The organism is Planococcus chinensis (assembly GCF_042681545.1).
Taxonomy (GTDB): Bacteria; Bacillota; Bacilli; order Bacillales_A; family Planococcaceae; genus Planococcus; species Planococcus chinensis.
In genome coordinates this window covers 1-114509 of sequence record NZ_JBHUFW010000007.1, presented here as the reverse complement: position 1 = coordinate 114509, position 114509 = coordinate 1, and the positions used below count along the sequence as shown (strand labels likewise).

At 51.5% G+C, this 114509-nt stretch carries 106 protein-coding genes, 17 tRNA genes, 1 rRNA gene and 1 pseudogene (1 of these 125 running past the window's edge); 32 read left to right on the top strand and 93 right to left on the bottom strand.

Features of this window, described 5'->3' with window-relative positions; all coding sequences use genetic code 11:
- The 19 genes from whiA to hprK form a co-directional block, all read right to left on the bottom strand.
- On the bottom strand, positions 1-381 hold the 5' end (the start) of the coding sequence (whiA, locus tag ACFSDB_RS10500; protein ID WP_204893038.1) for a DNA-binding protein WhiA. The gene continues 570 nt to the left of window position 1, outside the view; 381 of the gene's 951 nt are visible here — the first part of the coding sequence; it begins with the start codon at positions 379-381; its stop codon lies off the left edge, out of view.
- Positions 382-404: 23 nt separating this feature from the next.
- Positions 405-1400, bottom strand: a complete 996-nt coding sequence (locus ACFSDB_RS10495; protein WP_204893037.1) for a gluconeogenesis factor YvcK family protein — start codon at positions 1398-1400, stop codon at positions 405-407.
- 4 nt (positions 1401-1404) lie between these two features.
- On the bottom strand, positions 1405-2286 hold the full coding sequence (gene rapZ, locus ACFSDB_RS10490; protein ID WP_204893036.1) for an RNase adapter RapZ: 882 nt from the start codon (positions 2284-2286) through the stop codon (positions 1405-1407).
- Complete coding sequence (locus ACFSDB_RS10485) at positions 2279-2764, bottom strand: NUDIX domain-containing protein (protein ID WP_204893129.1); 486 nt, start codon at positions 2762-2764, stop codon at positions 2279-2281. Before ACFSDB_RS10485 ends, rapZ begins: the two co-directional genes overlap by 8 nt.
- A 337-nt stretch (positions 2765-3101) precedes the next feature.
- Positions 3102-4055: a thioredoxin-disulfide reductase gene (trxB, locus tag ACFSDB_RS10480; RefSeq protein ID WP_204893035.1), complete on the bottom strand. Its 954-nt coding sequence runs from the start codon at positions 4053-4055 to the stop codon at positions 3102-3104.
- A 67-nt stretch (positions 4056-4122) separates the two neighbouring features.
- Positions 4123-5649 (bottom strand): tetratricopeptide repeat protein, encoded by a 1527-nt coding sequence (locus ACFSDB_RS10475; RefSeq protein WP_204893034.1) that lies wholly within the window; start codon positions 5647-5649, stop codon positions 4123-4125.
- Positions 5650-5729: 80 nt separating this feature from the next.
- A complete protein-coding gene (gene hisIE / locus ACFSDB_RS10470) occupies positions 5730-6356 on the bottom strand; it encodes a bifunctional phosphoribosyl-AMP cyclohydrolase/phosphoribosyl-ATP diphosphatase HisIE (protein WP_204893033.1) in 627 nt (208 codons plus the stop codon).
- Positions 6353-7105 (bottom strand): imidazole glycerol phosphate synthase subunit HisF, encoded by a 753-nt coding sequence (gene hisF, locus ACFSDB_RS10465; RefSeq protein WP_204893032.1) that lies wholly within the window; start codon positions 7103-7105, stop codon positions 6353-6355. The genes hisIE and hisF overlap by 4 nt, the downstream gene beginning before the upstream one ends.
- Positions 7099-7827, bottom strand: coding sequence for a 1-(5-phosphoribosyl)-5-[(5-phosphoribosylamino)methylideneamino]imidazole-4-carboxamide isomerase (gene hisA / locus ACFSDB_RS10460; RefSeq protein ID WP_204893031.1), 729 nt, complete (start codon positions 7825-7827; stop codon positions 7099-7101). The genes hisF and hisA overlap by 7 nt, the downstream gene beginning before the upstream one ends.
- Positions 7796-8449: an imidazole glycerol phosphate synthase subunit HisH gene (hisH, locus tag ACFSDB_RS10455; protein WP_204893030.1), complete on the bottom strand. Its 654-nt coding sequence runs from the start codon at positions 8447-8449 to the stop codon at positions 7796-7798. The genes hisA and hisH overlap by 32 nt, the downstream gene beginning before the upstream one ends.
- The gene (gene hisB, locus ACFSDB_RS10450) at positions 8446-9033 is read right to left on the bottom strand and encodes an imidazoleglycerol-phosphate dehydratase HisB (RefSeq protein ID WP_204893029.1); all 588 of its coding nucleotides are present in this window, start codon (positions 9031-9033) and stop codon (positions 8446-8448) included. Before hisB ends, hisH begins: the two co-directional genes overlap by 4 nt.
- A gap of 2 nt (positions 9034-9035) precedes the next feature.
- Positions 9036-10313 carry a histidinol dehydrogenase gene (gene hisD / locus ACFSDB_RS10445; protein WP_204893028.1) on the bottom strand — a complete coding sequence of 426 codons (1278 nt, stop codon included), beginning with the start codon at positions 10311-10313 and terminating at the stop codon, positions 9036-9038.
- Positions 10310-10936: an ATP phosphoribosyltransferase gene (gene hisG, locus ACFSDB_RS10440; protein ID WP_204893027.1), complete on the bottom strand. Its 627-nt coding sequence runs from the start codon at positions 10934-10936 to the stop codon at positions 10310-10312. Before hisG ends, hisD begins: the two co-directional genes overlap by 4 nt.
- A complete protein-coding gene (locus ACFSDB_RS10435; RefSeq protein ID WP_204893026.1) occupies positions 10929-12092 on the bottom strand; it encodes an ATP phosphoribosyltransferase regulatory subunit in 1164 nt (387 codons plus the stop codon). Before ACFSDB_RS10435 ends, hisG begins: the two co-directional genes overlap by 8 nt.
- A gap of 178 nt (positions 12093-12270) precedes the next feature.
- Positions 12271-12783 (bottom strand): acyltransferase, encoded by a 513-nt coding sequence (locus ACFSDB_RS10430; RefSeq protein WP_204893025.1) that lies wholly within the window; start codon positions 12781-12783, stop codon positions 12271-12273.
- Entirely contained in the window at positions 12780-13433 is a 654-nt protein-coding gene (gene ppaX, locus ACFSDB_RS10425; protein ID WP_204893024.1) for a pyrophosphatase PpaX, read from the bottom strand. The genes ACFSDB_RS10430 and ppaX overlap by 4 nt, the downstream gene beginning before the upstream one ends.
- Positions 13430-14365 (bottom strand): nucleoside recognition domain-containing protein, encoded by a 936-nt coding sequence (locus tag ACFSDB_RS10420; RefSeq protein WP_204893023.1) that lies wholly within the window; start codon positions 14363-14365, stop codon positions 13430-13432. The genes ppaX and ACFSDB_RS10420 overlap by 4 nt, the downstream gene beginning before the upstream one ends.
- A 14-nt stretch (positions 14366-14379) precedes the next feature.
- A complete protein-coding gene (lgt, locus tag ACFSDB_RS10415) occupies positions 14380-15192 on the bottom strand; it encodes a prolipoprotein diacylglyceryl transferase (protein WP_204893022.1) in 813 nt (270 codons plus the stop codon).
- 21 nt (positions 15193-15213) lie between these two features.
- On the bottom strand, positions 15214-16140 hold the full coding sequence (gene hprK, locus ACFSDB_RS10410; protein WP_204893021.1) for an HPr(Ser) kinase/phosphatase: 927 nt from the start codon (positions 16138-16140) through the stop codon (positions 15214-15216).
- 152 nt (positions 16141-16292) lie between these two features.
- Between hprK and ACFSDB_RS10405 the strand changes: the two genes are divergently transcribed.
- From ACFSDB_RS10405 to ACFSDB_RS10395, 3 genes are all read left to right on the top strand, one after another.
- Positions 16293-16838 (top strand): N-acetylmuramoyl-L-alanine amidase, encoded by a 546-nt coding sequence (locus tag ACFSDB_RS10405; protein ID WP_204893020.1) that lies wholly within the window; start codon positions 16293-16295, stop codon positions 16836-16838.
- Between the two features lie 98 nt (positions 16839-16936).
- The gene (locus ACFSDB_RS10400) at positions 16937-18889 is read left to right on the top strand and encodes a GTP-binding protein (protein ID WP_204893019.1); all 1953 of its coding nucleotides are present in this window, start codon (positions 16937-16939) and stop codon (positions 18887-18889) included.
- A 26-nt stretch (positions 18890-18915) separates the two neighbouring features.
- Positions 18916-19341, top strand: coding sequence for a DUF1801 domain-containing protein (locus ACFSDB_RS10395; protein ID WP_204893018.1), 426 nt, complete (start codon positions 18916-18918; stop codon positions 19339-19341).
- Positions 19342-19684: 343 nt separating this feature from the next.
- Here ACFSDB_RS10395 and ACFSDB_RS10390 read toward each other — a convergent pair whose 3' ends face one another.
- From ACFSDB_RS10390 to ACFSDB_RS10370, 5 genes are all read right to left on the bottom strand, one after another.
- Positions 19685-20926 carry a M20/M25/M40 family metallo-hydrolase gene (locus tag ACFSDB_RS10390; protein ID WP_204893017.1) on the bottom strand — a complete coding sequence of 414 codons (1242 nt, stop codon included), beginning with the start codon at positions 20924-20926 and terminating at the stop codon, positions 19685-19687.
- Between the two features lie 159 nt (positions 20927-21085).
- The gene (locus ACFSDB_RS10385) at positions 21086-22246 is read right to left on the bottom strand and encodes a DUF4097 family beta strand repeat-containing protein (protein WP_204893016.1); all 1161 of its coding nucleotides are present in this window, start codon (positions 22244-22246) and stop codon (positions 21086-21088) included.
- A 101-nt stretch (positions 22247-22347) separates the two neighbouring features.
- Positions 22348-25233, bottom strand: a complete 2886-nt coding sequence (gene uvrA / locus ACFSDB_RS10380; RefSeq protein WP_204893015.1) for an excinuclease ABC subunit UvrA — start codon at positions 25231-25233, stop codon at positions 22348-22350.
- A gap of 6 nt (positions 25234-25239) precedes the next feature.
- Positions 25240-27222, bottom strand: coding sequence for an excinuclease ABC subunit UvrB (uvrB, locus tag ACFSDB_RS10375; protein ID WP_204893014.1), 1983 nt, complete (start codon positions 27220-27222; stop codon positions 25240-25242).
- 217 nt (positions 27223-27439) lie between these two features.
- On the bottom strand, positions 27440-27679 hold the full coding sequence (locus ACFSDB_RS10370; protein ID WP_204893013.1) for an IDEAL domain-containing protein: 240 nt from the start codon (positions 27677-27679) through the stop codon (positions 27440-27442).
- Positions 27680-28035: 356 nt separating this feature from the next.
- Between ACFSDB_RS10370 and ACFSDB_RS10365 the strand changes: the two genes are divergently transcribed.
- Entirely contained in the window at positions 28036-28590 is a 555-nt protein-coding gene (locus tag ACFSDB_RS10365) for a competence protein ComK (protein ID WP_204893012.1), read from the top strand.
- Between the two features lie 60 nt (positions 28591-28650).
- Here the strand turns inward: ACFSDB_RS10365 and ACFSDB_RS10360 are convergent, their stop codons facing one another.
- Entirely contained in the window at positions 28651-29019 is a 369-nt protein-coding gene (locus tag ACFSDB_RS10360) for a YhjD family protein (RefSeq protein ID WP_204893011.1), read from the bottom strand.
- Positions 29020-29140: 121 nt separating this feature from the next.
- Positions 29141-30757 (bottom strand): ABC1 kinase family protein, encoded by a 1617-nt coding sequence (locus ACFSDB_RS10355; protein WP_204893010.1) that lies wholly within the window; start codon positions 30755-30757, stop codon positions 29141-29143.
- Between the two features lie 105 nt (positions 30758-30862).
- Here ACFSDB_RS10355 and ACFSDB_RS10350 point away from each other — a divergent pair, with 105 nt between their 5' ends.
- The 3 genes from ACFSDB_RS10350 (at position 30863) to ACFSDB_RS10340 (ending at position 33385) form a co-directional block, all read left to right on the top strand.
- Positions 30863-31639 (top strand): enoyl-CoA hydratase-related protein, encoded by a 777-nt coding sequence (locus tag ACFSDB_RS10350; RefSeq protein WP_204893009.1) that lies wholly within the window; start codon positions 30863-30865, stop codon positions 31637-31639.
- Positions 31640-31691: 52 nt separating this feature from the next.
- The gene (locus ACFSDB_RS10345; protein ID WP_204893008.1) at positions 31692-32240 is read left to right on the top strand and encodes a flavodoxin family protein; all 549 of its coding nucleotides are present in this window, start codon (positions 31692-31694) and stop codon (positions 32238-32240) included.
- An 821-nt stretch (positions 32241-33061) separates the two neighbouring features.
- A complete protein-coding gene (locus ACFSDB_RS10340) occupies positions 33062-33385 on the top strand; it encodes a DUF5658 family protein (RefSeq protein WP_204893007.1) in 324 nt (107 codons plus the stop codon).
- 60 nt (positions 33386-33445) lie between these two features.
- Here ACFSDB_RS10340 and ACFSDB_RS10335 read toward each other — a convergent pair whose 3' ends face one another.
- The 7 genes from ACFSDB_RS10335 to ACFSDB_RS10305 form a co-directional block, all read right to left on the bottom strand.
- A complete protein-coding gene (locus ACFSDB_RS10335) occupies positions 33446-35422 on the bottom strand; it encodes a S9 family peptidase (protein ID WP_204893006.1) in 1977 nt (658 codons plus the stop codon).
- Positions 35423-35561: 139 nt separating this feature from the next.
- Positions 35562-37115, bottom strand: a complete 1554-nt coding sequence (locus ACFSDB_RS10330; protein ID WP_204893005.1) for a fatty acid--CoA ligase family protein — start codon at positions 37113-37115, stop codon at positions 35562-35564.
- 99 nt (positions 37116-37214) lie between these two features.
- Positions 37215-39152: an FtsX-like permease family protein gene (locus ACFSDB_RS10325; protein WP_204893004.1), complete on the bottom strand. Its 1938-nt coding sequence runs from the start codon at positions 39150-39152 to the stop codon at positions 37215-37217.
- The gene (locus ACFSDB_RS10320; RefSeq protein ID WP_204893003.1) at positions 39124-39894 is read right to left on the bottom strand and encodes an ABC transporter ATP-binding protein; all 771 of its coding nucleotides are present in this window, start codon (positions 39892-39894) and stop codon (positions 39124-39126) included. Before ACFSDB_RS10320 ends, ACFSDB_RS10325 begins: the two co-directional genes overlap by 29 nt.
- Positions 39827-40900: a sensor histidine kinase gene (locus ACFSDB_RS10315; RefSeq protein WP_204893002.1), complete on the bottom strand. Its 1074-nt coding sequence runs from the start codon at positions 40898-40900 to the stop codon at positions 39827-39829. Before ACFSDB_RS10315 ends, ACFSDB_RS10320 begins: the two co-directional genes overlap by 68 nt.
- Positions 40900-41604 carry a winged helix-turn-helix domain-containing protein gene (locus ACFSDB_RS10310; RefSeq protein WP_204893001.1) on the bottom strand — a complete coding sequence of 235 codons (705 nt, stop codon included), beginning with the start codon at positions 41602-41604 and terminating at the stop codon, positions 40900-40902. The genes ACFSDB_RS10315 and ACFSDB_RS10310 overlap by 1 nt, the downstream gene beginning before the upstream one ends.
- A gap of 73 nt (positions 41605-41677) precedes the next feature.
- Positions 41678-42670, bottom strand: coding sequence for a lipoate--protein ligase (locus ACFSDB_RS10305; protein WP_204893000.1), 993 nt, complete (start codon positions 42668-42670; stop codon positions 41678-41680).
- A gap of 143 nt (positions 42671-42813) precedes the next feature.
- Here ACFSDB_RS10305 and yhfH point away from each other — a divergent pair, with 143 nt between their 5' ends.
- Positions 42814-42939, top strand: a complete 126-nt coding sequence (yhfH, locus tag ACFSDB_RS10300; RefSeq protein WP_204892999.1) for a protein YhfH — start codon at positions 42814-42816, stop codon at positions 42937-42939.
- Positions 42940-43392: 453 nt separating this feature from the next.
- Here yhfH and ACFSDB_RS10295 read toward each other — a convergent pair whose 3' ends face one another.
- The 3 genes from ACFSDB_RS10295 to hemE are packed head-to-tail and all read right to left on the bottom strand — an operon-like array spanning position 43393 to position 45903.
- Complete coding sequence (locus ACFSDB_RS10295) at positions 43393-43857, bottom strand: FixH family protein (RefSeq protein WP_204893128.1); 465 nt, start codon at positions 43855-43857, stop codon at positions 43393-43395.
- Positions 43858-43897: 40 nt separating this feature from the next.
- A complete protein-coding gene (gene hemH / locus ACFSDB_RS10290; RefSeq protein ID WP_204893127.1) occupies positions 43898-44812 on the bottom strand; it encodes a ferrochelatase in 915 nt (304 codons plus the stop codon).
- A gap of 44 nt (positions 44813-44856) precedes the next feature.
- On the bottom strand, positions 44857-45903 hold the full coding sequence (gene hemE / locus ACFSDB_RS10285) for a uroporphyrinogen decarboxylase (protein ID WP_204892998.1): 1047 nt from the start codon (positions 45901-45903) through the stop codon (positions 44857-44859).
- A gap of 203 nt (positions 45904-46106) precedes the next feature.
- On the opposite strand from hemE, the gene ACFSDB_RS10280 reads away from it, so the two are divergent.
- The 3 genes from ACFSDB_RS10280 to ACFSDB_RS10270 all read left to right on the top strand — a co-directional run bounded on the left by ACFSDB_RS10280 (position 46107) and on the right by ACFSDB_RS10270 (position 48902).
- Complete coding sequence (locus ACFSDB_RS10280; protein WP_204892997.1) at positions 46107-46613, top strand: antibiotic biosynthesis monooxygenase family protein; 507 nt, start codon at positions 46107-46109, stop codon at positions 46611-46613.
- Between the two features lie 55 nt (positions 46614-46668).
- A complete protein-coding gene (locus tag ACFSDB_RS10275) occupies positions 46669-47661 on the top strand; it encodes a sodium:calcium antiporter (RefSeq protein ID WP_204892996.1) in 993 nt (330 codons plus the stop codon).
- 74 nt (positions 47662-47735) lie between these two features.
- Positions 47736-48902 carry an amidohydrolase gene (locus tag ACFSDB_RS10270; RefSeq protein WP_204892995.1) on the top strand — a complete coding sequence of 389 codons (1167 nt, stop codon included), beginning with the start codon at positions 47736-47738 and terminating at the stop codon, positions 48900-48902.
- A 421-nt stretch (positions 48903-49323) separates the two neighbouring features.
- Here ACFSDB_RS10270 and ACFSDB_RS10265 read toward each other — a convergent pair whose 3' ends face one another.
- Together ACFSDB_RS10265 and ACFSDB_RS10260 are read right to left on the bottom strand one after the other, a co-directional pair.
- A complete protein-coding gene (locus ACFSDB_RS10265; RefSeq protein WP_204892994.1) occupies positions 49324-50523 on the bottom strand; it encodes an ABC transporter permease in 1200 nt (399 codons plus the stop codon).
- A complete protein-coding gene (locus ACFSDB_RS10260) occupies positions 50507-51256 on the bottom strand; it encodes an ABC transporter ATP-binding protein (protein ID WP_204892993.1) in 750 nt (249 codons plus the stop codon). Before ACFSDB_RS10260 ends, ACFSDB_RS10265 begins: the two co-directional genes overlap by 17 nt.
- A 104-nt stretch (positions 51257-51360) precedes the next feature.
- Between ACFSDB_RS10260 and ACFSDB_RS10255 the strand changes: the two genes are divergently transcribed.
- The 7 genes from ACFSDB_RS10255 (at position 51361) to ACFSDB_RS10225 (ending at position 55602) form a co-directional block, all read left to right on the top strand.
- A complete protein-coding gene (locus ACFSDB_RS10255; RefSeq protein ID WP_204892992.1) occupies positions 51361-51792 on the top strand; it encodes an HIT family protein in 432 nt (143 codons plus the stop codon).
- A gap of 110 nt (positions 51793-51902) precedes the next feature.
- Positions 51903-52433, top strand: coding sequence for a tryptophan transporter (locus ACFSDB_RS10250; protein ID WP_204892991.1), 531 nt, complete (start codon positions 51903-51905; stop codon positions 52431-52433).
- Between the two features lie 148 nt (positions 52434-52581).
- Entirely contained in the window at positions 52582-53010 is a 429-nt protein-coding gene (locus ACFSDB_RS10245) for a YtxH domain-containing protein (protein WP_204892990.1), read from the top strand.
- Positions 53011-53142: 132 nt separating this feature from the next.
- A complete protein-coding gene (locus tag ACFSDB_RS10240) occupies positions 53143-53715 on the top strand; it encodes an HTH-type transcriptional regulator Hpr (RefSeq protein WP_204892989.1) in 573 nt (190 codons plus the stop codon).
- Between the two features lie 94 nt (positions 53716-53809).
- Entirely contained in the window at positions 53810-54355 is a 546-nt protein-coding gene (locus ACFSDB_RS10235; protein WP_204892988.1) for a DUF3267 domain-containing protein, read from the top strand.
- Positions 54356-54414: 59 nt separating this feature from the next.
- A complete protein-coding gene (locus tag ACFSDB_RS10230; protein WP_300991993.1) occupies positions 54415-54600 on the top strand; it encodes a hypothetical protein in 186 nt (61 codons plus the stop codon).
- Positions 54601-54711: 111 nt separating this feature from the next.
- Positions 54712-55602, top strand: a complete 891-nt coding sequence (locus tag ACFSDB_RS10225; protein ID WP_204892987.1) for a peptidylprolyl isomerase — start codon at positions 54712-54714, stop codon at positions 55600-55602.
- A gap of 416 nt (positions 55603-56018) precedes the next feature.
- Here the strand turns inward: ACFSDB_RS10225 and yhaM are convergent, their stop codons facing one another.
- The 5 genes from yhaM to ACFSDB_RS10200 form a co-directional block, all read right to left on the bottom strand.
- Complete coding sequence (yhaM, locus tag ACFSDB_RS10220) at positions 56019-56960, bottom strand: 3'-5' exoribonuclease YhaM (RefSeq protein WP_204892986.1); 942 nt, start codon at positions 56958-56960, stop codon at positions 56019-56021.
- Complete coding sequence (locus ACFSDB_RS10215; RefSeq protein ID WP_204892985.1) at positions 56957-59779, bottom strand: ATP-binding protein; 2823 nt, start codon at positions 59777-59779, stop codon at positions 56957-56959. The genes yhaM and ACFSDB_RS10215 overlap by 4 nt, the downstream gene beginning before the upstream one ends.
- Complete coding sequence (locus tag ACFSDB_RS10210) at positions 59776-60999, bottom strand: metallophosphoesterase family protein (protein WP_204892984.1); 1224 nt, start codon at positions 60997-60999, stop codon at positions 59776-59778. Before ACFSDB_RS10210 ends, ACFSDB_RS10215 begins: the two co-directional genes overlap by 4 nt.
- A 100-nt stretch (positions 61000-61099) precedes the next feature.
- Complete coding sequence (locus tag ACFSDB_RS10205; protein WP_204892983.1) at positions 61100-62350, bottom strand: ABC transporter permease; 1251 nt, start codon at positions 62348-62350, stop codon at positions 61100-61102.
- Complete coding sequence (locus ACFSDB_RS10200) at positions 62343-63242, bottom strand: ABC transporter ATP-binding protein (RefSeq protein ID WP_204892982.1); 900 nt, start codon at positions 63240-63242, stop codon at positions 62343-62345. Before ACFSDB_RS10200 ends, ACFSDB_RS10205 begins: the two co-directional genes overlap by 8 nt.
- A 123-nt stretch (positions 63243-63365) precedes the next feature.
- Here ACFSDB_RS10200 and ACFSDB_RS10195 point away from each other — a divergent pair, with 123 nt between their 5' ends.
- Complete coding sequence (locus ACFSDB_RS10195; RefSeq protein ID WP_204892981.1) at positions 63366-63551, top strand: YhzD family protein; 186 nt, start codon at positions 63366-63368, stop codon at positions 63549-63551.
- Positions 63552-64132: 581 nt separating this feature from the next.
- Here the strand turns inward: ACFSDB_RS10195 and ACFSDB_RS10190 are convergent.
- The 3 genes from ACFSDB_RS10190 to ACFSDB_RS10180 all read right to left on the bottom strand — a co-directional run bounded on the left by ACFSDB_RS10190 (position 64133) and on the right by ACFSDB_RS10180 (position 66522).
- Positions 64133-64912 (bottom strand): enoyl-CoA hydratase, encoded by a 780-nt coding sequence (locus ACFSDB_RS10190; RefSeq protein ID WP_204892980.1) that lies wholly within the window; start codon positions 64910-64912, stop codon positions 64133-64135.
- A gap of 88 nt (positions 64913-65000) precedes the next feature.
- Positions 65001-65348 (bottom strand): YlbF family regulator, encoded by a 348-nt coding sequence (locus tag ACFSDB_RS10185; protein WP_204892979.1) that lies wholly within the window; start codon positions 65346-65348, stop codon positions 65001-65003.
- A gap of 19 nt (positions 65349-65367) precedes the next feature.
- Positions 65368-66522 carry a DUF445 domain-containing protein gene (locus ACFSDB_RS10180; protein ID WP_377339981.1) on the bottom strand — a complete coding sequence of 385 codons (1155 nt, stop codon included), beginning with the start codon at positions 66520-66522 and terminating at the stop codon, positions 65368-65370.
- Positions 66523-66593: 71 nt separating this feature from the next.
- On the opposite strand from ACFSDB_RS10180, the gene ACFSDB_RS10175 reads away from it, so the two are divergent.
- Positions 66594-66797 carry a YheE family protein gene (locus tag ACFSDB_RS10175; RefSeq protein ID WP_204892978.1) on the top strand — a complete coding sequence of 68 codons (204 nt, stop codon included), beginning with the start codon at positions 66594-66596 and terminating at the stop codon, positions 66795-66797.
- 151 nt (positions 66798-66948) lie between these two features.
- Here the strand turns inward: ACFSDB_RS10175 and ACFSDB_RS10170 are convergent, their stop codons facing one another.
- Positions 66949-68703, bottom strand: a complete 1755-nt coding sequence (locus ACFSDB_RS10170) for an ABC transporter ATP-binding protein (RefSeq protein WP_204892977.1) — start codon at positions 68701-68703, stop codon at positions 66949-66951.
- A gap of 2 nt (positions 68704-68705) precedes the next feature.
- Positions 68706-70442, bottom strand: a complete 1737-nt coding sequence (locus ACFSDB_RS10165) for an ABC transporter ATP-binding protein (RefSeq protein WP_204892976.1) — start codon at positions 70440-70442, stop codon at positions 68706-68708.
- Between the two features lie 517 nt (positions 70443-70959).
- On the opposite strand from ACFSDB_RS10165, the gene ACFSDB_RS10160 reads away from it, so the two are divergent.
- The gene (locus ACFSDB_RS10160) at positions 70960-71496 is read left to right on the top strand and encodes a universal stress protein (protein WP_204892974.1); all 537 of its coding nucleotides are present in this window, start codon (positions 70960-70962) and stop codon (positions 71494-71496) included.
- Positions 71497-71721: 225 nt separating this feature from the next.
- Positions 71722-72105: a phosphatase gene (locus tag ACFSDB_RS10155; RefSeq protein ID WP_377339976.1), complete on the top strand. Its 384-nt coding sequence runs from the start codon at positions 71722-71724 to the stop codon at positions 72103-72105.
- A gap of 37 nt (positions 72106-72142) precedes the next feature.
- Here ACFSDB_RS10155 and kynB read toward each other — a convergent pair whose 3' ends face one another.
- Genes kynB through chrA form a run of 3 tightly spaced genes read right to left on the bottom strand, consistent with a single transcriptional unit; the run spans position 72143 to position 75202 of the window.
- Positions 72143-72763: an arylformamidase gene (gene kynB, locus ACFSDB_RS10150; RefSeq protein ID WP_204892972.1), complete on the bottom strand. Its 621-nt coding sequence runs from the start codon at positions 72761-72763 to the stop codon at positions 72143-72145.
- On the bottom strand, positions 72763-74016 hold the full coding sequence (kynU, locus tag ACFSDB_RS10145; RefSeq protein ID WP_204892971.1) for a kynureninase: 1254 nt from the start codon (positions 74014-74016) through the stop codon (positions 72763-72765). The genes kynB and kynU overlap by 1 nt, the downstream gene beginning before the upstream one ends.
- A 19-nt stretch (positions 74017-74035) precedes the next feature.
- On the bottom strand, positions 74036-75202 hold the full coding sequence (gene chrA / locus ACFSDB_RS10140) for a chromate efflux transporter (RefSeq protein WP_204892970.1): 1167 nt from the start codon (positions 75200-75202) through the stop codon (positions 74036-74038).
- Between the two features lie 287 nt (positions 75203-75489).
- On the opposite strand from chrA, the gene ACFSDB_RS10135 reads away from it, so the two are divergent.
- The gene (locus tag ACFSDB_RS10135) at positions 75490-76380 is read left to right on the top strand and encodes a cation diffusion facilitator family transporter (protein WP_204892969.1); all 891 of its coding nucleotides are present in this window, start codon (positions 75490-75492) and stop codon (positions 76378-76380) included.
- A 476-nt stretch (positions 76381-76856) separates the two neighbouring features.
- On the opposite strand, the gene ACFSDB_RS10130 is transcribed toward ACFSDB_RS10135, so the two are convergent.
- The 11 genes and pseudogenes from ACFSDB_RS10130 to ACFSDB_RS10080 all read right to left on the bottom strand — a co-directional run bounded on the left by ACFSDB_RS10130 (position 76857) and on the right by ACFSDB_RS10080 (position 88664).
- Positions 76857-77261, bottom strand: coding sequence for a YndM family protein (locus ACFSDB_RS10130; protein ID WP_204892968.1), 405 nt, complete (start codon positions 77259-77261; stop codon positions 76857-76859).
- A gap of 81 nt (positions 77262-77342) precedes the next feature.
- The gene (locus ACFSDB_RS10125) at positions 77343-78404 is read right to left on the bottom strand and encodes a mechanosensitive ion channel family protein (protein WP_204892967.1); all 1062 of its coding nucleotides are present in this window, start codon (positions 78402-78404) and stop codon (positions 77343-77345) included.
- 34 nt (positions 78405-78438) lie between these two features.
- Positions 78439-79746 (bottom strand): annotated as a pseudogene (locus ACFSDB_RS10120) (DUF2254 domain-containing protein).
- An 87-nt stretch (positions 79747-79833) separates the two neighbouring features.
- Positions 79834-81009, bottom strand: a complete 1176-nt coding sequence (locus ACFSDB_RS10115) for a cytochrome P450 family protein (RefSeq protein ID WP_204892964.1) — start codon at positions 81007-81009, stop codon at positions 79834-79836.
- A gap of 108 nt (positions 81010-81117) precedes the next feature.
- A complete protein-coding gene (locus ACFSDB_RS10110) occupies positions 81118-82113 on the bottom strand; it encodes a phosphotriesterase family protein (protein ID WP_204892963.1) in 996 nt (331 codons plus the stop codon).
- Entirely contained in the window at positions 82114-83778 is a 1665-nt protein-coding gene (locus ACFSDB_RS10105; RefSeq protein ID WP_204892962.1) for a long-chain fatty acid--CoA ligase, read from the bottom strand. It abuts the gene before it with no gap.
- A 36-nt stretch (positions 83779-83814) separates the two neighbouring features.
- Positions 83815-84606: an enoyl-CoA hydratase/isomerase family protein gene (locus ACFSDB_RS10100; RefSeq protein ID WP_204892961.1), complete on the bottom strand. Its 792-nt coding sequence runs from the start codon at positions 84604-84606 to the stop codon at positions 83815-83817.
- A gap of 20 nt (positions 84607-84626) precedes the next feature.
- The gene (locus tag ACFSDB_RS10095; RefSeq protein WP_204892960.1) at positions 84627-85370 is read right to left on the bottom strand and encodes a 2-phosphosulfolactate phosphatase; all 744 of its coding nucleotides are present in this window, start codon (positions 85368-85370) and stop codon (positions 84627-84629) included.
- A gap of 81 nt (positions 85371-85451) precedes the next feature.
- The gene (locus ACFSDB_RS10090; protein ID WP_204892959.1) at positions 85452-87062 is read right to left on the bottom strand and encodes a long-chain-fatty-acid--CoA ligase; all 1611 of its coding nucleotides are present in this window, start codon (positions 87060-87062) and stop codon (positions 85452-85454) included.
- A gap of 20 nt (positions 87063-87082) precedes the next feature.
- On the bottom strand, positions 87083-88297 hold the full coding sequence (locus tag ACFSDB_RS10085) for an acyl-CoA dehydrogenase (RefSeq protein ID WP_204892958.1): 1215 nt from the start codon (positions 88295-88297) through the stop codon (positions 87083-87085).
- A 151-nt stretch (positions 88298-88448) separates the two neighbouring features.
- Positions 88449-88664 carry a hypothetical protein gene (locus ACFSDB_RS10080; protein WP_204892957.1) on the bottom strand — a complete coding sequence of 72 codons (216 nt, stop codon included), beginning with the start codon at positions 88662-88664 and terminating at the stop codon, positions 88449-88451.
- 362 nt (positions 88665-89026) lie between these two features.
- Here ACFSDB_RS10080 and rsgA point away from each other — a divergent pair, with 362 nt between their 5' ends.
- Complete coding sequence (rsgA, locus tag ACFSDB_RS10075; RefSeq protein ID WP_204892956.1) at positions 89027-90082, top strand: ribosome small subunit-dependent GTPase A; 1056 nt, start codon at positions 89027-89029, stop codon at positions 90080-90082.
- A 570-nt stretch (positions 90083-90652) separates the two neighbouring features.
- Here the strand turns inward: rsgA and ACFSDB_RS10070 are convergent.
- The 4 genes from ACFSDB_RS10070 to ACFSDB_RS10055 form a co-directional block, all read right to left on the bottom strand.
- Positions 90653-91291, bottom strand: coding sequence for a response regulator (locus tag ACFSDB_RS10070; protein ID WP_204892955.1), 639 nt, complete (start codon positions 91289-91291; stop codon positions 90653-90655).
- A 15-nt stretch (positions 91292-91306) separates the two neighbouring features.
- Positions 91307-92422, bottom strand: coding sequence for a GAF domain-containing sensor histidine kinase (locus tag ACFSDB_RS10065; protein ID WP_204892954.1), 1116 nt, complete (start codon positions 92420-92422; stop codon positions 91307-91309).
- Between the two features lie 99 nt (positions 92423-92521).
- A complete protein-coding gene (locus ACFSDB_RS10060) occupies positions 92522-94222 on the bottom strand; it encodes a phospho-sugar mutase (protein WP_204892953.1) in 1701 nt (566 codons plus the stop codon).
- 75 nt (positions 94223-94297) lie between these two features.
- Positions 94298-95842, bottom strand: a complete 1545-nt coding sequence (locus tag ACFSDB_RS10055) for a GNAT family N-acetyltransferase (protein ID WP_204892952.1) — start codon at positions 95840-95842, stop codon at positions 94298-94300.
- A 131-nt stretch (positions 95843-95973) separates the two neighbouring features.
- Between ACFSDB_RS10055 and ACFSDB_RS10050 the strand changes: the two genes are divergently transcribed.
- Genes ACFSDB_RS10050 through ACFSDB_RS10040 form a run of 3 tightly spaced genes read left to right on the top strand, consistent with a single transcriptional unit; the run spans position 95974 to position 97773 of the window.
- Entirely contained in the window at positions 95974-96402 is a 429-nt protein-coding gene (locus tag ACFSDB_RS10050) for a disulfide oxidoreductase (protein WP_204892951.1), read from the top strand.
- The gene (locus ACFSDB_RS10045) at positions 96402-96872 is read left to right on the top strand and encodes a thioredoxin family protein (protein ID WP_204892950.1); all 471 of its coding nucleotides are present in this window, start codon (positions 96402-96404) and stop codon (positions 96870-96872) included. Before ACFSDB_RS10050 ends, ACFSDB_RS10045 begins: the two co-directional genes overlap by 1 nt.
- 55 nt (positions 96873-96927) lie before the next feature.
- The gene (locus ACFSDB_RS10040; RefSeq protein WP_204892949.1) at positions 96928-97773 is read left to right on the top strand and encodes an RluA family pseudouridine synthase; all 846 of its coding nucleotides are present in this window, start codon (positions 96928-96930) and stop codon (positions 97771-97773) included.
- A gap of 572 nt (positions 97774-98345) precedes the next feature.
- Here ACFSDB_RS10040 and ACFSDB_RS10035 read toward each other — a convergent pair.
- Entirely contained in the window at positions 98346-99179 is an 834-nt protein-coding gene (locus tag ACFSDB_RS10035; RefSeq protein ID WP_204892948.1) for an aldo/keto reductase, read from the bottom strand.
- A gap of 150 nt (positions 99180-99329) precedes the next feature.
- On the opposite strand from ACFSDB_RS10035, the gene ACFSDB_RS10030 reads away from it, so the two are divergent.
- Positions 99330-100631 carry an NCS2 family permease gene (locus tag ACFSDB_RS10030; RefSeq protein WP_204892947.1) on the top strand — a complete coding sequence of 434 codons (1302 nt, stop codon included), beginning with the start codon at positions 99330-99332 and terminating at the stop codon, positions 100629-100631.
- 89 nt (positions 100632-100720) lie between these two features.
- Positions 100721-101197, top strand: a complete 477-nt coding sequence (locus ACFSDB_RS10025) for a putative immunity protein (protein WP_204892946.1) — start codon at positions 100721-100723, stop codon at positions 101195-101197.
- Positions 101198-101257: 60 nt separating this feature from the next.
- Here ACFSDB_RS10025 and ACFSDB_RS10020 read toward each other — a convergent pair whose 3' ends face one another.
- The 3 genes from ACFSDB_RS10020 to queG form a co-directional block, all read right to left on the bottom strand.
- Complete coding sequence (locus tag ACFSDB_RS10020) at positions 101258-101584, bottom strand: hypothetical protein (RefSeq protein ID WP_377339961.1); 327 nt, start codon at positions 101582-101584, stop codon at positions 101258-101260.
- A gap of 341 nt (positions 101585-101925) precedes the next feature.
- Positions 101926-102399 (bottom strand): tRNA (uridine(34)/cytosine(34)/5-carboxymethylaminomethyluridine(34)-2'-O)-methyltransferase TrmL, encoded by a 474-nt coding sequence (gene trmL, locus ACFSDB_RS10015; protein WP_204892945.1) that lies wholly within the window; start codon positions 102397-102399, stop codon positions 101926-101928.
- A gap of 9 nt (positions 102400-102408) precedes the next feature.
- Complete coding sequence (gene queG / locus ACFSDB_RS10010; protein ID WP_204892944.1) at positions 102409-103554, bottom strand: tRNA epoxyqueuosine(34) reductase QueG; 1146 nt, start codon at positions 103552-103554, stop codon at positions 102409-102411.
- 67 nt (positions 103555-103621) lie between these two features.
- On the opposite strand from queG, the gene ACFSDB_RS10005 reads away from it, so the two are divergent.
- Together ACFSDB_RS10005 and ACFSDB_RS10000 are read left to right on the top strand one after the other, a co-directional pair.
- Positions 103622-104284 carry a B3/B4 domain-containing protein gene (locus tag ACFSDB_RS10005; RefSeq protein ID WP_204892943.1) on the top strand — a complete coding sequence of 221 codons (663 nt, stop codon included), beginning with the start codon at positions 103622-103624 and terminating at the stop codon, positions 104282-104284.
- Positions 104285-104375: 91 nt separating this feature from the next.
- Positions 104376-105446 (top strand): C45 family autoproteolytic acyltransferase/hydolase, encoded by a 1071-nt coding sequence (locus ACFSDB_RS10000; protein ID WP_204892942.1) that lies wholly within the window; start codon positions 104376-104378, stop codon positions 105444-105446.
- A gap of 26 nt (positions 105447-105472) precedes the next feature.
- Here the strand turns inward: ACFSDB_RS10000 and ACFSDB_RS09995 are convergent, their stop codons facing one another.
- Positions 105473-106522 carry a C45 family autoproteolytic acyltransferase/hydolase gene (locus ACFSDB_RS09995; RefSeq protein ID WP_204892941.1) on the bottom strand — a complete coding sequence of 350 codons (1050 nt, stop codon included), beginning with the start codon at positions 106520-106522 and terminating at the stop codon, positions 105473-105475.
- 241 nt (positions 106523-106763) lie between these two features.
- On the opposite strand from ACFSDB_RS09995, the gene ACFSDB_RS09990 reads away from it, so the two are divergent.
- A complete protein-coding gene (locus ACFSDB_RS09990; protein WP_204892940.1) occupies positions 106764-107291 on the top strand; it encodes a hypothetical protein in 528 nt (175 codons plus the stop codon).
- A 130-nt stretch (positions 107292-107421) separates the two neighbouring features.
- Here the strand turns inward: ACFSDB_RS09990 and ACFSDB_RS09985 are convergent, their stop codons facing one another.
- The 22 genes from ACFSDB_RS09985 to rrf form a co-directional block, all read right to left on the bottom strand.
- Positions 107422-110097: a cation-transporting P-type ATPase gene (locus ACFSDB_RS09985; protein ID WP_204892939.1), complete on the bottom strand. Its 2676-nt coding sequence runs from the start codon at positions 110095-110097 to the stop codon at positions 107422-107424.
- A gap of 126 nt (positions 110098-110223) precedes the next feature.
- Positions 110224-110604, bottom strand: coding sequence for a VOC family protein (locus tag ACFSDB_RS09980; RefSeq protein ID WP_204892938.1), 381 nt, complete (start codon positions 110602-110604; stop codon positions 110224-110226).
- A gap of 219 nt (positions 110605-110823) precedes the next feature.
- Positions 110824-110907, bottom strand: a tRNA-Leu gene (locus ACFSDB_RS09975).
- Positions 110908-111024: 117 nt separating this feature from the next.
- On the bottom strand, positions 111025-112023 hold the full coding sequence (locus tag ACFSDB_RS09970; protein ID WP_204892937.1) for an inorganic phosphate transporter: 999 nt from the start codon (positions 112021-112023) through the stop codon (positions 111025-111027).
- A gap of 15 nt (positions 112024-112038) precedes the next feature.
- Positions 112039-112656 (bottom strand): DUF47 domain-containing protein, encoded by a 618-nt coding sequence (locus tag ACFSDB_RS09965; protein WP_204892936.1) that lies wholly within the window; start codon positions 112654-112656, stop codon positions 112039-112041.
- Between the two features lie 234 nt (positions 112657-112890).
- Positions 112891-112974 (bottom strand) — tRNA-Leu (locus tag ACFSDB_RS09960).
- 9 nt (positions 112975-112983) lie between these two features.
- Positions 112984-113057, bottom strand: a tRNA-Cys gene (locus ACFSDB_RS09955).
- 6 nt (positions 113058-113063) lie between these two features.
- Positions 113064-113138: transfer RNA gene (locus ACFSDB_RS09950), tRNA-Gly, on the bottom strand.
- Positions 113139-113143: 5 nt separating this feature from the next.
- Positions 113144-113215: transfer RNA gene (locus tag ACFSDB_RS09945), tRNA-Gln, on the bottom strand.
- A gap of 9 nt (positions 113216-113224) precedes the next feature.
- Positions 113225-113300 (bottom strand) — tRNA-His (locus ACFSDB_RS09940).
- A gap of 43 nt (positions 113301-113343) precedes the next feature.
- A tRNA-His gene (locus ACFSDB_RS09935) sits at positions 113344-113419 on the bottom strand.
- 20 nt (positions 113420-113439) lie between these two features.
- A tRNA-Trp gene (locus ACFSDB_RS09930) sits at positions 113440-113513 on the bottom strand.
- Positions 113514-113518: 5 nt separating this feature from the next.
- Positions 113519-113602: transfer RNA gene (locus ACFSDB_RS09925), tRNA-Tyr, on the bottom strand.
- Between the two features lie 3 nt (positions 113603-113605).
- Positions 113606-113681: transfer RNA gene (locus ACFSDB_RS09920), tRNA-Thr, on the bottom strand.
- Between the two features lie 20 nt (positions 113682-113701).
- A tRNA-Phe gene (locus ACFSDB_RS09915) sits at positions 113702-113777 on the bottom strand.
- A 13-nt stretch (positions 113778-113790) separates the two neighbouring features.
- Positions 113791-113866, bottom strand: a tRNA-Asp gene (locus ACFSDB_RS09910).
- Positions 113867-113869: 3 nt separating this feature from the next.
- Positions 113870-113946: transfer RNA gene (locus tag ACFSDB_RS09905), tRNA-Met, on the bottom strand.
- A 110-nt stretch (positions 113947-114056) separates the two neighbouring features.
- Positions 114057-114132, bottom strand: a tRNA-Val gene (locus tag ACFSDB_RS09900).
- A 10-nt stretch (positions 114133-114142) separates the two neighbouring features.
- A tRNA-Glu gene (locus ACFSDB_RS09895) sits at positions 114143-114217 on the bottom strand.
- 23 nt (positions 114218-114240) lie between these two features.
- A tRNA-Ser gene (locus tag ACFSDB_RS09890) sits at positions 114241-114330 on the bottom strand.
- Between the two features lie 7 nt (positions 114331-114337).
- Positions 114338-114412 (bottom strand) — tRNA-Asn (locus ACFSDB_RS09885).
- 13 nt (positions 114413-114425) lie between these two features.
- Positions 114426-114509: ribosomal RNA gene (gene rrf, locus ACFSDB_RS09880) — 5S ribosomal RNA — on the bottom strand; the annotation flags it as partial.

The following is a 114509-nucleotide window of genomic DNA, read 5'->3' as shown; positions in this document are numbered from 1 at the left end:
GGCGCGTTTGCAGCAATTCTTTTCAATCAGCCCTTTATCGATTTCATGCTGGAACTGGAATCCTTCTGAAATGATCGACAGGTCTTCCAGCACCAATTTGGCGCCTTCCCGGATTCTGCAAATGTAGATATTGTTTTTCTTCAACCGCATCTTTTTTCGGACCAGCAATTCGACCGGGTATGCGGGGTAAAAACGTTTTAATAAGGTGTAGATGCGCCGGGCAATCGCGGCGTTTTCTGTCTGGATATCCAGGCTCAGCTGCCGGTTGGAAAACGACAGTGTTCCGTTCATCCGGATCATCGCCGAAAGTTCCGCTTTGCCGCAGCAGTCATCCACTTCAATCTGGGTCATTTCCTTTTTCGTCTCCGAGGCAAAGGACATACCGTTTTCCCCCTTCCCTAGCATCAGAAATAAAGATGCTTCGGATTTTCCTTTATCAGGCCGCCGGCGTATCCAAACAGCCACTCAGCCACTTTGATCGGTTCATGCCGCACGGCTTCTCCGAAAATGCTGGTGATATCCTGTTTGTAGACCGTCAAGCCCATTTCTTCCAATTTTTCTTCGTCACATTCGACAGGCCAGGCCTTCTGTTTTTCATAGCGCTCTGCCACCGTCTTCGGCACTTGGATCTTATCGAGCAGGATGGCATCCAGAAATGGAACGCCGACGTGGTCATAAAGTGCCTGGACGTGGTCAGAAGCTGTGTATTTATAGGTTTCCCCGGCTTGGGTCATCAAATTGCAGATATAGATTTTCTTTGCTTGGGACGCCACAAGCGCTTTTTTGATGTCGCGCACAAGCAGATTGGGCAGAATGCTGGTGTAAAGCGAGCCCGGACCGATGATGATGACGTCCGCTTTGCTGATGGCCGCAATTGTATCCGGCAAGGTCTTGACGTCGCCCGGCTCCAGGAATACGCGTTTGATCGGCTGCAAATACGCTGGAATTTTTGATTCTCCGCTGACGATGGTGCCGTCTTCAAATTCTGCATTGAGCGTCACCAGCTGGTTGGCTGCCGGCAACACCGTTCCGTTGACATTCAGCACACGGCTCATCTCCCGCACAGCATGCGAGAAATCACCTGTGATCTCAGTCAGAGCAGCCAACATCAGATTCCCGAGCGAATGCCCTTCGAGATCAAGGGATGTTTTGAATCGGTATTGGAACATTTCTGCAACCAGCGGCTCGGCGTCGGACAATGCCGCCATGACATTGCGGATATCGCCCGGAGGCGGAATGTCCAGATCATTGCGCAGCCGTCCAGAACTGCCGCCGTCGTCTGCTACGGTTACCACCGCGGTCAGATCAAGCGGAAATAATTTAAGGCCGCGCAGCAGCGTAGAAAGCCCTGTCCCGCCGCCTATGATCACAATGCGCTTCCGGCCTAAAGTTTCTTCCATGCACTCAGCCCTTTCTTGTTTTGACGTCCCTATGGGTAACGATTGTTTTATAGTTTTCAGCAAGCAATTTTCCGTAGTATTCAGCCAGCGTCACCGAGCGGTGCTGGCCGCCGGTGCAGCCGAAAGCAATGACGAGCTGCGCTTTGCCTTCCCGCTTGTATTGCGGAATCATGAACTCGAAAAGATCGGTGAGCTTTTTGATGAGCGTCTGTGTTTCATTCCATCGCAGCACGTAGCTGGAAACCGGCTCATCAAGTCCGGATTGCGGTTTTAATTCTTCGATATAATACGGATTCGGCAAAAAACGGACATCGAATACCAGATCCGCATCGATCGGCATGCCGTGCTTGAATCCGAACGACATGACATTGACCGTGAAAACATTGCTGGTTCTTGTGGCAAAATCGGAAGCAATCCGTTCTTTCAGCTGTCTCGGTGTCATCGTAGAGGTGTTGTAGATGTATTTAGCGCGCCCTTGCAAATCCATCAGCATATCGCGTTCTTTTTTGATGCCGCCAAGGACAAGCCCGCCTGGAGAAAGGGGATGGGAACGCCGCGACTCTTTGTAGCGGCTGACCAGTGTCTGGTTGTCTGCATCGAGGAAAAGGATGGTAACAGAGACTTTCGGTTCTTGCGACAGGTTGTCGATGGCATCCACCAGGCTGTCGAAGAAATCGCCGCCGCGCAAATCCATTACCGCAGCGACCCGTTTCATCGATTTGCCGGAGTCTCTCATCAATTTGATAAATGTCAATAACAATGCCGGCGGCAAGTTATCGATGGTGAAAAATCCTAAGTCTTCAAAGCTCTGAATCGCAACCGTCTTGCCGGCGCCGGACATGCCGGTTATGATGATCAATTCAGTTTCATCGGTATGATTATCCATTCAGGCGGTTCACCTCTTCGGTTGATGTTTGGATCTGTTCTTCGATCAGTTGGAAATCCTCTGTATAGTGGAACGTTCCGTACTGGATGCCTTCCTGCACAGCGGCAAACTGCAGATTCGTCCGGTCTCCTTCAGCCATCGGCAGATACGCCAAGCTGCTGACCGGATGCCATTCAAGCAGCCCTTCACGCGTTTCTTCGAATGGAACCCCTTCTATGCCATGGGCAATAAAAGTGAAAAGCATCCATTCATCGATAATGCGGCCTTCTTCATGGATCATCATTGTATAGATCCCTTTTAAATGTGTGCCAACCGGTTTGGCGCCTGTTTCTTCAGTAAATTCCCGAATCGCCGCTTCATAGATCGATTCGCCGGATTCCATTTTCCCGCCAGGTGCGACGTACCAGTCGCGGCGGGGTTTTTTCAATAAAAGCATTTGGCCGTTTTGGACCACTAGTAAATTCGCGATTCGCTGCACTGTCGACACTCCGTATCTATTGTAAACTTCTTTCATTATACAACTATCCAGGCGTGTCATGCAAAAAAAGTAAAGCATAGGTTTCCAGTTGCTAGAACTTTTCACACATTCTTCTCTTCAATCTTATATTTGGACCGGAATACCGGATGCTTTTTCAAGACAGATACTGCCGTGAAACGAAGGGCTTTAATGGAGTTTTCAACAAAAAAAGGCCGTCCTCCGATTAGCTCGGAAAACGGCCTGTCAAACTTGCTTATAAAAGGGGGTCAATTTACTATTCCTACTATACCCCTGCTTCATGACACTGGTGTTACAAAGGGATTAAAATAGCGTTAAATTACGCTTTTATTTGAAGTTTTTCCGTTAATTCTTCGATATAATGCTGAGCGGCCTGCGCTGCGATGCTTCCGTCGCCTGTCGCTGTGACGACCTGGCGAAGCATTTTGTCGCGTACGTCCCCGGCAGCATAAATGCCCGGCACTGCTGTTTCCATTTTTTCGTTGGTGACAATATAGCCCTGGTCATTCAAGATGCCCAGTGATGCAAATGGCTTTGTCAATGGCAGCATGCCGATATAGATGAAGACGCCGTCCGCATCGAATTCGCGTTCCGTATCGTCTTTTGTCGACACCAGCGTGACGCTGCCGACTTTGCCGTTCTCTTCGTTGATTTCCTTAACCGTATGGCTCCAGATAAAATCAATTTTATCGTTTGCAAACGCGCGGTCTTGAAGGATCTTCTGTGCACGAAGTTCGTCACGGCGGTGGACGATGGTCACTTTGTCCGCAAAACGGGTCAAGTAGACGCCTTCTTCAACAGCTGAATCTCCGCCGCCGACGACGACTAAGTTCTTTTGTTTGAAGAATGCTCCGTCACAAACTGCGCAATAGCTGACGCCGCGGCCGCCAAGTTCGTTTTCGCCCGGCACGCCCATTTTTTTATACTCGGCGCCAGTGGTGATGATGATCGAACGTGCTTTGTATTCCTTCGATCCGGCATTGATGGTTTTGTACTCTTCCCCGTCAATGATTTCTTTCACATCGCCATAAGCGTATTCTGCACCGAATTTTTTCGCATGTTCGAACATTTTAGTAGATAGGTCCGGCCCCAGGATATGGTCAAATCCGGGATAGTTCTCGATTTCCTCAGTGTTGGCCATCTGGCCGCCAGGGATTCCCCGCTCCAGCATCAAAGTGGAAAGGTTGGCCCGTGAAGTGTAGACTGCGGCTGTCATGCCTGCAGGTCCGGCTCCGATAATGATTACGTCGTAGATTTTCGTCGTTTCAGTCATAGTATGGCCTCCTAAATCTCAATAAGTAAATCGTATAAGAATTAAACTTGATGGGCAACTTATTTGCTTATGATTCAAAAAGTGGCAAAAAACGGATCAAGTCGTTGACGTACTTGGTCAGCGTGCCGGGGGATATGCCGTACTGCGCGGCCACGCTTTTTTTGGTGACCTCCCGGTTCCGGGAAGACTTCACCATATATTGGACCGCGGCCGCCAGAGCGGTCGGGTTCTTGAATTCATAATGATGGCCGAACGCTTTTTCGACCAGCATGAACCACATCTGGAAGGCATAGGATCCTTGTTCGGTCACCATGCCTTCTTCCGCGTACAGGATTTCCGCCGTTTCCATCGCTCTTTTGAATGCCCGCTCTTCAGCGACCTCTTCTTTGAACGGATGGCCGAGTGCATAGCCGAGCATATACGATTCAAGCACAGAAGGCTGGTCCGACTCGAGCCAGTTCGGATGGGAAATGAGCTCTTGTTTGTGTGCGGATTTCCCCAGCAGAAATAAGCCGAAGAGCCGCTCGCTTTTATGGGAATGGTCGAGCTTTCCGACCAGGTAATCCCGGTTATGCTCAAGCGCATCTTCATGCGGCATGACGCCATTGTCTGCCCACGGCTCGTAGCCGCCCTTGCCCGGATCCATGAGAGTCAGCTGCTTCCATGCCTGTTTTGCAATATCTTCATGCCCGGAATGGTAAGCCGCGTGCGATAGCCAGAAATAAAAAGCGGGATCGCCGTCAAAACCTCGCTTTTGGAGGCTTCTCAGCCAGCGGTAGGCTTCTTTATATTTGCCGACCAGCGCGAATGTTGCGCCCAGCTTATACCGGTGCTCGAACACATACGGCTGGATTTTTTTCAGCAATGCCAAAATATCTTCCAGTTCATCGTTCTTCTCGTAATAATGGAACACGGCCAGATTGCACAGTGCATGGAGATTCCCTGTATTTCTTCTCAGTACATCGTGAAGCAGTGCTTTTGCCATTTCCGATTCTCCGATATAAAAATAAGCGAGCGCCAAATTGTTATGGGCTCCCCAGAATTCCGGCTTTTCGGCGATCAGGTTCTCCAGCAGTTCGATCGCTTCCGGGAATTTACCCCCTTCCATCAACCGGCGTGCTTTTTCTTGCTGGTAATAATATTCACTATCCTGCGCTTCCCCTTCATCATCCAAGAGCTGCCAGTCTTCCTGTTCGGCAAAATCGATGATTTCCAGAGCTTCCGCCACATATTCGCCATGGGCATCTTTTTCTGTATACCTTTTCGCGTAATTCCGCGCCTCCAGGAACATACCCATATGTGCATAGACTTCTGCAAGGAAAAAAAGCGTCTCCGGTTTTGACGGATCCAGTTCATGCGCGGTCCGAAGAGCTTCCATCGCCGCTTCAAATTCCTGCATTTCCATCTGGACAATGCCGAATTGGACCCAGATATCCGCATCAACCGGATTCAGTTCAGTGGCCCGCTGCAAATATTTATGGGCTTTCGGGTAGTTCTCCCGCTGCAATTCACGCAGCGCTTTCTTGAAATAGTATTCCCCGGTCGGTAAGAACGACAGGACGTTTTCGTTTGTTTTTCTTTTTTTATTCTCCAAAATATGCCTCCGAAAAAGTAAAAGGAACGATGTAATCGTCCCTTCCCTTAAATGTGCTGTTATTATAGCATATTTCCCTATTATTTACTTGTGGTTTTTACGGCGTGGCGTTCCTTCAGCACATCAAGCACTTCATCAAAGCCGACTTTCTGTTCCTGCAGCAGCACCAGAACGTGGTAGAACAAGTCCGCGGTCTCCATCGCCAGTTCCTGCGGGTCGCGGTTTTTGGCGGCTATGATGACTTCCGCCGCTTCCTCCCCCACTTTTTTGCAGATCTTGTCGACCCCTTCTTCGAATAAATAAGTGGTATAGGCGCCTTCCGGCATTTCCTGTTCCCGTTTCTCGATCAGCGAGGTCAGCTCCAGGAACATATCGGCTTTCGATTCGTCGGGCGTGCCCGCTAAAGTTTCGTGGAAGCAGCTCGCTTCGCCGGTATGGCAGGCTGGTCCGTTCGGAATCACTTCGTAGATCACAGCATCCGCGTCGCAATCCAGCCGTACAGCCGTCACTTCTTGGGTGTTGCCGCTCGTCGCCCCTTTGTTCCAGAGTTCGCTGCGGCTTCTTGAATACAGCCAGGTTTCATTCGTATCGATGGTCTTCTGCAGCGCCTCTTCGTTGGCATACGCCAGCGTCAGCACTTCTTTTGTTTTGGCGTTCTGGATAATGACGGGAACAAGCCCCTGTTCATCGAATTTCACATTTTTCACCGGACATTCACTCCTTCTTTCCGCAAATACTCTTTCACTTCTGCGATGCTCGTTTCTTTATAATGAAAAATCGAAGCTGCAAGCGCCGCATCGGCATCCGCTTGCTTGAACACTTCCGCGAAATGCTCGCGGTTGCCGGCCCCTCCGCTTGCGATAACCGGCACTTCGACAGCGTCGCGCACGGTCTTTGTCAATTCGATATCAAATCCGTTTTTGGAGCCGTCTTTGTCCATCGTCGTCAGCAGAATTTCGCCGGCGCCGAGTTCGACGCATCTTTTCGCCCATTCGACAGCGTCCCATTCGGTCTTGTTGCGGCCGCCATGGGTATAGACGTCCCAACCCTTGCCATTGCTTTTGGCGTCGATGGCCACGACGATGCATTGTGAACCGAAATAATCCGCGCCTTCTTTAATCAATTCCGGACGGTCGAGGGCAGCCGTATTCAGGGAAACTTTGTCCGCCCCTGCACGCAGCATGCGCTTCATGTCTTCCAATGTTCGGATGCCGCCCCCGACGGTGAAAGGAATCGATAGCTCGGTTGCGACAATCTTGACCACTTCCACCATCGTTTCCTTGCCTTCATGGGAAGCGGAAATGTCCAGGAATACCAGTTCATCAGCGCCTTGCTTGTCATAAAAGCGCGCAAGTTCCACCGGATCGCCGGCATCCCGCAGCGAGACGAAAGAGACGCCTTTGACGACGCGGCCGTCCTTGACGTCCAAACACGGTATGATGCGTTTTGTCAGCATGAGAGGGCCTCCTCGAGCGTAAAACGGTTTTCGTATAGCGCTTTGCCGATGATCACGCCGGCAATCGGGCTATCCGCTGCCGCCTGTTTGACGTTCTTGATGTCTTCGAGCGAACCGATGCCGCCTGAAACGATGACGCCCGCTTCGCCGGATCCGACCAAGGCTTTATTGGCATCGATGTTCGGCCCGGCCAATGTGCCATCCGTTGCGATGTCCGTGTAGATGAACAGTTTGGCTCCTTTTTCGGCAAAAAAGCGCGCGACGTCCTGTGCAGACTGGCCGGATGTCTCGATCCACCCCTCTGTCGCAGCCATGCCGTCTTTGGCATCGATGCCGATGACAATGCGGTCGGCCCCGAACTCCTCGATGAACGACACGACAAGTTCCGGGTTCCGGATCGCTAAGCTCCCGATGATGACGCGGCTGACGCCGTTCGACAAATAATGCTCGATGTCTTCGCGCGTCCGGATGCCGCCGCCGACTTGTACGTTCACCGGCAAGCGGGCGGCTTCAATCACCACTTTGTCGTTGATGCGGACGCCGTCTTTTGCGCCATCCAAATCGACCATGTGGATCCATTCGGCTCCGGCTTCGACGAATTTTTTCGCCATATCAACCGGCGAATCGCCGTATATGGTTTCCTGGGCGTAATCACCCTGGAACAGGCGGACACATTTGCCGCCGCGCAGATCAATCGCGGGGTATAGCTGAAACTTGCTCATCTAGGTTCCTCCTGACATTTGCTATCCATTGTTTCAATAAATAATGGCCGAAATCGCCGGACTTCTCAGGATGGAATTGCATCCCCGTAATCAATCCGGCCCCGACGACACCCGGCACGTCCAGATTGCCATAGCTCGCTGTCGCAAAAACCTGCGCGGGATCGGTGTTGACCGCAAGGAAGGAATGCACGAAATAAACGTGCGTATCCACTTGCACATCGTCCAGCCAATACGGTTTCCGCGAAAATTCCAGCCGGTTCCAGCCCATATGCGGGATTCGGTAGGTGCCTTTTTCAAACCGGCGGATCTGCCCTTTCAAGAGCCCGAGCCCTTGGGTTGGCCGCACCTCCGAGCTGTCTTCATACAATAGCTGCATGCCCAGGCAGATGCCGAGCAGCGGGATGTTCTTCTCCGGCAGTGACCGGATGAATGCCGATAAGCCTTTGGCGTCCAACAATTCCATGGCATCCGGGAACGCCCCGACGCCCGGCAGGAGGATCGCTTCTGCCTCTCCGAGCACTTCCGGGTCATCCGACAGGATCACGGTGCAGTCCAGCTTTTTCAGGGCCTGCTCGACGCTGAACAGATTGCCCATTCCATAGTCGATGATGCCGATGATCATGTCAGCAGCCCCTTTGTCGACGGTACACCTTTGACCCGTGGATCGACGGTTGTTGCTTCGTCAAGCGCGCGGGCCAGCGCTTTGAATACCGCTTCGATGATGTGGTGCGTGTTTTGGCCATAGTGGATAATGACGTGGACATTCATGCGGGATTCGAGGGCGAATTTCCATAGGAACTCACGGACCAATTCGGTATCGAAGCTGCCGACTTTGGCGTTCGGAATATCGCCTCTCATTTCCAGATGCGGCCGGTTTGAGCAGTCGATGACCACTTGGGCTAGCGCGTCATCCATCGGGACGAATGCATTGCCGTAGCGGCGGATGCCCTTTTTGTCGCCTAGCGCCTCTTTTACCGCCTGCCCCAGCACAATGCCGATATCTTCGGTCGTGTGGTGGTCATCGATATGGGTATCGCCGTCTGCCTGGATGTCGCCATTGAACAAGCCGTGCTTGATGAACAGATCGAGCATATGGTCCATGAATGGAACCCCCGTGTCGATTGTCGCCTGCCCCTCTCCGTCCAATGAAAACGTGACAGCGATTTTGGTTTCGTTGGTATCGCGTTTGATTTCTGCTTTTCTCATGCTCAATTCTCCTTTTTCCATGAACGGGATTCTACGGCACGTGCGTGCCCTTCCAATCCTTCAAGGCGGGCAAGCCGGGCGATCTTCGCTTCATTCTCCTGCCAAGCCTGTTCGCTGTAATGGATGATGCTGGTGCGTTTCAAAAAATCGTAGACGGACAGCGCGCTCGAAAAGCGGGCGGTGCTGTTTGTCGGCAGCACATGGTTGGTGCCGGCAAAATAGTCTCCGACCGGTTCCGAAGAATAGCGGCCGATGAAAATCGCTCCGGCGTTGTCGATCCGATCCGCGATGCTTTCGGCGCCTTCTGCCATGATTTCCAGGTGCTCCGGCGCCAACTCGTTTGCCGCATTGATCAATTCGTCCATCGTTTCTCCGATGAAAATGCTGCCGTGGTCCGCAATCGAACGGGCGGCAATCGATTGGCGGGGCAAGCTTTGGAGCTGCCGGACGACTTCCGCTGCCACCTTGTCCGCGAGCTCTTCGGAAGTCGTCAGCAATACCGCGCTCGCCATCGGATCGTGTTCAGCCTGGGACAGCATGTCCGCTGCCACTTCGTCGGCGAATGCGGTATCGTCCGCGATGACGGCAATTTCGCTCGGCCCGGCAATCATATCGATCGCCACATCCCCGAACACTTCCCGTTTCGCCAAGGCCACGAATACATTGCCGGGTCCGGTGATCTTGTCGACCGGCGCAATTGTTTCGGTGCCGTATGCCAAAGCGGCAATCGCTTGGGCACCGCCCACTTTATAGATTTCATCAATTCCGAGGATATGCGCAGCGGCCAGCACGCCATCCGATAATTTCCCGTCCTTGCCGGGAGGCGATACCAGCACGATGCGCTTGACGCCGGCCACTTGGGCCGGAATCACATTCATCAGCACCGATGACGGATAGGCAGCTGTGCCGCCGGGAACATACAGCCCTGCCGAACGGATCGGCGTCACCCGCTGTCCCATATATGATCCATTCGGATTGGTATGGCGGAAACCCTGCAGCTCCTGGAGCTGGTGGTAAGTTCGGATATTGTCTGCCGCTTCCGCCAAGTCCTCGAGCAGCTGGGCATCAAAGCGGTCCACCGCTGCTGCCATTTCTTCCGGGCTCACGTGTAAGTCATCGAGTTCCACGCCATCCCATTTTTGGGTGTAATGCAGCAGCGCGTCATCGCCTTCTGCCCGGACTTTCCCGATCACTTCTTTGACCGCAGCCAATTGATCCGCATTCGCCTCTCCGAGAGAACGGCGGATGGAAACGCCTGAAGCCAATTGTGCTCTTTTCATCGTTCCACCTGCTTTCTCAGATTTTCGACCAAGCCGCGGATCCGCTCCTGCTTCAGCCGATAGCTGACCGGATTGGCGATGAGCCGCGACGTGATTTCCACGATTTCTTCGTATTCAACCAAGCCGTTCTCTTTCAACGTCTTTCCGGTCGAGACAATGTCCACGATCCGATCGGCCAGGCCGATCATCGGCGCAAGCTCGATGGAGCCGTTCAATTCGATGATTTCCACCTGCTCGCCTTTGCTCCGGTAAAAGCGGGAGGCGATTTTCGGGTATTTGGTCGCGATGCGCGGCGTCACTTCGTTCATTTCCGTATTCGGCAGCCCGGCTGTCGCAATATAGCAGCGGCTGATGCCAAGGTCCAGCAATTCATGGACCGCCCGGTCAAGTTCGAGCATGACGTCTTTGCCGGCAATGCCGATGTCTGCGACGCCGTGCTCGACATACACCGGCACGTCCATCGGTTTTGCGAGAATAAACCTGAAGCGTTCATTCGGCGCTTCCACAATGAGCTTGCGTGAATCATCGAGGTCCTTCGGCAAATCATAGCCCGCTTTGACGAGCAATTCATAAGCTTCTTCAAAAATCCGGCCTTTCGGCATTGCAATCGTCAATTCATCCATTGGAAGCACCTCCCATCTTTCTGACTTCGCTGAACAGCGAACTGAATTCTTCAAGCGCCCGCACGGCAGGGGCATACTGAAGCGTTACCCGTGCGCCTTGTGCCCGCAATTCTTCGGCTTCATCGTGCGCTCTTTCTTCTGATCCCTCATCGAACAGGATCAAGGTATGCGCTTCTTTTTCCCGGAATGGGCCGGCCGCTTCGAGGAGCCGGTCGACCCGAAGGCCGAAACCGGTCGCCCCGACCTGCATGCCGAACTGCTGCATCAGGCCGTCATAGCGCCCTCCGTTGCCCAGCGGAAACCCGCTTCCGGCTCCGTAGAATTCAAACACCAATCCGGTGTAATACGTCATATGGCTGATGAACGATAAATCGTAGGTGACCGCCTCGGTCAGCCCGTTGCGTTCGATGATCTGCTCCAGCTTCTGCATCTCTTCGTACAGTGCAGCCTGCTGCTCATCATTGAAATCGATATACGGCTTCCAGTCCTTTAAGGTTGACGTTGCCATCAGGCGCTTGAAGGCTTCCTGCGTTTCGCTTCCTTCAAGCAGCATTTCCGCCAGCTCTTCAAAGCCGACGCTGTTTTTGGACACCAGCTCCCCGCGCACTGCGTCAATCTGGCCGTCGTCCAGGCCGAATTGCTGAAGGATCAACTGCAGCAATTGCGTATGGCCGATGACAACCCGTCCGGATTCCACGTCCAATTCCTTTAAGATCGTTGAGGCAAGGATGATCACTTCGGCATCCGCATAAAGCGAATCATCGCCAATCAGCTCCACGCCCATCTGTTCAAATTCCGCCGGCCGGCCGCCTTCCCGCTTTTGCGCACGGAAGACATTCGAATAATAGCCGAGGCGGATCGGCATTTTCTCTTTCAACAATTTCGACGCGGCCACCCGCGCAATCGGTGAAGTCATGTCCGGCCGCAGCACAAGTGTTTCGCCTTGGCTGTCCAGCAGTTTGAACAGGGCATTGTCCGGTATGGCGGAGATTTTGCCGATCGTTTCATAGTATTCCAAGGTCGGCGTCTGCAGCAGGTCGTAGCCTGCCCTTTCCATGATGGCCGTGCCTTTGGAGCGCAGTTCCGCTTTCTTTTTCGCGATATATGGAAAGTCGTCCCGCATGCCTAGCGGTTTCTCGAACATTTGGATGGACATAGATTCACTTCCTAAAATTGGTATTTTCGCTTTACCTTGCTAATGTGATAGAGCGCTAAAGTTATTTTATTTTATCGCATTCGCCTTCCGGCCGTCAAGAAAAAGAAAAACCTGCGCCAGCCGTCCCCCTATCCCATCCACTGGATGAACCCAAAAAAATCCTGAGAGCACTCGGCTATCAGGATTTTTCTTGGCGCTCTGCCATTTCTTCAGCTGTATAGATGATCTTCATCGGGTTCCCGCCGGCAAACACGCCGGGCGGCACATCTTTGTTCACAAGCGTCGCCGCTGAGATGACGGCCCCGTCCCCGATTGTGACGCCCGGCAGGATGGTGGAGTTGGCTCCGATCAAAACTTCGTCTCCTATTACTACTTCCCCTAACCGGTATTCTTTAATCAAATATTCGTGTGCCAAAATCGTCGTATTGTAGCCGATGACGGAATTTTTTCCGACCGTGATCTTTTCAGGGAACATGACGTCCGGCATGACCATCAGTGCGAACGATGAATGCTCGCCGATCTTCATCCGGAGAAATGTTTTGTAAAGCCAGTTTTTCATCGGCAAAAACGGCGTATAGCGGGCGGTCTGGATGACGAGGAAATTCTTCGCCACTTTCCAGAACGGGACGGTTTTGTAAATATGCCAAAGCGAATTCGGGCCGGTGACAAAATGGCGCTCAGTGTTTCTCATCGCGCCGCTTCTTTCGTCAATTGGAGCAAGTCGCTGATATGCTGAAGCATATAATCCGGTCCGAGGCCGGACAAAAAGTCTTCCCCTTTGATTGACCAGGCTACCCCGGCTGTGCGGACGCCGGCGTTTTTGCCGCCCTCGATATCATGCGAATTGTCGCCGATCATCAAAGATTCCTGTGCGGAAGCACCGAGGCGCTCCAGCGCCAAGTGGATCGGCTCCGGATGCGGTTTGGGATTTTCCACATCGTCAAGGCTGATGATTTCCTCAAATACATCCGAGACCCCCATCAAGTCGAGGCCGTGCCGGATGGTCGCATTTCGTTTCGTTGAAACGATTGCCATTTTCATGCCCTGTGCTTTCAAAAGCCGCAGCGTTTCCGTGACGCCGTCATATTCCTCGACCAATTCATCGTGCATAAGCTTGTTGAGCACGCGGTATTTGTCCGTCAGCTCTTCCACCCGGTCTGGCGCAATCGATGTGAATGTCTGCTCCAAGGAAGGGCCGATAAAGTGGAGGATGTCCTCACGGGCGTAGCGGCCGGCAAAATGCTCATCGAGGACCGCCTGGAACGTCTGGATGATCAATTCATTCGTATCGAGCAGCGTCCCGTCAAAATCGAATAATAACGTGCGGATCGGCGTTGTCATGTGGACACCACTCCTTTTTGGTTTTGTTCGCTTTTGCGCCATAGGTATGAGATGAAAATCGTCAAGCCGAGGGCGGTGACGATGCGAATGATCAGCAGCGGCCAAATCGGGATGCCGAGCGGAATGAAAATCAGCGTATCTTCCACTACCGCGTGGCAGGCGACCAAGAAGATGAAGGCGAGTGTCGCATCTTTTTTGCTGACGCCGTCTTCCTGCACCGCTTGGATCATGACGCCCGCTCCCATCGCAAGCCCAAAGATGAGCCCGGAAGCCAGTGTAAGCGAAGTGTTTTTCTGAACGCCAATCAGCCGTGTCAACGGCCCCATGCTATTAGAAATGCGCTGCAGATACTGTTTGTCTTTCAGAATTTGGATCATGATCATCAATGGGATGACCACCAATGCAAGCTGGAGTACGCCGAACGAGGCTTTTTCCAAACCCAGCAGAAAAATGCCACCCCAGCTTCCAGGCGCCGCAGCCGCTTCCGGTGCGAAACCGTATTGGGCGATTTCCCCGCCGCCTTTCCACACCAGGTTGATGACAATCCCTGAAATTGCCGCGAGTCCGAAGCGGACAACCAGCACGACCCATAGCTTGACGCCCACTTTGAGCGCCACGCCGGTTTCGATGAAAATGTTATGGGAGAACGATAACATGACTGCCAGGATGAACACTTCTTTAACAGTCAGTTCCAGACTCAGGATTCCCGCAATACCGGCATATAAATTCAATGCGTTGCCGAGCACGAGCGGGATAGCAGCATCGCCGCTGAGCCCGAACAGCCCCATGACCGGCGCCACCAAATCGATAACGAACGGCAGAACCGGCGTAAACTGAAGCATGGTCACAAGCAGCGTGATCGGGAAGATGATTTTGCCGAGCGACCACGTGGTCTTCAGCCCGGCTTGCAAGCCTTTTATTAATGTCGACATTTGATCGCTTCTTTCTATTTATCCAGATAATGCGGAGGATTTTTGATTTTTACACGGCGGTAAACGATGAATGCTACAGCGATGATGATCGAGACGACAGACACCAATTGCGCCGCTCTCAGCTCGCCAATGACGTATAAACTGTCCGTGCGCATGCCTTCGATGAAAAAGCGGCCGAAGGAATACCATATAACATAGAAGAAAAAGATTTCACCGCGTACCAGGTTGGCGCGGCGGAGCAGCAGCAGGATGATGATGCCCGCCAGGCTCCAAAGTGATTCGTACAGGAAGGTCGGGTGATAGTATGCGCCGTCTATGTACATCTGATTGATGATCCAATCCGGGATGAACAGGCTTTCGAGAAAACTGCGGGAAACTTCTCCGCCATGTGCTTCCTGGTTGATAAAATTGCCCCAGCGCCCCACGGCCTGGCCGATCAAAATACTCGGCGCCAGGATATCCGCCACTTTCAAGAACGACGTATTGCGCCGCTTCGTAAAGATATAAGCAACGATCACCGATGCGATCAGCGCTCCATGGATAGCGATTCCGCCATTCCAGATGGCGATGATTTCCGCAGGGTTGTCCTTGTAATTCTCCCACTCAAAAATCACATAATAAATGCGGGCGCCCACGATGGCGAGCGGCACCGCCCAAAGAAGAAGATCCGTCAGGAAATCGGGATGGAGCCCCCGCTTGACCATTTCCCGTTGGCCGACCAAAAATGCGATGACGATGCCGGCGGCAATAATGACGCCATACCAGCGGACGTCGATCGGACCAAGCGAAAATGCGATCGGATCGATTGAAGCTAAAAATGAATACATAACGTGCACCTTCCAATTCCCTTAGATTGTATCTTGTGCGATGACGCTGTCAAGCCGCTTGGAAAACTCTTCTGCGGCATTGACGCCCATGCGTTTCAAACGATGGTTCATCGTCGCCACTTCGATGATGACGGATAAATTTCGGCCCGGCCGGACTGGGATCGTCAATTTGGTGAGATCCGTATCGATGATCCGCATCTTTTCTTCTTCCAGGCCCAGGCGGTCATAGGTTTTGTCCGGATCCCATAGTTCCAGGTCGATGACCAGTGAAATCCGTTTGAATGTCCGCACCGCGCTTGCGCCGAACAAAGTCATGATGTCGATAATGCCGACTCCGCGGATCTCCAATAAATGCTCGATCAACTTCGGCGGATGCCCGACAAGCGTGTTCTCGCCTTCCTGGTGGATTTCCACACAGTCATCAGCGACAAGCCGGTGCCCTTTTTTCACCAGTTCCAGTGCGGTCTCGCTCTTTCCGACGCCGCTTTTCCCCGTGATCAACACACCGACTCCGTAAATATCAACGAGCACGCCATGGACGGCCGTTGTCGGAGCCAGTTGGCTCTCCAGAAAATTCGTCAGCAGACTCGAGAAACGGGTCGTTGACATTTTGGTCGTAAATACCGGCACGTGACGTTTTGAAGAGGCATCGATCAGTTCAGCCGGCACTTCCATGTCATGCGAGACAATGATCGCCGGCGTTTCATCCGTGCAGAGCTTCAGCATCCGCTCGATACGTTCCTGCGCCTCTAAAAGCGCAAAAAATGACAGCTCTGTTTTTCCTAGAAGCTGGATCCGGTTTGCTGGATAATGTGTAAAATAGCCCGCCATTTCAAGGCCGGGACGCGAAATGTCGCTGATGGCAATATGCCGGCCGAGCCCTTCCTGCCCGCTGACCAAATCCAATTCGAATATATCCATTACTTGTTTTGCCGTAACTTGTCCCATCTTTCCCCTCATTCCTTTTACGCCCGAGAGCTGAAATTCTTTCATCTTTCTGACGGTTTGCTCCTATTTTAACATGGAAATTTTCATTTTGAAGAATTTCCGTCCCCTTTCCAGCCGCTTTCTTCTATATAAACCATAAAGGGGGAATAAAAATGAAAATCATTGTAGATGCCGGCCATGGGCCGAACACACCTGGTAAACGCTCGCCGGACGGCCGGCTGCGGGAATTCCATTTCAATTCTGCGGTGGCGGATGAATTGAAGAAGCGCTTACTGCTTGACGGCCATACCGTCATTTTTAGCCATCATCCTGAAGAAGATGTACCGCTCTTTGAACGGACCCGGCTGGCGAACCGCCTGCGGGCTGATCTGTTCCTGTCCATTCATGCGAATGCAGCAGGCAACTCTTTCAATGGTGCGGCCGGCATTGAAACGTTCATCCATCCGAATGCTTCAAACTTCTCCAGGCAAACAGCGGATGCCGTGCAGCAATCTTTGGTACGCTCGGTAAAACTGCCGGACCGCGGCGTCAAACGCGAGGACTTCGCTGTTCTGCGGGACACGCTCATGCCCGCTGTCCTCATTGAATGCGGATTCATGACCAACCGGGAAGAACTGGCGCTTCTCCAATCCGATCATTACCGCAGGCGCTGTGCCGGCGCCATCGCTTACGCTGTGAATTGCTGCATCCCTTTTTGATTCGTCCGCAGGAGCCTTCGCTCCTGCGTTTTTTTTATGTCTTGAATTGCTATTCTTCTGCTACACTTGAAGCAAGACCGAACCCCAAGAGGTGGAACATGAACAAGACAATCGGAATTCTCGCGCATGTCGATGCAGGGAAAACGACATTCTCGGAACAACTGCTTTACCATACGAACAGCATCCGGAACCGGGGGCGCGTCGACCATAAAGACACGTTCCTCGACAGCCATGCCATCGAGAAAAACCGCGGCATCACCATCTTCGCCGACCAGGCGATGTTTACCTATAACGGCTCATCCTATTACTTGATCGATACGCCCGGCCATGCCGATTTTTCTCCGGAGATGGAGCGTGCTGTCCAAGTGATGGATATGGCGATCATCATCGTCAGTGCGGTCGACGGCGTCGAGGGCCATACGGAAACCGTGTGGGAATTACTGCGCCGGCACAAGGTGCCCACCTTCTTCTTCCTGAACAAAACGGACCGGGAAGGCGCGGATCCCGAGCGGGTCCTGGAAGAGATCCGCAACACGCTCTCCCCTGATGCCTTCGACTTCACCGATGCATTCAGCGATGGGGAAATGAACGAAGAGCTGGCAGAATTTCTGGCTGAACGCAATGAAACCCTGCTTCATCAGTATCTGGAAAGCGGGTATAAGCCCGGCATGTGGGCTGAAGCCCTGAAAAATATGTTAGCCGGCGGAGAAATGTTTGTCTGCGGGCGCGGCTCTGCCTTAAAAGACGAAGGCGCCATCGAATTTTTCAGCCTCGTTGACCGATTGACCGAAACCGCCTATCACGAAGAGGCGCCGTTCGCAGCCCAAGTCTATAAAATCCGGCACGAAGAAAACGGGCAGCGCATCACTTTCCTGAAAATCCTCAGCGGCCGGCTCCAGGTCCGGGAAGAAATCGTGTACGGCCCGCCTAATGGCCGCATAACGGAAAAAGCGACCCAATTGCGCCGCTACAGCGGGCAAAAATTCCAGGCAATTGAAGCAGCAAAGGCAGGAGAATTGATTGCCGTTGCAGGGTTGACAAGCGCAGCCATTGGCGAAGGGCTCGGCGCCCACCACAAACGGGCATCTTTCGCCATGATTCCGGCATTGCAGTCAAAAGTGCTGTTCGATCCGTCTCTCCATGTGAAAGAAGTGTTGAAGATTTTCGGGCTGCTCGATGCGGAAGACCCTTCGTTGAGCATCCACTGGAATGAGCATTTCCAGGAAATCCATATCCAGGTGATGGGCGTCATTCAGCTGGAGGTGCTCGAAACGATCATCAAGGACCGGTTCGGCATTTCGGTAACATTCGGCGATCCACATATCCTATACAAAGAGACGATCGACGGACCGGTTACCGGCTACGGCCATTTCGAGCCGCTCCGCCATTATGCGGAAGTCCATCTGAAAATCGAGCCCGCACCGCGCGGGACAGGGGTTGTTTTGGCGAATGCCTGCCACGCCGACGCTTTATCCACCGGCAACCAAAACCTGGTGCTCCACCACCTCAGTGAACGCGAACACCATGGGCTGCTCACCGGTTCGGCACTGACCGACGTCAAAATCACGCTTTTAACCGGGCGCGGCCATAACCAGCATACGTCCGGCGGCGATTTCCGGGAAGCCGCTTACAGGGCTCTGCGCCAAGGCCTTGAACAGGCTGCCAACCGGCTGCTTGAACCGATATACCGCTTCAAGATCAAAGTTGATACGGACCATATGGGAAAAGTGCTGTCCGACATCCAGCAAGCCCATGGCCGCTTTTCCGCTCCTGAAATGATCGGCGGAAAGACGGTCATCGAAGGAATGGTGCCGGTTGCGACATTTATGAATTACAGCACGGAATTCACCGCTTTCACACATGGGAAAGGCGCACTGTCGCTCCTTTCCGGCGGCTATGATTTCTGCCATAATGAAGCGGAAGTGATCGAACGGATCGGCTACGACAAAGACGCCGATCCGGAATATACATCCACCTCGATATTCTGCGCCAAAGGCCAAGGTTACAAAGTCCCTTGGGATGAAGCCCGAGCGGCCATGCACTGCCTCTAAAAATCCAATGGAATGAGGGATGCGACATGTACGAGCAAAAGACGAAAGAAACGGACGCGGACGTCATCGAATTTATTGAAAGTGTAGATCACCCGAAGAAAAAACAGGATGCCTATAAGCTGCTTGAACTATTCGAAGAAACCAGCGGCTACCCCGCGAAAATGTGGGGTCCGAGCATTATCGGCTTCGGTTCTTACCATTACGTCTATGCCAGCGGCCATTCGGGTGATGCCCCGCTTGTCGGATTCTCGCCGCGCAAGGCGAAAATCAGCCTCTATTTTGCAACAGGCGATCCTGATCGCGGACCGCTGCTGGCGCGCCTCGGCAAACACACGAGCGGCAAAGCCTGCGTTTACATCAACAAGACCGAAGACGTCGACCTCGATGTCCTCAAGGAACTGATCACCCAATCCATCGCATTTTTGCAAGAACTGTATCCGGAAAAAGCTTAAGGTTCACATTCTTCAAAGCCTATGCAACACTTTAAAAAAGGAACTGTCTAAAAAGCCCAAAACGAAAAGGCTAGAGGAGAAAAAAGCAATGCTTTTCTCCTCTAGCCTTTTCCTTTTTCTATAACGGCTGATGGGAATGGAGGCGGCGAGGGCAAACATTGTGCTCCTGCAGTGCTTCGCACTTCGTCGCAAAGCCAATGACCGAACTGCCTTCGGCCATTGGCTTTCCAGCGGGACAGCGAAGTGCCGAAATCCACTCGGACGCGAGTCCGAGTTAGTTCGGCGCAAGCCCGCGGAAAGCGTCCGCCGCAATGGACAGCAGCCTTTTTGGACAAACCCTTTTTCATTTCTTGAGAAGCGGCGGGATGACGTTTTCAACGCCGACTATGCCGAGGATTGTCAAAAAGCTTTTTTGAATCGCCAGATGGCCGTCTTTGGGATCATGCCACTCTTCCAAGGTATGGGCCCCTCCGAATTCCCCGCCCAGTCCAATCGTGATTGACGGAATGCCCAGGCTCATCGGCAAATTGGAATCAGTGCTGCTGGGATCGCCAAGCTCAGGGACTTTGCCGATCGCTTCTACAGCTGCGGCCGCAATTTGTACAATCGGCGCATCCGCCGGTTGGCTTGCCGGTGCACGGTTTCCGAACCGCTTGATATCAACAATCAGCCGGTCATCTCCCCAACGTGCATTTTCATCGGTTTCCGCCTTTTTCACAATGTCCACAAATACCGCATCGAGCTTCTCCAATTCCGCTCGGTCATTCGAGCGCAAATCCACTGCCATGGATGCTTCCTGGGCGATTGCGTTGACTGATGTACCGCCAATCACTTCCCCGACGGAAAAAGTGGTCTTCGGATTCGCCGGAGTTTTGAGATCCGCGACTGCACCAATGGCACGGCCCAAAGCATGGGTCGCGCTCGGCGTGCCGAAAGCTGCAAAACTATGGCCGCCTGGCCCTTTGTATGTAACGGTGTACCGGTAACTGCCGGTCGCTTTGTAAATAATGTGGTTGTCGCCTTCACCGTCCAAGGAGACAAACGCATCAATGTCGTCATGTTCCGCGAAAAACGCCTTGACGCCGCGGAGATCCCCGGCCCCTTCTTCCCCTACAGTTCCGCCGAAAATGATGTCGCCGGCATTGGGAATCTCCGCCTCGCCCATCGCCCGTACCACGGCCAGAAGTTCAGCCAGCCCCCGGGTATCGTCTCCGATGCCCGGCGCATGCAGAACGCCGTCCTTTTCCTGCACCGTTGTATCTGTGCCTTCCGGAAAGACCGTATCCAGATGCGCCGACACAAAGATCTTCGGCCCTGCACCGGTTCCCGGCCGGATGCCGAATACATTCCCTTCAGCGTCGCTCTGCACCTCTTGGAGCCCGAGCTCTTCGAGGCGCCGTTTGAACTCTGCAGCACGCGTCTCTTCCTTGAAAGGCGGCGCGGGAATTTCAGTGAGGGCGATCTGTTCGCGAACGGTCTTCCCATGGTCCCCTTCAATGAATGCCAAGCCCTTTTTCACGCTCTCATGTTCGGCGAGCTTGTTGAATGCCTCTTTGATTTCGGTTGAAATGATCGCTTTTTCCATACTGCATCCCCTTCCCCTTTGGCCGGCCGCCCTTTCAACGTTGCTGTCGGGCAGCCGGTTGATTGTTTGTTGTCCCTGCCTTTTACATTAGCGCATCGCTTCCGGAAGCTCAACCCATAGAAAAAAGCCGGCACGCGAATTGCGCACCGGCTTTCTCCATCAATCGATTGTCAAATAACGCACCAGGACAGAACCTGTTTTGGTTTCTCCGTAAACGAGCAGCGGTGCCGGAACGGGTTCTCCGCTGTCCTTGCTGAAGTGGATCGCTTTTTGCATGAATTGCCCCTGTTCATGGGTGTATTCAACGTCCGGAAGCAGCAAGTCCATCTTGCCAAGATTTGAAGATAATTCGCCTCTCAATGGCAAGTGGGAAGGAATATAGATTTCCACATTTCCTGCAAGCGTCTTCGCTTCGACTTTGCGGGCATCCTTGCAGCGGGAAGTGACGACAATATTGCCGTTCAACGATTTCGTTTCTGCTGTCTGGATGTCGCCGTCTACGTAGACGCGGCCGTTCAATGTTTCAGCTTCCAACTCCTTGCCGATCACTTCCTGCACTTGGATGGCGCCGTTCGCCGTCTCAAGTTCCGCTGTCCGGAAACCGACATTTTTCACATCGATTTTGCCATTGGCTGTCTTCACTTTGATGACATCTGCATCAATGCGCTTCAAAGCGAATCCGCCATTGAACAAGCGGGCCGTGATGTGTTCGTAGGATTTTTCCGGAACGTATAGCACCACATTGACCTGGGTCGTTTTCATGTCGCTGATGATGCGCAATTTCTGGTCATCCGCAATAAACACGAACTTGTCCAGAAAGTCTTCTTTCGCCTGCATTTCCGACTCGGAACGGAACGCCTTGACGCTGCATTCTGCGCGGATCGAATCGTCTTGGGACGGGAAGATTTCCAGTTGTCCGTTTGCGATGTCCGCAATGATGTTGCTGATGTTCACGTTCTCCTGGCGGAATGTATGATGGAATTGGTAAGCTTCGCCGAACGGCGTATCGAATTCCATCGTTTTCAGCTTGCTGACCGATGTTTGCATGAATTCCATCATGCGGTCGCTTAACTGGTTCAAATCTTTCGACACATTTTTCGAGAAATCTTTCGTGAAGTCCTTCGACATTCTCTTGACCATGTCTTCCGGACGGAAAAAGCCCCGTTTCCCGCGTTTTTCACGGTAGTCTTCACGGCTGTAGGAATCGCGTGAAGACTGGCTTCCGCCGCCGTCTATCGCTTTCAATAATTCGACTGCTTCTCTTGCTGAGATGGTGCCATTTTCCACCATGTCCAAAATGCGTTCTTTTTCGCTTTGCATGTATTGCGGCCTCCTCATTGTCGGTTTCTTGAAAAGCGGCAGCTAGACATGAACCGATCTGTGTATTCTTCTAATTGATACGTTTCCGGCAGCAAAAAGTTTCACTTCGCCACTTTTTTCCTGCGGGTCGATGCTTTCTTCACGAGCGTTTCCATGCGTGCACGGTCGCGCTCCAGAATCGGGCTCAGATACTTGCCGGTATATGAACCTTTGACAGCCGCAATGTCTTCAGGGGTGCCTGTAGCGACAATTGTGCCGCCTTTGTCGCCCCCTTCCGGCCCCAAGTCGATGATATAATCGGCCGTCTTGATGACATCCAGGTTGTGTTCGATGGTCAGGACGGTATCCCCATTATCGACGAGCCGCTGCAGGACAAGGAGCAGACGAGAAATATCGTCCGCATGGAGCCCGGTTGTCGGCTCATCCAAAATGTAGAACGACTTGCCGTTGGAACGCTTGTGCAGTTCTGATGCCAGTTTAACGCGCTGTGCTTCCCCGCCCGACAACGTTGTTGCCGGCTGGCCGAGGGTGATATAGCCAAGGCCGACATCGACGATCGTCTTTAGCTTGCGGCTGATCTTCGGAATGTTTTCGAAGAAGGAAGACGCATCTTCAACTGTCATTTCCAGGACATCCGAAATGTTCTTATCCTTGTACTTCACTTCGAGTGTTTCCCGGTTATAGCGTTTGCCGTGGCAGACTTCACACGGTACATAGACATCCGGCAGGAAGTGCATTTCTATTTTTATAATACCATCTCCGCGGCATGCTTCACAGCGTCCGCCCTTGACGTTGAAGCTGAAGCGGCCTTTTTTATAGCCGCGCACTTTTGCTTCATTCGTCGTGGCGTAGACGTCGCGGATATCGTCGAACACTCCAGTGTAGGTCGCCGGATTCGAGCGCGGTGTCCGGCCGATCGGCGACTGGTCGATGTCAATGACTTTTTCAAGCGCTTCGATGCCATCGACCGACACGTGCTGTCCTGGCCGTATTTTTGCGCGGTTCAGTTTCTGCGCCAGCGATTTGTAGAGGATTTCGTTGATGAGCGTACTTTTGCCGGATCCCGAAACGCCGGTTACGGCAGTGAACAGCCCGAGCGGAATATCCACGTCCACTTTTTTCAAGTTGTTTTCATTGGCGCCGCGGATCGATATTGTCCGGCCATCGGCCTTTCTGCGCTCTGCCGGCAGCGGGATAAACTTCTTGCCGCTCAAATATTGCCCGGTCAACGATTTCTTGTTTTTCATGACTTTCTCCGGCGTACCGGCTGCGATAATCTCGCCGCCATGGACGCCTGCACCCGGCCCGACATCGATCAAATAATCGGCCGCCATCATAGTGTCTTCATCGTGTTCGACAACGATCAAAGTATTGCCGATATCGCGCATGTTCTTCAGCGTATTGATGAGGCGGTCGTTGTCCCGCTGGTGCAGGCCGATTGACGGCTCATCCAGGATGTACAAGACGCCGGTCAGGCGCGAGCCGATTTGCGTCGCCAGACGGATCCGCTGTGCTTCCCCGCCTGACAAGGTGCCAGACGCGCGGTTCAGCGTCAAGTAGTCGAGGCCGACATTGATCAGGAATCCCAGGCGTTCATTGATTTCCCGGAGGATCATAGCCGCGATCTGCTTGTCTTTTTCAGACAGCTCCAAGCCGCTGAAAAATTGATCGGCTTCCACAATGGAATACTGGGATACTTCTGCGATGTGCAGACCGTTCAATTTGACGGCAAGCGATTCCGGTTTCAGCCGGTAGCCATGGCACGTCGGACATGGCTGTTCGCCCATGTATTTCTCCATCTGTTCACGGATCCAATCAGACGATGTATCCCGGAAACGCCGGTCGACGTTTGAGAGCACGCCTTCAAAATGGATATGGTTGTCCCGGATCTGCCCGTAGTCGTTTTCATAGCGGAAACGGATTTTATCGTTGCCGGATCCATGGAGCAAGATGTGGATATGTTCTTCCGGCAGCTCGTTCATCGCCACATCCATATCGATTTTGTAATGCTTGCAGATCGCTTTTAAGAGCTGCGGGTAATATTGCGAACTTGTCGGCTGCCACGGCACGATGGCCCCCTGGTTCAATGACAGCGTCCAGTCGGGGATGACCAGTTCCGGATCGACCTCCAGCTTATGTCCGATTCCGTCGCATTCCGGGCAAGCGCCGAACGGCGAGTTGAATGAAAACATGCGCGGTTCGAGCTCGCCAATGGAAAACCCGCAGATCGGGCAGGCATGGTGTTCGCTGAACAGCAATTCCTCCTGTTCCATTACATCCACCAGCACCCGGCCGTCGGCGAGGCGCAACGCCGATTCCAGCGAGTCGCTGAGGCGCGGCGCGATGCCTTCTTTCATGATGATACGGTCGATGACCACTTCGATATTGTGTTTTTTGTTTTTGTCCAGATCGATATCGTCGTCCAGGTCGATCAGTTCGCCGTTGATGCGGACACGGACATAGCCCTGCTTTTTGATGTCTTCAAGAAGTTTGGCATGCGTCCCTTTCCGCCCAGCCACGATCGGCGCCAGAATCTGCATCTTGGTACGTTCCGGATAAACCACGAGGCGGTCGACCATCTGCTCGATTGTCTGCGAAGAGATCTCGATGCCGTGGTTCGGACAGATCGGTTTGCCGATGCGGGCGTACATCAAGCGCATATAATCATAGATTTCAGTTACGGTCGCTACTGTGGACCGCGGGTTTTTGCTTGTCGTTTTCTGGTCGATCGAGATGGCAGGCGACAGCCCTTCAATCAAATCGACATCCGGCTTGTCCATTTGCCCTAGGAATTGCCGTGCATAAGAAGACAGCGATTCAACATATCTCCGCTGCCCTTCTGCATATATGGTATCGAACGCGAGCGACGACTTCCCGGAACCCGACAAGCCGGTCATGACGACCAGCTGGTCGCGCGGGATGACGACATCAATATTTTTCAAGTTATGCGCCCGTGCGCCTTGTATGCGTATTTCCTGGTTTTTCAAACCTAATCACCCTTCCGCTTTCAATTCAAGGACTGTATCGCGCAGCTCCGCCGCCCGTTCAAAATCAAGCGCTTTTGCCGCTTCCTTCATTTCTTTTTCGAGCAGCGTGATGAGTTTCACGCGGTCTTCTTTTTTGAGTTTCTTGCCGGCTGCTGCTTTGGAAACATATTCTTCCGCTTCTTCTGCAGCGACCGTTGCCCGGATGACATCCCGGATTTTCTTCTGTATTGTAATCGGCGTGATGCCGTGTTCTTCGTTGTATGCTGCCTGGATGGTCCGGCGGCGGGTTGTTTCGTTGATCGCTTTTTCCATCGAATCGGTCATCCGGTCGGCATACATGATGACGTGGCCGTTGGAATTCCGTGCGGCACGCCCCATCGTTTGGATGAGCGACCGCTCTGAACGCAGGAAGCCTTCCTTATCCGCATCCAGGATGGTGACAAGGGAAACTTCGGGAATATCGAGCCCTTCCCGCAGCAAGTTGATGCCGACCAGTACATCGTAGACGCCCATCCGCAGTTCCCGGATGATTTCAATCCGTTCCAGCGTCTTGATCTCCGAATGCAGGTAATTGACTTTCACGCCGGCTTCTTTCAAGTAAGCGGTCAAGTCTTCCGACATCTTCTTCGTCAGTGTCGTCACGAGCACCCGTTCATTCTGCTCCGTGCGTTGGCGGATCTCGTCCATCAAGTCATCGATCTGCCCTTCAATCGGGCGCACTTCGATGGTCGGGTCCAAGAGTCCCGTCGGCCGGATGATCTGCTCCACCATTTCCGGCGTATGTTCCAGTTCGTATGGACCCGGCGTTGCAGAGACGAACACTGCCTGGTGGATATGTTCTTGGAACTCATCAAACGTCAACGGCCGGTTGTCCATCGCTGATGGCAGGCGGAAGCCATGGTCGACGAGGACTTTCTTGCGCGCCTGGTCCCCGTTGAACATGCCGCGCACCTGCGGCAGCGTCACGTGGCTCTCATCCACGACCAGCAGGAAGTCTTCCGGGAAATAATCGATGAGCGTATAAGGCTGCGCCCCTGCCGGACGGAGCGTCAAATGGCGGGAATAGTTCTCGATTCCGGAACAGAAGCCCATCTCGCGCATCATTTCCAAGTCATAGCGCGTCCGCTGCTCCAGGCGCTGCGCTTCGAGCAGCTTATCTTCTGCCCGCAATTCTTTCAGGCGTTCTTCCAGTTCCACTTCAATGTTTTCGATCGCTTTGACCATCTTGTCTTCGCGCGTAACAAAGTGGGATGCCGGGAAGATGGCGACGTGCTCGCGCTCGCCGATGATTTCGCCGGTCAGGGCGTCCACTTCGCGGATGCGGTCGATTTCGTCGCCGAAAAATTCGACGCGCAGGCAGCGCTCATCGCGTGAAGCCGGGAAGATTTCCACGACATCGCCGCGTACGCGGAACGTTCCGCGGATGAAGTTGATGTCGTTCCGTTCATACTGCACATCGACCAATTTGCGGAGCAGCTGGTTGCGTTCGATTTCCATCCCTTTGCGCAGGGAGACGACGAGTTCCCGGTACTCTTTCGGCGAACCGAGGCCGTAGATGCAGGAGACCGAAGCGATGACGATGACGTCGTCGCGTTCGAACAGTGAACTCGTTGCTGAGTGGCGTAATTTATCGATTTCATCGTTGATGCTGGCATCTTTTTCGATAAAGGTGTCGGATTGCGGCACATAAGCCTCCGGCTGATAATAATCGTAGTAACTGACAAAATACTCCACCGCATTGTCAGGGAAAAATTCCTTGAACTCGCTATAGAGCTGCCCGGCTAATGTTTTATTGTGTGCCATGACGAGCGTCGGCTTTTTCACTTGCTGGATGACGTTTGACATGGTGTAGGTTTTCCCCGTTCCGGTCGCACCAAGCAAAGTCTGGAATTTCTTGCCGTTGATGACGCCTTGGGTCAGTTCGGCAATCGCTGCCGGCTGATCGCCTGCCGGTTCATAGGGTGCTTGCAGGTTGAATTCCTGTTTCATAATAGATGTCCTCCCGTTCGTTCAGTCTCTCTATTTTATCATATGCCCTAAAAAACCCCTAACAAAAAGCGAACGTATGTTTTTCAGTGCTTTTCTTGGCAAAATAAAACCGGATTTCCGGACAAGCGATCCGAATTCCGGCGGAAATATAAAAGGCGCAGTGGACTTTGGGTCCGCTGCGCCTTTTATTGAACACCCCCGATAGGAGCATCTTTATCTATTCATCTTCACGTTTCAATGCTTTTAATTGGTCGCTGTACTTGATAAATGCGTTTCGGTCGTTATTGTCCAGGGCTTCGTCGATGAGGGCCATCAATTGCTCTTCTTGCTGCGAACGGTGTACATGCTTTAGGAAAAGATCGAGATAAATATCGTTCAGCAGTTTTTCCGCTTCAGTCGTTTTCTTTGTCTGGGCCATCGCCTTCATGAAATCAGCATAAGAATAATAGTTTTCCATTCTTCATCACCCCGAATGCTTTTCATTAGTATACAATAAAAAAATTCAAAGGACAATCGTTTTTTGAAAATTCCAATGAATTAGACGTATTAGTTTTCAAGGGGTGTTTTTTCCATGCTCTTTTTCGGTTGTTTCATATGTATTTTCTTCTTGCTTCTGTTTTATAGCGCTTGCTTTTCCAACCGGCTGGTTCAGAACACAGAGCCTCGCGATCTTTCTGTGCCCTTCTTCAGCCGGCGTTTTCAGTTGCGCACCATTTTTTCAGAAAAATTTATATTTTCCATTTTAATGGATTGATTAATCTGATTTTTTCCTTATAATGTTATATATATAGTAAATTTGAGGGGTGTATTTTATTGGGTAGAAAGAATTATCAGCCCTTGTCCTATACGATTTGCAGCAACACGTATGCACTTTTACCGTATGTGGATGGCCATCGGAACTGGACTCGGGTAATTGAAGACCGCAGCGAATTTGTCGTGGAGGAATCGGTCTATAAAATCGTCAGTTCCTCCTGCACATTTTATAGAGGTTCGCTTGAAAGCGCCACACTCTATTCCCAAAAGGCCATCCGGGTCAAACACAAACCGCCGGTCATCATCGGCGAGTATTACGGCAATCCGCTGATTTTCTTTCCGACCCATTCGCCGAAGAACCGCGACTCGGTCTGGCTCAACTTCGATGCCGTCGAACTGATCGACAGCGACGACAGCGGCAAGGGAACCTTGATCCACTTGAGCAACGGCGCTATCGTGCCGCTTGATGTTTCGCCGATCGCCCTTCGGAACCAGCACTCGTTTGCAGGCTCGCTGCGAAGATTTTTCAAAAATGCCCAGCAAGTGCATAAGCACCAAATGGTTTATTTGACGAAGCGCAGATATCCGCCGAGAAAACAGCATCCGATGGATTGATGGAATGGAATACACGAGAGGCAGACTTCAGTCAGCCTCTTTTTTTGTCGTCTTTTCCGTTCATCGCATTTCCCGGTTTGCCATCGCCAGATACATCCGCAGAAGTTCCTCCACCCGGTTGCGCAGCCGCACATTCAGATAGCGCCGATGGTCTTCATAGCCCCCGTGGAAGAAGACGAACTCGGTGAACGTATCGTCGCGTGCGCCCTTGAACATTTTCATATGGTGCTTGCGCATATGGACCTTTGTTTCCTTCAGCTCCTGCTGCACGTGCCGGATCGCCCCTTCCACCAATTCCAGATACGGGCGGTTCAGCTTGAAAGACCCTTTTTCAAATAACAGGCGGTCGCGCTCCAGCACAATCAGCACCATCGGCAAATAAATCGCATTTTCGAAATGGACGATTTCCTCTTGTGAGATCAACGGCATGATTAACACCTCCTCAAAAGGGAACGTTTGTTCTCATTTTTAATTTTACCCTCATTTCTTGAAAATGCAAGAGCCCCCGGCAAATAAAAAAACCTGCGCCGGTTGCAGCACAGGCAGAACATTATTTGATCGAGCGGTAGACCCAGAGCGAGCCGACGAAAAATCCGGAAGAAACCCAGAGGTAAGGCTCGTTCCAAAACCATACCGATACCGAAATCCCGGCAAAGGACAACACAGTGAAGACGCCGGCCAGCATGCGGCTTTGGAGATTGCGCTGGTGTTCGCGCTCCCTGCCATCCCGGTTTTCCAGGTAATGGCGCATGCGCTCCGGTTCTTCCAGGTAATTGATGACTTTCTGAGGGAAGGCGCGCAACGGGCCGGAAGCATTGAGCACCCAGCGAAGGACATCTCCCCGCCCGAATACGCGCTTTTCTTCCTGCTGTGAAGACGCCCATTCAATGACACGCGGCCGTGCAAGCGCCAGCAAGTCGATGCCCGGATCGAGCACGTTGAGCACGCCGACAAAAATGGATGCCGCCCTTCCGAAGAAGGCGAACTCGGCCGGCAGCTGGACGGGCTGTGTGCGCACGATGTTCTGCATGTCCTTGAACAGCCGCTCCACGACAAAGCTGTCCATCTGCATCAATTCGTTCGATTCATAAGCGGCCACCAAGCGGGCGATAGTGTCCGCCAGCAGCTCGCGGTTCGCCTGCGGCAGCAGGAAGCGCAATTCTTCGAGGGCATCGAGCACTTGGTCGTAATTTTTGAAGATGATACCTTCGGCGATCCGCAGCACCGCCTGGGCGTCCTTTTTAGTAATGGTGCCGGTCATCCCGAAATCGATCAGCACAATGGTACCGTCCGGCTTCAGCAAGACATTGCCGCCGTGCGGATCGGCATGGAACTGTCCGCCGTACAGGACTTGTTCAAGAAACAGGATGAACAGGCGCTCCGCAATTTCGTGGCGGTCCAGTTCATGTTTTTCAATAAATGCCAGGTCAGTGATGCGCGCCCCTTCGATCCATTCCATGACCAGCACGCGGCGGGTCGACACTTCATCGAAATAGACCGGAAAACGGATGCCCTCCATCCCGGAAAAGCGGTCCGCAAATGACCGACCGCTCTGCAGCTCCTGGAGAAAATTCAATTCGGCGCCGATGGTTTCGGTCATTTCCCGCATCAATTGCGTAAAATTGATCTGCTTGGACAGCGGCGTGAACGTTTTCATAAACCAGATGACAATGCGCATGGCCTGAAAATCCGCCCGCAGCAGCCGGTCGGTTCCCGGCCGCTGGACTTTCAGTGCGACAATGGTGCCGTCTTTCAATACGCCTTTGTACACTTCCCCGATGGAAGCAGAAGCCACTGCGCTTGCTGACAGCTCGGACAAATAGCTTGTATAAGGAGAATTCCATTCGGATTCAAGCACGGAAACGATTTTTTCCCGCGCCACGGAAGGCACCCGGTCGGTCAGCCCTTCCAGCTCCTCGAGGAACGACGGCGGCATAATGTCTGCACGCGTGGACAGGAACTGTCCCATCTTGATCATCAGCCCGCCCAGTTTCAAGGCAAGCGTCTTGTACTGCTTGGCTTGCTTGGTGACGAGCCGGTTCCACTTCTCCTCGACGAGAGGATTCCAGGCACCGCGGTGGCGCCGTTGGAACAGCGTTGCTTGTGTATAGAATTTAATCGCCATGAAGACGATGCGATAAATACGGATAATCGAGATGCGGTTCATGAATAGGTCTCCTCCTCTCTGCGCTTTATTATAGAGCGGGATAGCGAAATAGTCCAAAAAATGGTATGTTTTCTATGGATGGAACTACATGAAGGGAGCATGGGAATGGACACAATTCATTATGAACAACAAGGTAATCTGGCCTTTATTACGCTCAACCGGCCGGACTCGATGAATGCATTCAATTACGATATGTTGACAGAGCTCGGCCAGGTCGTTGAAGCGATCCGCATCAATCCGGATATCCGGCTGGTGATCTTTACGGGGGCCGGCGAGAAAGCTTTCAGCGTGGGGGCCGACTTGAAAGAGCGGAAGACGCTGACAGAGCAGCATGTCAAACGGAACATCTACAAAATCGGCGAGGTGTTCTCGGCCATCGAAAACTTGCCGCAGCCGACCATCGCCATGATCAACGGTTTTGCGTTCGGAGGCGGAATGGAACTTGCCTTAGCGTGCGATTTCCGCATCATCGCGGATGACACGCTGCTCGGATTGACCGAGACAAGCCTAGCCATCATTCCGGGCGCCGGCGGAACCCAGCGCCTGCCGCGCCTGATCGGCGAAGCCAAAGCCATGGAATTGATTTTGACAGCGCGCCGCCTGAAGCCGGCAGAAGCACTGGACTACGGCTTGGTGACAAAAGTCGCCCCGCGCGCCTCGCTCATCGAAACGACGGGCGAATTCGCCGATTTGATGCTCGCCAATGGGCCGATTGCCTTGCAGCAGGCGAAGTTCGCCATCAAGAATGGCATGAACGCCGATTTGCAGACCGGTCTTCACATCGAACGGAAAGCCTACGAGCTGACCATTCCGACAGAAGACCGCGTCGAAGCGCTCATCGCATTCGGCGAGAAACGGAAACCGGTTTTTAAAGGGAAATAAGCAGCCGCCCAAAGCCACTGTTCGCTAAAGCCAAATCCTAGGAGGGTATTCTATGAAACCGTTAATCGTCTATTACTCCCATTCAGGAAACAACGAAAAATTGGCTCTAGAACTGCGGGACAGAATCGCCTGTGACATGTACGAGATCAAGGAGAAGAAGAAACGGAAAGACCTTTCCATTTTTATCGATTTCCTGGTGAAGCGTAATTCGCGCCTTGCCCCGCTTGATTTTGATCCAAGCGGCTACGGGCCGATCATTTTGCTGGCGCCGATCTGGGCCGGGAAAATCGCTGCGCCGATGCGTACATTCATCAAACAGGAGAAGGATAAACTGACGGATTATTCCTTTATCACCTTATGCAGCGGCGCGGCTGGCCAGCGGGAAAAGATAACTGCTGAACTGGCCGCGCTGACGCCGCATAAACCGGCAGCGGTGGCAGAGCTGTGGGTCAACAACCTGCTCCCTGAAGAACAGCGCAATAAAATCAAATACGCCACCAACTTCCGTGTCCAAAAAGAGCACATGAAGCAATTTGATGACGAGATCCGCTTCTTCATCGAAATGGCGTTGCATACCAAAAAAGAAGGAGCGCCTCTTTGAGGCGTTCCTTTTTTCAATTCTACAGGCAGGTGTTCTCTTCAATTCTTCAATTCTTCAATTCTTCAAAGCAGCCAATCAAGCAGGTTGGCTGCTCAGACTGTAGACAAAGTTTAATTGTGTTGAATAGAGAAGTATAAGCCCGACAGAGCTGGCCACTTCGCTTTCCATGGGCTCGGCTTCAGTCTCCTCGTCACTGAAAAACCATGCTCCTGCAGTGCTGCGCACTTCGTCGCAAAGACTTGGCCTCGCAAGCTTCGGCCAATGTCTTTCCTGCGGTGCCTTAAGCTCGAGCTGGTCCCATAGGAGTCTCGTGGCCAGCCCTGTCGGAAGCGTCACCTGTATCTAAAAGAGACGATTAGGATATTGATTCTGCTTTGACCTACTGAGTGTAAGCCGCTAGCTTCTGGATCCACAACGGAAGGCGGCGACTCCAGCGGGATAGCGAAGTGCCGAAATCCACTCGGACGCCAGTCCGAGTTAGTTCGGCGCAAGCCTGCGGAACGCGTCCGCCTGCAGTGGAGGATCCGTACGGATTCGTCTAAATACATAATTATACTTTTATAGAAAGAAATATACTCTATCTATAAACTCAGCAGCCAATCAAGCGGATTGGCTGCTTTTTTGTTCACTTCTTGCTTGATCCTTTGATAAAATAATTATAAATACCTATTATTAAAAATATTTTTATTCAATAAATTTAATTCGTAGTTCAATTGTATGTCTAAAAAGTGAATTATATGGGTATCTCTCTACTAACTGCACTTGTGGAAAGGCAAAAGTCTGATTTCCCCATCCGCCTAAACATACACAGGAGGTGAAACATGATAACGGCTGAAACGCATGCTCCTTTAAAGATGCCTGTCTGGGCCCTTGGCATTCTGAATGTTCTTGATGGATTGCTGACGTTCTTCGGGCTTACCTTCGGCTTTATCACCGAAGGGAATCCACTGCTCAGCTCGCTCTCGCCTTTTTCCATTTTGTCGATCAAGCTGCTGCTGTCTGTCTGCCTGTTCGCCCTGCTTTTTACACCGTTCATCTTCATCCGCTCCCGCCATTGGCGCTACTTGTTGTTTTCCGCTAACGCTCTCTACTCCATGATCTTGTTCCTGCATGCAGGCTGGCTCGCCCTCATTGTCATCGCCTGAAGACCTGCGCCAGCACGCGCAAAGACGCCCGGCTGCTGCCGGGCGTCTTTTAGTTGGTTTCTATAAATGTTTTTCCATCCATCCGGTAATCTGCTCCAGGCGGACAAAGCGCAAGTTCGGCTTGCCGGTGCGGGAAAGGTTGTGGTCCGCCTCCGGGAAGCGGACGAATTCCGTCTCTTTCCCCATGCTCTTCAGTGTCACATACAGCTGCTCGGACTGTTCGATTGGGCAGCGGTAATCGTTCTCTGAATGGAGGATCAATAACGGGGTGTTGACATCTTTGGCGTATTTCAATGGTGAATGTGCCCATAATTTCTCGACATCGCCCATATCCGCGCCGATCTGCCAGTCGCTGAAATAATAGCCGATGTCCGAAACGCCGAAGAACGATACCCAGTTGGAGATCGAGCGCTGGGTGACAGCCGCTTTGAACCGGTCCGTATGGCCGACGATCCAGTTGGTCATGAATCCGCCGTAGCTGCCGCCGGTGACGCCGAGGCGTTCCGCATCGATCCAGCTGTGTTCATCGATCATTGCTTGGAGCGACGCCATGATGTCTTCGTAATCCGCACCGCCGTAATCGCCGCGCACTGCATCGACGAATTGCTGGCTGTAGCCGTGGCTGCCGCGCGGATTGACATACAGCACCCCGAAACCGCGGGCTGCAAGCAGCTGCATTTCATGGACGAACGTGTTCGCATACATGGCATGCGGACCGCCGTGGATATTGACGACAAGCGGATATTTCCCCCCTTCCGCAAAACCGCGCGGCTTCATGAGCCAGCCGTGTACGTCCCAGTCATTCGCTCCTTTCGCGATGACCGATTCCGGCTGGATCAATTCAGTTTCCTCCAGATAGGTTTTATTGAAAGCAGTCAACGCTTCGCGTTCGCCTGTCGCAATGATCAATTTGTACAATTCACCCGGGTTGACCGGATTGCTGATGGCGGCAACCGCAAAGGTTCCATCCCGTGAAACGTCGTATCCGTAGACATGCTCCATCTCCGGTGACGCCGGATATACCGCGCCGTCAAGCGAAGCGAAATACAGCCGCACATCGCCCATTGCTGACACTTGGAAATACAGGTGATCATCTTTGGTCCAGACGAGCGCAGGGGCAGCTGCCGCCTGCTGGTGGTCGGCAACGACGTAATCGCCAACCGGGGCATCGATGCCTTCTGTCAGGCCGAAGCGTGTTTCGGCACTGATGTCGTACACGTACACTTCCGTGTGCGTAGCATTTTCGAATCGGCGTGTGCTGCCGATAAACGCGATTTTTGTGTCATCGAACGAGAACGCCGCACCGTCGAAATAGCCTTCTTCATCGCCGATCAGGGTTTCCTCTTTTGAATCCGTGTTGTATAAGTAGAGAGGCTGGCGTAATACGAAATCGAGGTTCTCTTCGCGGGTCACGCCGTAGACGAGTTTTTTGCCGTCATGCGAGACAGCTTCAAGCGTGTAATTGAAATCGCCTTCGGTCAGCTGCTCCGTTTCCTTCGTCTCCACATCAACCCATCCGATATGGCGATGCACATCCTGCGGCAGCAAGCCCATGCCGTCCATCTTGTATTTCAGTTTGTTGACAAATACCGGCTCCGGTTTTTTCTTTTCGTCTTTTTCTTCTTTCTCAGAGAACGCTTGGCCACTCTTAACCAGCGCATCAAACCAGATTTTTTTGCCGTCCGGCGACCAGCGGAACGCATTGACGCCCCTTTCGAAATCGGTCAATGCCCGTGCTTCGCCGCCGCTTGCCGGCATGGCGTACAATTGCTTTTTCTCGTCGCGCGTCGAGAGAAACGCCACTTGGCTGCCGTCTTCCGACCATTGCGGTGAAGAAACCCGCTCCTTGCCATGGGTCCATTGCGTAATCTTTCCAGTAGCCAGGTCTCCGTGGAACAGATGCCCTATGTATGTATTTTCTTCTTCATCCATCATCGTCCGGACGAACAGCACCTGCGTGCCGTCCGGCGAAATCTTCGGGTCGGTCACCGATTCCAGAACTGTAAGGTCTTTTATGTCCACCGCTTTTTTTGCCATTTTGATTCCTCCCTAGGAATATATTTCGATTGCCGCAATAGTTGCTCCTCTAACTATAAGGAAAACTGTCGGGCTATTCAATCAAATACGTCCACAAAAGAAAAAACGGCTTAGGCTGCAAGAGCCTAAACCGGATTTATCATCTATTCATGGCCTGGTCTTTCAAAGAACGGCGCAGGATTTTTCCTGTCGTGTTCTTCGGCAGATCTTCAAGGACTTCGAAGTTGCGTGGCACTTTGTATTTCGCCAGATGCTCAGCGCAATAAGTGCGTAGGTCTTCCACCGATACCGATGGGTCTTTCAGGACGACATAGGCATTGACTTCTTCTCCGAAATTCGGATCCGGCAAACCGACAACTGCGGCTTCCAGGATTCCCGGATGGGCGAACAGCACTTCTTCGACTTCACGCGGATAGACGTTATAGCCGCCGACAATGATCATGTCTTTTTTCCGGTCGACGATGAAGAAATAGCCTTCTTCATCGACGCGCGCCAAATCGCCGGTGTAGAGCCAGCCGTCACGGAGCGCTGAAGCGGTTTCTTCCGGCATCTTATAATAGCCTTTCATGACGTTCGGGCCGCGGACGATCAATTCGCCGACTTCACCGACCGGCACTTCTTCGCCCAGCTCGTTGACGACTTTGTTTTCAACATTGACGATGGATGTACCGATTGAACCCGCCTTGCGTTCACGGTCGATCGGGTTGAAGCATGTAACCGGCGATGCTTCGGACAAACCATAGCCTTCAGAGATGCGGACATTGAACTTGTCCTCAAAGTTATGGAGCAATGCAACCGGCATTGCGGAGCCTCCGGAAATCGCCAGGCGCACGGATGCGAAATCTTCCGGCTGAGCTTCCGGGAACTGGTACATGAAATTGAACATGGTCGGCACGCCGGCAAACACGGTGGCCCCTTGCGACTTGATGGCTTCGAACACTTCTTTTGGATTGAAGCGCGGAACCAGGATGATCGTCGCTCCCATCAAAAGCGGCGCATTGACGACTACGGTCAGCGCGAAAACGTGGAAGACCGGCAAGGTCGCAACAATCCGGTCATCTTCTCGCATCTGCAAGTAAACGCCGACGTCGCGTGCATTCGAATAAAGATTCGCATGCGTCAGCATCGCGCCTTTCGGCTTCCCGGTGGTTCCGGAGGTGTAAAGGATGACCGCTACATCATCATCCGCTACTGCTACCGCTTGTTCGACAGCCGGAGAAGCCATCAACAGGCGCGTGAACGAATGGACTTTCGGCTTGACGGCATCCGGCAGCTGCGCCATTTTTTCGGCAGCCGAAGGATCGGTTTCACAGATGATGTAAGCGCCGACATTCGGCAGCGCACCATGCGCTTTTTCGACGAGCGGCAACAGCATGTCCAGCGCAATGACCGCTTTGGCATCGCTGTCTTTGACTATGTAAGCGATTTCATCCGGTGTATAGATAGGGTTGATCGGTACGGCTGTCGCCCCTACGCGCATCGTAGCGTATAAAGCGATCATAAAATGCGGCGTGTTGCCAAGCAGAAATGCCACATGGTCCCCTTTTTGTACCCCAAGGTCCTGCAGTGCGCCGGCGAATTTTGCGACCGATCCGTCAAATTCCCCGTAAGACGTATCTTTCCCCATAAAGTGGTATGCGGTTTTACCCGGATTCTGTTGTGAAATTTCATGAACACGGTTAACTAGAGTCATCTTCCATCCCTCTTTCGTATTGAATGAATCCTCATTCATAATTGGCGCTGTTTTCATTATAAAATAAATGTTCAGACAATACAACAAGCACCGTAAAATTTACGATGCTTGCAGATGGTCGATATAGCGCCAGCGGATAAGGAAAAAATAAAGGATTTGAGCCACTGTAAAGCCGCTCAATACCACTACCATCTCCCCCAGGATTGACAGTTCCGCGAATTCGTCCCACACCACTTGGAGCGAGACAAAGGCGAATGTACTGTGCAGGAGCGCCAGGCCCCAGGGCAGGAAAAATTGGGGGATCAGCTGGCGGTTGACGATTTTGCGCAGTTCCTTGTCGGTCATGCCGAGGCGGACGAGCAGCGCATATTGCTTCCGGTCACGCTCGAGGCCGGTATACAGTTTAAAGTAGATGAAACTGCCTGCTGCCAGCAAAAAGACGGCAGCGACCATCACGCCGATAAACAGCAAGATGGCAAAGGATGATTTGAAGAGCCGGTAATCTTCCCCGGGATTGACAAAAAAGAAATTCAATCCGGTGAAGTTGCCCTCTTCGACCGCCCTGTCCATCATGGCGGTCAATTCATCGCCGACAAGGACCGTCTTATCCCATTCCGGAATATCGAAAGCATAATAGGTGAACGTCGATTCGCCATCGCCGAAACCGGAAAGCGGCTTATTGATGGCCGCGTAGTCGAGGTCATTGACCACGATGCTGTTGAAGTTCACCGTATTGACCGGCAGCATGACGTGCGGATACACCTCGTCAATCGACAAGGCGATATCGCTTTCCATCAGGACCGTGTCCGTGCGGCTTTCGCCCAATTCCTTCAGCGACTCTTTCGAATACGGGATGAAGAGTCCTTTGCCCCGTTCGGGCGATACTGGATCAAAGCCGAGTGTCACAGCGAGGCGGTTGAAGTCTGATGCCCGTACAATGTCGACATCATTGCCGGTCATGGTGGAGGTCTGGCGTTTGATGATCAGCGGAACCAGGTCATAAGACAGCCCTTTTTCTTCCAGCTCGGAAATAAGGGATTCGACATGCTGCTGTTCCTCGTCATTTCCGCTGAACGAAATGTAGATCAGCCCGAGCGGATTGGATTCCCGGAAATCTCCCGTGTACGACATGAACGAAGCCAGCGTTCCCACTGTCAGAAATGCCACAGTCGATACGATGGTGACAATGAAAAACATCTGGGCGCTGTCTTTTAGCTTCACTGACGCTTCAGCAAGCGAGACGAGGCGCGTTTTATGCCAGTACACCCCTTTTTTCCGCTTGTACAGGTTCAGCAGTGTATGGATGGAATGCGTGAAAAACAGATAAGTCCCAAGCGTCGCGAGCGGCGGAATGATGACTGCCATCGTATAGACCGTTTCGTCGGTGACAATTGCCGCCAGCCCATAAGCTATCGCCAACAACAGAAAGCCTAGCGCCGACAGCCATTTGGATGCCGGGGTCACTTCTTCGGTTTTCCAATAGCCCTGAAGCAGATCCAGAATCCCTTTAGTGCGGACAAATGCCACACTGATGATGGAAATAATGATGAACAGGCTCGCAAAAGCGCCGATTGTCAGCGCAAACGGCTTCCACGATACATAAAGCGGCAAGGATTCCAATTGCATGATTTCCCGGCCAATCATGAAAAAGAACTTCGAGAAAGCGAAGCCGAGCACGATGCCGGCAACCGTTGAGACCGTGCCGAGAATCATCGTCTCAAAAAAGACGAGTTTGTTCAGCTGTTTTTTCGTCATGCCCAAGTGCATCAGGATGCCAAACTCTTTCGAGCGGGCCTGCAAAAAGGCGCTCATCGAATAAAACAAAAAGAATAGCGTGAAAATATATAGTACGACTTCTGCGATGAACATGCCGCGCACAGCCAGCTGCTGCAGCCCGTCCTCTTCAAACAAGGGATGGAAGATGAACATCGAATACACAAAAAACACCATCACCGAGAAGACGCTCGCCAAAAAGAACGCGGCATAGCTTCTGCGGTTGCGGAAGACATTACGGTAAGCGAGTTGCCGAAAGGTCATTCACGTTCCCTCCCAGCAAGGATAAGACATTCAAGATTTTCTGGTAGAATGTCTGGCGGACATCGCCGCCGTAGATTTCATTGAAAAATTCGCCGTCCTTGATGAACAGCACCCGGTCGCAATAGCTTGCGGCAATCGGGTCATGTGTCACCATGACGATGGTCGCGCCTTCTTTGCTGACTCCTGACAGCAATTCCATGACGTCCCGGGAGGCCTTTGAATCTAGGTTCCCGGTCGGTTCGTCGGCCAAAATGATTGCCGGCTGGTGGATCAGGGCACGGCCGATTGCCGTGCGCTGCGCTTCCCCTCCCGATATCTCATTCGGGCGCTTGTGGAGCAGCGGCACCAATCCGAGCTTCTGCGCAAGGTTCAGTACACGCGCGGCCATCTCATCCGTCGGCACATAATCGAGCGTGAGCGGCAGCACCATGTTTTCCTCGACCGTCAGCATCTGCAGAAGATTGAAGTCCTGGAAAATGAAGCCGAGCTTCCGGCGCCTGAACAGCGCCAAGTCGTTTTTGCCAAGCCGGTGGGGATCGACGCCATCGATCAGAATCTCTCCGGCCGTCAGGCTGTCAATGGTGGAAATCACATTCAAAAGCGTCGTCTTTCCGCTCCCGGAAGGCCCCATGACTGCCAGGAATTCGCCTTGTTCCACTTCAAAGCTCAATTGGTTAAGCGCCCGGTGCGTCACTTTCCCCTCGTACACCTTGGTCACTTCGTCTATTTTCAATAACGGCATGTTCTTCTCCCCCTGATGCGGTGTCTTGGTTGCGGAACAGGACGGATACCGTTGTCCCTTTTCCATCTTCTGAAGAAATGGACAGTTGATGCCCTAATTTCACGCAGACTTCTTTGGCCAGATACAAGCCCATGCCGGTCGACTCGCCAGTCTTGCGGCCATTTTCCCCGGTGAAGAACGCTTTGGTCACGCGCGGCAGATCGGATGCCGGGATGCCAATGCCTTCATCGCGGATCGAGAGCAATGCACTTCCCTCATGGCATTCCGCTTTGATCAGCACTTTCTTGTCCGGTTCAAACGTATATTTGAGCGCATTGGTCAGCAGCTGCCCCAGAATGAACTTCATCCACTTCCGGTCCGTCGCCACTACATACTGTCCGTCTACATCAATTTCCGGATACACGCGCTTGGAAATGAACAGGCGCTTGTTTTCATTGACCACCTCCGAGACAATCCCCCGCAGCTCCACTTTTTCGATATGCATGTCTTCCTCGAACGTATCAAGGCGGGCGTTCATCAACACGGTATCGAGCCCTGCTTTTAGACGGTCGACTTCTTCACGCACACTGTTTTTATCCAGTTCACCCGGTTCCTGCAAGAGGAGCTGCATAACCGACAGCGGCGTCTTCATCTGGTGGACCCATTGGTTCATGAATTGAAGGTGGCGCTTTTGCGAGGCATACAGCGCCTGTGCTTCGTTCTGGTAGAGCCGGTAGATTTCCTGAAGGTACTTTTCAGCTTGCAGTTCTTCGGGCGCTTTGCCTTCGCGTTGCAGCGCATGCTCCATCGTCTCCGGCATTGTCAGGATTTTTTGGTAGTAGCGGTAGCGTTTGGTGAATCTCGCAGCGAGGAAAAGCATCACGAGGACAGTGCTGATGACGAACGAGTAGATGGCTGTGTCCAGGTTGCGGAATCCGTCCAGCCAGTAAAGCGCCATGATAAATGCGACAAGCCCGGCCTGGAAGACGATGAAGGCCGCATGTTCTTTGAAAAACAAACGCAGCATTACAGTTCCTCCTCAGCGATCAGCAGCCGGTACCCGGAGCCGCGGACTGTTTCAATGACCGACTGGACACCGTAATCCGCCAACTTTTTCCGGACGCGCGTCATATTGACATTCAACGTATTTTCATCCACAAAGGTCTGATCATCCCATAGCTCTTCCAGCAATTGCTCCCGCGTGACCACTTTCGGGTAATGGGCGAGCAGCAGTTCCATAATCGTGCATTCCTTTTTCTGCAGCGGAATGGTGTCCGTTTTCACCTGAAGTTCCATGCGTTCCAAGAAAAGAATCAGGCGCCCCGCTTTCACTGAACGCTCTTCCTGCTTCGGCGCATACTCCCCGTATGCCCGGCGCAAATGGCTCTTTATTTTTGCAAGGACGATTTCGTAATGGAAAGGTTTCGTGATGAAATCGTCCCCGCCGTTTTCAAGTGCGAAAACCTGGTCCATCTCGCCGGAACGGGCGGAGATGAACAGGATCGGGCATGTCGACAGCTGGCGCAGCTGGCGGCACCAATAATAGCCGTCATAGGAGGGCAGGTTGATGTCGAGCAGCACCATATGGGGATCAAACGCTTCGAATTCTTCCAGAATCCGATCAAAGTCTTTAGCGGTCTCCACTTCGTAATGGTATTTGCGCAGCGTTTCCGCCAGCATGGCCGCAATCTTCAAATCGTCTTCCACGATGAATATCCGTCTGTTTGCCATATCGGTTCCCCCTTCCTGTTTTCCTTCCATTCTAACAAAAGAGCCTGCTCATTAGCAGGCTCTTCACTAATTCTTAATAAATTAATTTGAGGAACTCTTCTTTCGTGATGCCGCCGAGATATTTCGGAATATCGAATCCGCTGATCGCTTCATCAAGCGCAGCGCGCTCGTACTTGACGCCTGTGATGGCCTCCTCGATTTCCGAGACATCGCCCACGCCGAAAAAGTCGCCGTAGATGCTGGCATCCTGGACAGTGCCGTTCTCGACCTGAAGACGGACATCGATACCGCCGACCGGGAAGCGGTGCGAATGCTTGACATTGAACTTCGGCGATTTGCCGTAATTCCAGTCCCAGTTGCCGTAGCGCTCTTTTGAAATTTCATGGATGCCGGCCCAATCCTGCTCCGTCAATTCATAATACCGGACGTTTTCTTCGCCATCAAAAATCGAATGCAGGATGGCAGAACGGAATTCCGTAACAGACATCGGGTTCTCAAGAAACTCGGAAATGTTCGCGACGCGGCTGCGGATCGACTTGATGCCTTTCGACTCGATTTTTTCCTTGCTGACTTTTAGCGCCGATACAACGGCCTCCACTTCGGTATCAAACAGCAGCGTTCCATGGCTGTACATGCGTCCGCGCGTCGAGAATTGCGCGTTGCCCGAAATCTTCCGGCCTTCCGCCATCAAGTCGTTGCGGCCCGAAAGCTCAGCGTTGACGCCTAGGCTTTGAAGCGCTTGAACCACCGGCTCGGTGAACTTGCGGAAATTGCGGAAGCTGTTGCCGTCATCTATGGTAATAAAGCTGTAGTTCAGGTTGCCGTGGTCATGGTAGACCGCACCGCCGCCGGAAAGCCGGCGCACGACATGGATACCGTTAGAATCCACATAATCCGTATTGATCTCCTCTGCTGTGTTCTGGTTCTTGCCGATGATGATGGAAGGCTCATTGATATAGAACAGCAGGAACGGATCTTTCTCAACATCCATATTCTTCAATAAATATTCTTCGATGGCCAAATTGATGCGCGGGTCAGTAATGCCGTTATTGTCTACGAAATACATGATTTCTCTCCTTTTACGTACGGTTCTTCCTCTATTTTAACGGATAATTTGAAAAAGTTCACGGTTAAGGGTTGACGGATCGAAACTGTTATAATACACTTCTATAAACACCAACAGTACTATAACAAAAAGGAGTGGAGAAAATGATTGAAAATGTCGTAGAATTTTTCAAAAACCTGCCCCCTAAACAATGTACAACTTGTGGAGAAAAAATCGATGAACAGCATGAATGCTACGGAAGCCAATGTGATTCCTGCAATAATCTCTAAATAACGAAAGCCGCCTGTGGGATTCACGGGCGGCTTTCAGCTTGTTGAGAAAGATATAAATTTCCAGTCTTTTACTTCGTAAACCGATATTCCGCAAAACAGCTGCGCTTGCCGCGGGCTTGCGCCGAGCCAACTCGGGCTATGCGCCCGAGTGGATCTCGGCACTACGCTATTCCCGCAGGCGTCTCCGCTGTTTTGCTCCATATCTCAGAGATTTCTTATGAACCGGGTCCTAACTTGAACCTTTCTTTTTTAGAGAGCCTATCTAGCGCCGGCGCGTCCACGGGCTGGGCGAAGCCAGGAGACGAGTGTTCTTCTCGGCTCCTGGCGGGAGCCATGCCCAAAGCAGCCGAAGCGGTATATAGTTTGTTTCTTTTATTAACATATTCAAGAATTTTTCCAATAGCAAGAAAGCCGCCCATAGAACCATGGGCGGCTTTCTTTTGCATTCATTTAATGTCCGGTATGTTCTTCGACGTTTTTCATGCCTTCAGTGTCATCGCTGTCATCCGGAACGATTGATGCCGGGTCCGGATTTCCGACCGTCACTTCCTGTTTCGGCATGGCGTGCATCAAACGGGCGGTGGTGTGGGCCTGGATAAAATACAGGCCTTCTCCAAGTTCCGCTTCCGCTTCATAAACGCCGTCTTTTGTATGTTTCGCTTCGATCATTTCTGCGCCGTTGCGGTTTCCTGATTCCCAAACCTCAAAAATCACTTCGTCCGCGTCTTCCACAGTTTCTTCACCTTGCATGACGGAAGCCGACAAAAGCGTCGGCTCTTCAGCCTCGACTTTTTCCGGCGTCAAGATTTCCACTGTCAGCGGCTCGATGTTCCCGCTGCTAGCCGTCCCGCTTTCTTCGTTTCCACAGGCAGCGAGCAAGAGAAATACCAGCATCAACAGTGTCAGCTGTTTCATTTTCAAGGTCGTCTCCGCCCCTTCTTTTTCTGCCCGAGCTTTATTCAGCCAGTTTTCTCAATACCACGTCTGCCAATCCATCGATGAACAATGGCTGGACATTCGGCATTTCTGGGCGTCTGTATGTGGCGCCGATTTCATCGCATACCACTTTGCATTCATAATCATTATCAAACAGCACTTCCAGGTGATCCGCTACAAAGCCGACTGGCGTATAGACGAATGATGTATAGCCTTTTTGCTCGAACAGGTCGCGCGTCAAATCCTGCACGTCCGGCCCGATCCAAGGTTCCGGTGTCTGGCCGGCACTCTGCCAGCCGACTTCGTAGTTTTCAACGCCGGCTGCAGCTGCGATCAAGTCTGCTGTTTCCTTCAATTGATCCGGATAAGGGTCGCCATTGGCAATGATTTTCTCCGGCAAGGAGTGTGCAGAAACGATCAGGCACGATTTCGCACGCTCTTCGTCGCTCATTTCCGCAAACGCTGCACTTACTTTTTCGCTCCAATATTGGATGAACTTCGGCTCTTGGTACCAGCTTTCGACTGAAGTCAAGCGAATGCCCGCTTTTTCAGCCGCTTCAGCTGCACGTCCGTTATAGGACTTCACAGAGAACGTTGAAAAATGCGGTGCAAGGACGATTGATACAGCTTCTGTGATGCCGTCGCGGTGCATCGCTTCCACGCCGTCTTCGACAAATGGTTCGATGTGCTTCAAGCCCAAATAAACTTTGAACTCGATGTCATCCTGCACTTCGTTCAGGCGCGCTCCCAGGGCATCTGCCTGGTCTTGCGTGATTTTTGCCAGCGGCGACAATCCGCCGATCGCTTTATAGCGGCTCTTCAAATCTTCCAGACTTTCTTCGCTCGGCTTTCTGCCGCGCCGGATGTGTGTGTAATAACGTTCAATATCCGCTTCTTCGTAAGGCGTTCCATACGCCATCACCAATAAACCCATTGTCTTCTTCAAAGAAATCACCTCATAGGAATAGTTGTTGTTCGTCACTTGCCTGCTTTATGAGCAGCGCTGTATTCATGTACAAACGAAGTCAGGCGTTTCAGCGTATCCGGATTCACTTCCGGGAAAACTCCGTGCCCAAGATTGAAGATATAGCCGTCCTGCTGCATGCCCATGTCCAAGATCGCTTTCACGCGCTCTTCGATGATCGGCCAGTCCGCCAATAAATAAGATGGATCGAAATTGCCCTGCAAAGTTTTCGTCAAGCCCATTGCGCGCGCTTCGGAAATCGGCAGGCGCCAGTCGAGGCCGACTACGTCCACCGGAAGGTCATGCCATTCTTTCGCAAGATGGCTTGCGCCCACGCCGAAGATGATAAGCGGCACACCTTCTGTGCGGAGTTCCGCAAAAATCCGCTCCATGACCGGTTTGATGAAGATGCGGTAGTCTTCCACGTTCAATGCCCCGACCCATGAATCGAAGATCTGGATCACTTTGGCGCCTGCTTTGATCTGGGCTTTCACATAAGGGATGATGGTATCGGCTAGCTTGTCCATCAGCGCAAACCACATTTGCGGCTGTGACACCATCATCGCTTTTGTCTTGTTATAGCTCTTGGAAGGGCCGCCTTCAATCATGTAGCTCGCCAATGTAAACGGTGCACCGGAAAATCCGATCAATGGCACATTCAATTGTTCCTGTGTCAGGATGCGGATCGTCTCAAGCACGAACGGCACATCCTGCTCCGGATTGATCTCGCCGAGGCGTTCGATATCCGCCATCGTGCGGATCGGGTTATCGATGACCGGGCCGATGCCCGCTTTGATTTTCACATCCACGCCGATTGCCGGGAGCGGTGTCACGATGTCTTTGTACAGGACCGCCGCATCGACGTTGTACTGGTCGACCGGCAATTTCGTGACGTAGGCACAAAGCTCCGGCTGGTGGGTAATTTCCTCGAGGGAATATTTTTCTTTGATCTTCCGGTATTCAGGCTGCGAACGGCCAGCTTGGCGCATATACCAAGCAGGTACATGGTCGGTCTTTTCCCCGCGCGCCGCCCTCAAAAACGTATCATTGAATTGTGTCATTTCGTTATACATCCTTTCGATTCTTCTCATAAATCGTTCTATATCCGTATTTACTATAGACGCTCCGCATCCTATTGTATAGAATCCTTCTGCAAATGTCATAAATTAGACGCTTCTCACTTCACGCGTTTGCCATTTTGTGTTTCAAGCATTTTTTATAAGGGAAGGCTATATAATGAGAGACTTGTTGAGGAGGAATTCAAATGAACTTATTTATGACCACTGGAACGTACGATTTTATGAAAAAAATGCGCGAAAAGCACCCGGATGAAACGATGGTGCTGATGCAGGGCGAAAACACCACTCTCCTGCTGCATGAAACTGAAGGGAAAAGCATTTTTCAGACGCCGCGGCGCTATGAAGTTGTCGACGGTACCGGGACATTCAAGGAAAAAGGCTTTTTTGTCTTCAATAATATTCCGGTGACTGATGAAGGCCGACCGATTTTCGAGCACCGCTTCAAAAACCGTGCAGGCGCGATCGAGAACGAACCGGGCTATGTCGCTTTCCGGGTCTTGCGCCCGTTGGATTCCGACACTTACGTGGTATTGACCGAATGGGAATCCCCCGCTTTCTTCGAAAAGTGGAAAGAATCCCAGGCTTTCGCCAAAGCCCATTCAAATTCCGATGAAGCCCCGGCTGAAAAGCGCCAGCACATCTTCTCCGGCGCCTCGTATATCACGACCTATAAAGCAAAACCGGAAGAATGAAAATCCAGGCAGCCTTGAAAAAGGTTGCCTGCATTTTTAGATAGGAGGTTCCGCTTTGGTTTTCGTTTATTTTATTCTTGCCGCTGCAGTCACCGTTTTTGCCGCGATCAAACTATCGCAATACGCGGACGTCATCAGCGAGAAAACAGCAATGGGCGGCATGATGGTGGGTACGCTCCTGCTGGCAGGTGCTACATCGCTCCCTGAAATCTCCACCAGCATCTCCGCAGCCGCAATCGGCAATGCCGATATCGCGGTCGGCAACATGGTCGGATCCAATTTGTTCAATTTATTCATCTTGGCGATGTTCGACTTCCTGCTGCGACGCCGCCGCATTCTGGAGACCGCTTCCCGCGACCATGTGTATACCGCTTTGCTGGGCCTGTTGTTGACGGTGCTGGTCATCACGGCATTATGGCTGCGGATTGACGCATCGATCCTGGGAATCGGACTGGATGCGCTGATCATCGGGGCCGCCTACATCCTAGGCATGGTCCTCATCAACCGGCTGCCCAAGTCACAGCCCGAAGCGAACGTTGAAGTGCCCGAGACCGAACCGCGGAATCCGACCGCCGACCTGTCGGCAAAAGCGGCTCTTGCCCGCTTTGTGGTTGCCGCTATCATCATTCTCGGTGCCGGGACGGCCTTGTCGGTGCTCGGCGACCAAATCGCAATCATCACCGGCATCGGCTCGAGCTTTATCGGCAGCTTTTTGATTGCCGCTACGACTTCCCTGCCGGAAGCCATTTCCGTATTTGTCGCTTTGCGTCTCAGCAACGTCAATATGGCTGTCGGTGCCATTTTCGGCAGCAACGTCTTCAACATGATCATCCTGGCGCTGTCCGATCCTGTCTATACAGCGGGCCCCATCCTGTCGGCGGTATCCGGATCGCATATGATCATCGCAGTTGGCGTGTTCTTCATGACGATCCTGGCTCTTTTCTCGCTCGTCCAGAGAAAAACGATGTCAACCTTGACCTATTCGCTGCCGTCAATTGTGATCATTCTTATCTACTTTGTCGCTTCCTACCTGAATTTCACCTACTAAAAGGGCCAAGCGGCTCTTTTTTTGTGCTATCCTTTATTTATTCAGGATTTTAGGAATTGAAAGGGGTTTATCGAATGTTGGAAAAAATCTACGCAGAGTTAGATACAAGCTATGAAGAAATGGTGGACATCCGCAGGCATTTGCATATGCATCCGGAACCTTCCTTCAAAGAAACGAAAACCGCCTACTACATACGGCATTATTACGAACAGCTCGGTGTAGAGGTCAAACACGGCGTCGGCGGAAATGGGGTCGTTGCCACAATCCGCGGCAGCAAGCCCGGCAAGACCGTAGCACTCCGCGCAGACTTCGACGCATTGTCGATCGATGACCAAAAAGAGGTCCCTTACAAATCGACTGTCCCGGGCGTTATGCATGCCTGCGGCCATGACGGCCATACCGCCACCCTTCTGGTGCTTGGAAAAACCCTGCACATGATGCGCCATGAACTGGCCGGCACATACGTGCTGATCCACCAGCATGCTGAAGAAATCGCTCCGGGCGGAGCACAGGCGATGATCGAAGCGGGGGCGCTTGATGGTGTCGACGTCATTTTCGGCACGCATCTCTGGTCCACTTCCCCTTACGGCCGCATCGATTACCGCGTCGGACCGTTCATGGCGGCAGCTGACGCATTCGACATTCAAATCCAGGGGCGCGGCGGCCACGGCGCAAACCCGCACGAAACCAAAGACGCTGTTGTGATCGGCTCACAGCTTGTGACGAACCTGCAGCAATTGGTCGCACGCCGAGTGGATCCTCTCGAATCAGCCGTCCTTTCTGTCACATCGTTCGTTGCCGAAAATCCCTACAACATCATCGCTGATCAAGCGAAGCTGTCGGGCACCGTGCGCACTTTCACGGAAGAAAACCGCAATCTGATGGAGCAGGAAATGAAGCGCGTCGTTGACGGCACAAGCCTTGCAACGGACAGCAGCGCCGAGTTCAAATTCACACGCGGCTATCCGGCGGTAGTCAATCACGAAAAAGAGACCTTGTATTTGAGAGACATCGCAGCGAATGTACCAGGCGTCACCGAAGTATACGACGCTCCCCCGCAAATGGGCGGAGAAGATTTCGCTTACTATCTCCAAAAAGTACCGGGTACCTTCTTCTTTACAGGAGCACAGCCGGACGGTGAAGGATTCCCCCACCACCATCCGAAATTCGATTTCAAGGAAGAAGCGATGCTGATCGCTGCCAAAACCTTAGCAGCAGCTGCCATCAATTATCAGGAATAAAAAAGGAAAGCCCTTCGCATCAAGTGCGAAGGGCTTTTGCTGCTTGTTGAGGAAGATAGAAATTCCTTATCTTTTATAATGAAAAATCAAATTGACGACACGAGCTCTCAACTTATCAAGAGCTATTTAGCGCCGGCCCGTCCATGGGCTAGGCGAAGCTATGAGACGAGTGCCCTTCTCGGCTCATAGCGTAAGCCAAAGAGGTGCACAAAAGATTTTGGGCACCTCTTTTGCGACGAGCTTGCGCAGGAGCAATGCTCTTCCTGTTTCGAAGCTAGCGTAGCGATGCAGAAACAATGGTCTTTGCCCTTCCCTAAGCGACCGAAGCGGTGTAAAAAGTTGATCTTCTTTTATTAACCAATTTATAAAATGTTTCTCGACATTCTAGAAAACCCTTCACATTGAGTGCGAAGGGCTTTCTTCATTTCCGTTTTTTAGCGGAAGCGATTGTCACGGCAGAAACTGCAAGGACCGCTGCTATAATAATCAACGCAACCAAGGGCTCCCCTGCTGCGAATGAAGCTGCTCCAACGAGCAAGGCCTGAAGGACCTGCAACAGCAGGACAAGTTTCCTTACTGCCTGCTGCCTGCTGAAACGGCTCAGCGGGAACAGGTTGTCCATGCGGAAATACTGGGTCTGGTTCAGCCCCTGCCAGATCTGGATTGACGAGGCAAAGGCCAGTGCGGCTGCAAAGATCACTGCGGCAACCGGGAACGGGATTAGCCACACACCCGCCATGGAAATCACGGTGAGTCGCACCCAGAGATAGAACATTTCATCAGACCGAATGAACGTGCGCCAGACCAGATAATAATGGGCATTCTCCGGGCCTTTCCCGATGAATTTATACACCCAGTCCAGCCAGCGGCGCTCTTTGATCTTCCCTTTCAGATGAGGCACGTCGGTGAAATAATTGGCAAACTGATAAAAGCGCAGCATGCGGTTCTCCTCGAGCCCGATAAAGTGCTCATACGGAAACGGCTTGCCTGCCGCCTGCTGTTTCACCCACCTGCCATATAGAATGATGGCAAACAGCACCACAACGGCGATCACCAATTGGCCAATGACATACAAATATACAAAACCAAGGACAAGCGCAAAGCGGACAAGGCGGTCCAGCCACGCGTCGCGACCGGCGCGCGCTTTCCGGAACGCGTATTCCGTCTGGATGCTCCACCACTTCAATAGAAGGAGCAGAATCGGCAGACCGATCAAAAGTGACGACGGCAGCCCGTAAAGCGCATTGACCATCGGCAGCGAAACGATGAACGCCACGACCGGCAGAAGCAGCTGCGAGAAAAACGACCATTTCAAAGCCGGGTTCACATATTCATCGAGTTTGCTTTCGAGCGGCAGGAAATAAACCATATCCGCCGCTTTCAATAAGGACGACGGCGGGCTATAAGCGAGCAGCAGGCCGAATACCACAGCCAACAGCCAGGCGCCCGGAAAACCGGGCGGGACATTCTGGACCCAGTTGCTGTATGCATAGCCTGCCGCGCCAATGGCAAACAGCATGACGACCGCGATATGGCCAGTGACGATATATTTCATGTAATTTTGGACTTCTATAGTATATTTTTGGAGGCGACTGGACCACACTTCATGCAAGTTCTTCATTTGCAGCATCCTCAGTCATGGCAATATACAAATCATCCAGTGAAGCATCCGGCATCGCAAACGCTTTCCGGAGGTCATTCATTGTGCCCATCGCCCGCACCCGTCCGTTGTGGAGCAGGATGATGCGGTCGCAATAGCGCTCGGCAGTCGACAGGATATGGGTCGACATCAGCACCGAGGCCCCTTTTTTCTTTTGCTGTTCCATCTGGTCCAGCAGCGACTTGATGCCGAGCGGATCGAGCCCGACAAACGGTTCATCGATGATGTACAGTGCCGGGTTGATCAAGAACGCACTCATGATCATCACTTTTTGGCGCATCCCTTTAGAAAAGTGCGACGGGAACCAATTCAGCCGTTTTTCCATGCGGAATTCCTTCAACAGTTCAGCAGAACGCTTCTCGAACACCGCCGGTTCGATATTGTAGGCCATCGCCGTCAATTCCAGATGCTCGCGCAAAGTCAGTTCTTCATACAGAACCGGTGTCTCGGGTATGTAAGAAAACGAAGACCTGTATGCATCCATGTCTTCTTCGAATGTTTTGCCGTTCAGCCGGATTTCCCCGGACTGCGGCTGCATCAACCCGATGATGTGTTTGATCGTCGTACTCTTTCCGGCCCCGTTCAAGCCGATCAAGCCGACCAGTTCCCCTTTTTTGATAGAAAATGTCACGTCTTGCAGGACCGGTTTCCGTGTATAGCCCCCTGTCAGCGACTGGACTTCTAAAATTGCCAATCTCAACACCTCTTTCTCTTCGTTCATTGTATCAAATGTGGCGGATGATTTCTTTTCTGAAAATTATATATGGTAAACTGGAAAAAATGGAAAGGATGATGAAAATGAAGGATTGTATTTTCTGCAAGATCATAGCTGGCGATATTCCAAGCGTTAAGATTTATGAAGATGAACATGTCTATGCATTCATGGATATCATGCCGCTCTCCAAAGGGCATACATTGCTTGTTCCGAAAACCCACCGTGAATTTGTCTATGATCTTTCGCCCGCTGAAGCAGCCAACCTGTTCAGTGCGGCACCAAAAATCGCATCGGCCATAAACGAGACATTCCAGCCCGAAGGCATGAACCTGCTCAATAACAACGGTGCCAAGGCCGGACAGAGCGTCTTTCATTTCCACCTGCATTTCATCCCGCGCTACGGCGAAACAGACGGCTTTGGTGCAAAGTGGATGACGAAGGAAAAAGAGTTTACAGCCGAGCGCATCCAGGAGCTGGCTGAGCAAGTGAAAATGAAATTAACCCCCGCCACTTGATTTACCGGTCCGGAAGAGATAGAATCAGAATAAGTTTTTCGCCGGCGGCCACGAGGGCACGTCCGGGAGAAGCCAAAAACAAATAGCCTTGAGCTGAGGAGAGATGAGAAATGAATACGAAGAATTTGGTTTTAATGGCAATGCTGGTCAGTGTCGGTGCAGCACTTTATGTGATCATTCCGGGATTCAACGGCGGAATGAAGCCCGATTTCATGCTGACAATGATGTTTATCGGAATATTATTATTCCCTTATACAAAAAATGTTTTTCTGCTAGCGGTAACTACCGGTGTAATTTCAGGACTGTTTTCAACATTCCCGGGCGGATTTGTTCCGAACATCATCGATAAGTTCGTTACTGCTTTCGTCTTTTTGGCGGCAGTCTTGATCCTGAAGAAATATGCAGCAAAACTGCCGGCATCCATCGCATTGGCGGCTGGCGGCACAGCTTTATCAGGCGCGATTTTCCTGTCAGCAGCCATTTTTGTAGTTGGCGCGGATATCCCCTTCAGCGCATTGTTCGTGACTGTTGTGGTACCTGCGATGCTGATCAACGGAATTGCGTTCGGCTTGATCTACCCGATCGTCTTGACGCTGGTCAAACGTTCGAAGTTTGAAACGGCAGCAACCCAATCCGCTTAAACGCGCGGCGGCAAAGGGTTTGTTGTTCAAAGCTTTTCGGCGGAATACCGCCGAAAAGCTTTTTTCATTGAGCAGTCATTCATTTTTATGTTTTAATTAGGTGAAATAAAGGAAAAGAACGATATAGGACGAAAGGGGCGTTTTGCTAATGAAAGCATCGACATTTTTCTTAGGGCTTGCGACAGGCCTGGCCGCTGGAGCGGCAACCACATTATTTTCAGCACCCCAATCCGGGAAAGATCTTCGTACTTCGGTGAAGACGGCGTCATCCGATTGGAAAGATGACTGGAAAGAAAAAATGACGGATGTAAAAGAGAAAGTGAACGAACTCAAAGAATCGGTCAACAACTTGAAAGAAGAAACAAAAACGACCGTACCGGAAGCAACGAATGGCTTGAAAGCCTCAATGGAAACCTGGAAGGAAAGCACTGCTCCTGCAAAAGAGCATTTGCAGCTTGAAATCCTGGCCATCCAGAATGCAATTGAAGCTTTGCAGAACTCCATCAGCAAAGACAAAAAAGATAAAAACGACGCGCATGATGAAGACGAGTCGGTCAAAGTGATCGACCATTCATAAAAACAGCTGCCTTTTGGCAGTTTTTTTTATTCCAATTTTTTTATTTCAAATTTTTTTATTATTCGCACTTCATTATGTTTTGCTTTATTGCTATAATAAGGGAAAACATTAACGGGGAGAGTTGGTGCTTTTATGACCGAGCGCGATTATACGATGAAAGAAGCGATGATGTTCAGCCAAAGGATTGGCCAGTTGTCGAAAGCTTTATGGAAAGCCGTTGAAAAAGACTGGCAGTTATGGATAAAACCTTATGATTTGAATATCAATGAACATCATATTTTATGGATTGCCTATCACTTGAAAGGCGCCTCGATTTCCGATGTCGCCAAGTTCGGCGTTATGCATGTTTCCACCGCCTTTAACTTCTCAAAGAAGCTGGAAGAACGGGAATTGCTGGCCTTTTCAAAACGCGACACCGACAAGCGCAATACATATGTGGAATTGACTCCTAAGGGCGAAGAGCTTATGCAGGAGATGATTGAGAAATACCATGACACTCCCCATACCGTCATCGAAAGCTCGTTGCCGCTCCGAAGCCTGTACGGCAAATTCCCGGAATTCATGGATGTAATGGCCATTATCCGCAATATTTACGGCAATGACTTCATGGAGATCTTCGAAGCCTCTTTCAAAAATCTCGAGACAAAATTCAGCGAAGAAAACCACATCATTGGATCCGAGAAAAAGAGTGAAAACGCTCTCTAAAATTTAATATCACAGATGGTTGCAATTAGGTTGAAATCGTTGTATTGTATGTATCGACTCAAAAGAGAAATCGACTTTTAGGAGATGCAAACCAATGCATTGCTGGAAAACCATCAACGTGAAAAAACAATACGGCCACGACCGCCTTTACATGATGTCTGGACTTATAGCGCTCGGTGTTTTTATGAGCTTTTATATCATACTGAACATACTGTATTCCGATCCTCTTTCGGATCAGAACTTCCTGTTATTCATTGCGGCCATCCTTGCCATCTATCCGCTTCATAAGCTCTTTCATCTGCTGCCGCTTCTCGGCTGCCGGAAATGCATCCGTCTGATCGTCAAAAAACGGATGGGCATCCTGCCGCTCATTTCTCTGCACATCGATGAGCCGGTGCCAAAACTGCGTTTTCTCATGACCCTGCTTTCGCCGTTCCTGGTGATTAATTCAGTGATTGTTGTCATGAGCATGCTTATGCCGAGCTACAGCCATTATTTCGCTGTACTGCTCGCCTATCACAGCGGCTTGTGCTTGACGGATCTGATCTATATCCGCAACCTCGCCCATTCTCCAAAAGATGCACTGATTGAAGAAACAGAGACCGGATTCGAGATCCTTGTACCTGAAGCGATTGTCTAATCGTGTTTTTTCTCTCCGCATTTGCTATACTAGATGCTAAGTCAGAGGGGAGGAAATCCATGATTATCGCATTTGTAGTTATGTTTTCTGTGTTTTACCTGTTCCAGATCAACCGTATGACACTGGCACTCGTCACTTCTCGGGAAATTCCGGAAGAAAATCACCAGAAAATTTTCCGGACCATCAATATATTGATTACGATTCTATTAGTATCATTGTATGTAGGTGTAGAATTTACTCCATGAGTTCATTTGCCTTCGGCATCTGAACTTTTTTTTATAGGAAACTTTTTGATTTTTTAAACGTTTATGGTATAGTAACTACTGCATCTAGATAGAAAGTTGGGAGCGAATAAAATGAAGAAATCCATATTAACCCTGTCATTGGCTGCTTCTGTACTGGCCTTAGCTGCTTGCAGCGACAGCTCAGACGGTGAAGTGATTGTATCGTCAGAAGTCGGCGATATTTCAAAAGAAGACCTTTATGAAGAAATGAAAACATCGGTCGGCGACCAAGCGATCCAGATCCTTATGATCGAGAAAGTCCTTGCCGACAAATATGAAGTAACCGACGATGAAGTTGAAGCCGAATTCAAAAAAAATAAAGAAGAAATGGGCGACACGTTCGACCAATTCCTTGAACAGAACAACCAGACAGAAGAAAGCTATAAAAAAGTCATCCGCTTGAACCTGTTGCAGGAAAAAGCGTTGACAGACGGCGTCGAAGTGACGGATGAAGAAATCCAACAGCAATACGAACGCCAAGGCACGGAATTGAATGCCCGCCACATCCTTGTAGCGGATCAGGAAACTGCCGATAAAGTGAAAAAAGAATTGGATGAAGGCGGCGATTTCGCTAAACTTGCGGAAGAGTACTCCACAGACCCAGGCTCTGCAGCAAACGGCGGCGGCCTTGATTGGTTCGGAGCCGGTGCAATGGTCCCTGAATTCGAAGAAGCGGCATTTGCACTTGAAGTCGATGAAATCAGTGAACCTGTCCAATCGCAGCACGGTTTCCATATTATCCAGGTGACTGAAAAGCGCCAAGTGGAAGACCAGCCTGCCCTTGAAGACCAGAAAGAGCAGATCCGCTCTGACTTGGCAATGGCTAAAGCTGACCAGGCTGCTTTAGTGCCGAAAATCGCGGAAATGCTGAAAGACGCAAAAGTCGACATCAAAGATGAAGACTTGAAAGGCGCTTTGGATGAAATCATCAACGCCGAAGCAGCTCCAGCTCCAACCCAATGATCATAGAAAAACTCCCGTTCTCATGAACGGGAGTTTTTTTAGACAGCAGAGAAACCTTCGTTAGATAAGTTAATCAAAGAAATAAATTCTTCCCCGCTTCGGCCGCTTTGGGCATGGCTTTCGCCATGAGCCGGGAAAAGCACCCGTCTCATAGCTTCGCCTAGCCCCTGGACGCGCCGGCGCTGGTACAGTTCTTTGAAAGCCAAGACCTTACTTATTTAGCAGTGCTGTCTGAGATATGGAGCAAAACAGCGGAGAAAACCTTACTGCTTATACAGCACTTCGTGTTTCGTTGCCAAGCGCGCAGGAGCACACGGGTTTACGAAGCTGTTTTGCGGAATATCGGTTAAGAGACAAGCATTTTATATCTTTCTCAACGAGCTGAAAAACTCCCGTTCTCATGAACGGGAGTTTTTTTATTCAATCGTCGGTTTGTAGAAAGAACGGTTATCCAGTGGAAACAGCCGTTCCGTGAACTCGCCGGGTTTCGTTTTGCCGAGTGCGCGGTCAAGCATCATCATCTTCGCATCGATGTTATCGATATAGTGAAGGATTTCCGCTTCTTTGATCATCGGTTTTTTCGGGCTCCCCCACTCTTCCTTGCCGTGGTGCGACAACACCATATGCTGAAGCAGCAGGACTTCTTCCGAGTCGATTTCGAGTTCTTCTGCTGTCTTTTCAATTTCCGTCACCATGATGGAAATATGGCCCAAGAGATTGCCTTTGACTGTATAGGTTGTTGCAATCGGCCCCGACAACTCGAACACCTTGCCGATGTCGTGCAGAATGATGCCGGCATAGAGCAAGTCCTTGTTGAGCGACGGGTAGATGCCGATAAGGGCTTTCCCAAGCTGCAACATGGAAACAACGTGGTCAGCGAGTCCGGACACGTAATCATGGTGATTGCGGGTAGCCGCCGGGAATGTCAGGAACTGCTGCTGGTACTTTTTAAGAATATGGCGGGTGATCCGCTGAATATGCGGATTTTCCATCTCGAACAAATACTGCATCACTTCTTCGAGAAGCTCTTCCGTACTTTTCTCTGAAGATGGCATCAAATCTGCAATAGACTGGTTTTCTTCCGGCTTTGCCGGGCGGATGCTTTTGATGCGCAGCTGATTTTTGCCGCGGTAGCTATGGATTTCTCCGCCTACCCGGACAATCGTTTCAGCGGCAAACACCTTTTCGTGTTCATCCTTCGTATCCCATAATTTCGCTTCTATATCGCCGCTCTTGTCCTGCAGGACGAGTGACATGAAGGGATTGCCGGTTGTCGTAACCCCTTTGACGGATTGTTTGATCAGCAAAAACTCGTCGATCGTCTCGCCGACGGCGCGCTGGGTGATGCCTTTGGTCATGAATGGACACTCCTTTCAGTTGCTGCGACATCGATGACAGCGGCTTTTGGCCAAGCTTGCCGCATCGATTCATGGCAGGTGAAATATATGAACTGATGGTGCTGTTGCAGCTCTGTTATTAAGTTTATCACGTGCTGGAGCCGGCGGCGATCAAAATGGACGAACGGATCATCCATGATGATCGGAAACGGGTGGCTGTCCTTCATGGAGACTGCCAGTGAAAGTCGCAAGGAAAGGTAAGCCTGTTCTTTTGTCGCTTGGCTGAGCTCTGCTATATGGAAGCGCATGCCATCTTCCCTCACCGCTTCGAAGAAGCCATGGGGATTCATTTCAAGTGCGCTATAGGCATTTCCTGTCAGGGTGCTGAAGTAAGCCCTCGCCGCTTCAATCACTGCCGGCAGTTTCTTTTCTTTCAGTTCGCCGAGGGTCTGCCGGATCGCTTCGGTGATTGCTTTATCGACGGACCACCGCTTTGCCAGCTCGGCAAGCTCCACTTTCTGCTCCTCGTATTGCTGAAGTTTATCTTCGTATTCACCGCTCGAGAGCAGATTCTTTGCTGCCTGAAGCTTCTCCGCCTGTTCAGCAAGGAGGGAATTGCGCTCCTCTTTCAGCTCGGACCGCTTTGTTCCGAGTTCTTCCATGTGGACAGGAGCTTCTTCGCCCCGTATTTCCGGCAACTCGCCGATTGCTGCCAACTGCGCTTTGATCGGCGCCAGTTCTTTCCTCACGGCTTCAAGCTGCTCCTCATCGCTGCAGAGCGCGTAAAAGGCCTCCGGATTCTCCGCGCCGGCTTCTTCGAGTAGCACTTGCTGCTCCTGCCGGATCTGTTCCCCAAGTGCCTGGAGCGCATCCAGTTCTGCTTGCCTGGCTTCGGCTTTTTCGCGCTGCTTGACGGCTTGGTTATACTTTTCTTGCCTGCTCGCCAGTTCCCTCCGCAGAGCCGTGAAAAGCCCGTCTGAAGATAAGTGCATGCCGCAGGCGCTTTCCGCTTTTTGCAGCCATTCCCTCTCCTCGGACTGATACTTTTCAAGGTCTCGCTGAAGACTCGCGTTTGCCGAATGCAAGGCATGGATTTCCCGAAGTTTGGCAAAAAGCTCCACAATCGTTTTCCGACCGGTTTCCGGATGCAGTCCAAGGCGCACCAGAAATTGCCGGTAAGCCCCTTCAGCGGTTTCCTTTCGGGGTTGCTTGGAAAGCGAAGCGACCCGCTCTTTCGCGGCCTCCAATCCTTCCAGCAACTCATCCAGCCTCCGGTCCCAGCGGTCCAGCTTGTGGATCAATGCTTCGAACTCCGCTTCCCGCCCTTCGTAGGTAGATAGCAACCGGACGTATTCCGGTTGGAGGCTTTCTCCACCCTTTGTACTCCATAGCTGCCAGACACCTGCCCCGGCTGCTGCCAGGGCGATTGCTGCCAGCAAGTAGTTTCCCTGGACAGCGCCCGCTAAAGCCCCAAAAAGGCCGATTGCGATCAATCCAAGGCTGAGTTTCCGGGTATCCTGCCGATTACTGGCCCGGCTTGCCGCTTTGGCTTCTGCCAATTTCGGGACAGCCTCCATCCATTCTTCCGCTGCTGTGCGCTCTTGTTCCGAAGGCTCTCCTGCCAGAAAAAATTTCAGCTCTTTCTCGGTTTCGGCCAACTTCGCTTTTTCTTCTCCCAGCTTCCTCTCACGGAAACGGTTCTCTTCTTCTTCTTGGTCCACTTCTTCAATATGGGAAAGAAGCCGTTCTTCATTGTTCAGGGAAACGTCCGCCTGCATCGCTTCCTGAAGCTCCATGCCTACCAATGACAGGAGCCGGTTCTGTTCTGCAGAGATTTTAGCCGCTTCCTCCTGCCCCTTCCGAAGTGCAGATTGCAGCTGATGCCAGCCGGATTCCTCTTCCAACAGCCGTTCGAGCTGCTGCGTATCGGCTATCGCAGCGACGGTTGGCGGCACTGGATCCCTTTGGAGCAATGCAAGCTGAGACTGTACTTCCGAAAGCCGGTCCACCAGCCGATCCATTCTCCGGCGGCCATCCAACGGCATTTCAGCCGCCTTCAGCACAGCAGCCTCCGCCTGTAAAGCCTGGCATTTTTCGAGCAGCGGCGCCGCCTGAAGCCAGCGCTCGACCAATTTCATCTCCGAGTCGATTGCGGCTTCCTCCTCGAGGATGCCGGCGAGCCGGGCATCAATTTCACGGCTCCTGGAAAGATACGGTTCATATAATTCCATTTGGCTGCGGTGTTCTTTCAGTTCCGCCTCCAAAGCCCTCAGCTCTTCAACAGCCTGATTGATCTGCGGATTGCGCCCATTCTTTTTGAACACATCGCCCATTTCCTTTTCCAGGCGGCTTTCCAGTTTGCCGACCGCATCCATCCCGGTGGTGCCCGAAGCCAGCAGCGTCCGGCTCAACTCTTCTTCTGTCATGGACTCCAGCCCTTGCAACTCGTGGATGGAAAATGAAAACACCGATTCAAATGAAGCCCGGTCGTAGTCCCGCAAGATCGCCTTCAATTCGGCATCCGAACCGCGCGTGCCGTCTTCAAAGTAAAGGGTCACATCGCCTGCGGCTTTCCCTTTGATGCGTTCGATGGCCACGCGTCCGTAAACCGGATCGTTGATCAGCACCTGGCCGCCATACTTCCCGCCGTTCTTCGGTTCATAGCGGCGGAGATTCTGATTTTTTGCCGGATAGCCGAATAAAGTCTGGATGATAAATTGCTGGATCGTCGTCTTGCCAGCTTCGTTCGATCCGTAAAAAACCGACAGTTCGGGCCCTAATTCAATCGTCCGGTCTTGGTGCTTGCCGAAACCATAGATCGTTAATTTTTCGATTTTCATGAGTTCAACCCCATTCCAAGGCTTCGGCGGATTTTTTCGGCAGCGAGCGATTTGACTTCTTCTGCAGCGCCGGTTTCCAGCGGTTCCAAATACCGGCCGCTTTTGGGATGGCGATAAAGATCCTTCAATACGGTTTTCCAATCGCCGATTTCCCAGGAGTCCATTTTGGCGATGATTTCTTCCGCTATCGGCGACAGTTCGCCGCCTTCATTGCCGCGGGCTGCCGATACCCTTTGCACAAGCATAAACGTGTCCTGCGCCTCCACGCTCTCCCGGATTGCTTCCAACAGCTCTTCTTCCGGAATTTCCTGTATGAGTTCAAGAGCTTCAGCATCGAGATTGACCAGCTTCAACGCCAGTGCAGCCGGGCCGCACTGTTCCGCAAACCGGTTCGCGCTGCTGCTGCAGGCTTCCAGCAACTCGTTCATGTGCACAGCTCCGGAACAGTCCACTTCCACTTCATCGAATTGCAGAACTGAAGCCTGGATGAATTCCAGCTTTGCCCCGCTTTTTGACAGGCGCACATCGTAAAAGCCTTTTGTTCCGCTTTCCCCCCGGTGCCGCCCTTGCGTGTTTCCTGGATAAACGATAGGAGGGTCGGCGTGCAGTTCCTGCCGCTGGTGGATATGGCCAAGTGCCCAATAATCATAATTTTTCTCCAGCAGCTGGTTTTTCGTAAACGGTGCATAGACCGCATGCGCAGTTTCCCCTTCCAGGCTGCCATGGAGCATTCCGATATAAAAAGCGTCCCTGTTTTCTGCCGGAAGATATTCTTTTACTTTCGATTCCTTGACATGCCGCTCCCCGTAGCTGAATCCTGAAATCGCCACATCCATACCGCGTATGGCAAGCGTTTTCCGGGATACTTCAGCACCGAAAACATGCACGTTCGACGGCAGCTCGAAACGTGTCCATTTCCCGCTCAAATGGTCGTGGTTGCCGTGGCTGATCAGGACAGGAATGCCCTCATCGGCCAGGCGCTGCATCCCGGTCTGGAACCGGTGCTGCGCGCGCAGGCTGCGGTTCTCCCCGTCATAGATATCTCCCGCAACCAGCAGGAAATCCGGGCGCTGTTCCACCGCATAATCGACCAGCCGGTCAAATGCCAGCAGCGTACTGTCCTTCAATCTTTTCCATTGTTCTTTCTGCAAGCCTTTCATGCCGGTGAACGGGCTTCCTAAATGCAGATCTGCCGTGTGAATAAATCGAATTTCCTTCATGATTAAGCTCCTTCGAAAACCGAATATTTGTTCTTATATTACCATGTGCGCTGGCGAAAAAAAACTGCCAGCCGAAAACTTCCGGCTGACAGCGGCAACTTTATTTATTTTCCCCAAGCCGGATGGCTTTGCGGATGTCCTTCAGGGACTGCGATGGGCCATACATCAGGACGCCGCCGCGGTAGACCCGCGCGCCAATCCATCCCAGCACGCCAATGGTCGCCAGCATGAGGGCGATGGAAAGAAGCGGTTCCCACAAAGGGATCTCCAGCATGCCGACCCGCAAAAACATCACGAGCGGAGCGAAGAACGGGATATAGGAAGCGACCGTGACATATGTCGCTTCCGGTACCGCAATTCCGGAGAACGCGATAAATGAAGCGATGATCACGAGGAACATCATCGGCAGCATCAATTGCTGCACATCCTCCGTCCGGCTGACAAGCGAGCCGAGCAGCGCTGCAAGCACAGCATACAAAAAGTAGCCTAATAAGAAAAACAGGATGGCGAACAGGAACGTGCTGATTTTAACGTCTGAAAACCCGAACACATCAGACATTCCGCCGCCCAGTTCTGTTCCGGCTGTTTTGATCGCCAAATAGCCGGCTGCTCCGAATACAGCCATTTGAAGAATGCCGAGCGTCCCGATTCCGGCAATTTTTGCAAACATATGCTTGACCGGCGAAACGCTGGAAATGAGGATTTCCATGACCCGTGAGGATTTTTCATTCGCCACTTCCATGGCAATCATATTCGGGTAATAGATGACTGCTACATATATAAGCAAAATCAGGATATACACAAGCCCGCGCGACTGGTTCAGTTCCTCCTCGGACTTGGACGATGCGGACACCGCTTCCCTTTCAAAAGCAACAGGGGCAAATAATTGGGCCACTTCCGCACCCTCCAGCCCGAGCTGTTCGGCTGCCAGAACCGTCTGCAGGGACTGGACGGCCTGCTCGACCGCTCCCGCACTGCCCATTCCGTTTGCCGACTCCGAAACGTACCTTGCGCTCAATTGGCCTTCTTGCTGCAATTCCAGGAATGCCTGGATGCTTCCATCCGTGATGCCTTCACGCAATTCGGCTTCCGTCTTCTCTGCCGGCACAGCTTCGACCGGACTGCCGGCCGCAGCCAATTGCTCCTGCAATAACGGCAAGAGTTCTCCAGAAGAATCGATGACGTGCAGCACGTCCGTTTCATCTTCTTCCCCGTCCACCAGTGCGATGATATTCGATAGATTCGCCAGCAGGAAAAATGAAGCTGCTACGACAAGGGTCGTAATAATAAACGATTTGGTGCGGGCCTTGGTCAGGAAAGCCTGCTTGAAAATGATCCAAAAACTATGCATACGCTTTCCCTACTTTCGCGATGAAAATTTCCTCCAAGGTCGGTTCCTCGATGGCAAAATGTCGGAGCGGCCCCAGCTTCATCGCTTCCTCCAAGATCCGCTGTGCTGTTTCTTCCTGGCCGATCCGGAACAGGGCTCCGTCATGCGTTTTTGTGAAGCCTTCCACGCCTTGCAAGCCTCCCAGGCGGGAGAGGTCGGCATCCATCTTGAGACGGACATTCTGTTTGCCGAAAGAGCGTTTGACGTCCCGGATCGATCCACTGACGACCACTTTCCCCTTATCCAGAATGCTCATATCGTCACAAAGTTCCTCTACATGATCCATGCGATGGCTCGAGAACACGATGGTGGCTCCTTGCTTCTGAAAATCCAGGATGGCGGACTTCAGCATTTCCACATTGACCGGATCCAGTCCTGAGAATGGTTCATCGAGAATCAGCAAAGAAGGTTTATGTATCAATGAAGCGATCAGCTGGATTTTCTGCTGATTCCCTTTGGACAGCTCCTCCACTTTTTTCTGGGCATAATGCGGAACTTCAAACCGCTCCAGCCAGCGATGGGCTTCCCGCTTCGCATCAGCCGCCGGCATTTGGCGCAGCTGCGCCAAATACACAAGCTGCTCTTCCACTTTCATTTTCGGATACAGTCCCCGCTCTTCCGGCAAATAGCCGATTTTCGGGCTGCTTTCATATGTAATCGGCTTGCCGTTCCAGGTGATCGTTCCGCTGGTCTGATTGAGCAGCCCGAGAATCATCCGGAACGTTGTGGTTTTCCCTGCGCCGTTCGCCCCAAGAAAGCCGTACATCTGGCCTTGGCCGACCTGCAGCGTCAGATTGTCTACCGCGGTAAAGCTGCCGAATTGCTTTGTAGCATTTTCCACTCGCAACGCCATTTTCCATTCCCCCTTTTCTTCTTATACGGCATGGCGCTTGAAATGTTTCACAAATCGGAGGACTTTTTTCTGGAAAACGGCTATACTGAAAATGAATAACCATTCAGAAGGAGTTGTCCCTGCATGAGAACGTATAAATTGACTGCCTTTGAAAAAACGGGCGAACTGATCACCGAAGAGTCATTCACTGCTGAAAACGACAGCCAAGCAAAAGAAAAAGGCCAAGCGCTTCTGGAAGAAAAATCACTTCTCGAGAAAACACACCGGGTCGTTTCGCCGGAAGGCAAGCTCGTGCTATTCCATTCATAACTTGAAGACAAGCAAAAGGTGTATTGGAGAAGACTCCAATACACCTTTTTACTGAAAGTGCATTTATACAAAAGAATATTTATTTGTCTTAAAGAATCATTAGCCATTTAAGAATAGCTGTACCGCATCCTCCACTTCAGGCGGACGCTTTCCGCGGGCTCGCGCCGAACTAACTCGGACTGGCGTCCGAGTGGATTTCGGCACTTCGCTGTCCCGCTGGAGTCGCCGCCTTCCGTTTCGGACTTGAAGCCAGCAGCTTGTACTCAGCAGGTCTAAGCAGAATCAGTATCCTAACCTCATCTTTTAGATACAGGCGACGCTCCCGACCGGGTTGGCCAAGAGACTCCTGTGGGGTCAGCTCGAGCTGAAGACCCTGGACTGAGCGAAGCGAGGGAAGCGAGGGAAGCGAGGGAAGCGGCTGAAGCCGAGCCCACGGAAAGCGAAATGGCCAGCCCGGTCGGGCTTATGCATCTCTTTCCACTTAAATTAGATTTTGTTTACAGTCTGAAGCAAAAGGTGTATTGGAGAAAATTCCAATACACCTTTTGCTGTAATCTCTTCTTTCCCAGCTTACTTCAAAGTCAGTTCCCTTTGAACACCGGTTTCCGTTTTTCGACGAAGGCCTGGATGCCTTCGAGGTGATCGCTGCTTTTGCGCATTGCGGATTGGGCAGCGGCTTCCATTTCGAGCACTTTTGCCAGTTCTTCGGTCTTTGATTGGTGGAGGATTTGCTTGCTTGCCAGTTTTGCCCGAATCGGCGATTGGAGTGATTGGCTGGCATATGCTTCCGCGAATTCCATCGCGCGGCCTTCCGCCGTCACTTCTTCTATCAGGCCTTTTGCAAGTGCATCATGGGCTTTCAGGATTTGTCCGGACCAGATCAATTGCTTGGCCTTCGGTACCCCTACCCGCTCTTTCATGAAGAAATGGCCGCCGCCATCGGGCACCAAGCCGATGCCGATGAAATTCATCGCCAGTTTGCTATTTTCCTCCGCGATGACATGGTCGCAGGCAAGCGCCATGCTGAACGCGAGCCCGGCTGCTGCGCCGTTGATCGAAGCGATCGTAATCTGCGGCAACGTATACAGCGCTTTTGCCAGCCGGGTAACGTCTTGCATGACGTGGTCGATATCCATCGGATTGTCCGGATCCATCATTTCTTTGATGTCCCCGCCTGCCGAAAATGCCCGGCCTTCGCCATGCAGGATGAGCACTTGGAGCGAGTCTTCCTGATGGAGCGATTCAAAGCAATCCCCAAGTTCTTTCATCATCTTGCCGTTCATCGCATTCATCGCCTGCGGGCGGTTCAATTTCAAGTAGCCGGTACGGCCTTGTTTCGTCAACTCAATTGTTTCATACATACAAAAAGACACCCCTTCGTAAAATGAATTGTCATTCATCTTTACGTATTCGGTGTCTTCTTGGCAATATCCTTTATTTAAATGGAAATTACATGGATTCGTATAGCGATTGAACCGGTTTGATCAATACGCGGTTGACTTCGTCGATGATCTGGCTGAGGCCCATTTCGGCTTCAAGCATCGCCAAGATCTTCGGGTTTTCCTGTGCCGCTACTGCAGTCGCTTGCGCATCCATCATTTCCTGCTCTGTGATTTCTTCGCCTTGCGCCTGTTTTTGCTGAAGTGTGATTTGCAAATCACGGAAATTCTTGAACAATTCGTTTGAAGCGCTGTCAGCTGTCACTTCTTCGACTGCTTTCTGCAATTTCGTGAATTCCTCTGTGCTGCGGAACGTGCTTTCCAATTTGTTGATATCGTCGTAAATGTTTACTGCCATTAAAATCATTCTCCTCTTTTTATAGATTCAGCCCTATAGCTACAAACCCTTGGACTATGCCGATCAGTCCACCAAGGAGAGCGCCAAGCACTGTGATCATTTTCAGCTCACGCCGCGAGATGCCGAGCACAAGCTCTTCAAGCCGGCTGAGTTCAAATGAATCGACTTGCTCTTTCACCATGCTTTCAAGATTGATCTTGCGCAAGGCTTCTTCCAATCTGACTTCCCCTTGTTCAAAGATGAAATCCGTCACAAGCGGAGTCAGGTGTTCCCTTGTCCATTCTAACCCTGTTGGCCAAGTCTCTGCAAGTGTCGCATCCAAACGGCGCCGGACATTGACTGTTTCTTTGACATACTGCTTGACGGATTCTGCAGCCGGATTGAAATCGAATTCCTTTAGAAGGTCATCGGCTTTCTTATCCTGAAACTTTTCCCACTCGCCGTATGCGAGCGAAGCGACAGTCTCGAATGTTTTCGGGGAATTGAGGAATTTGACGATTTCCGGTTGGATGCGGTCGATGATCGGGCGTGATTCCCCAAGCAGCGACTGCAGCACGGAACCGAACCGTCCGCGGGAAGCTAAAAATTCTTCAAAAAAGGTTTTGATTGTCTGCCGCCCTTCGAACGAAACGAAATAATCGGTCGCTTGGTCGATTGCGTATTTTACGCCGTGCATCATTTTATGCTCAGCTTCCGTTTTCCAGTTTTCCGGGAGCAGTTCCCGGACCGTCTTCCCTTCAATGTATCCACGGAGCGAGGCTGACTGGCGGTCGACCAATTCATCCAGCTTGGCTTCGATCTTCCCTTCCATCCCTTCCTGATTGGCTATCAGAAGCCAGTCGTTCAATGAACGGCTCGACTGAAAGGCATGCGTAGCAAGCTGGCGCTGGATCCAATTTTCGGTACGTGTGCGCATCTCGTCATTCAAAAAACGCTTCTTGAACGTTTCTGGCGTCAGCAAATGGTCGACGATGGTCCGGCCGAGCTGCGTGGAAAGTTCATCCCGGCGCTTCGGGATAAGACCCGGGGTGAACGGCAATCGCCACTTGCCGAGATAAAGCGTCTTGTAAGGGCGGAACAGCATCTTGATGGCGATAAAGTTGGTGAATCCACCAATGATCGCGCCGATCAGCGCCATGAAAAGCAAGGTCAAAAATATATTCAATGGGTTCACTCATTTCTTTTTCATCTTTGTCAATCCTTGCAAATCCCTTTATAATAGAAGAAACACAAAGGAGGATTCGCATGCTGCAGCATTTCAAATTCAAGCCGATGTTCGACAACGCCCAATTGCCTGGCTGGAACATCTCTTTTTTCTATAAGAACGAACGCATCGCGGGCGAATATCATCCGGACGGCCGCATCACCTGGCTGACGAATCCGCCGCAGGATGAAGAAACCGTAAAAACCATGATCCATGAGCTGATGCTCTTCCATGTATACGATTGAAGCGCTGGAAAGTTTCCGGCGCTTTTTTATATCCGCTTTTCCATTATAGGTAAAGGGCTGGATTTTTAACAGCAATTGCATTGCACGAACCAAAGATTGAACAGGTTCCTATCCGGGATAAACCGGATTGCATAAAAAAGGGAATGTCCCCTTACCCGACTTGCTGGGTAGAGGACATTCCGGATTGGATCTTGTACATCTGGTAATACTGGCCGCCGAGTTTCATCAATTCCTCATGGGAACCGGATTCGGCAATCTCCCCGTGGTCCAGCACCAAGATGCGGTCTGCATTTTTGATGGTCGACAAACGGTGGGCAATGATAAATGTTGTACGGCCCCTTTTCAGCACGTTCATGGCATGCTGGATGATTTCTTCTGTTTCTGTATCAATGTTCGAGGTGGCTTCATCCAAAATCAGGATAGCCGGATCGAACGCCAGCGCACGGGCAAATGAAACCAATTGCCGCTGGCCGGATGACAGGGTGCTTCCTTTTTCAACGACCGGTTCATCGATGCCACCCGGCAAGTGTTTGAGTACACGTTCGCCGCCGACCGCTTCCAGTGCTTCTTCGACCCGCTCGCGCGTAATGCGCGGATCTCCAAGGGAAACATTCGACTCGATCGTGCCTGTGAACAGATACGGATCTTGCAGAACGATTCCCATATGGTCGCGGACCGACTGGCGGGACATATCATTGATATTTTGGCCATCAATGGTGATCCGCCCTTTCGAAACGTCATAGAAGCGCAGGAGCAAGTTCATGATGGAACTCTTCCCGGAGCCCGTATGGCCGACAAGCGCCACGGTCTCCCCTTGGCTCGCTTCAAACGAAATATTCTTCAGGACATATTCCTCTTTCTCATAGGCGAACCAGACATCTTCAAACCGGACATTGCCGCGGTAGCGTGCGATTTTTTCATCGCTGACCGGTTCTCCGGTGCGGTCCAGCAGGCGGAATACCCGCTCCGCTGCAACCAATGCCTGTTCCAGGCGCGAAAATTGGTTGACGATGCCGCTGATCGGATTGAACAGCCGGATGATATAGTCGATGAATGCGTAAAGCACACCCACGGTAACTGCGGTCTCCCCTGTCAGTGAACCGGTTCCGAAATAAGCGATGAACAGGATGAAAATAAGGGAGCGCAGGACGCCGACCATATTATGGGAAGCAGTCGCTTCCAGAATCAGCAATTTCTGCTGAAACTTGTAATGTGTATTGTTCAGCTCTTCAAACTCGTTTTTCATTTGCTTTTCATTGCGGAACGCCTGGATGATGGTCATCCCTTGAATCGATTCGTTGATGATGGCATTCATATCGCTCAATTTTTCACGGACGACATGGTTGTATTTTGAAGCGTATTTCCGGTAGATGAGCATCCAGCCATAGAGCATCGGAAGCAGTACCAGCATCATCGCTGCAAGCTTCCAGTCCAGGTAGAACAGCGCAGCATAGATGCCCGCCAAGTACATGAAGCTGGTCGCGAATTGGGAAAAGACCGTAAAGAACAATTCACGGATGGCTTCCGTGTCGTTGGTGATGCGCGATACCACTTTGCCCGCCGGCAAGTCGTCGAAATAGCGAATCGGCAAAGTCTGCACATGTTCAAACACATCGTTGCGCATTTTGCGGATGATGCGGTTCGCCCCTTTTTGGAGGAAGATGAACTGCAAGTAGCGGAACACAGCCGCTACGATGCCGGAAGCCAAGAAGACGGCCAGCAAAAGCGCAATCGGTTCAAAATCCACTTGCTCCTGTGCGGGAGCGATGTGGTTGTCGATGATTTCTTTGGCAATCAACGGCGCTGCGAGATCCGCTGCGACAGCGATTGCCAGGAGCACAAGCCCCCATATCAATATTCCTTTAAAAGTCATGGCGTACTGGACTAGACGTTTTCCTGTTCCCATGCTTACACCTCCTCGATCTGCTGGCGGAGGAATTGTTCGTTATACCAACCATTTCTGTTCAGCAAATCTTCATGTGTTCCTTCTTCGATGATTTTGCCGTCATCGAGTACGACGATCCAGTCTGCGTGCTGCACGGCGGAAAGCCGGTGCGTCGTGATAATCGTCGTTTTTCCGGAACGTTCTTTTTGGATATTCTCAATGATTTTCGCTTCCGTCTTCGCATCCACGGCAGAGAGGGAATCGTCCAAGATGAGAATTTCCGGATTTTTAATAAGTGCCCGTGCAATCGAGATCCGCTGCTTTTGGCCGCCGGACAGTGCCACCCCTTTTTCTCCCACCAGGGTATCGAGGCCGTTCGGCATCATCGCCAAATCCTTCTCGAAATAGGAAAGGCGGATTGCTTCATCAATCTCTTCTTCGCTGGCATCCGATTTCCCGAACAGGATGTTTGCACGGATCGTGCGCGAGAACAGGACATGGTCCTGCGGCACGTAACCGATCCAGCTGCGGATCTGGTCTTTGGTCAATTGGTCCAGCTCAATGCCGTTCATCAAGATGGACCCTTCACCCGCCGGGTATTCACGCAGCAGCTGTTTGACGAACGTCGTTTTTCCGCTGCCTGTTTTCCCGACGATGCCGAGCGTCTGCCCGCTGTTCATGGACAAATTGATGCCTTGCAGGTTGATGGTGCTCGACTGCGGGTACGTAAAGCTGAAATCCCTGAATCCGATGCCTTCCGGTTTTCCGGTTTCTTCAGGCTTGGCTGGATCCACCACATCTTCTTTGTAGTCAAGGGTTTCATTGACCCGGTCAAGCGACGCGTTTCCGCGCTGCAGGATGTTGATCATTTCCCCGATGGCGAACATCGGCCAGACGATCATCCCGAGATAGACGTTGAATGCAACCAAGTCACCGAGCGTCATGGTCCCATCTGCCACCAGGAACGCACCATAGCCCAGGCCGATCATGTAGCTGAACGTTGTCAGCAATTTCGTCACCGGTGCGAACAAGGCATCGATCCGTTCGACCGCCATGTATTTTTCATAAACATCGTTGGTCATGTCCGAAAAGTCTTTTTCGGATCTGCGCTCCTGGACATAGGCACGAACGACGCGCACGCCGCCAATCGATTCCAAGACACTGTCGTTCATATCGCCGAATGCATCCTGGGCAGCTGTATAGCGCTCGTGGATCTTTTTGCCGAGCACTTGGACCACCAGCGCCAAGATCGGCAGCGGGATCAACGCCAGGAATGTCAATTCCCAGGACACGAGCATACCCATCGCGATAATGATCGTTGCCATGTACAAGGTGGAATCGACCAGTGTCAATATGCCGAAGCCGGCCGTTTCCGAGATGGCCCTCAAATCGTTCGTAGCACGGGCCATCAAATCCCCCGTCCGGTTCTTCTCATAGAATGTCGGGGTCATTTTCAGGAAATGGCCCATCAAACTGGAACGGAGCTGCCGCTCGATAACATATGCCCCCCCGAACAACTGGTATTGCCAGACAAAGTTGATGAAGTACGCCAGCACCATGGCAACCGCCAAAGCCCCAATATATTGCCACAAAAGAGTTGCCGACAGCTCCCCTTGCGCAATGGAATCGATCGCTAGCCCAATCAGCCAAGGCGGTACAATTTCCAGCACATTCGCAATCATCAACAGGCCTACGGCAATCGAGTACCGGAGCCAGTTTTCTCTAAAAAACCATTTTAATTTCCATAAAACACTGAACATCATTTACGCCTTCTTTCTTTTTTTGCCGTCCACTAGTCGCCTTCAAGCGATTCCTTGATCATGATTTTCCGTTTCTGAAGTTTTCTCATCTTCATTCTCTCCTTTGGTTTTTTTATATTTGAACAGCTTATAGCTGGGCAAACCATCCATGGGGCTTAGTCCTGGGGCTTCTGTCGCTGGAACCAAAAAACCGCGCACCTGTTTCTCAGGTGCGCGGGCACGAAAAAAAGACAGGTCAGCAGACCTGTCCCCAGAATTTCTAGTCACGAAATAAATTCAATGACAATTAAGAGGGAGGCCCGGCAATTGAATTAAATTGGATGAGTTTATAAATACAGTACGTTTCATTGCCGCAGCCTCCTTTTCCATTGATTTGGTAGTTCAAGAGTAACACTCGCATTTTTGAATTGTCAACGTTTTTCGAATAAATTTTATTTTCGATGATTGTGCCTTATGTTTCATTCTCCGGTGCAAGGGTAATTTAGAACTAAGAACTAAGGGAACGGAGTGGATCGCAATGTTTCACAATATCGCAGTAGCTTATGATGGATCGGATGGAAGCAAAATGGCTTTCAACCAAGCGATTGAAATGAAGAAAGTGCTGCCGGATGTAAAGCTGTCGGTCATCTACGTCAACGAAGAGTACAATGAGAATTTCCGGGCGGCCCGGATGAAGGACGCATCGGCGCCGGTTGTTTCGCCACAAGTCGACAGCACCTATGCCCAGTATATGCCGCCGGAAATCGGTGAAAATCACCACCGGGCGCCGAACGACCTTCGGCAGCCCGATGAATTCGAACATTCCTCCATCGAGTATTCGAAGCATATGCATAATGCCATTCAGCAGCAATTGGATGAAAAAGGCGTAGAAGCAGATGTGCTCGCACTCGAAGGAAGCGCCGGCAAGACAATCGCAGCGTTTATCGAAGAACAGAACATCGATTTATTGGTCATCGGCAACAGCGGAAAATCCGGATTGCAACGATTCTTTATCGGATCGGTCAGCAAAAAGTTGATAAAAGAATCGTCATGCTCGGTCCTAGTTGTCAAATAATTGATAGCCTCACCGGAAAAAGCAAGCAATTCAGCTTATCCGGGAGGCTATTTTTCATACCGATTCATATTATTATACAATAATTAGTCACATATTTATCAGTTTAGATTCGATATGCATGGGTAAACATTACTAAGAATAAAATAATAGAGTCGAGGAAGAAGGGAAGCAGCTATGTCTAAGCATACCGTATATTTTCTGTCTTCTCAGCAGCACCGAGGCCTAATGGCTGAAATATGGGCAAACCGCCTGGAACTTCCTGACTGGGACATCCGAAGCGCTGCCTGGGGACAGCCGTCATTTACCGAAACGCCTTTTGAAGTCATGAAAGAAATTGTCCTGCATATACCGAAAGTTGAACCGCGTTCCTACAATTCGCAGGAAGTGAGCCAGGCCGATCTCATTGTGGCCTTGCATGACAGCGAGTATGAAAGTGCCGACATCCCGGCGGACTTGCCGCAACAGAAGCTTTTAAGATGGGATATCCGAAATCCGGAACTCCGTTCATCCGATAAAAACGAGCAATGGGCTTTATACCAGGAAGTCTGTGATGAAATCGCCATGAACATAAAAAATCTTGAACCTTATTTCCGGTCTAATTATATGTAAAACCCTTCACTTGAACAGCCAGTGAAGGGTTTATTTTTTATTTATAGAGGACGGCGCGCACCGGGCTTCCTTCCGCTCCTGTAATTTTCAGCGGCAGTGCAGCCAATTGATAGACGCCAGCCGGCACATCATCAAGCACGATCCCTTCGAGGATGAAACGGCCGTGCTTGTTCATGGCCTGGTGCATCGGCAGCTCCTTGCTGGTTTCAGGATCGACGGAAGGCACATCGACGCCGAGAAGCCTGATGCCATGTTCCACAAGCCATTCTGCCAGTTCCGTTTCGAACAGCGGCCAATGGGGCGGGAACTTTTTCCGGTCGCTCCAGGAAGCCGTTTTGAGCAGGATTGTTGAAACTCCGGCTTCCGGCGCCGGCAAATCCTTCTTGGAAACGACGGACTTACCTTGGACATCGACCACTTGTGCCGTAGAGAGATAGACATCCAGCGGAAGCTCATCGATTTTCAATCCCTGAGCGTCATAATGATACGGCGCATCGACATGTGTGCCGATATGGGTGCTGGTTTTCAGTTCGCCGATATTGACCGAACCGCTTTGTTCCTGGGTGACTGAAAGCCGGTAACCGAATGCCGTATCGCCCGGCCATTCCGGCGTTGCAGCATTCAAATCCATCGAGATGTCATATAGTTCACGCGCCATCATGCCACCACATTTCGTTCATTGGTAAAGTTCTTGAAAAGTTCCTGGTCCATGATCCGCTTGAGCCTTCCGACCATGTCCTCGACATCCTGGAATGACGTATACAGCGCGATCGGCGCCAAACGGATGATATCCGGCGCGCGGAAATCCGGAACGACCCCTTCCGCTTTCAGCGCTTTGCAGATGCGCGCCGCTTCCTCATGCGCAAGTGCGATATGGCCGCCGCGCTCTTCGTCAGCGCCCGGCGTCACATCTTTCAGCATCGGCAGTTGCTCCGCTATAAGCTCCCGCATCAGACGGGTCAGCTCGAGCGACTTTTGCCGGACGTTTCCGATGCCCGCTTCTTCAAAAATTTCCACACTGCCGAGAAGAGGCGCCATGCTGAAGATGTTCGGCGTACCGACCTGGTATGCGCCGGCCCCGTCCGCTTTTACAAAGGAATGGTCCATATCGAATTGCTTCGCCTTGTCCGAACCGAACCATCCGGCAATTCCCGGAAGCAGGTGATGGTGGCGTTCATGGAGATATAGTCCGCCAGTCCCTCCCGGCCCGGAATTCATGTATTTGTAATGGCACCACACGGCAAAATCGACGCCATCGTCATGAAGTTCGTGCGGCAGGGCTCCGATCGAATGGGCGAGGTCGAAACCGACCAAAATCCCTTTTTCATGGGCTGCTTCCGTAATTTTCCGGATCGGCAAAAGCTGGCCGCTCCGATAAAGCACGGACGGCAGCAGCAAGACGGCTACATCTTCCGCCAGCCCTTCGGCAATGTCATCAAATGAAATCGTGTAGCCGTCCCGGCTCTTGACTTTGCGCATCGCCGTCTCCGGATTCTGTCCCCGCAAGCGCAAATGGCTCTCCACTGCATAAATATCAGACGGGAAATTCAGCTCATCCACCAAAATCACGGAACGCTCCGCCGACGGCTGATAAACCGTCGACAGCATCTGATGGATGTTCGATGTTATCGAACCTGTCACCATCACTTCATGGGCACCGGCCCCGACGAGCGGCGCAATCCGCTCGCTCAGATTTTCCGCCAGCGTGAACCAGGGATGCTCTCCTTCTGTCCAGCCTTCAATGCCATGGTGCTTCCAGCTTTCCGCCAAAGCGAAAAGCTTTTTTTCAGCCCGCTCCGACATCAGTCCGAGCGAATTCCCATCCATGTAGATCTGGTTTTCGGGCTGAAAAAATTCCTTTTTGAAGCGTGCCAACGTGTCTTTCTGATCCTGCTGTTTTATCTTTTCCACCTTGCATCCCCCTCATATTTCAAATTGCGTATGCCACTGCACCTAAAACTGCCGTCACCAAGACGACAATCCAGGGAGCCAATTTAAAATAGACTAACATTGCAAAGGCAGCTAGCGCAATTGCAAAATCAACCGGCCCGCGAATAGCGGATGTAAAAACCGGGTCATAGAGAGCAGCAAGCAAAATGCCTACTACAGCCGCATTGACGCCTTTTAATGCCGCCTGGACGCCCGGTTTTGTCCGGATCACACTCCAGAACGGCAAGGTCCCGATGACCAAAAGAAACGAAGGCAGGAACATCGCAATGACCGCAACAACCGCACCAAAACCGCCGTCCATCAACTGTCCAAGATAACCGCTTAAGGTGAAAAGCGGCCCGGGAACTGCTTGCGCCGCACCGTATCCGGAGATGAAAAGATCATCTGTCATCCACCCCGGGACAACTTCGCGTTCGAGCATCGGAAGCACCACATGCCCCCCGCCGAAAACGATGGATCCGACACGGTAGAAAATATCAAAAATTGCATAAAGCGCAGAGTCGATCGCCGGCCGCAGCAATGGCAGACCGATCAGGAGCCCCGCAAATATGCTCCAGGCCGCGATGCCTGTCTTTTTTCCGAATGTCAGTGCCAGCTTCACCGCTTCCGGCGCTTTCTCCTTCCGGAAGAGTGCGTAGCCGACAATCCCTGCGAGTATGATGATTCCAATCTGCGCCCAGGCTGTCGGAACCAGCAGAATCACTGCCGCAGCCGCCAAAGCGATGGTGATCCGGGTCAAATCCGGTGTCAGCGTTTTCGACATGCCCATCAATGCATGCGCAACTACCGCTACTGCGACAATCTTCAATCCATGGATCCATCCGCTGTCAAACCCTGCATTCGACACGAGCATGGCGAATAAAATCAGCAAAATGACCGATGGCATCGTGAACCCGAACCATGACAGGAAACCGCCGAATATTCCTCCTCTCAGCATGCCGATCGAAATCCCGACCTGTGAACTTGCGGGCCCCGGCAGGAATTGGCATAACGCCACCAAGTCCGCATAGGCTTTGTCATCCAGCCATTTCCGCTTCACTACGTACTCTTCCCGGAAATAGCCAAGATGGGCAGTCGGTCCGCCGAATGATGTGAGCCCCAGTTTGGTAGAAGCTTTTAAAATTTCCCCATAATTTCTTTTCGCCATATCGTTCTCCTTTGCATCAATAAATAATACCCCCTAAAAAGCATAACTGATTGCTTATGTAATTTCATCCTTCAACTTGATGCAGATTTCATTTCACCTGTAGCGGGTTGGCAGGTATTTTGCTATAATGAGAAAGCTTGAAAAAACATACTGCAGCGAACCCATAGGCAAATTGCTGTCAAAAGGCCTTATACGCTATGAAACAAATAAAATCAGAATTCTGACGAAACGGCTCTCTTTCGAGGGTCGTTTCCCTTTGTTTAAGAGACTTGGAGGCGGGAAACTTTATGGAAGTATATACAAATTTGCGCAAAGGGGAAAAAGGGGCTTGGATCTCCATTGGCGCCTACATTTTCCTGAGCGCCATCAAGCTCGCGTTCGGTTTTGCGGGTTCTTCGGAAGCGCTGAAAGCGGACGGGCTGAACAACTTGACCGATATAATCGCTTCCGTCGCGGTTCTTGTGGGGCTGCGGATATCCCAGAAGCCGCCGGATGAGAACCATCATTACGGCCATCTCCGGGCAGAGACAATCGCTTCCTTGCTGGCTTCGTTCATCATGGCCGTCATCGGGCTCCAGGTTTTGATCGACGCCGTACGGGGCTTTTTCGAACCCGCCGAATCGGTCCCTTCCCTGTATACCGCCGGCATCGCCTTTTTCAGCGCAATCGTCATGTATGCGGTTTATCGCTACAACATGAAACTGGGCAATGAAATTAAAAGTGCAGCTGTCCGGGCAGCCGCGCATGACAACCGTTCGGATGCGCTTGTTAGCATCGGAGCAGGCATCGGGATTATCGGGGCGGTCTTTGGTGCCCCAATCCTCGACGTCATCACCGCCTTTATCGTCGGGCTCCTCATCATCAAAACGGCCATCGACATCTTCAAAGAAGCCGTGTGGACGCTGACCGACGGCTTCCTGGAAGACGAAGTGGAAACGATGTCGGTCCTGGTCCGGAAAGTTCCGGGTGTCGGCGTCCTGCGGGATTTCAAAGGCCGGAACCATGGAAATGTGATGTTTATCGATTTGACGATTGCGGTGGACCCGTCGTTGAATGTTGTAGAAAGCCATTGGATTACGGAAGAAATCGAACGGAAGATCCACAAAATCAAACCGAATTGCGTCATTCTTGTCCACATTGAACCCGATTTTGAAAGTCCGGAATCGGATTTCGAGTAATCAACACAGGTATTTTTCTTAAAAAAAGAGCTGTTCCCGAATGGGAACAGCTCTGAGCTTGTAGACAAAAGAATAATTTTTCAATTCGATGAATAAAACTAATAGAAGCTGTGTTGGATCCTCCACTTCAGGCGGACGCTTTCCGTTACAGATCCTGAAGCCAGCGGCTTGTTCCCAGCAGGCCAAAGCAGGATTAGTATTCTTAGCTCCTCTATCAGATACAGATGACGCTCCCGACCGGGCTGGCTACGGAGACTCCTGTGGGAGCAGCGAAGCGACTCGAGCTGAAGACCCTGGACTGAGCGAAGCGACTCGAGCTGAAGACCCTGGACTGAGCGAAGCGAGGGAAGCGAGGGAAGCCGAGCCCACGGAAAGCGAAGTGGCCAGCCCGGTCGGGCTTATACATCTCTATTCATTCAATTTAAACTTTGTCTACAATCTGAGAGCTGTTCCCGAATGGGAACAGCTCTTTTTCATTACCGTGCTGCTGTATGGGCATGATCGTCCTTTTCCGGGAACACGCTGCGGTCGAGGTATTTGTGGAAAAACCATTCGCCGCCGCCGATGAGAAGAGCGGAAACGATAGCAGGAGTTGCGATGTTGACATCGTTGCCCACCAAAGCCTCACCCATCACCCAGATAACAAGGAATGCGACCACGATATCAGCAACAGTGGCAATGGCATTGCGTTTGTTTTGTTCTGCACGGTTTCCAGCTTTGCGGAAAACCATCAGATCACCCATGGCATATGCGATGATTGTCAGAGCCAAACTGATCCAAAGCGTATCGGCAAGCGGTACATCAAACATGAGCGTCAGGATGATAAATAAGACTGCAGCAATCATGACAAACTTTATCGCCAAAGCTTTTACGTGGTTCATAGCTCTACCCTCCCTAGTTTCTACTACTCTATAAATACCCCTTCCCTTCGCAAAACAAGCATTAAATTAATAAAATAATATTTATTTATCATTCTGATTTATAGGGTTTGCTGCCAGCTGGATGCCGTTCTCGAACAGCAGCCGAGCGATTGCATGCCGCAGTCGGCTTTCGAGTTTCTCCTTCATTTCAATGGTCGTGACATGGACTTCAAGCTGCAGGTCCAATGCGGAATTCCGGAATCCGACAAACTGAATATCAGGTTCTTTATCCGGTATGCCCTTCACGTTTTGCATCTCTTGTGCGGCCGCTTCGCTTAAAAGTTCGGCGACTCGTTCCGTGTCGCTGCCGTAAGCGACGCTTACCACCACCCGGGCCATCAGTTCAGCGCTCGAGCGGTTTTTGACAATCTGTTCAATAAAGTATTGGTTAGGCACCACAAGCGTTCCATCTTTTAGCGTCTCCACAATTGTCGAACGCAATTTGATTTTGGAAATGCGGCCGATTTTCTTATCGATTTCCACCATCTCCCCGACTTCCATCGGGCGTTCAAACAAAATGATAATCCCGGAAACGAAATTCGCCGCGATATTGCGCACACCAAAACCGATTCCGATTCCAAGCACACTGAAGACCACCCCGATGGCCGTCAGATCAAGCCCGACCGTCGTAAAGCTCAAAGCCAGCGCCATGAACATCACGATATAATAGATCAGCCGGTTGATGGTATAACTCAGCCCGACATCAACGTCAAACTGCTCGTAGAAAAAAGGCATGACGTAGCTATTGAACGCTTTTACAAGCCGGCTCATGAACGTGACAATCATGACAGCGACCACAATCAGGAAGATGGACACTTCGACGCCTTCTGTTTCATAGAAAGGCGTGAACAGCCATTTTTCCCTTGAAAAATAATAAAGGAAAAAGAGGATAGCACCATAAATGGCCAATAAATTCAAAACGTCTTCTATGATCGGATAAACGCGGTCCCTAAAAGACCGGCCCTTTGTCAAAAAGCGGATAAGCCAGAGCACAGCGGATTTCACAATAAAAATCAATGCCAGGTATACGAAAAACAGAAAAAATTCCACTAGAGATAAATCTTTTAAAAAAGCAATGCCTTCAAACAACTGGTTGTTCGGCATGGTGCCCCTCCTTTCTTGGGCCGTTGCCCAATTATCAACATTCCGCTTCCACCGTCTCATTTCCCGTTATGGCTGCCAGTTCATCGACTCTTTTTTGAAGATACTCGCGGTCGAGCGACTTGAGCTCCACATCTTGAAGGGCCTCGAGAATATATAGTTCTGTTTTCCAGATGGTCTCATGCCGAATATCCGGGGCAATCGAAGCTGCGACAATCAAGGCATCGGTCATAGCGGAAAACACCGAAATGTCCTGCTTGGAATGGTAAGTGATCTGATAAAAAGCCTTGTATAAAATATCACTGAAAGAAGAGAATCGATACAACAGCCGGCTTTTTCCCTTTTCATCCGTCAGTACCAGCCCATCTGTCTTCAAATGCCCCACCTGCCCCAGAAGATGGCCCAACCGCATCAGAATGTCATTTGCCGTATTCGGATCCTGCCGGCCGGGGGAAGTTGCCCGAATGGCCACTTCGACGATTTTCTGGATGGAATAGCCCAGGTCCTCTTCTGCCGTCCGTTCGTCCCCGATCGTGATAAAAGGTTTTTCCGGCTGAAGATTCCCGGTTTTCGAATAGACGCTCATGACCGGTTTTCCTTCAAAAACGTATTCCCCGATTTTCACAATGATTTCAACTTGCGCATCGTTCCCTTCCGCCTAATCTTCCAATTTCGTTAAATCGACAAACTGGATATAACCCGATGTTTCCGCCTTCACTTTCAAACTTTTCCCTTCCGGACGCCACTCATCGAGCGACAGGTGCTTCTTTTCATACAGCTTTTGGTATTCGTCAATGATTTCTTCAGCATCTGCCATCAATTTATTGATCAACGTGCTGACTTGGACATTCGCCGCTACAAAATGGATATAGTAGGCAAACGCCGCGATACAGATGAAAACCACCCCAATGCCGATCGCTGTAGAAAGGATTTCATGATCAAAGACATCTTTTTGCATATAGAGGAGTGAAAGCATATTGAAGATGAACCCGCCCAGGAAAATGCCGAGGACGTGCCGGGTGGTGGAACTGCGGATGAAATTTTCAGGGGCTCGCGGGGAAAATTGTGAAGCGTACATCGTCAAAACTACCAGCACCGTTGAAAAAGTGAATGTGGTCATCGTCAGCATCGCTGCCGCCAGGATTCCAAGGATGGTCTGTCCGGCCTCAACATCGGTGAGAAATACTGAAGGAATCGCATCAATAAAAAGCTCGATGATATACAGATCAAAATAAAAAGCTGCCAGTGATAAGATCAAGGCCCCCAAACTGTACAATGCCGGTGTAATCCAGATTTTTTCTTTGAAGATGTATGAAATCGGCTTCACGCGCACCCCTTCTTCCATTCCTGCATTTCCCCCTGTTTTCCCTTTCCTTTCTGCAGACAAACTAGTCATTATAAAAGGCCGGACTATTCGTCCGGCCTTTTGCGATCATAAGTTGACTGACAGCTCCTTGACCCCGCGGACAATCATGCCCGGCCGCCAGGACAATTCGCTCTCATCCACTGCCAGGCGAATGTTTCCGAAACGGGACAGCAGGCTTGAAATGGCAATCTCTCCTTCGAGCCGTGCAAGCGGCGCACCCAGGCAAAAATGGATGCCCATGCCGAATGCCAGATGCGGGCTCTTTTCCCGCAAAACATCGAACCGGTCCGGCGCCTCGAACTTTTCCGGATCATGGTTCGCAGCGTTCAAGGCCACCACGACGACATCTCCCCGGTGGATCCTTTTTCCCCGGAATTCCAGGTCTTCGCTTGCCCAGCGCGACGTGCTGAATTCCACCGGCCCATTGAAGCGGAGCGATTCCTCTATCGCTTGAGGTACCAGCTCCGGCTGCTCCCTCAGCATGTCCTGCTGATCAGGATATGCCATCAGGGCAAGGACCGTATTGCCGATCAGGTTCACGGTCGTCTCGTGGCCGGCGATGATCAGCAGCGAAACCAAACCGTATAATTCTTTCTCGGAGAGCCGGTCGCCTGCCTCTTCTGTCTCGATCAATTTGCTGATCAAGCTGCCATCCGGATTGGCTCGGACCTTCTGGAACCACTGGCCAAGGTATTCGATAAACTGGGTCATATGCTGATAGACGCTGACGCCCGCTTCTCCGCTGGTACCTTCGATCAGCGAATTGGACCAGAGCCGGAATTTATCGCGGTCTTCGGCAGGCACGCCTAAAATCTCACAGATGACAATGATGGGGAGCGGGAACGCAAATTCATCAATGAGGTCCACATCCTTCTTTCCTTCCAGACCATCCAGAAGAGTGTCCGTGATTTCCTGTATGCGTCCGCGCATGCCCGAAATCATTTTCGGCGTGAACGCTTTTTGTGCCAGTCCCCTTAGGCGCTTATGGTCCGGCGGGTCGGAAAAAAGCATGTTTTGGGTGAAGACGGACATGCCGTCCATGCTGCCGCCGTAAAGCTTCGAAAAGTCCTTGATAAACCGGGCATCCTTGAGAACCGCTGCTCCGTCTTCATAACCGGTCACCAGCCAGCCCCGCTGCCCGTCCTGAAAATGCACATAATGGACCGGATCCATTTCCCGCAATTTCGAATATGCCGGATAGGGATTGCGGATAAAATCCGCTGTAAACAATTCTTCGGTCATTTTCTTCGCCTCCTTTTGTATCCTATACCCGGCCAGCTCTCGGACCTTATCGGTCCTTCGCCTTAATTTGCACGACAAAATAAAAAAAGCCGGAAAACCGGCTTTTGCTTATAAGCTAAGGGTTCCGGCACCGAATAATTTCTTCGGATTTTCCAGGAACATTTTGTCCAGCTGCTGCTCCGTGATGCCCGCTTTTTTCAGTGCCGGGACAACGGTCTCAAACAGATGGGTCGGATGCCAATTTGCAATTCCCGCCTCGGCTGCAGGCGGAATGACCGGCGGGCGGCCAAGCCAGACGCTGATGGAATCATGGGACAGCATAATCTGGTCCTCATAGCCGTCGTTCAGCAATTCCAGCAAGGTGTCGATGCGCTGCTCATCAAACGGTGCGCCTACCATCCCTTGAAGGCCGAAACGGTCGAATGCAATGCTGACGCCGGTCTCTAAAGCGCGGCGGTGGTAATCGGCATCCGTATTGCCGCACATATGCCCGATAACGATGCCTGCCGGATTCGCGCCGAGCCCGACGAGGAACTCCGCCTGTTCCGGCCCCATCGTCCCTTCCTGCGTATGCGTCAAAATTGTAATCCCTGTTTCTTTCTGTGCATCGACTGCCGCTGTGAAGAACATTTTTTCATAATCCGTGATGGCATCCTTGCTCGAAGCAAGCTTGATGATCCCCGGCTTGATGCCGGTCCCTCCGATGCCATCTTTGATTTCCTTTGAAAACATTTCGCCGATTTCCTGCGGGGCGCTGCCGAGCGACGCGCGGAACTTGAAATACGGCGTCGCCCCTTCGCCTTCATAATAATAGCCTGTGGCGCATATGATTTGCAGCCCGCTCCGTTCAGAAATCTCCTTTAGCACATCCGGATCGCGGCCGCACTCATTCGGCGTCGGATCCACAACGGTCTTAACGCCATGGGCCATCATTTTCTCCGCCGCTGCCACGCCTGCAGCGACCGCTTCCTCGCGGTTGAACGGCCCGAGCGTCAGATCACCCTGAAAACCCGGATAGCCGAAGATGAAATGTTCATGAATCAGCGTTTTCCCCATCTCTTCAGGCGCAATCGGACCCGTCACTGTTTCCACTCTTTTTTCCATTTATAAAACCTCCCCCGATTTCTGTTTTTCTTCATCCTGCAGTTTGCGCCACAGAATCTTCCCGCTGCTGGTTGTCGGGAAGCTCGTACGGAATTCGATCACGCGCGGGTATTTATAGGCAGCCATCTCACCTTTTGCCCATTCGATGATTTCCGTTTCCGTCACTTCGCCTTCTTTGCCTTCGTGCAAAATGACAAACGCTTTGACCGTCTCTCCCCGGCGCGGATCGGGGATGCCGACCACACATGCCTGCTGGATTGCCGGATGCTTATAAAGCAGCGATTCCACTTCCGTCGGCCATACTTTGAAGCCGGCCGCATTGATCATGCGCTTGACGCGGTCCACGAGGAAGAAATAGCCTTCCTCATCCATCCGGACAATATCGCCAGTGCGGAAAAATGGCACTCCATCGAGTTCGATGAAAGCACTGCGGTTTTCGTCATCCCGGTTGAAATAGCCTTGGAACACCTGCGGCCCTCTGACGACCAGCTCCCCTTCTTCCCCATGTCCCAGCATCCGTCCGGTTGAAGGATCGATGACGCGGGCATCCACATCAAACGAAGGAATGCCGAGGCATTGCAGTTTCGGCCGATCGGGCGGATTGAAATGCGTTTGGGAAATCGTCTCGGACAAACCGTAGCCTTCCACATACTTCAGTCCGGTGATTGCTGTCAGTTTTTCGCCGACAGCGGCCGGGAGCGGCGCCCCCCCGCCGCTCACCACTTGAAGCGATGACAAATCGTATTTCCCCAGATCCGGATTGGACAGAAAATCGACGACCATCGTGCTGATATTCGTCCAGTGGGTGCAGCCATACCTTTCGATCACTTTGGCCGCATAATTGCGGTCCCAGCGCGTCAGCATGACTATTTCCGCGCCGCCGTAGATTGGCGCATGCATGCTGTGGACCATGCCGGTGACATGGAACAGCGGCAGCGTTCCCAGCACCACGACATCTGATGTCGTGTTCATCCAATGGTAAGTGCCTGCGATATTGGCCTGGACAGACCGGTTCGTATGCACACAGCCTTTCGGCAGCCCGGTCGTACCGGACGTATACGGCATCACCGCGATATCTTCCGGGACACCGCTGTATTCCGAAGGAACATCCCCCGAACTGATCGCCGTCCTCCAGGAAACGGCACCTTCCAATGTCCTGGCCGCTTCCGCTGCAGCCGGCGGGAGCCCTTCTTCTTCTCCGGCATATTCGGAATAGGCCGCAGCGATTACAGCCTTCAGTGCCGCGGATTCTTCAAGTTCTTGTACACGGTCGTACAATTCCTGGCCGACAATGCCGATGCGGATGCCGCCGTCTTTGATATAAAATGCCAATTCCTCCGCTGTATTCATCGGATTGACGGGAACGACGATTCCCCTTATGCGCAAGATGGCGTAATAGCTGATCAGGAACTGGGGCGAATTCTGCATGAAGAGCAGGATGCGCTCCCCTTTTTCCGCTCCGAGCCCTTTCTCCAAAAAGCCGGCCAAGGCTTCCACTTGCTGCTCAATCTCCCGGTAAGTATAACGCGCTCCATAATAGACAAGTGCGGTCTTGTGCGGGTACTTTTTGGCGGAAATCGCCAGATTGTCATAAATGGTGGTTTCCGGGACGGTCAATGATTTTGAAACCCGTTTCGGCCAAAATTCAAAATGAGCTTTGTTCATCCATCTTCCCCCTTCACGGTTATCTCCTGGCAGGCGTCAACGCACTTCCAACTCTTTCGAAAAATCCGGTTTGCGTTTTTCCTTGAACGCCGCCACCCCTTCCAAATGGTCTTCGGTCGTCACCATCATCGCCTGCGTGATGCGCTCCTGCTCCAAAATCTCGGGCAGGCCGGAAACTGCCGCTTGGTCGGCAATCTTCTTCAATTGTCCGAACGCTTTCGACGGACCGGCGGCCAGGCGGGCGGCCAGTTTCAAAGCCCCTTGCTCCAGTTGATCCGCCGGGAACAATTCATTGACGATGCCCCATTCGTGCGCTTGCATGGCCGTGATCGGTTCTGCAGTGAAGAACAGCTGCTTCGCCCGGTATGGGCCGATCAAGCGAGGCAGAAAATAAAGGCCGCCGCCATCTGAAATCAGCCCTACTTGTGCAAAGCTCATGACGAACTTGCTGTCTTCCGCCGCCAGGATCAGGTCGGATGCCAACGCCAAATTGAACGCCGCTCCCGCTGCAAAACCATGGACAGCGGCAATAATCGGCTTTTCCAATGCGCGCATGGCGAGCACCAGCTCATTCAATTTCCCGATATGTTCATACGTTTCAACCGGTCCCGCCTGCCCCATCGTCTTGACGTCACCGCCGGCTGAAAAAGAGCGGCCGGAACCTGACAGGACGACAGCACCGATTTCGGGATTCGCTCCTGCCGCTTTGATTTCTTCGGTAAGGCGCAGGATCATTTCCGGACTGAATGAGTTCAAGCTTTCAGGGCGGTTCAATTGCAGCGACAGCACCGCGTTTTCTACTTTCACCAATAAGTGTTCATTTGCCATCTAAAATTCCTCCTCAAGTTTTAATCGGATTTGCCGTGCCTATCGACAACGAGTTTGCCGGCTTCCAGCCAAGGCACAAAATCAACCAAGCCCGTTTCAGCAATAAAATCAATCTCTTCTTCAAACCCGTAGCCGATCAGCATCTCCCCGACCCGGGTGTCTTTCAGCAGCCGGCTGGCCCAATCCTTATTCGACACGTAGAAAATGCGCGCCGCCTTGGCCGCATCTGTCATTTCCCAATGGGCGGTTTCGTTCATCAGGCAATCGATGAAATAGCCGGCCCCGAAAAAATCCTCCAAACAGAATTCGCCGCCCGAACCGGAACAAACCGCGACGACAGTCTCCCCTTGATGGCCGGCTGCAATTTTCGCAGCTGCCGCCTTCCCGTTCAACAGTGAGGCGGTATAGACTTTATTGGCATTTGCCGCTTTGCGGATTGCCACCGTGCCGTTTGTGGTCGACAAGACGACGGTCTTGCCGATGATTTCGTTCTTTAATTGAAGCGGATTCGGGTCCAGGAAGCCTTCGATTGTCCTGCCGTTATATTCACCGACCAGGCAGAAACTTCCGGGCGCCCGGCCGATGGCCTCTCTTCTCGCTTCGTCCCCGTCAAGGACCGGGATCACTTCTTTTGCGCCATGCCAGAAGCAGGCGGCAATGGTCGACGTCGCCAGCAGCACATCGAATATGACCGCAGTCTTGTCTTTTTGCATTTTCGCTGCATCGATTTCCTCTTTTTTCAAAAGCAGGTGAAGTTTCGGCACGTGTTCACTTCCTCTTAACAGGTATGAAAAAAATGGAACAGCTGCTGTGTGCCTGCTGTCCCTTTGTCCACCTGTGCGTCTTTATTTCGCCGCTTCTTCGCGAAGCGCACGGCGCAGGATTTTCCCTACATTGGTCTTTGGCAATTCGCTGCGGAACTCCACCAGTTTCGGCACTTTATAAGCCGCCATTTTTTCTTTCGCCCAGTCGATGATCTGCTCTTCAGTCGCTTCCTGGCCCGCTTTTTTCACGATGATCGCCTTGACGCTCTCTCCGCGGTAAGGGTCTGCTACACCGATTGCCACCGCTTCCTGCACAGCCGGATGTTCATACAGCACTTCTTCGATATCGCGCGGATAGACGTTATAGCCGCTTGAAAGGATCATGTCCTTTTTCCGGTCGACAATATAAACGTAGCCATCTTCATCCATCGTGGCGATATCTCCTGTATACAGCCACCCGTCGCGCAGCGCATTTTCGGTTTCTTCCGGCATATTCCAGTACCCTTTCATCACTTGCGGCCCACGGATCACGATTTCGCCCTTTTCGCCGCGCGGCACTTCCCCTTCCCCAGTCGCCAAATCCACCACTTTGTATTCGGTCGACGGCATGCCGATCCCGATGCTGCCCGGCTTCCGCTCAGCGAACGGGGGATTGCAATGCGTCGTCGGCGATGCTTCCGATAAACCGTAGCCTTCGAGAATCTTCGCGCCCGTCTTACGCTCGAATTCTTTCATCGTCTCCACAGGCATCGGCGCGCTTCCGCTATTACAGATACGGATGCTGTCGATTCCATATTTCTCCGCCTCCGGATGGTTGGTGATGGCGATGTACATCGTCGGCACCCCCGGGAACGTCGTCGGCTGTTCCTGTTTGATCGTCTCGAGCACCTCCTGGAGGTCAAAGCGCGGCAGAAGGATGTTTTTCGATCCATTCAAAATGGATAAATTCATCGCCGCTGTCATCCCGAACACATGGAACAAGGGAATGACCGTCAGGCAGCTTTCCTCGCCGTAAGTCACTTCTTCCTTGAAAAATTCCTGGGATTGTTGCGCATTCGCCGTAATATTGCGGTGCGTCAGCATAGCGCCTTTGGAAAGGCCCGTCGTGCCGCCGGTATACTGCAGTACAGCTACATCTTCAGCCGGATCGATGGCGACCGGCTCCACACGGCCGTCGCCTTGCCCTAAAAAGTACTCGAACAGGACTGCACCTTCAAGCTGCGGCTTTTCCGCATCAAAGGAGACGACGATAATGTTCTTCAACTTCGTATGCGGCGCGATTCCCTGGATCCGCGGGAGCAAGGGTGCATAGACGACGATCGTTTCCGCCCCGGAATCATTCAGCAGGTAAATCAGTTCTTTTTCAAGCAGCATCGGATTGACCTGCGTAACGATGGCGCCTGCCTTCAAAATGCCGAAATACGAAATGGCGTATTGCGGACAATTCGGCAGCATCAATGCCACCCGATCGCTTTTCACAATGCCGGATTTCTGGAGAGCCGAAGCAAATGCGTTCGATAAGCCATAAAACTCCTGATAGCTGATTTCCTTCTGATAAAACTTCAGCGCCACATTGTCCGGAATCCGTGCAGCTGTTTCTGCAAGGAATTCCGGCATGGTCTTCTCCGGAAATTCCATTTCTGTCCGGATGCCTTCCGGAAAATGCTTGGACGCAATATGTTCGATTGTCATTTCTTTCCCCCGCCCTTGTTTTATTTTTGGCTGTACTTGTTCATTTCCAGTTTGGCAATCTGGTTGCGGTGCACTTCATCCGGTCCGTCCGCGAGGCGCAGCGTACGCGAATTGGCCCATTGCGCTGCGAGCGTAAAGTCATCGCTGACGCCGGCGGCTCCGAATGCTTGGATCGCCCGGTCGATTACGCGGAGCGCCATATTCGGCGCCGTCACTTTGATCATGGCGATTTCCGCTTTCGCTTCTTTATTGCCGACGGTGTCCATCATATACGCGGCTTTTAGCGTCAGAAGCCGCGCCTGCTCGATTTCAATGCGCGAATCGGCGATCCATTCACGGACGACGCCCTGGTTTGCAAGCGGCTTTCCGAATGGCGTCCGCTCCTGGACACGGATGCACATTTCCTCCAGCGCCCGTTCTGCGGCACCGATCAGCCGCATGCAATGATGGATGCGGCCCGGGCCCAAGCGGCCTTGGGCGATGGCGAAGCCTTTCCCCTCGCCCCACAGCATATTGCCTGCCGGCACGCGTACATTGTCGAATGTGATTTCTGCATGGCCATGCGGCGCATGGTCATAGCCGAATACCGGCAAGAGGCGTTCGATTTTCACGCCCGGAGCGTCCAGCGGCACAAGGATCATGGATTGCTGTTCGTGGCGTGCGGCATCCGGATCGTTCTTGCCCATGACGATGGCGATTTTGCAGCGCGGATCCCCGGCGCCAGACGACCACCATTTCCGCCCGTTGATTATGTATTCATCGCCATCCCGTTTGATCGACGCTTCGATGTTGGTTGCATCACTCGACGCGACATCCGGTTCCGTCATCGAAAAACAGGAACGGATCTCACCGGCAAGGAGCGGTTTCAGCCATTTCTCTTTCTGCTCTTCGGTGCCGTATCGCACCAACACCTCCATATTGCCGGTATCCGGCGCGTTGCAGTTGAAGATTTCCGGTCCGATCAGCGAACGCCCCATGATTTCACAAAGCGGCGCATATTCCTGATTTGTCAGTCCGGCGCCGTACTCGCTTTCCGGCAGGAACAGATTCCATAAGCCGGCATCCTTCGCCTTCTTTTTCAGTTCCTCCATGATCGGGGGAATCTCCGACCAGCGATCGGCCTGGGCATTCAACTGCTGTTCAAAGAGCTTTTCGTTCGGGTAGACATTCTCCTCCATAAACTGCGTCAATTGTTGCTCCAACTTTTTCGTCTTCTCTGAATAGGAAAAATCCATCTGTGCTTCCACCTTTCTTGTACTAACCGGTTGGTATGTTCAGAATATTAATTTAATGTTAGCGTTTCCAAAATGTAAATGCAAGGGAATTTTAGGATTTCCTCCATAAAAAAAGACCGCTCCTCGGCGGCCTTTGTCTGTTCCGGCTCTATTAGTCTTCCTGTTCTTTGTCATCTTCTTGGTCCAGCTGTTCATCGGTATTGTCCTCGCCCATCGGCCCTTCTTCTTCCGGGTTGTCTTCCCCGGTCACCGGATCGTCCACTTCAATGTTATCGTCGTCACCATCCCCGTCGCCGCCGCAAGCGCCAAGCATACTGACCGAGAGGGCTGCTGCCGCTCCAAGCTTCATCCATTTCGCGATCGCCATTTCGTTTCCTCCTCTCCTGGCTTTCGTTGTTCTTTACTTTAATACCCCGCTATACGCCGACCTTAACAAAAAGATCGAGATATCGTTCGGGCAAAGATTCTTCAGGCTCTTGGCAGATATCATTCCTGCTATTCAGAAAAAAATCTATTGACCATATATTCTGAATAGCGTATGGTAGAAGTAACTTGAAGAAAGAGGTGAGGCATTATGGCTATTTTATTTTTGAATACGCAAATCCAATCCATAATGTCCCGCTCTGTGTATCGCTGACGATACGCTTCTTCCATTATGCCCGGGAACCATGGATTGCGATTTGCGCGCATCCATGGTTTTTTATTATGCATAAATAGGAGGAACTTACATTGAATAAAATTGAACAATACGGCTGGAATACAGCTTGGCAAGAAAAAATCGGCGCATTCGGTATTCCGGGGCGCATTACATTGGAACATAAAAACATCTACCGGGTCGTGACGGACCGCGGCGAATGGCTGAGTACGCTTTCCGGCAAATACCGCCATGAGCACCTGCACAGTGAATTCCCGGCTGTCGGCGACTGGGTCATGGTCGAAAGGATGCCCGGCGAGGAAAAAGGGATCATCCATCAAGTCCTCCCTCGCACGTCCCAGTTTTCACGGAAAGCGGCTGGCGATACATCGGAGATTCAACTAATCGCCGTCAACGTGGATTACGTCTTTCTCGTTATGTCGTTGAACCATGACTTCAACGTCCGGCGCCTGGAACGCTATTTGATCGCCGCTTGGGATTCAGGAGCCAATCCGGTGATTGTCCTGACGAAAAGTGATCAATGCGAAGACGTCGAACCCTACCTGCGCGAAGTGGAAACAGTCGCATTCGGCTTGCCGGTCCATCCGGTATCTAGTGTCACCGGCGAAGGCATCGAAAACCTGCAGAACCTGCTGGCCCCGAATAAAACCGGCGCACTTCTCGGTTCATCGGGCGTTGGAAAATCGTCGCTGATCAATGCCTTGTCCGGCAGCGAACTGATGGCGGTCCAAGACATCCGGGAAGACGACAGCAAGGGGCGGCACACGACCACGCACCGGGAACTGGTCCGGTTGCCTGGCGGCGGTTTATTGATCGACACGCCTGGCATGCGCGAATTCCAGCTCGGCGATTACGAAGAAGGCATCGAAAGCGGCTTCTCGGATGTAGAGCAATTGGCCGATGAGTGCCGGTTCCGGGACTGCGGGCATGGCAGCGAACCCGGTTGCCGCATCCAGGAAGCCCTCTTGACGGGTGAATTGCAGCATGACCGCTACAGAAGCTACGTCAAACTGAAGCGTGAGCTTGCCCACATGGAGCGCAAAAGCGATGCAGCGGCCCAAAAAGCCGAACGCAGCAAATGGAAGCAGATCACAAAAGACAACCGGAAGCGGCCTGTCAAAAAACGATAAAACAAAAAGAGCAAGCCCGAATCAACGGGCTTGCTCTTAGCTTGTAGACAAAAGAATATTTATCCCTCTTTAAGAATGAAATTTCATTTGAGAGAAGCTATTCCGGATCCTCCACTTCAGGCGGACGCTTTCCGCGGGCTCGCGCCGAACTAACTCGGACTCGCGTCCGAGTGGATTTCGGCACTTCGCTTTCCCGCAGGGAAAACCGGTGCTCCTGCATCGCTTCGCTGCTTCGTCGCAAACAAGTCGGCCGAACTGCCTTCGACCAACTTGCTCGCCGCCTTCCGTTGCGGATCCTGAAGCCGGCGGCTTGTACCCAGCAGCTCAGCGTTCTCCCTTATCTTTTTATTATAGGTGACGCTCCCGACAGGGTTGGCCACGAGACTCCTGTGGGAGCAGCGAAGCGACTCGAGCTGAAGACCCTGGACTGAGCGTAGCGAGGGAAGCGGCTGAAGCCGAGCCCACGGAAAGCGAAGTGGCCAGCCCGGTCGGGCTTATATATCTCTATTCATCATAATTCGACTTTGTCTACAGTCTGAGAGCAAGCCCGAATCAACGGGCTTGCTCTTTTTAATTTTCCGGGTCGGTCAATCCGTGCTTCACCGCGTACAACGCCGCCTGTGTGCGGTCCTGCACCTCCAGCTTCGTGAAAATGTTCGATATATGCGTCTTCACGGTTTTCTCTGTCACAAAAAGGGCTGACGCGATTTCCCGGTTGCTTTTCCCTTTCGTCAGCTCCGCCAGCACTTCCTTTTCGCGCGGCGTGAGGAGATTGACCATATGCGGCACAGGATCGGCCGGCCCTTTGGCAAGCTGCGACGTCGCTTTCGGATGGAGCGTATTTTCGCCGCGCATCAGGCTGCGGATCGATTCGACCAATTCGTCAGGTTCGATGTCCTTCAGCTGATAGCCGGCTGCCCCTGCCTCCATTGCCGGCAACACGTGGTCCCGGTCTGAAAAACTGGTCAGCATGAGGACGATGATGCCGGGATGCTGCTCCTTGATTTTCCGGGTAGCCTGGATGCCGTCCATCTCGGGCATGACCAGATCCATCAGGACAATGTCCGGGTTCAGCCGCCCGGCCATTTCCACAGCTTCCTTCCCGTTCACCGCTTCCCCGACAACTTCGATGTCCTGCTGCGTTTTCAGAAAAAACATCAGCCCCCGCCGCACGACATGATGGTCATCGGCAATCAATACTTTCACCATGCAACCACTCCTCCATTAATACGGAATCCTGATGAGGATTTCCGTCCCTTTTCCGATTTCGCTCGACCAGTCAATCGTGCCGCCTTCGGCCTTCGCCCGGTCGCGCATGCTCTGGATGCCGATCGACGGAATCGCCAGGCCTTCGCCGACGACAAATCCATGTCCTTCATCTTTGATGACCAATAGCACATCCGACGGCGTCATGGACATATACAGCCGGACTTCACTGACGCCGGCATGCTTGCGGATGTTGTTCAGCGCTTCCTGCGCAATCCGGAACAGCGTCTCTTCTGTCCGCGAAGGCAATTGGACAACCCCGGTCACTTTCAGCTCCACAGCCAAGCCGAGCATTTCCGCATAGCCTTTGATCGCTTCAAGGAGCCCCGTCTCCAATCCTTTGGGGCGCAGCTGCCAAATCAAGGCGCGCATTTCGTTCAATGCTTCCTGCGTCAAGTGCTGGATATCGCGGAACGTCTCCTGGATTTCCGGGTCTTCTGACATGACGCTGCCGCCTCTTGCCGTCAGCGTCACTGAAAACAGCAATTGGTTGACGGAATCATGCAGGTCGCGCGCGAGCCGGTTGCGCTCTTTGACGAGCGCCAATTCCTGTTCCTGTTTTGTCAGCAGAATGCGTTTGATCGCCGATCCGATCTGGAACGCCACCGACTCCAGCAGCGCCAATTCTTCTTTCGAGAAGCGCTGCGTATCAGGCGCCGCAATATTCAAGAGTCCGAACCGCTCATTGCCGGACTGCAGCGGGACCGTGGCATGGTGCGTGATGCCGCCGCTGTCTTCAGCAGCCGAGGCCATGGCATTCTCGATGCGCTGGCAGGCAATGATATTAGATGCCTTTTCGAGATCGGCATCATGATACCGTTTGACACACCAACAGCCGCCCTTTTTCAAGTGGCGGCAATCATTTTTCTGCAGCGCCGGCGGCAGGTTCGCCTGTGCCACCAACTGGTGTTTGCCTTCGCTGTCAATGAAAAATATCCAGGCGGCTTCAAAAGCGGAGCCGTTCAGCAACTTCCAGATCGCGCCTTTAAGCATCCGGTCCATATCGGTTTCTTCATTCAGGAGCTCTGCAATTTCCTTTAGCAATGCAACATTCGACTGCTGTTCCATATCCATCCTTCTTCACCCCGCTATTATGTATACCTTACAGGTTTTAAGCATGCGTGTGCTTCGGACTTTTGAATGAAAAAGCTCCCTGCGTGAGGGAGCTCCAAATCATCTGCTGTTCAGTTCATCCAGGAATGTCTGCTTCAGCAGCTCGAGCTTTTCGTCGCTGTCGCGTTCATTGGCCGCGGTAACGCCGAAGTAATATTTCACTTTCGGCTCAGTTCCGCTTGGCCGCACACAGACCCACGAGCCGTCTTCGAGGAAATACTTCAGGACATTCGATTGCGGCAATTCGATTTTCTCGTTGGTTTTCATGTCCGCAAAGATCCGGTTCTGCGTTTCATAATCCTCGATGGAGACGACCGGAATCCCGGCGATTTCCCGGATCGGCTGCTCGCGCAGCCCTTCGAGAAGTGCTGTGATTTCGCGTGCGCCTTCGAGCCCTTTTTTCGTCATCGATACCAATGCTTCCCGGTACCAGCCGTGGCGGTTATACAACTCCGTCAATTTATCGTGGAGCGTCATGCCTTGGGTCTTGTAATAAGCGGCAGCTTCGATGAGGAGAAGCGTCGCCTGAACGGCATCTTTGTCACGGGCAAAATCCTTGATCAAATAGCCGTAGCTTTCTTCATAGCCGAAAAGAAATTCGAATTTTTTCTCTTGGTCGTTGTGCTTCAGTTTTTCGCCGATGAATTTGAATCCGGTCAACACGTCTTCAGAGTCAACTGCATAAGATTCAGCAATGACGCGCCCGAATTCCGAAGTAACGATGGTCTTGAAGATTTTGCCGTTTGCGGGCAATGTGCCTTTCGCCTGCTTCTGGCCCAGCAAATAATCGATCAAAAGTGCACCTGTCTGGTTGCCATTCAGCAGCTCGTAATGGCCGCCGCTCAGAACGGCAGCCCCGACGCGGTCACCGTCCGGATCGATGGCAATCAGCAGTTCCGCCCCGGTTTCCTTGCCATACTTCTCAGCGAGTTCAAAAGCGGATGCTTCTTCGGGATTCGGCGACTTGACGGTCGGAAATTCGCCGTCCGGCTGCATCTGTTCAGCCACATAGACGATATCGGCATAGCCTGCCTCGTCCAGCAAGCGCTTCACCGTCGAACCTGATGCGCCGTGAAGCGGCGTAAAGACCGCTTTGATCGGATTCGCCGATCCTTCCTGTACGGTCAGCGCCTGTTCAATATAAGCAGCATCCAGTTTTTCTCCAAGGCTGACGAGCAGCGCCGGATCGTATGAAGAATTGTCGATGCCGAGTTCGTCCTCGACCTCGCTGACGAAACTGATGACCCGGTCGGCATCTTCCAGATTCAGCTGCGCGCCGTCTTCGCCGTATACTTTATAGCCGTTGTATTCAGGCGGGTTGTGGCTGGCCGTAATGACCACGCCCATGAATGCATTCAAATACCGGACACTGAATGACAATTGCGGCGTTGTCCGCGGTTCGCTGTAGACATACGTATGGATCCCATTCGCAGCAAATGTTTTCGCCGCTTCCTGTGCGAATTCAGGCGACATGCGCCGGCTGTCATACGCAATTGCAATCCCGCGGGCCATCGCCATTTCACCGTTTTCTTTGATGTAATTCGCGATGCCCTGCGAAGCTTTGCGTACCGTATAGACATTCATGCGGTTCGTGCCCGGTCCGATTTCGCCGCGCATGCCTCCGGTCCCGAATGCCAAGTCCTGGTAAAAGGCATCCTCCGCTAATTTTTCATCATCTTTCAGTAAATTCAAAGCCTCTCTGGTCACTTCATCCAGCCGGTCATGCTCCAACCAGCGCTTGATTCGTTCCTGCCATGTCATATGCATCCCTCCATAGCTTCAGTTTACCAAAAAAACCAAAAAAAAACCGCTCCCTTTAGGAAGCGGCCATCTGGCTCAATCTTTCTTGTATTCCACACTGTAGACGTCATGGCGGCGGTCTTTCAGCTGCTTGACAGTCCCGTTTTGGCGCTGGCGGCGCAGGATCTCAAGATCGACGTCGCCGATCAGCACCATTTCCAGGTTGGCATTGGTTTCCCCTACGATGCCGTCGCGGGCAAATTCGAAATCGCTCGGTGCGAAAATACCGGACTGTGCATATTGAATATCCATGTTTTCAGTCTGCGGCAAGTTGCCAACCGTCCCGGAAATGACGGTGTAAATCTGGTTTTCCACAGCACGGGCCTGAGCGCAATAACGCACGCGCAGGTAGCCTTGGCGGTCTTCCGTACAGAAAGGAGAGAAGATGATGTTCGCCCCCATGTCTGTCGCAATCCGCGCAAGTTCAGGAAACTCGATGTCGTAGCAGATCTGGATGGCGATCTTCCCGCAATCCGTATCGAACACGCGGACCGAATCGCCTGCAGAAATCCCCCACCATTTCCGTTCATTCGGGGTGATGTGGATTTTATACTGCTTGTCGATCGAACCGTCGCGGCGGAACAGGTACGCAATGTTATAGATTTCGTCGTCATCTTCCTTGACGAAATGCGATCCGCCGATGATGTTGATATTGTAGCGGACAGCCAGATCCGTGAACAACTCGATATATTGCGGCGTGTACTCCGTCAATTTGCGGACGGCCTGGCTCGGTGATGGCTCGTTCAGGAACGACATCAATTGCGTCGTAAAGATTTCCGGGAACACCACAAAATCGGAATGCGCATCGGAAGCCACGTCCACGAAATATTCAACCTGGTTTGCCAGATCATCGAACGATTCAATGGCGCGCATTAAATACTGCACGACACAGATGCGGACAGGCAGGCTCGTCTTGAAATGGCGTTTCGAGACCGGTTTATAGTCGACATTGTTCCATTCCATCAACGTCGCGTATTTGCCTGATGCCAAATCGTCCTGCAGGTAATTCGGGTTGATGCGCATCAATTGGAAGCCGTTCATCAATTGGAATGTCAGGACCGGATCGTAGATTTTGTGGCGCGAAACCGCATCCACATATTCCCTCGGCGACATTTCATCCGCATATTTATGGAAGTTCGGGATGCGGCCGCCAAGGATGATCGATTTCAAGTTCAATTCCCGCGCAAGTTCTTTGCGTGCTTCGTACAGCCGTTGGCCAACCTGCATGCGCCGGTATTCCGGATGCACCATCACTTCAATTCCGTACATGTTATAGCCATCGGGATTGTGGTTCGTGATATAGCCGCCGTCGGTTACATCGTCCCACGTATGGCGGTCATCGTATTCGTCGAAATTGATCAACAAGCTGGAACATGAGCCGATGACTTTGCCATCGAGTTCAGCTACGAGCTGTCCCTGCGGGAATACGCCCAAATGGCTCCGCAGCTGCTCTTCTTTCCATGGATCCATCCCAGGGAAGCAAAGTCGCTGCATTTCGAGAATGGGATTTATATCTGCATAGGTCATCTCCCGGATGATCATGCTTTTTTCAAAATGGGATAAATCGAACTGTTCTGGCACTGCAGCCACTCCTTCACAAAAGTATCACACTTTATTATATAGGATAGCGCCGCAGGTTGATAATATTTTACTTGCCGGCGTCAAGGATTTATACTTTTATGGAAGTAACTTTTGAAAAGAGGTACCACTCAATGTCGAAGCGCCAAGAAAATGTTTTGCTTGCTATGTGGGCTGTCGCGCTGGTTGCCACGGCCGGATCCCTGTATTTCTCACAGATCAGGGATTACATTCCTTGTACATTGTGCTGGGTGCAGCGGATTTTCATGTATCCGCTCGTAGTCGTCATCGGAATCGCTTTTGCCCAGAAGAACGTCCGAATCGCCACAACGACGCTGGCCCTGTCCGTCATCGGCGGCGGGATTTCGCTCTACCATTACGGCCTGCAGAAACTGACATTCCTGTCGGATGCTGCCCCGTCCTGCGGACAAGTCCCTTGCACCGGCCAGTACATCAATTATTTCGGGTTCATCACCATTCCATTTTTAGCGCTTACCGCATTTATTCTAATTGCCGGAATGAGCATCTATTTGCTGAAGTCATTGAAGGAGGAAGTTAAGTAATGAAGAAAATGTTGATCATCGGCGGCGTGATTGTGGCGATTTTTGCGCTCATCATCGTGTTGACGAACATGTCAAACAGCAAAAAACTCGCAGACAACCCGTACGATAAAGAAGATTTGGACCAATCAACCATCGATCTGCTGGACGATGAAAACTACCAGAACATCGCCTTGCCGGATGAAGTGACGAAACAAATCGAAAGCGGCGAACCGACGACGGTTTATTTTTTCAGCCCGACTTGCCCGCATTGCCAGGCAACAACGCCTGTGTTGATGCCCGTAGCGAACGATATGGATGTGGACGTCCTCCAATACAATTTGTTAGAGTATGAACAGGGCTGGCAGGATTATTTCATCGAAGCCACTCCAACGCTCGTGCATTATGAAAATGGCGAAGAAGTTGCCCGCTGGGTCGGCGCACAGCCAAAAGAAAACATCGAAGAATTTTTCAACGAAGTCGTTCTAAAATAATAAAAGACAAGGGTCATGTGCCGTGCGCATGGCCCTTTCATATGGAGGCAAAATGATGCAATGGAATTATGCAATCCAAGAAGACGGCATGACCGTCGAAGAGCTGCTGCGCAGTGAATGGGGACTAGGCAAAAAAGTGGTCCACGAAATGCGCATGGCCAAAAGCGTGAAAAATGATAAACAGCAGGAAGTCATCTGGAAAGAGCCGCTCCCAAAAGGGACGATGCTGACATTTGACCTTCCGCCGGCCAGCTCTCCTTATGAAGCCAACCATGAAATCGAACTTCCGATCTTGTTTGAAGACGATCATTTCATCATTGCCCGAAAACCGAAAGGCATGGCGACCCATCCGAACGAGGTCGGCCAGAAAGACACATTCATCAATGCCATTCTCGGCCATATCGTCCGCCACGGCGGCACTTACGGCGAACATGTCCACCGCCTTGACCAGGGCACATCGGGCTTACTGATGGTCGCCAAGCACCCGGTGGCTAAAAACGTCCTCGACCGCATGCTCGAACAAAAACAGCTGGTCCGTGAATATGAAGCCGTCGTCAAAGGCAAGGTTGCCAACAAAACCGGCACGATCGATGCCGCGCTCGGCCGCGACCGGCACCACCCGACCCGCCGCCGCGTGTCCCCGTCCGGCCAAAGCGCCGTGACGCATTATAAAGTGCTGCGGCAGATGGAAGGCAAGTCGCTTCTTCACTTGACGCTCGAGACCGGACGTACGCACCAGATCCGTGCCCACCTCTCGCACCTCAATCACCCGGTCATCGGGGATGAACTTTACGACGGGCCTCCGACACAAGACGGTTCCTATCACCTGCATGCATTCCGCATGTCATTCATCCATCCCTTCACCGGCGAAAAGATTGTCGTTGAAGATAGCAGCAGATAAAAAAAGAAGTTCCCCAATGGGAGCTTCTTTTTTCGGACTGTAGACAAGGTCTTCTTATGTTGAATAGAGAAGTATAAGCCCGACCGGGCTGGCCACGTCGCTTTCCGTGGGCTCGGCTTCAGCCGCTTCCCTCGCTTCGCTCAGTCCAGGGTCTTCAGCTCGAGTCGCTTCGCTGCTCCCACAGGAGTCTCGTGGCCAGCCCGGTCGGGAGCGTCACCTATAATAAATAGATAAGGTGAGAACGCTGACCTGCTTTGATCTGCTGGGTACAAGCCGCCGGCTTCAGGATCCGCAACGGAAGGCGGCGAGCAAGTTGGTCGAAGGCAGTTCGGCCGACTTGTTTGCGACGAAGCAGCGAAGCGATGCAGGAGCACCGGTTTTCCCTGCGGGATAGCGAAGTGCCGAACTAACTCGGACGCCAGTCCGAGTTAGTTCGGCGCGAGCCCGCGGAAAGCGTCCGCCTGAAGTGGAGGATCTTGTACAACTTCGTCAAAATACATGTTCATTCTTTCGAGAAAAATAAATATTCTTGACTATGCATTCTCAGAAGTTCCCCAATGGGAACTTCTTTTTTATTTCAAATGAATTTCATCTGGATGAGTTCCTGTGCGCCAGTCCTGGTTCAAGCCGTCAATCATCGCCATCTCTTCAGCCGTCAACGCAAAATTGAAGACGTCTGCATTTTCGAGGATGCGTTCGGGCTGGATCGATTTCGGAATGACGATCAAGTCGTGCTGCAAATGCCAGCGGATGATGACTTGCGCAATCGACTTGCCGTAATTCTCGCCGATCTTCCCTAGCACCGGGTTGTCCAGCAGACGGCCGCGAGCCAGCGGCGACCAGGATGTCACCGCAATTTCGTTGTCTGCACAGAACTGGCGGAGCGGTTCCTGTGTCAATTGCGGATGCAGCTCGATCTGGTTGACCATCGGTTTAGTATGGGCCGTGGCTAAAATCTTCTCGAGGTGATGCTGCTGGTGGTTCGATACGCCAATCGACCGCACCAGTTTTTCGTCATACAGGCGCTGGATTGCGCGGTAGGTTTCTTCATATGTATCCGGCATCGCCCAATGCGTCAAATACAGATCCAAATAATCGAACCCAAGGCGTTCCAGGGATGCCTCAAATGCCCGCAAGGTGTTGTCATAGCCCTGGTCGGTGTTCCAAACTTTCGATGTGATAAACAAGTCTTCCCTTTTGGCGCCTGAAGCCCGGACCGCTTCCCCCACTTCGCGTTCATTGTCATAGATGGCTGCTGTGTCGATCGCCGGATACCCCGCTTTGATGGCTGCCAGCATCGCTTCCACCGCCGCTTCCTTATCCGTCATTTTAAATACGCCAAGGCCAAAGCGCGGCATCTCCACTCCGTTATGTAAGGTCTTTGTTGATTTGATGGTCAAATCCATTTTTCATCATCCTTTCTGTTCCTATTGTACAAATATCCCGCTAAAAATTCGACTTTGACGAATTTGGCAAAATCCCTTGCATTTCTCTTCAAAAGCGAATATTATATGAAATGTTGTTTAAATTGTTCGGATTTTGAAAGGGGTATATAGATGTTTCATTTAAAAGAGTACGGCACAGATGTAAAAACAGAAATTCTTGCCGGCATGACGACATTTCTAACAATGGCCTACATTGTTATCGTTAATCCAGTCATCCTCGGTGCCGCAGGGGTTCCTTTCGACCAAGTTTTCCTGGCGACGATCATCGCTGCCGCGATTGGCACGCTGTGGATGGCGCTTTTCGCCAATTATCCGATCGCCATTGCACCCGGCATGGGATTGAATGCCTATTTCACGTCAATGGTTTTGGGTTCGGGCGGCGCTATTGATTATGTCACGGCTTTCTCGGCTGTCTTTGTCGCCGGTCTGATTTTCGTTCTGCTGTCGATGACTTCGATGCGCAAAGTCTTGATCCAGGCCATTCCTGAAAACTTGAAGCATGCCATCACGGCAGGCATCGGATTGTTCATCGCATTTATCGGCATGCGCCTCAGCGGCATCATCGTCGGAAACGAATCCAACCTTGTCGGTCTGGGCGATTTGACCTCCCCTCCTGTCCTGTTGACATTAGTGGGGCTGATGATCACGCTCATCTTCATGTCGCTCAACATTCACGGCGGAATCTTTTTCGGAATGATCGCCACCGGCATCATCGCGTTCTTCACCGGCCAATTGAAATTCGAAAGCGGCTTTATGAAACTGCCTTCGCTGCCGGAAGGCATCATTGTCTGGAATCCGCTCGAAGCAGTCCAGCTGGTCATTGAATTTGGCCTTTACGGAGTCGTCTTCTCGTTCCTGCTCGTTACGCTCTTCGATACGACCGGAACGATGATCGGCGTCGCCAAGCAAGCCGGCTTAATGAAGGACAACCACATGCCGCGCATGCGACAGGCCCTTCTGGCCGATTCGGTAGCGGCAACTGCAGGCGCCATGGTCGGTACAAGCCCTACATCCGCCTACGTGGAGTCTTCTGCCGGTGTTGCAGCTGGCGGCCGGACAGGATTGACCACGTTGACTGTCGGCATCCTGTTCATCATCGCTGCATTTTTCGGTCCGCTCGTATCATCCTTGTCGGGCGTGGCCGCTATCACAGCTCCTGCGTTGATCATTGTCGGCAGTTTGATGATCGGTGCCGTCAAACACATCGAATGGGAGGAATTCGATGAAGCATTCCCGGCATTCTTGATTGTTCTGGCCATGCCGCTCACTTCGAGCATCGCCACCGGCATTGCGCTCGGTTTCATCTCTTATCCATTGATGAAGATTTTCAAAGGCAAATGGAAAGCGGTCCACCCGATTCTTTATATCTTTGCCGTATTATTCGCCATCCAGATTCTAATAGCACCACATTGACAGCAAAGAAGCAGCCCGGCCGGCTGCTTCTTTTTTATCTTCCGGTATATAATGGCCTAAAAGGCAAACGGCCGCAGAGGAGGCAACGCATGAGAGACATCCGGTTTGTCGCCGTCCATCGGGGCGGCACGCTGACGAAGGAGGACCACCAGCGGCTGATGCACTGGGCCCGGGTATGTGCAGAACATATTTTGCAGGTTCTTGGCGAAGAAGCAGACCCTCGCCTCGCGCATGCCCTCGATACAGCCCAAAAATGGGAGCAAGGCGAAGTGCCGACAGGTGACGCCATGAAAGCTGCAGTAGCTGCACATGCTGCCGCGAGGGAAAAGGACAATCCGGCATCGACAGCCGCGGCCCGTTCAGTCGGCCACGCTGTCGCTACCGCCCATATGGCCGACCATTCCGTAGGTGCGCCGCTTTATGCGCTGAAAGCCCTGAAGCTTGCCGGTAAACCGCTGCACGATGAAAGAGAATGGCAGCTCGGCCAGCTGCGCCATTTGCCCTCCAACCTTGCCGATCAAGTGCTCGAGGCCATGCGCGAAAAAGAGAAAGGCTTTAAACTATAAGAAAATGCCCGGAGCGGAATGCGCTTCGGGCATTTTTTATTCCATTATCCTAATACCGGATTAGTTTCTGTACTGGGAAGTCGGTTTCGCTCTTGCGCTCGACATGCCGGCGGTGATCAACAACACAGCCGCTGTCAATAAATGCATCGCCCAGCCGATAAGCGGGAACCAGGCAACCAAACTCGTGATGATTCCGAGGATGGATCCTGATTTCGGGGAATACTCCCGGAAACAGAAAAACAATGTGACGGCATGAAGCACGAACATGACGCCCAATGCTGCATAGCCTGTGCTCACGACGAATCCGCCTCCGATAAACGGAATGGCGAGCAGCGCTTCTGCAAGGCCGGTAATCCACATCAACGCAATTGAAGCTTTCATCTTCATCGGTCCTTCATCCTTTCTTGGAAATGTCCTTGCTCTATTCTACGGATTGCCGCGGCAATAGTTTCAGTATTCAATAAAAAAACAGACCAGGTTTTGTATAGACAAAACTTAGCCATAATTGAAAGCGGTCTTATATTTCATTTTTCCCGTTCATGCGCTATACTAAACAAAGACGCAAATTCCAAGGAGGTTGTCACTATGAACTTAATCCTTATTCTAGGCGTTACAGTAGCCTTCTTGTCAGCTATCTTAACAGCTGGATACGATGACAAGCCAGGAACATACAAACAAGATTAGTATAAAAAAGGACAGCGCCCTGTGCGCTGTCCTTTTTTCTTTTCTCACACGAGTTCCGGGAACCCCTGCTGGCGAAGCGCCTCGTACATGAGGATTGCCGCGGTATTCGAGAGATTCAGTGAACGGATATGCTCGTTCATCGGAATCCGCAGGCAGCGGTCCAAGTTTTGTTCGATCAATTCTTTCGGTAGTCCCTTCGTCTCCTGGCCGAAGACGAAAAAGTGATCGTCCTCCATGGCCGAGAAATCAAAATCCGAATACGTCTTCGTGCCGAATTTTGTAATGTAATAGAAGTTTCCTTCTTTGTAGCGGTCAAACAATTCCTGCAGCGAGTCATAATAAGCCAAGTCGACGTGCTCCCAATAATCGAGGCCTGCCCGCTTCAACATCTTATCATCCGTGGAAAAGCCGAGCGGCCGGATCAGGTGGAGCTTTACGCCCGTTCCTGCGCATGAGCGCGCAATATTCCCTGTATTCGCAGGGATCAGCGGTTGGTACAAAACAATGTGTATAGCCAAATCTGTCACTTATCCTTTCGATTCTTCGGCAAAAAATGCCAATCCTTTTTCGATTTCTTCCCTGACTTCCTCGTCTTTCTCCTCCGCGAGTGCCTGTTCCAAAGCTATGCGTCCTAAGGCTGTACCGATCTTGCCGATGGCCCACGCGGCCGTCCCCCGGATCACCGGGCGTTCATCGCTCTCTAGCAATTGAATCAATGCTGGCACTGCACTTTCCTCTTTGAAATGAGCAAGTGCCAGGATGGCATTTCGCTGAATCGGTTTCTTTCCGCGCCATGAGCCTGAAACATAGCCGAATTTCTCTTTAAATTCCCGGTTGGAAATCGAGAGAAGCGGTTCTAAAAGCGGTTTCGCAATTTCCGGATCCGGCTCGAACTCGGCATGGATCCGGTTTGCCTTGCGCTTGTTTTTCGGGCACACCGTCTGGCAAGTATCGCAGCCGTAAAGCCGGTTGCCGATGACGCCCCGGAACTCGTCCGGAAGAAACCCTTTCGTCTGCGTCAAAAACGAAATGCAGCGCTGGGCATTCAGCTGGCCGCCCTCCACAATGGCACCGGTCGGGCAGACATCGATGCACAGGCGGCAGTCGCCGCACTGGTCTTCCATCGGCTCATCGTATTTGAACGGGATGTTGGTAATCATCTCCCCCAAATAGACGTACGATCCGAACTCGGGCGTAATAATCGAGGTGTTCTTAGCGCTCCAGCCGATCCCTGCCCGTTCTGCCACCGCCCGGTCCGACAATTCGCCGGTATCCACCATTGAGCGCATGCGTGCATCAGGAAAATGTCCAGCAATGAACGCTTCCAAAAGTGTCAGTCTTTCTCTCAGTGCGGCGTGGTAGTCCTTTCCCCAGGACGATCGGGAAAAGATGCCGCGCCGGGCGCCTTTTGTCCCCTGCGGCGCATCCGTCATTTTTGACGGATAGGCGATGGCAATGGCGATGATGCTCACCGCTTCATCCAGTAAAAGAGCCGGCTGTGTGCGTTTGTCGACATCCGGCTCTTCAAAACCCGACTGGTAGTTCAGTTGCTGCTGGCGCACCAATTGATGCCGCAAATTATAAAAAGGTTCTGCCGAAGCAAAACCGATCTTATCGATTCCGATCTCCGAGGCATAAGCAACAAGCTCTTGTTGAAAGTGATCGAGATTCATGTTGTAACCTCACATTCCTTAACTATGATACGATATCCCTAAACCATCATCTGAAAGGAAGATTGCAATGGAACTGACAATCAATCCTAAAATCATAGAAATCCTTCCTGATTTTAAAATAGGAACTATTCATTATAACAATATCACCGTTTCCGATTCACCTCAAATGTTAAAAGGCCGCCTGCAGCTTTTCCAGGAGCAATTGTTCTTCGACCTGGAAGACAAGGAAATTACGGACTTCCCGGGCCTTTTGGAATGGCAGCTCATCTGGAAAGCGCTCGGGGCCGATCCAAGCCGTTACCGCCCTTCGGCAGAAGCGCTGTTCCGCCGCATCAAGAAGCAGAATTACTTGCCTTCGATCCACTCAGCGGTCGATATGAACAGCTTCTTGTCGCTGCAGTATGAAATTCCACTCGGACTCTACGACGCCGACCAGATTGACGGAAATGTGGAGATTGCCCTTGGCACTCCAGCGGATCAATTTGAAGGGTTGAACAACCGCCTCAATACCTTGACGAACATTCCGGTGTCGAAAGACGATCAAGGCGCATTCGGCAGCCCATATGTCGATTCAAGGCGAACGGCGGTCACCGACCGGACAACAAACGCATTGCACATCTTTTACCTGCGCCCATCTATGGAACGCGATACTGCCTTGGAATTATTGCAGGCTGCTGCCAATATGTTCACCGGCATCCATGGCGGTAATGCCGAAATCGCCGTGCTTTAATTTCCGAAATCTTCTTTGCAGGCATATTCTTTTCCAAGCATTCATTATTTTAGTATGATTTTGTTATCGTGATAAAAAATGAGGGATTTCCATGAAGAAAGTGCACAGTGATGTTATCCAGTTCCGCGGCAGCCATTATGATTTCGGGTATCATCAAGGCGAGCTGCTCCGGGATTCTATTCTTTTGCCAAACCGCAAAACCCAGCGAAGCCAGAACAGCCGGCAGCTTCTAATAGACGAGACCCAAGGGGTCGAGATGCTCGACCGGTTTGCCCCGCGCATCCTTGAGGAAATCGAAGGGCTTGCCGATGCGCTGGACTGGCCTTTTGTCGATGCGCTGCGTGAATTCAGCGGCTATTACCTGGAATACACACGAAGCGGCTGTTCGATCCTTGCCCGCTCCGATTTTCTGGTCCGCAATTACGACAGTTCACCGCAGGGCTATGAGGGCCGCTTCGCCCTGTACGAACCGACAGACGGCGGTTATGCCTCCATCGGTCCATCCATGCAAATCACCGGCCGGACAGACGGCCTCAATGAAAAAGGGCTAGCTATGGGCTACAATTTCATCAATCGACGCAATTCCGCAGACGGCTTTATCTGCAATATGATCGGGCGTCTCCTACTGGAGCATTGCGCGACCATCGAAGAAGCTGTCGATTTGCTGAAAGAATTGCCGCACCGCCGTTCGTTCAGCTATGTGCTTTTGGACAAGAGCGGAAGATCGGTTGTTGTCGAAACATCGCCCCGCAACGTCATCGTCCGGGAAGCGGCGGTGTCGACAAACCATTTTGAAATTCTATCGGAAGAAAACCGCTACCAGATCGATGATTCCAAACGCCGTGAAGAAGCGCTGCTCACCCATTCCACAAAATCGGATGATGCTTATGCTGCATTCCGCTTGTTGAACGATTCGGAGCAAGGTGTATTCTCGACAAAATACAGCACGGCTTCCGGCACCTTGCATACGGCCTCTTATTTCCCGCATAGCCTGGAAGTCGGCTTTGCTATCGGACCGGACCGCTTGCCGCTGATGTTCGATTTCCAGAAATGGCTGAAAGGCGAACGCCTTCTTGCCAAACGGATCAACGGACAGATTGATACGCATTTTCCGTTTCCATATCTGGATGATCTGTCTCTTCTACAATCTAAAAACGGCTGAAGCGAATCCTCGCTCCAGCCGTTTTTCTACGTATATAGACGATCTGTATGAGCCAATCCGATTGCCGTATCAAGCTCGCCATGAATCGCATCAATAGTAACGGGTATCCCTTTCAACCATTCACCGAAGTTGAAAACGGTCGGTTCCTGGTCACCGCCCAGCGCGAACCAGACTTCCTGTTCGGTCGGCAAATAGACGGCGGTATGGATTGTCCCGGCCCAGCTTTTATATAGCTTGGAAAACAGCCCCCGCTCCGTGTCATTGAACAGCCGGTATGCCCGGTAGGCTTCTGATGCATCATCCGGATTCGCTTCGATGACTGCAAGGCGCTCATAGGAATCTTTCAAATAATTGCGGTTTTCATGCTGCTGGATTTCAAAATGGTTGGTGCATGCAGCCGCCTCCCGCACCATCACTTCGCGCGGCGTCGCTTCCATAACTTTCGTCTCGCCGCTCCGGTCAGTCACTACATAGCTGAAAGAGCCCCGGTGCGGAATATCCTTCACAAGTGCCGCAGCCTCTTCAATGGTAGCGCAGGTCTCAAGAATGATGCGGCCAATCATATAGCAGACAAAGCCATCGCCGGGATTTTTCCGGTGCATGAAATTATAGCCCATCACGAGGCCGTGCTCGTTCATGCCGTCCGTACGTCCCAGAATCCGCTGGCTGGGCCCGATTACAGCGGCTCCTTCCTCAGGTTGGAACAAGCAGAACCTGCCTTCATAGGTCTGTGGATGGAAATCATAATTGCGCACCAGAAAATCGTCGCCGCTGACGATGGAACAACCCGACGGCGGAGCATCGATGCGGTAGCCGCCAAAATCGCGCAGCACTTCGTCGATCGGAAGCTCCAAGCTATCTTCGAGGCCTTTCAGTTCCTCCCAGATTTTTGGCGCATAGGCATTAAAAGCAGCTTGTGCTTCCGCCGCGTCTACAACAAACCGCGGCCGTTTGCTTTTCCACTGCTTCCTGCGGTTTTCAAGCGTCACTGATTCTTTCAGCAGCCGCCCCTGCATCAAACCGAAATCGTAATGGCTTCCCCTGAACTGCAGAATATCGCTATGTATGGGTTTCACGGGTTCATTCCTCCATCTGTCTCCACTGACTTTTGATATTCAACCATTATAGCAATCAACCGCATGGAGAAGACAGGAAAACGGGTTGATAAAGGGTTTTTCACCAAGTTTTCTGTCCCGAAAAAATATTCTAATTATTCAGATTAAACTCTTGTGTTCCTTAAGAAAAGGTATATAATTAGCTTTGGATAAATCAAATAAATAATACATAACGCAAATAAGCAACAAGGAGGAAGCAGTAATGAAGAAGTTTCTCGTTGCCCTGATGATTGCATTTCTGAGCCTGTCTGCCATGTCCACAGTGAGCGCCCATCCGCACCATCATGACAAAGACGATGACAAATTCAGCGTACGGGAGGAATTGATGATCAGCAAAAAAGCCTTGAAGAAATACCGGGACATCGACGTCGCACTGGATGAAGGGTTTACCGGATTGATGCCTGGCGCCTGCGTACCGAAAATGGGCATCCACTTGATCAAGCCGAACCGGGTCGATGATGCGAAACTTTCCATCACTAGACCGGAAATTCTGGTTTATGAGCCAATGAAAGACGGCAGCTATAAACTGGTTGCAGCAGAATGGTATGTGCCGGCTGAAGAAACAAACAAAACACCTTATCTCTTCAAGCAAAAATTCCAAGGGCCGATGGCAAACCATGATGGCTCTCCAGGCAAACATTACGACTTGCATGCCTGGTTGTTCAAAAAGAATCCAGACGGCATGTTTGAACCAGAAAACGAACGCGTGAGCTGCAAATACGCTAAATAACCGAATGGATGCAAGGACACTAACAGCAAAAAAAGCCGGTGCAAAAGGAAATCCTTTTGCACCGGCTTTTCTGTGGCCTTGCATTGCCCTGTCCCGGTTTGCCATGGAAAGCGGCTGCACGCCCTGCATATTACCGTCCGCCTTTGTCTCCCTTTTCGCTTTTCCTTTCCAAGCGATTCCCCATTACCCGATTCACTATCCATTTTTCAATTTCCACAAGGATAAAGACGCTGAGTCCGATCAAAAGCGGCCATATCCAATTGCTGAGGCCGATCGGTTCTGTCGCAAGGATGACGTTCATAAAAGGCACATAAGTGACCCCGAGCTGTATGATGATGAGCAGGCCCGAGACAAAAAATGCCGCTTTATTGGAAAAGAAGTCGCGGTTCAAGGCAAACCGGCTTTCGTTCCGGCAATTGAAAAGGTAAAAAAGCTGCGAGAGGACGAGGGCCTGCAGCGTCATGGTCTGCAATGTACCTGCATCGTAATTCCTTGCTGTAAATACGGTATTCATCCACAGGATGCCGCCGCATATTAAAATCGAGACAAAGGCAATCCGGAACATCGAATATCCGCTTAGCAATCGGCTGCCGGCTTTTCGCGGCGGCCGCTCCATCGTGCCGGGCTCAAGTTTTTCAAACGCGATCGCCAGTGAAATCGTTACCGCCGTAATCATATTGACCCACAGGATTTGCACGGGCGTCAGCGGGATGGTCGCCCCAAGAAGAATGCTGACAAAGATCAACATGCCTTCCGATACATTGGTCGGCAATATAAATAGAATCGTCTTCTTCAAGTTGTCGTATACTCGCCGGCCTTCTTTCACAGCATTGACAATGGTATTGAAATTATCATCGACCAGCACCATCTCAGCAGCTTCTTTTGATACTTCCGTCCCTTTTATACCCATTGCAATGCCGATATCCGCGCGCTTCAATGCCGGGGCATCGTTCACCCCATCCCCTGTCATCGCGCAAATATGCCCCTGTTTTTGCAGCGCTTCCACCAGCCGCAATTTGTCGGCCGGGCTAGTGCGGGCGAAAATATCGAAATCGTTCACTGCCTGTGCCAATGCTTCGTCATCCATCGTTTCCAATTCGCGGCCTTCAATCGCTTTCAGGCCAACTCCAATGCCCAATTTTGAACCGATTGCTACAGCAGTTTCTTTATGGTCGCCTGTGATCATCTTGACCCGGATACCGGCCGTTTTGCATTGGGCAATCGACTCAATCACTTCATCGCGCGGCGGATCGATAATGCCGACCATTCCCAGAAGGGTGAAGCCGCTTTGCAAGTCGCTGTGCCCGATCGATTCAACGCCGCTGGGAACCGGCTTTACCGCTGCTGCCAACAGCCGCTCCCCACGTACCGCGTGATCCAGAATCTTTTCTTCCCAATAGCCCCTTTCAGCGGAAGGGATCATTTCCAGCAGCCGTTCCGGTGCGCCTTTCACATAAATCCATTTTTGGCTGCCTTCCCTGACCAGCGCTGCCATATATTTATAGGAAGAGTCGAACGGTATTTTGGAGGCCAAGGGGTAGATTTCAATTTCTTTATCGGCCTTTTCCGCAAGCGTCAGCAGGCATCCCTCAGTCGCACCGCCGCTGACTTTCCAACTGTCCCCTTCTTTGTACAAATGTGAGTCGTTCAGCGTCTTGACGCAGATCAGGAAACGTTCGAGCATAGGCTGGTCCTGCACCGAAACATTCCGGCCATTTTTCTGAATCGCCCCTTCCGGGGAATAGCCGACTCCACCGACATCAAACTCTTCGCTTTCGAGTATTACAGATTTGACGGTCATTTCATTTTTCGTTAATGTACCAGTTTTATCTGAACAGATGACGGTCACCGCTCCAAGCGTTTCGACTGAAGGCAGATTACGGACAATGGCATTTTTTCCGGCCATGGTCTGCACACCAAGAGCCAAGATAATTGATAGTATCGCCGGCAGCCCTTCAGGAATCATCGCTACGGTCAGCCCGATGATGGCCAGCAGCAATTCCCCGGTTGCATAATCATGAAGCCAATAGCCGATCAAAAACAGCGCAACTGCGCTCAGAACGATGATCATCGAGACCAATTTGCCGAAGGCGGCAGTCTGTTTCAGCAACGGCGTCTGCAGCTTCTCAACCGCGGCGAGCGCAGAGCTGATTTTTCCAAGTTCCGTCTCCGCTCCTGTCGCGACTACTACACCCGCTCCCGCACCGGAAGCGACAGCCGTTCCGGCAAATGCCATATTGGCTCTGTCGCCAAGTACCGTCTCTTCCGGCAGCAAGGCTGTCTTCTTTTCGACAGCATCCGATTCTCCGGTTAAAGAAGATTCTTCAATCTGCAGATTCACTGCATCAAACAATCGCAGATCAGCCGGCACTTTATCCCCCGCTCTCAGATAGGCGATATCGCCCGGCACCAGATCCGCTGCCTGGATGCTGGTACGCTTTCCCGAACGCAGGACAACCGCTTTGACCGATAGCATTTTGCGGATCCCTTCCAGTGCCTTTTCTGCCCGATTCTCCTGGATAAAGCCGATGGCTGCATTTATGACCACCACTGCCAATATAACGCCCGTATCAATATAATGCTGCAGGATAAACGTGATGACTGCCGCAACAAGCAAGACATAGATCAACACATCGTGGAAATGCTTAAAAAACTTGACGATAGGCGAATCGTTCTTTGCCTCTGGCAGTTCATTCCTGCCCCACGTGGCCAATCTCCCAGCCGCCTCCTCCTCGGATAAACCCATGGACGGATCGGCTGCCAATTCCTCAAGGACGTCTGCGATTTCATGACTGTACCATTTCATCTTAGACTTGCCCTCCCCGCATCTCATTCTAGCTTCACTGACGGACAATTTTGATTAGTATACCACGAAGCATTTTATGAGCAGCGGTTTTACGTAGGTTTCGCAATGGGGGCTGCCAGAAACACTTCATTGATAATTGGATAGCTCGAGCAAGTTTCCATCCGGATCCCGGATATACACCGACAGAATCGAGCCGACAGCACCCGTCCGCTCGATCGGCCCCTCTTCTATTGCAGTGTGGCATTTCGCCAGGTGTTTGATGACTTCCGGCATAGGAACTTCAGTGATAAAGCATAAGTCTGCACTTCCCGGCACAGGAGCAGACGCTTTCGGTTCAAATTCTTTCCCGGCTTTGTGAAGATTGATTTTTTGGTTTCCGAAGCGCAATGCTTTTCTATCCTCTCCGAAAGTTTCGATTCGCATTCCCAATACCCGGCGATAAAATTCACAAGTTTCCCTGATATCCTTGACGGTCAATACAAGATGGTCCAACCGGTTGATCTCCATTTGCAGCACTCCTTTTCACCTTACGGCAGTACTTAACACTTCGACATCGATGGGGATAAACCTTTCCTTCGTAAAGCGTTCTTATAAGATTTAACTGATCGATGGATAACGTCCGGCAGCTCTATTTAAACGATTATTTTTCAATAAAAAAAGCCGATGGTTTGAGAAGATCTCAAATCATCAGCTTTAGTTTCATCGTTTGGCATGCGATGAAAAGTATACCGGCGGTCGGGGTCGAACCGACACTCCGGTGAAGGAACGGGATTTTGAGTCCCGCGCGTCTGCCAATTCCGCCACGCCGGCCTATTCCTAAAAGGACAATTATTATTATAGCATTGAAAAAGAAAGTGCGCCACTACTTTTTTAAAATAATAATTACAAACGCCATCGCCTCTATACAGAAACGATGGCAGCTCTCCCTTACATGAAAAGATTTAAAACCATATAGATCAGTCCAGCAATCATTGCAGAAATCGGCAAGGTAATGATCCACGTAATCAGCATGGTCTGGGCTGTTCCCCATTTCACGCCTTTCAGTCTGTGCGCAGCTCCCACTCCCATGATCGAAGATGAAATAACATGCGTTGTACTGACCGGCAAGTGGATGGCGGTAGCGCCGAAAATAACAGCGGCTCCGGTCAAGTCAGCGGCAACTCCGTTGACCGGCCGGATTTTCATGATTTTGCCCCCGACTGTCTTGATGATTCTCCAGCCGCCGACTGATGTCCCAAGAGCCATAGCGAGCGCACAGGAAACCTGTACCCATAGCTGGATGTCATCCGTAGTTTGATAATTGTTGACGATGAGTGCCATAGTGATGATCCCCATCGCTTTTTGGGCATCGTTCGTCCCGTGTGAAAACGACTGCAACGCCGCAGTGGCGATCTGTACCAGCCGGAAGTTCCTGTTGGTCTTGGTCAAGTTGTGGTTCTTGAACACGACTTTTACGATGCTGTAGACGATATACCCCACTACAAAAGCCAAGATCGGGGAAAGGATCAAAGCTTGGAGTATCTTAAGGAAACCGCCAAGATTAAGTGCGCCGACGCCTGCTGCTGCAATGACCGCACCGACAATCGATCCGATCAGCGCATGCGAGGAGCTGCTAGGGATTCCATAATACCATGTGACCAAATTCCATGTAATCGCAGCCAATAGCGCTGCCAGAATGACGATTGTTCCATTTTCGAGCGTGAACGGATCCACGATGTCTTTCGTGATCGTTTTAGCGACGCCTGTGAAAGCCATAGCTCCGACAAAGTTCATGATGGCAGCCAGCAGGATGGCGTGCCTTGGCTTCAGCGCTTTCGTTGAAACCGCAGTGGCAATAGAGTTGGCCGTATCATGGAACCCATTGATAAAGTCAAAAACTATTGCAAAGATGACAATCAAAACCGTTAACAGCAGTACCATATCCATTAGTCTTTTTGCTCCTTAAGCGTTCTTCATGATGATTGATTCAAATGTATTAGCCACTTTCTGGCAGTGATCTGCTATTTCCTCTAGTTCTTCATAGATCTCTTTATACTGGATAATGCGGATCGGGTCTTTCTCAGTCGCAAACAGGTTCTTGATGGCATTGCGACGCGTCACATCGCATTGAGATTCATAGTCTTTGATTTTGATTGCATGCTCCCGCATGGCAAGCAATTTCTTGGAAGTCATCAAATCGACCGCCACTACAATCTCTTCTGTGCTTAATCGGATCGCTTCGACAAACTCCAACATATATTGATCAGCATTGATGATCGAGTACATTTCAAACATGGAAGCGGTGTGGTCCAAGCCGTCCAATACATCGTCCATGCTCATCGCCAGCGCCAGAATGTCTTCGCGCTCAATTGGTGTGATGAAGGCTTTGTTCAAGTCCTGGATCACATCGTGGACGAATGTATCCCCTTTGGTTTCAAAGTCTTTCATCGTATTCGAGAAAATCTTCAAATCGCTGATCGAGTTCAATTTATAATCGGCAAAATAAGCAGCACTCTCTTTTAAGTTCAACGCGATATCGCTTAATTGCACTGCAAATTTATCTTTCTTTTTAAACGCCATTCTTGTTCCCTCCGCTATTCTCATATAATAAAATCTAAGCTAGATAATAATACCTCATAGGAGGCAGAATTAACAATCCCTAAACATCAAATTTACAATCCCTTAATAAAACTGATATTTCCCTTTCCCTATAAATGTTTAATGCATTATTCTTCTTTTTTTGCATAAGAAAAAGCTCCAACTTTGAAGGTCAAAGTTGGAGCTTGGTGAAGGGCAGGCAGGCCCTTCTCATGATACCGGCGGTCGGGGTCGAACCGACACTCCCGTGAAGGAACGGGATTTTGAGTCCCGCGCGTCTGCCAATTCCGCCACGCCGGCAAATTATTATGGAGGCGGCAACCGGACTCGAACCGGTGATAAGGGTGTTGCAGACCCATGCCTTACCACTTGGCTATGCCGCCAAAAATTGGAGCGGAAAACGAGGTTCGAACTCGCGACCTCCACCTTGGCAAGGTGGCGTTCTACCACTGAACTATTTCCGCAAAAGCTGGGGTACCTGGATTCGAACCAGGGCATGACGGGATCAAAACCCGTTGCCTTACCGCTTGGCTATACCCCAATAATAAGATGGGGCGGACGAGGGGAATTGAACCCCCGAATGCCGGAATCACAATCCGGTGCGTTAACCACTTCGCCACGACCGCCACGATATTATATTTATTATAGCATCAAGTTGAAGTTAATGTATGGGGCGGACGAGGGGAATTGAACCCCCGAGTGCCGGAATCACAATCCGGTGCGTTAACCACTTCGCCACGACCGCCATCATATAAAATTTAAAATTGGCAGGGGCAGTAGGAATCGAACCCACATCGGAGGTTTTGGAGACCTCTGTTCTACCGTTAAACTATGCCCCTAAAACTGGTGGTGGGGGGCAGATTCGAACTGCCGAACCCGAAGGAGCGGATTTACAGTCCGCCGCGTTTAGCCACTTCGCTACCCCACCTAGTGGTGCCGGAGAAAGGACTTGAACCCTCAACCTACTGATTACAAGTCAGTTGCTCTACCAGTTGAGCTACTCCGGCATGGAGATTATTAAAAATAATGGTGGGTCAGGACGGAATCGAACCGCCGACACTTAGAGCTTCAATCTAATGCTCTACCAACTGAGCTACTGACCCACATTTTTAAAAATGGCGGTCCCGACCGGGATCGAACCGGCGATCTCCTGCGTGACAGGCAGGCATGTTAACCGCTACACCACGGGACCATTTGGTTGCGGGGGCAGGATTTGAACCTGCGACCTTTGGGTTATGAGCCCAACGAGCTACCGAACTGCTCCACCCCGCGACAATGTTATATGATATTTTGTGCACTTAGAGTGCAATATATCTTGAAGGAATGACTTCCTTCTATTATATATGAAACTACTGATCAAATCGATTATGTATTTTCCAAAATGGTGGAGGATGACGGGATCGAACCGCCGACCCTCTGCTTGTAAGGCAGATGCTCTCCCAGCTGAGCTAATCCTCCGTATTGAAAATGGTGACCCCTACGGGATTCGAACCCGTGTTACCGCCGTGAAAGGGCGGTGTCTTAACCGCTTGACCAAGGGGCCATTAATATTTGGAGATTAAATTCTGGCGGAGAGCAAGGGATTCGAACCCTTGAGACGGTTGCCCGCCTACATGATTTCCAATCATGCTCCTTCGGCCACTCGGACAGCTCTCCAAAAGAATGGCTCCGAAGGTAGGACTCGAACCTACGACCATCGCATTAACAGTGCGGTGCTCTACCACTGAGCTACTTCGGAATAATATGGATCAGCCTGGCAACGTCCTACTCTCACAGGGGGAAACCCCCAACTACCATCGGCGCAAAAGAGCTTAACTTCCGTGTTCGGGATGGGA

Coding starts and splice junctions, on each gene's coding strand:
- hemH (WP_204893127.1), bottom strand. CDS start 44,812: ATGGGTTTATTGGTGATGGCGTATGGAACGCCTTACGAAGAAGCGGAT.
- hisA (WP_204893031.1), bottom strand. CDS start 7,827: ATGAGCAAGTTTCAGCTATACCCCGCGATTGATCTGCGCGGCGGCAAA.
- ACFSDB_RS10400 (WP_204893019.1), top strand. CDS start 16,937: ATGAACAAGACAATCGGAATTCTCGCGCATGTCGATGCAGGGAAAACG.
- ACFSDB_RS10000 (WP_204892942.1), top strand. CDS start 104,376: ATGAAGAAAGTGCACAGTGATGTTATCCAGTTCCGCGGCAGCCATTAT.
- ACFSDB_RS10350 (WP_204893009.1), top strand. CDS start 30,863: ATGGACACAATTCATTATGAACAACAAGGTAATCTGGCCTTTATTACG.
- yhfH (WP_204892999.1), top strand. CDS start 42,814: ATGATTGAAAATGTCGTAGAATTTTTCAAAAACCTGCCCCCTAAACAA.
- ACFSDB_RS10310 (WP_204893001.1), bottom strand. CDS start 41,604: ATGGCAAACAGACGGATATTCATCGTGGAAGACGATTTGAAGATTGCG.
- ACFSDB_RS10320 (WP_204893003.1), bottom strand. CDS start 39,894: ATGCCGTTATTGAAAATAGACGAAGTGACCAAGGTGTACGAGGGGAAA.
- ACFSDB_RS10130 (WP_204892968.1), bottom strand. CDS start 77,261: ATGAACCACGTAAAAGCTTTGGCGATAAAGTTTGTCATGATTGCTGCA.
- yhaM (WP_204892986.1), bottom strand. CDS start 56,960: ATGACCAAAGGCATCACCCAGCGCGCCGTCGGCGAGACGATCGACGAG.
- ACFSDB_RS10050 (WP_204892951.1), top strand. CDS start 95,974: ATGTCGAAGCGCCAAGAAAATGTTTTGCTTGCTATGTGGGCTGTCGCG.
- ACFSDB_RS10335 (WP_204893006.1), bottom strand. CDS start 35,422: ATGGCAAAAAAAGCGGTGGACATAAAAGACCTTACAGTTCTGGAATCG.
- hisH (WP_204893030.1), bottom strand. CDS start 8,449: ATGATCATCGGCATCATCGACTATGGAATGGGCAATCTGTTCAGCGTC.
- ACFSDB_RS10090 (WP_204892959.1), bottom strand. CDS start 87,062: ATGACAATCGAACATATTGCGTCCAAGCATTTTCCGGAAGGCATCCGG.
- ACFSDB_RS10405 (WP_204893020.1), top strand. CDS start 16,293: ATGAAAATCATTGTAGATGCCGGCCATGGGCCGAACACACCTGGTAAA.
- ACFSDB_RS10370 (WP_204893013.1), bottom strand. CDS start 27,679: ATGGAAAACTATTATTCTTATGCTGATTTCATGAAGGCGATGGCCCAG.
- ACFSDB_RS10135 (WP_204892969.1), top strand. CDS start 75,490: ATGGAAGTATATACAAATTTGCGCAAAGGGGAAAAAGGGGCTTGGATC.
- ACFSDB_RS10345 (WP_204893008.1), top strand. CDS start 31,692: ATGAAACCGTTAATCGTCTATTACTCCCATTCAGGAAACAACGAAAAA.
- ACFSDB_RS10160 (WP_204892974.1), top strand. CDS start 70,960: ATGTTTCACAATATCGCAGTAGCTTATGATGGATCGGATGGAAGCAAA.
- ACFSDB_RS10030 (WP_204892947.1), top strand. CDS start 99,330: ATGTTTCATTTAAAAGAGTACGGCACAGATGTAAAAACAGAAATTCTT.
- ACFSDB_RS10105 (WP_204892962.1), bottom strand. CDS start 83,778: ATGAACAAAGCTCATTTTGAATTTTGGCCGAAACGGGTTTCAAAATCA.
- ACFSDB_RS10340 (WP_204893007.1), top strand. CDS start 33,062: ATGATAACGGCTGAAACGCATGCTCCTTTAAAGATGCCTGTCTGGGCC.
- ACFSDB_RS10110 (WP_204892963.1), bottom strand. CDS start 82,113: ATGGAAAAAAGAGTGGAAACAGTGACGGGTCCGATTGCGCCTGAAGAG.
- chrA (WP_204892970.1), bottom strand. CDS start 75,202: ATGGCGAAAAGAAATTATGGGGAAATTTTAAAAGCTTCTACCAAACTG.
- ACFSDB_RS10165 (WP_204892976.1), bottom strand. CDS start 70,442: ATGTTCAGTGTTTTATGGAAATTAAAATGGTTTTTTAGAGAAAACTGG.
- ACFSDB_RS09985 (WP_204892939.1), bottom strand. CDS start 110,097: ATGAAATGGTACAGTCATGAAATCGCAGACGTCCTTGAGGAATTGGCA.
- ACFSDB_RS10305 (WP_204893000.1), bottom strand. CDS start 42,670: ATGTATTTCGTAGACAATAACGGCATTACTGACCCGCGCATCAATTTG.
- hprK (WP_204893021.1), bottom strand. CDS start 16,140: ATGGGACAAGTTACGGCAAAACAAGTAATGGATATATTCGAATTGGAT.
- ACFSDB_RS10005 (WP_204892943.1), top strand. CDS start 103,622: ATGGAACTGACAATCAATCCTAAAATCATAGAAATCCTTCCTGATTTT.
- ACFSDB_RS10385 (WP_204893016.1), bottom strand. CDS start 22,246: ATGCAAAGCGAAAAAGAACGCATTTTGGACATGGTGGAAAATGGCACC.
- ACFSDB_RS10125 (WP_204892967.1), bottom strand. CDS start 78,404: ATGCCGAACAACCAGTTGTTTGAAGGCATTGCTTTTTTAAAAGATTTA.
- rapZ (WP_204893036.1), bottom strand. CDS start 2,286: ATGGATAATCATACCGATGAAACTGAATTGATCATCATAACCGGCATG.
- uvrB (WP_204893014.1), bottom strand. CDS start 27,222: ATGAAACAGGAATTCAACCTGCAAGCACCCTATGAACCGGCAGGCGAT.
- kynB (WP_204892972.1), bottom strand. CDS start 72,763: ATGGCGCGTGAACTATATGACATCTCGATGGATTTGAATGCTGCAACG.
- ACFSDB_RS10315 (WP_204893002.1), bottom strand. CDS start 40,900: ATGCTGCGTTTGTTTTTCAAAGAACATGCGGCCTTCATCGTCTTCCAG.
- ACFSDB_RS10020 (WP_377339961.1), bottom strand. CDS start 101,584: ATGAAGATGAAAGCTTCAATTGCGTTGATGTGGATTACCGGCCTTGCA.
- ACFSDB_RS10495 (WP_204893037.1), bottom strand. CDS start 1,400: ATGGAAGAAACTTTAGGCCGGAAGCGCATTGTGATCATAGGCGGCGGG.
- ACFSDB_RS10085 (WP_204892958.1), bottom strand. CDS start 88,297: ATGGATTTTTCCTATTCAGAGAAGACGAAAAAGTTGGAGCAACAATTG.
- ACFSDB_RS10265 (WP_204892994.1), bottom strand. CDS start 50,523: ATGAAGAACTTGCATGAAGTGTGGTCCAGTCGCCTCCAAAAATATACT.
- hisG (WP_204893027.1), bottom strand. CDS start 10,936: ATGGATGAATTGACGATTGCAATGCCGAAAGGCCGGATTTTTGAAGAA.
- ACFSDB_RS10185 (WP_204892979.1), bottom strand. CDS start 65,348: ATGGCAGTAAACATTTACGACGATATCAACAAATTGGAAAGCACGTTC.
- ACFSDB_RS09965 (WP_204892936.1), bottom strand. CDS start 112,656: ATGGCGTTTAAAAAGAAAGATAAATTTGCAGTGCAATTAAGCGATATC.
- lgt (WP_204893022.1), bottom strand. CDS start 15,192: ATGTATTCATTTTTAGCTTCAATCGATCCGATCGCATTTTCGCTTGGT.
- ACFSDB_RS09970 (WP_204892937.1), bottom strand. CDS start 112,023: ATGGATATGGTACTGCTGTTAACGGTTTTGATTGTCATCTTTGCAATA.
- ACFSDB_RS10430 (WP_204893025.1), bottom strand. CDS start 12,783: ATGAGAAACACTGAGCGCCATTTTGTCACCGGCCCGAATTCGCTTTGG.
- trxB (WP_204893035.1), bottom strand. CDS start 4,055: ATGACTGAAACGACGAAAATCTACGACGTAATCATTATCGGAGCCGGA.
- ACFSDB_RS10420 (WP_204893023.1), bottom strand. CDS start 14,365: ATGTCGACATTAATAAAAGGCTTGCAAGCCGGGCTGAAGACCACGTGG.
- ACFSDB_RS10060 (WP_204892953.1), bottom strand. CDS start 94,222: ATGACATGGCAGGAACGAATCAAGCGCTGGTTGGAGCATGACCGGCTG.
- ACFSDB_RS10390 (WP_204893017.1), bottom strand. CDS start 20,926: ATGGAAAAAGCGATCATTTCAACCGAAATCAAAGAGGCATTCAACAAG.
- ACFSDB_RS10175 (WP_204892978.1), top strand. CDS start 66,594: ATGCTGCAGCATTTCAAATTCAAGCCGATGTTCGACAACGCCCAATTG.
- ACFSDB_RS09980 (WP_204892938.1), bottom strand. CDS start 110,604: ATGGAGATCAACCGGTTGGACCATCTTGTATTGACCGTCAAGGATATC.
- ACFSDB_RS10210 (WP_204892984.1), bottom strand. CDS start 60,999: ATGAAGGAAATTCGATTTATTCACACGGCAGATCTGCATTTAGGAAGC.
- ACFSDB_RS10070 (WP_204892955.1), bottom strand. CDS start 91,291: ATGGTGAAAGTATTGATTGCCGATGACCATCATGTCGTGCGGCGGGGG.
- ACFSDB_RS10295 (WP_204893128.1), bottom strand. CDS start 43,857: ATGAAACAGCTGACACTGTTGATGCTGGTATTTCTCTTGCTCGCTGCC.
- ACFSDB_RS10225 (WP_204892987.1), top strand. CDS start 54,712: ATGAAGAAATCCATATTAACCCTGTCATTGGCTGCTTCTGTACTGGCC.
- hisD (WP_204893028.1), bottom strand. CDS start 10,313: ATGAAAAGAGCACAATTGGCTTCAGGCGTTTCCATCCGCCGTTCTCTC.
- ACFSDB_RS10170 (WP_204892977.1), bottom strand. CDS start 68,703: ATGGGAACAGGAAAACGTCTAGTCCAGTACGCCATGACTTTTAAAGGA.
- ACFSDB_RS10355 (WP_204893010.1), bottom strand. CDS start 30,757: ATGAACCGCATCTCGATTATCCGTATTTATCGCATCGTCTTCATGGCG.
- ACFSDB_RS10215 (WP_204892985.1), bottom strand. CDS start 59,779: ATGAAAATCGAAAAATTAACGATCTATGGTTTCGGCAAGCACCAAGAC.
- ACFSDB_RS10100 (WP_204892961.1), bottom strand. CDS start 84,606: ATGGCAAATGAACACTTATTGGTGAAAGTAGAAAACGCGGTGCTGTCG.
- ACFSDB_RS10190 (WP_204892980.1), bottom strand. CDS start 64,912: ATGTATGAAACAATTGAGTTGACGAAACAAGGCCGTACCGGCTACTTG.
- ACFSDB_RS10115 (WP_204892964.1), bottom strand. CDS start 81,009: ATGACCGAAGAATTGTTTACAGCGGATTTTATCCGCAATCCCTATCCG.
- ACFSDB_RS10330 (WP_204893005.1), bottom strand. CDS start 37,115: ATGACTCTAGTTAACCGTGTTCATGAAATTTCACAACAGAATCCGGGT.
- ACFSDB_RS10255 (WP_204892992.1), top strand. CDS start 51,361: ATGAAGGATTGTATTTTCTGCAAGATCATAGCTGGCGATATTCCAAGC.
- ACFSDB_RS10040 (WP_204892949.1), top strand. CDS start 96,928: ATGCAATGGAATTATGCAATCCAAGAAGACGGCATGACCGTCGAAGAG.
- ACFSDB_RS10360 (WP_204893011.1), bottom strand. CDS start 29,019: ATGCCGTTGATCTCACAAGAGGAAATCGTCCATTTCGAAAATGCGATT.
- ACFSDB_RS10200 (WP_204892982.1), bottom strand. CDS start 63,242: ATGGCGTTGCGAGTGGAAAATGCTACAAAGCAATTCGGCAGCTTTACC.
- ACFSDB_RS10155 (WP_377339976.1), top strand. CDS start 71,722: ATGGCTGAAATATGGGCAAACCGCCTGGAACTTCCTGACTGGGACATC.
- ACFSDB_RS10270 (WP_204892995.1), top strand. CDS start 47,736: ATGTTGGAAAAAATCTACGCAGAGTTAGATACAAGCTATGAAGAAATG.
- ACFSDB_RS10240 (WP_204892989.1), top strand. CDS start 53,143: ATGACCGAGCGCGATTATACGATGAAAGAAGCGATGATGTTCAGCCAA.
- ACFSDB_RS10325 (WP_204893004.1), bottom strand. CDS start 39,152: ATGACCTTTCGGCAACTCGCTTACCGTAATGTCTTCCGCAACCGCAGA.
- ACFSDB_RS10435 (WP_204893026.1), bottom strand. CDS start 12,092: ATGTCCATCCAAATGTTCGAGAAACCGCTAGGCATGCGGGACGACTTT.
- ACFSDB_RS10280 (WP_204892997.1), top strand. CDS start 46,107: ATGAACTTATTTATGACCACTGGAACGTACGATTTTATGAAAAAAATG.
- ACFSDB_RS10035 (WP_204892948.1), bottom strand. CDS start 99,179: ATGGATTTGACCATCAAATCAACAAAGACCTTACATAACGGAGTGGAG.
- ACFSDB_RS10245 (WP_204892990.1), top strand. CDS start 52,582: ATGAAAGCATCGACATTTTTCTTAGGGCTTGCGACAGGCCTGGCCGCT.
- ACFSDB_RS10205 (WP_204892983.1), bottom strand. CDS start 62,350: ATGCATAGTTTTTGGATCATTTTCAAGCAGGCTTTCCTGACCAAGGCC.
- ACFSDB_RS10080 (WP_204892957.1), bottom strand. CDS start 88,664: ATGGCGATCGCGAAATGGATGAAGCTTGGAGCGGCAGCAGCCCTCTCG.
- ppaX (WP_204893024.1), bottom strand. CDS start 13,433: ATGACAACGCCGATCCGCACGTTATTATTCGATTTTGACGGGACGCTG.
- ACFSDB_RS10195 (WP_204892981.1), top strand. CDS start 63,366: ATGAGAACGTATAAATTGACTGCCTTTGAAAAAACGGGCGAACTGATC.
- hisF (WP_204893032.1), bottom strand. CDS start 7,105: ATGCTGACAAAACGCATCATACCGTGTTTGGACGTCAAGGACGGCCGC.
- hemE (WP_204892998.1), bottom strand. CDS start 45,903: ATGACACAATTCAATGATACGTTTTTGAGGGCGGCGCGCGGGGAAAAG.
- hisB (WP_204893029.1), bottom strand. CDS start 9,033: ATGAGAAAAGCAGAAATCAAACGCGATACCAACGAAACCAAAATCGCT.
- ACFSDB_RS10045 (WP_204892950.1), top strand. CDS start 96,402: ATGAAGAAAATGTTGATCATCGGCGGCGTGATTGTGGCGATTTTTGCG.
- ACFSDB_RS10025 (WP_204892946.1), top strand. CDS start 100,721: ATGAGAGACATCCGGTTTGTCGCCGTCCATCGGGGCGGCACGCTGACG.
- queG (WP_204892944.1), bottom strand. CDS start 103,554: ATGAATCTCGATCACTTTCAACAAGAGCTTGTTGCTTATGCCTCGGAG.
- ACFSDB_RS10235 (WP_204892988.1), top strand. CDS start 53,810: ATGCATTGCTGGAAAACCATCAACGTGAAAAAACAATACGGCCACGAC.
- ACFSDB_RS09990 (WP_204892940.1), top strand. CDS start 106,764: ATGAAGAAGTTTCTCGTTGCCCTGATGATTGCATTTCTGAGCCTGTCT.
- ACFSDB_RS10250 (WP_204892991.1), top strand. CDS start 51,903: ATGAATACGAAGAATTTGGTTTTAATGGCAATGCTGGTCAGTGTCGGT.
- ACFSDB_RS10230 (WP_300991993.1), top strand. CDS start 54,415: ATGATTATCGCATTTGTAGTTATGTTTTCTGTGTTTTACCTGTTCCAG.
- ACFSDB_RS10065 (WP_204892954.1), bottom strand. CDS start 92,422: ATGGATATGGAACAGCAGTCGAATGTTGCATTGCTAAAGGAAATTGCA.
- ACFSDB_RS10395 (WP_204893018.1), top strand. CDS start 18,916: ATGTACGAGCAAAAGACGAAAGAAACGGACGCGGACGTCATCGAATTT.